We start from the raw sequence: 115343 nt of genomic DNA, 5'->3' as shown, positions 1-115343 counted from the left end.
GCTGGATGATGCGTAAAAAACCGGGCTCCGGCGAAATTTTCGAGCCTTCCACCGTGGTGAATAAGATCGATGTCACCGCAGATACGCAGATTGCGATCCCTGTGATTATGGATCTGGTGACCCGTACGGTGATCTGGACGGATCTTTCGTTAACGAGACATCCCCATTACTACAACAATGTCGAAGGAAACCAAAAAGGGATGGTCTTGATGGGCAAAGCCATGACCTCATTGCGGAAGCCCGACCTGCACGACTTATTTCGGCTGCATGCCGAGGCGCGCGGGGAAGGGGTTGACGATCCGAACCGGGCCGACAGCGTATTTTCGGTGGACAAAGGAGTTACTCCCTACGATATCGAGCAAATTATGGCCGAGTATCTGGTTTGAGCAGGAGGAACAAGCAGCGCTCGGCGAAGTTGATGCGGATTCGGAGGATTTAAGTAAACAAAGGCGCACACGAAAAAAGTCTGCAGATTTGCAGGCTTTTTTAATTTGATGTACGCTAATACTTCGATTCTCTCTCTAAAGGTTTGTACAGTTTTTGTACAGAATCGAATGCTACAATGCGCGAGAGGGTGAACGGAGTCCGGTTAATTATCGGTTGCGGTTATGTTGGTTCTATTTTATTGTGGGTAAGAATCTATAGTAGCTATAAATTTGCTGTATAATTAGACCGCTTTACCACACAACATCACGAGTACGGGGGATCGGCAGGAATGGAGGTCAACAGTTTGGATTGGCGAAGCGGGCGTAAATGGTTGTGGGCGGGAGTAGGGCTGCTGCTAAGCGTAACCTTAACCGTAGGGATCGGAGGATGCGCACATGCGGAAGGGAAAGAATCGACCAAGAGCTTTATTGCGAAAAAAATGACCAACCCTAACGGCACACTGGCTACCTACTTACGGGAGGCGGAATCGGCCAACCCCGAGTTGGCGGCCGGACGGGAGGCGCTCTCCGAGTCGCTCGGATTCTGGATGCAGGCGGCGCTAGCCGGTAATGATCGGGCCGCCTTTGAAAAGGGCTTTGAAACGTTAAACCGCTATTTCACGGCGGATCGAAACTACATTGCCTGGAAATTAAGCCCTGAGGGGAATGCGGAAGTGGGCACGAACGCCCTTGGCGACGACTTGCGGATCATTGGGGCCTTGCTGGAAGGAGCCGGGAAGTGGAAGGGCCATCCCGAGTGGAAAACAAAGGCTAAGAGTTTAACGGAAACATTGCTTCTCCACTCCCAAAAAAACGGATACCTTGTGGATTTCTACGATTTCTCCAGAGAGGAAGCTCCCGATACGTTGGCGTTGGCTTATGTGGACTTATCGACGTTAAAGAGGCTTGTGCAAGAAGAGGTGCTGCACGAGGAGACGTACCGTCGATATCATACGCTGCTGCAGGAGATGCCCGATGACGGGGTGTTCTACCCCAAGTCTTACAACGTGGTTACCGGGGAATACACGTATGACGCAAGCGTGAATTTGATCGATCAACTGATGGCAGCTATTCACGCCGGGAAGACGAACAGGGATCAAAGAGCCCTGCATCAATTCCTGAAGCAGAAGTTCAAGCAAACGGGAAAACTGTTTGGACAGTATCGGCGTGCCGAACGGACGGAGGCCGTGAAGTATGAATCCCCTTCGGTTTACGGCCTCGCTATCCAGTTTGCCCTTCAACAAGGGGACCGGCCCTTTGCGGAACAGCTGTACAAACGAATGCTGACCTTGAGGGGACGCGACGCCCGTTATCCCGGCGGATATGTGTATGAGGCCAATACGCATATTTTTGATAATTTGCTGCCCCTCCTAGGGGAGTATGCTCTGAAGAAAAAGTGAGGATTATGAGATGGGCATGAAGAATGAGCGATTAATCCGGCGCATGATCTGGGGATACGTGCTGCTGATCGGTTTAGCGATCGTGGAGGAACTGTTGGTATATGTGAACGTCTTTAGAGACCAGTCTTTTACTTTATCCGAGTTGGTTTTCAGTATAGGGTGCCTTGCGGCTCTGCTGCTGGGGTTTCTGCTTCCGGTCGGGGTGACGGCCGTTTGTATTTTTGTTTATATGGTTGCATATTTGGTCTATTTTACTGCTTACGCCGAGGCGGACGTGCTGTCGTTCTCCTGGCTGTGGCTGCTCCCGGCCAATATGACCGCAGCCGCATTGATCAAAGCCGGTTTGATCCGCAATAAGCGGCTTATGGAGCGGCTTGAGGAGCTGCAGCGCAGGAATCCCGAAGTGGATTTGGATACCTCGCTCGGGAATAAGGAGGCTTTTGCGGCAACGTTGGTCAAACAGTCGAACCTGGCCAGCCGCTATGCGGATACGTACAACTTCTGTCTGGCCATGTTCAAAATCGAGTTTTTGCCGATGGTGCGGGAAGCCCTGGGATCGCAGGGTTATGCCCGGCTGCTCGCTTCTTTGTCCGAAGGTATTCAGAAGCAAATCCGGTATGAGGATTACAAGTTCGCTCTGGATCAAGGAAGGTTTATCGTCTTGCTGCCCATGACCAACCATGCGTCTTTGAAGGCGTTGACGGAACGGATCAAGAAGGCGCTGATGGATACGCCCTTTCAGGACCGGAAAGGCCGGGAGCTGAAGCTGATTATCCGCGCCGGGGCCCTGGTTTTTACGAAGGAGCAGTTCGGGAAGTATGAGCATGCGGACGCGGTGATTTCCGCGCTTGAACGCAATACGGAGACGGATTTGATCGGAGAATACATCTGAACGCATCGCGATTCGTTGAGAGAGATTTACGGCAGGAGGAGAGGAAATGGCATACACCGCCTGGTTTATTCCTTTATGCAAGATTGTCAGCCTGATTTTTGCCCTGGCGGTTTTGGGATTGTTTATAGCAACGCTGGTCTTTCGGGCACGTGTAAATCGAAAATATGACCGGAGGAAAGTCAGTGGCTGATTTATTACTGGTATTATCGATCATAAGCATTTGGGCGGCCGTATTTCAATCGATAATAATTATGTGGGGTGCGGTTCGGTTCATTTTCAGGCAAAGCCGGACGGATTGGACCATCCCCAGCCTGGAGGAAATGGAGCGGTTTCCCACAGTTACCGTGATGGTGCCCGCGCACAATGAGGAATTGGTGATTGCGGCGACGGCGGAAAGTATCCTGCGCTTGAATTATCCAAAGGATAAAGTGCAGTTAATCGTTGTTGCCGATAACTGCAGCGACGATACCGCCGGGAAGTTACAAGCGCTGAAAAGCAAGGAAGCGTTTCGGGACCGGGATTTTGTGATCTTTGAACGGAAGGGAACCGGCGGTAAATCCGGAGCGCTGAATGACGCGCTGGAGTATGCCAAACACGAGTGGATCTGTATCTTTGACGCCGATGCGGCCCCGGAGCGGAACGCGCTATACTTTTTGATCGAAAAGGCGATGGAAGACCCGGAAGGTTACGGGGCGGTCTTTGGACGGAACAAGGCAAGAAACCGCGGGCAGAACCTTCTTTCCAAATTCATCAATCTCGAACTGGTTACGGCCCAGCGGATTTACCATACCGGATTATGGGAGCTGTTCAGGCTCGGGACGATTCCGGGGACGAATTTCATCATCAAAACGGAGCTGATCCGCGAGATCGGCGGTTGGGATACGCAGGCGATCACGGAGGATACGGCCATTTCGTTCGAAATTCTGGAGAGAGGCCAGCTCATCGCGCTGGCGCCCCAAGCGGAAGCGTATCAGCAGGAGCCGGAGCGACTTGGCGTTTATTTGAAGCAGCGGGAGCGCTGGGCCAAAGGGAATTTTTCCGTCGTGATCGGCAACCTCCATCATTTGTTTAACCGGTCAAGCTGGCGCATTAAGCTGCATGTGCTGTACTTTGCGGCGAGTTACTTCTGGTTTTTGCTGGCTGTTATCATATCGGACATCATCATCGTCGTGAATATGATCTACGGTGTAATCGGAATGTTTAAGCCGGGGGTGACGATGCCGTTTCAGTTTGCGGATGATGTGTATGTTTATCTCATGATCGCTTGGGGGTTGATGTACTATCTTTTCGTGCTGCAGATCAATCTTGCGCTGGCGGCCGATATCGGACAAAGTACGACACAAAACTTTATTCTGTCCTGCCTAGCTTATTTCACGTATTCCCAGCTATTCTTGCTGATTTCCCTGCGGGCCTTCTACTCGATGGTCGTCGACAAAGTGACGGGTAGGAAAACCAAGTGGTACAAGACGCAGCGGTTTGAGGGATAAGGGAGCTCCCGCTATTGAAAAAATTGCGCTGCCATGTAATAGAGAGGATGCCGAACATCGCTCGAATTTGTATACATAGATGGTTAGCTCGCTAGAGTTTCTTGTGTCCTGTTGCCTGCCGTGTCGGCGCGGTGTTACGCTATATTACGATTGAATCACCGCAGGAAGGATGATGCCGCATGTACCGGGTAGCCGTATGCGACGACGAAGCCCGTCAGAGGGAACGGGTTCAGCAGATGCTGCTGACCCTGTCGGTCAAGAGCGGCGTCGAATTTGAAACCGTGTTGTTCGAGTCCGGCGAACAATTGATTGCGCATTATGAGAACGGGGAGGACTCCTTCCATATTCTCGTTCTCGATATTGAAATGAACGGATTGAACGGGATTCAAACCGCCCGAAAACTGAGAGAGATGAAGCGGATCAGTGAACAGATCGTGTTCCTGACGAGTTATGCCGAATACATGCTGGAGAGCTTCGATGTCGTCACTTTTCAATATCTGCTCAAGCCGGTCGAACCGGACCTCTTCGAGGAGAAGATGCTGAAGCTGTGCCGCTATTTCGAAGAGCGCGAACCGGACATTCTGATCATCAAGTCGGCTTATGAGGAGATTGTGCTCCGGCAGGAAGATATTATCGCGATCGAAGCCGTCAAAAGTCTGACGGTCAAAAGCAGGCTGAAATTCACGACGGTCCATGCCGTCCACGAGGGCCGGGGGCTGATCTCCGGCTACGCGGCGGCGTTGAAAGAGAACCGTTTTTTACAAATTCACCGCGCCGTTCTGATTAACCTGCTCCACGTGCATAAATTTGCCGGCGGCCAAGTCGTCATGTCGAACGGCATGGAGCTTCCCATCGGGCGGTCCAAGATCAAGGAAGTCAAGGATGCCTGCACAAAATTTATGGTAATGAAGGCGGATTGAGAACATGGGACTCATCATACTGCTGAACCTGGGCATTACGCTGGTCATGGCGGTCCAGGTGAATTTCTACTTCAATTCCGTCTTTGGCAAGGAAAGCGGTAAGCCGACGAAATGGTGGTATGTGATTGCGTTTGTTATTTTGAACATGGTGTATATGACCGTTTATTTTTCTCCGCTCTGGTCCTCGCTGCTGGGACTCGTGATCATCTTCTCTCTGGCCCTGGGATTCGAGGCGGAGCTCAAGCTGAAAATCATGTATTCCGTGCTTTATGCAGTCCTGCTCACGCTGGTGAACTCCATTTCCCTCTATCTGATCGAGCCTTCCGTTGTCGTGACGGCGGACCCTTCGGACTGGACGACAAAACCGGGGCAACGACTGTTTGCCATGAGCTTGCTGCTCAGCTGTACGGCCATGTTTGCCGTCGTTCAGATGATTCGTTTTTTGGCCAAACGCAAAAATTACCCCCTCGATTCCCGTTATTATCTGCTGTTCCTAAGCGTACCGGTCATCAGCATTTATCAGGTGAATGTGCTGACGGCCTACAGCGAGAAAAATATTCACTACTTCCTCTCGGTGTTCTGCTTCATCGTTTTGAACGTGCTGGTCGTCTATATTCTCGATACCGTCATCGCCAAGTTCCAACTGCTCCACGAGAATGCCCAGCTTCAGCAACAGATGGATTATCAGGACGCCAATTATGAAAAAACAGTGCACAGCTTCAAACAAATCAAACGGATTATCCACGATACGAATCAGCAGTTCCTGTACGTAGCGGAATGTATCGCGCGGGGCAGGACGGATGAAGCGAATGAACATATCCGCGTAACATTGAACAAGATTGAAGATGCCTACCACCGGGTGAACACCGGCAATCTGGCCGTCGACGCGCTGGTAACGAACGCGTTGAATATTGGACAGGCCAATGGGATCCGAATCGACACGGAGCTCCGGCTCTATACCCCGAACCTTGGCATCGAACGGTACGATCTGTGCGTGGTGCTGGGCAACATGCTGGATAACGCCATTGAGGCGTCAAAAAAAGTCAAAATCGCCGAGGACCGGTATATTCAGATCCGGGTGCGTTCGACCGAGTCCGCTTTATTCATCCGCATTCGCAATCAGGTGGACCGGGAGGTGTCCGATTTGCGCAGCCGGAAGGCGAATCCGGATTATCACGGCTACGGATTGACGAACATTCAGCGGATTTGCGAAAAATACGGCGGTCATATGACGATTGAAACCGAATCGCAGACGTTCGACAATATGGTCGTTCTTCCCTTAAGTGCGCAGGAATCCCCGGCTTGATGCCGTTTGGGGATTCTTTTTTTCGTTTCAGGGCATTTTCGTCCGTTCGGTTCTTTCTCTTCGTATGATGAAGGCAAGATCTGAATCCGAACAGAAAGAAGGAGAGGCAACTGATGAAGATGTGGAAACGGATGAGTGCGGGAGTGATGGCGGCACTGCTGTTGGCGCTTCCGGTCGCGGAAGAGGCCGCCCGGGCCAGCGGGGGCTCGACGGTAAATGATCCGGCCGAAACCAAGGCCCGCCAAATGGCGGAGGTCCTCGTGGACAGCTATGGCGTGACCGGCGTGCAGTATGCGATCCGGGACGAAGGGAGAGTCGTGCTGTCCGGCGGGCTCGGAGTAACGGAAACGGGGAGCAAGACGCCTGTCGCGAAAGAAGCGATGTTCGGGATCGGCTCGGTCAGCAAAATGTACGTGACCGCCGCGGCGATGATGCTGGCCGACGCCGGCAAGATCCATATCGACAAGCCGCTGACGGAGTATATCTCCGAATTCAAAATGGCTGACGAACGGTATAAGCGGATTACGCCCCGCATGCTGATGAATCACTCGGCGGGATTGTACGGCTCGCACTACAAGAACAGCATGCTGCTGGGAGATAACGATACACAGAACCATGACACCCTGCTCCAAAACCTGCGATCCCAGCGGCTGAAATCCGACCCGGGCGAATACTCCGTTTACGCCAATGACGGGTTTCAATTGTTGGAGATTCTGGTGGAACGAGTGAGCGGGATGAGCTATAGCGAGTTTCTGGCCCGTCATGTCAGCGGGCCTCTGCAACTGACGTCGACGAAGACGCCGCTCGACGACTTCGACCGCGGCCGCTTGTACCCGATCCGCTTCCCCGGGATCGCCGGCGCTCTGCCTCCGGAGAACGCGAATGTGATCGGAACCGGCGGCATTTACTCGACCGCCGAAGAGTTGACTCTGTTCGCGGAAGTGCTGACGGGGGAGAAGCCCGAGCTGCTGTCGGCGGCGTCGGCCTCCGCCATGCAGCAGCCGGAGTACCGCAGAGGCGTCTGGGTCAAAGACGAGACGAACACGTTCGGTTACGGGCTCGGTTGGGACTCGGTCGATCTGGCTCCGTTCGGCGACTACGGCATCAAAGCGGTGACGAAAGGCGGGGACACGCTGATGTACCACTCGGCGCTGGTCGCGCTGCCGGAAGAGAACGTCTCCATAGCTTTGCTTACCTCGGGCGGTTCATCCATCTTCAATACGGCCGCGGCGACGAATATTCTGCTGGCGTACCTGAAGGAGAAAGGGGACATCGCCGATATTCTGCCGGACAAAACTTTCTCTGCACCTGTGAAAAAAGACATGCCGGACCGCCTGCGCGCCTATGCCGGATTGTATGGTACGGTGGGTTCCACGCTTCGGATCACGGTGGAAAACGGAGAAGTGAAGCTGCCCGCGCTGATGGGCTTGATTCCGGAGCAAACGTACGTATACACCGGCGAGGACGAGTTTACGGGTGCGGATGGCCGCACCGTCATCAGCTTCGACGAACAGACGAACGGCCATACGTACATCCGCGTCAAGAGCCATTTGGAGTTTCCGGGCCTTGGGCAGGCCGTCATGGCTTATTACGAGTGTCAGAAGCTGGCCGATAACCCGCTGAACGATGCGGTTTCGGAGACCTGGAAGGAGCGGAACGGAAGGATTTACTACGCGTTGGACGAAAAGATCAATTCGCTGTTCTACCTGTCTCCTGCGGTTCTGACAAAGAAGATTGAGTTTAACGAGAAGGGCGGTTATGCCAACGGGACGAAAATCACGGGCGAAGACCACGCGGTCAACGTCGCCGAAATTCCGGTCATGAACGGGCGCGACGTCTTCGACCTGGAGTTCTTCCGGAAGGACGGCATCGAATACTTGCGGGCCGACGGCCGGACGTATATAAGCGACGCGGCCGTGAAGCCGATCTACGGAGGCGATTCGTCCGCTGTCACGATCCCGGCCGAGGGAGGCGTGCGCTGGTTCAAGATCGACGCCGGGGCGGCAGGCCGGACCATGACGGTCGATCTGCCGCAGCACGCGGGATTCGTCGTTTATGATGCGAAAGGCGCGCCGGTGAGCTTCTCCGCTGCCAGCGGGAGCCGCGCCGCGGTCCTGCCGGAGAACGGCCTGATTGTTTTCGGCGGACAGCCGGGCGATGTGTTGGGAATTACCTTGACGTTGGAATCTAAATAAAATTGTTGTGTACGCAAACAACCCTGATTGCCGCCCTATGGCGGTTTCAGGGTTGTTTGTCCGAATTACCGGGAATTCCTCCCGTTAATAAGTTAGTTTAGTGTGTAAGACTGACAGAGGATTAGATCGGCAGCAGTGCCCCGCTCTCCTTCGCCGCCAACTGCCCGACCATGTCGTGCCATGCCTGCGGCTTGTTTGTCAGTACGGTATACTCCTCGGCGGTTTTAATATAGTGTTCGGATTGTTTCGCGAAATCGTCAAATGATGCACCGGTCTGAAGCTGATATTGTACTGCGGACACTCTGAGTTTCATGATAAAGTTCTTCCTGTTCGGGGTTATCACCTTTGAAGTTTACGGCTTGAGGTATTATCATCGTGCGAAAATATGACAAGTGTACATATAAATGATGCGTGCTTGGAGGAAGTGCAACTCAGATCAAATGTCAAAAGAGCCCATTTTGCTATGATGCTGTTTGAAAGGAGGAAATCTCCCATGTACGAGTGGAATGAAATGGTCCAGCTTATGGTCGACTGGGTGGACGCCAATATCACGGAAACCGCATCTCTCCTGAAAATGTCCGAGCAGTTGGGTTACTCCCCCTATTATTGTTCCAGGCAATTCAACGAGTTGACGGGGATGACGCTGCGGGATTATATCTGGACACGAAAGATCAGCCGTGCCGCCTTGGAGCTCCGCGACACGGACGAACGAGTGCTGGATATTGCCGTAAAGTACGGTTTCTCATCACAGGAGTCTTTTACCAGAGCGTTTGTCAAGGCGTTCCGGGTTACCCCGGCGGCCTACCGTAAGGCACCGCGGCCCATTCCATTGGCCATTCGTCAGGAGGTATTTTCGCCTTATCATTACTATTTAACCAAGGAGCGTGGCAAGATGAGCAACTCACGGGTACAACCGGTGGAGATCAAAGTCGAGTACATTCCGGCGCACAAGTTTATTGGAATTTGGGATTTGTCCGTACAAAATTATGGTTCATTTTGGGAAAACGGTCACAACTGCGATGAGATTGCCGGCGTCCTGGACAGCATGTCCAATCTGGCCCTGCCGGGACAATTGGGCCAAACGGCGGGATGGTTTTACCGCGACGGGCAAAAAGGCTATTTGTACGGAATTCCCGTTTCTATGGATTACAATGGAGCTATTCCGGACGGTATGGAATGCAAAGAGATTCCGGAATCGGAATATCTGGTTTTCTTTCATCCGCCTTTCGATTACCTCAAGGATAACGGCGCCGTCATGGGAGCCGTTGAACATACCGCCTGGAATTTTGACCCAAAGAGCAGAGGATATGAATGGGATGAGGACGTAAAGCAGGATTACCAGCGGCATTTTCCCGAGGGATATGGCTATGCGGTATTGCGCCCAGTAAAAAAGTTGTAAATTAACACGTGACTTTTATCGGACATAACCAACGGTCGATTTAGGCCGTTGGTTATGTTTTTTCTTGTTCATAGGTATAAAGACCCATTACAATTCGACAAAAAGCGACTAAGATGAAAATAATTCTAAACAACAAGACGTCAACATCAGGAGGGAAACATGAGAAGAAGTGCGCTCGTCATGGTCGTTTGCTTGTCATTCTTATTGTCGTTATGGGGTGGAGCTGTCCCGCCGGCGGATGCTCTAGGGGCCTACCCGGAAATCGATGCGATTACGCTGCAGGAGCCGCCTGTCTCGATGGGCGAAGGCTGGACGCTGGACACGACCTTTAGCTCCAACGCGCCCTATGCGCTGACAAAGGGAAAAAACAACGAATACATAGCCGTCGGTCCATACGGAACGGTCATGAAGTCGAAGGACGGGGTAAGCTGGAAGGCCCTCTCGAAATTCGGAAATTATCATTTGACGACCATCGAATGGGATGGAACGAAATATGTCATGTTCGGCAACAATACGGACTACGACATGGACCTTTACCGCAAGCCTTCCGAAGGCTTTGTCTCCACAGACGGTTTAACGTGGACGAAGCTGGACTTTAACCCGGGCGAAACGATCGAGAATCTGGCATGGGGCCAGGGTGGATTCGTGGCTTTGGGGACGAAACATGTGTTTACGTCAAAAGACGGAGAGAACTGGACGGCCTCATATACGTTAAAAAGCGAGCGCGGCTGGAACTCCCTGAAATATGTGAACGGGACTTACTTCGTAAGCAGCTATGATCAAAATTACGTCCTCGTTTCCAAGGACGGCCTCGGATGGTCCGCCAAAACCTATAATGCCGCCGCCGGGGTTCGCGATCTGGCCTGGACGGGCCATCAATACATCGGTGTCGGCAACGGCATTTACACTTCAACGGACGGAACGACCTGGAAAAAGCAAGGAAAGTCGCCTAACGGCGTTCAATTGCAGACCATCGTTTACGGCAACAACATGTATATTGTCACCGGCGCCTCCGGCAACAACGAAGGGGTGAATATCAACGTCGCTTATTCATCAAGGGATGGCGCCAGTTGGAAGAAGGTAGACTTGTCTTATCTTCATGCCAATATCTATACCATTTACCCCGTAAAAAGCGGTTTCGCCGGAATCGGTTCGAACGATCGGCAGGATCACCCCGACGGAACGTATTCGATCTATACGAAAGATGGATCCTCGTGGAGTTATCGGATGATCGGTACGGCGACGAGCGGGGATTTCAACGGACTGGCCACGAACGGCAAACGAACGGTCGCCGTGGGTTCGTACGGCAGCGTGATCTACACGGACGACGGCAAGACATGGAGAAGCAGCAGCCCGTTCTCTTACCGCGGCAGGCTCGGAAGAGCGAGCCTGTTCAACGTCGCCTGGGGAGCGAACAAGTTCGTCGCCGTCGGCAATGGCGGGGCTTATTATTCGGCGGACGGAACGACCTGGAAGCTGGCGAAAATTAAGTTCAGAGATCAATTCGGCGACTTGCGCAACGTGATGTGGGCGGGCAAATTTTTCGTCGCCTCCGACCAGGTGTACGGCGTGTATACTTCCAAGGACGGGGTGTCCTGGACGCGGGTCGACAGCGTGAGTAACGATTGGCTGACCTCGATGACTTGGGACGGCAAGCGGCTGCTCGCCACATTCCAGGTGTATAACGAATATAAACCCTCGACGACAAAAATCATGCAGACGACGGATGGTGTCCATTGGAAGCTGTTGAAGACGCTGGACATGAGCGAAGCGTTTCTCGCCTGGAACGGCAGCGTGTATGTTGTGGCAAACCAGTATAATCCCACGAAAACATGGGTTTCGAAAGACGGTGTAAATTGGTCCAAGCAAACAACGAATCTGGTCGAAGATAAAGACGGCTTCAACTTCCTCACCGCGTTTGACGGGTCTTTCTATGCGATGTACCATTCTTTCGAGGAGTTGGGCGAGGGGGAGTACGATCTTTACGATAATTATTACGTCTCAAAAGACGGGGTGCAGTGGCGGAAGGTGACCATCCCCGACAAGCATCCCGGCGTGAGCATATTCGGGACGGAAATGATGAAAGACGGGATCAAGATGTACGGAAAATATATCTTTATCGGGACGTATGGGGAAATCATGTACGCGAATAAGCTTTAGCTGCCGATCGGTCATTTTCGGCTGATAGTGGTTGGACCCGCAAGGTGCGGGTCCTTTTTTTTATGTCACATCTGCTGGGGGCTCGTGGGGCAAAGACAGCGGTTCGCTTGGCGACATTGCCTCCGGATGGACCGACGGATTACACCCAAAATTCCCCGTTTGTTCACGTTTTCGACTGAAAAGGCTGCCGCCAGTGCCCTATAATATTGGGAAAAATATACTTTTGGAGTGAGCGGTCATGGACATGTCGCATGAGTATGCAAGTGAAATCCTCGACTACTACAACGGCGGGGCGGAAAAGGACCGTTTACAGCGGGGAATTGGTCAAATCGAGTTTGAAAGAACGAAAGAGTTGATTTTGAGATACTTGCCGGCGGAGAAACAGGTGATTTATGATATCGGCGGCGGGATCGGCGTTTATTCCCGTTGGCTGGCCGAGATGGGGCATGAGGTACATATGTTTGAGTTGGCTCCCGAGGCCGCGAAGCACGCGATGGAATTGCAAAGGTCTCACCCTTCTTTTAATTACAATATAGAAGTATCCGACGCCAGGCAGTTGGACAGACCCGACAACAGTGCGGATTTCGTACTGCTGATGGGGCCTTTATATCACTTGACGGAAAAAAGCGAGCGAATCGAGGCGCTGCGGGAAGCCAAGAGAGTATTGAAAGAGAACGGCGTTATGATCCTGTCGGCCATCTCAAGGTTTGGCTCGGCCTTATGGGGCCTTTCCGTATATGGTGACAAGAACGACTTTATTGAAGACGATGATTTTATGGAGATGATCGGGCGAGAGTTGACGGACGGACAGCATATCAGATCGGAAAAGTATCCGCATTTCATAGCCAGAGCCTTCTTCCATACACCCGCCGAACTCAAATGTGAAATGGAAGAGGCCGGCTTGTGTCACGAGAAAACAGCGGCCGTGGAAGGTCCTGTCTGGATTGTACCGGCGTTCGAAGAAAAGTGGGCCGGGCGTGAAAGCCGTGAACGATTATTAGCGATATGCAGGATGGTCGAAGAACAGGAAAGTCTCCTTGGAATGAGCCCGCATCTACTGGCCGTGGCGAGAAACAGGTAATTAACAGATATCAGACCGTGTTCCCCCTGCCCCTTCCCGGGAATGAAACCGGACGATCATGGCAATCCCTTAGTATAAGTCTATTTATATCTAATAGGGAGGAAGCAAAGGTGTTAATTATCCCGTCGGAGATTGAGGGAATGCGCGCTTATTATGGCGATGTGTGCGGAGATTTTGAGAAACAGGGATTTCACTTGTGTGGAAATTGGGAATACTACGCAGGTTTTTTCGATTCGGGAGAATAAAGCGATACCTCCAATAGTCCGGGGCTACAAGAGCTAGATAGGCTGAACGATATGCCTATTGGACAGCCGTGCGAATGGTGTAATTCATAACTTTGGCCTACGTTTCACTCTCTGGTTCGAACTAAAGGGAATTCCTCCCGTTAATTTGGTGCCTGAGCGGTTGCAAAGGCGAATTAGTTGGAAAACCACCCGCTAATTCGTCTGAAATTGAGTATATTGGCCATTGGGCCGCGAAATAGATGGAGTTTTTCCAGCTAAATTCGATCCAAGGGCCAACAGAGGGAATTTAACGGGAGGTTTTCCCGTTAATGTGTGGGATGCCGACTCATATTCAGCACACGTGCGGAGTTGGTAACCATTTCAATGAGGCGATAAATTCCAACGCCCCAAATTATGTCTGTATTCGGTATGGGCTACGCGGTATGGTTGTCCCAAAACCAAATCACTTCTCTGGAGAAAGTTAAGGGCGCTAACCTAAATTAGGTAGCGCTCTTAAGTCATTTTAGGGTCCGGGTTTACCTAAAACGCATCGATCAAGCAAAAGGCCAATACTCTGTTATACTAAAAACTAGCTGCTGGCTGGGGAAAGGGCAATTAGGTTTGCCATTTTCGCTGTGTGAGTGGCGGAAGGTCCGGAGGCAGTCGGAATTATACGGGGGTGGAGACGTGAATTTATCCAAAAGAGCGCGGCGATTTCTGGATAACTCCAAATGGAAGGATTCCGTTCGGGAGGAGAGCGACATAATTCAAGCCTTCGAGGCTGCGGGAATAGCACCTACGAATGCCTTGATCGAATTTCAAAAGAACTTCGGCGGTTTTACATACTACGCTTACCTGGAACCCATCGTCTATGGGATTCTTCATAAGCCGCCTTGCCGTGGATCCTTTAAGAACGAGCCGGGGCTGATCGTCATAGAGCCGGAGGATGACATTGTCGTCCGGCACTTGGAGTGCGCGGATACTTTATATCAAGAGACCTTCACCATCGATGAGCAGGGAAGATATTACGAAGGATACGATATCAAATGCCATCGTTTTGAGACTCATATCGAAAACCTGGCCGTGCTGGAGCAGGTGAACAAAGGGAAATGGGGGAGGGTTTTTGAATATGAATTGGACTTCTACCGTAAGGGCTGCTATGACGTCGTGGATGAGGCGAAGTACGGCGAATTGGTTCGACGGTTAGGTTTGAAAAAGATAGCCGACTTTCCCGAAGATATCGTCAGTTGGGATACGAACGGCGAATTGCTCGTCTGGCGGAAGGCCGATGCCGTCATTGTCCTTAGCGAAACCGGGATTTCGGCTCGGCAGCGGGAGGAGATTGAAGGGATCTTCGGGTAACACCAGGGGAAAGCCATAAATAAAAAGGGAGCAGGGCAGATGCGGGTACTATACGACGAGGATTACGGCGAAGACGGGAGTACGTTGGTGGTTTACGAAATTTCCCATTATGAGGGGGAACGGGGAAGATTCCGGGTGCTGGCTTTTTCGGACGGAGCCGCTCAAGGGGTTATGGATCTCGATCACCCGGATCGTATCGTTTTCGAATATCCCCGGGCTATACTCCATCTCATGGAAACGCATATCCCGGACTTCAACGAAGCCTATGTCATCGGGCTTGGCATCGGAACCCTCCCTGCCAGGCTCCGCGATAAACGGGTGAAGGTGGCGGAGATCGACCCGCGGGTCAAGGAGATCAGCAGCCGTTATTTCGGATACCCCCTGGCCAATGTGGATGTTGGCGACGGACGAAGCTTGCTGGAAAAGGAGCCGAATCTCGCCCATGACTTCGTCGTTCTCGATGCGTTTACGGAGAAGGATACCCCGCTTCACCTGCTTTCGGAGTCTTTTTTCCGGCTCTGCGGGGACAAGCTGAACGAGCGGGGGGCGCTCTTGATGAATCTGTTTGGCCGTGGGGGAGGCGATGCCCTCATCCGTGCCGCTCACACCACGCTGCGGACCGTTTTTCCTCATGCTTGCTGTTTTGAATTGCCGCAAACGGGCGCGGCCGATAAAAGAAACATCCTGCTGATGGGAGCTTGGCAGCCCATACATTTCCGGGAAAAAGAGATGGCCGGCTTCATCGCTTTCCAACCGGAAGAAGGATATATCATCCAGGATCGGAAATGAAAATTACCGATTGTAAAAAGCGGGCATGAACGGTATAATTCTTCACTTATGAAGGATACAAGGTGTAAAGGTAAAGGAGTTAATATCATGAACAACTACGGAATACCGGACCATGCGCTGATTACCGTCGCGGGCACAGTCGGAGTGGGCAAATCGACACTGACGGCGGCGATTGCCGGGCGGCTGGGGTTCAAGACTTCGATGGAGAAGGTGGATCATAACCCCTATTTGGAAAAGTTTTATGCGGACTTTGAGCGTTGGAGTTTTCATTTGCAAATTTATTTCCTGGCCGAACGGTTTAAGGAACAGAAAGCGATTGTGGAAGCCGGCGGGGGGTTCATCCAGGATCGTTCCATCTACGAGGATACCGGAATCTTCGCCAAAATGCATGCCGATCAAGGCACGATGTCGGTCACGGACTATCAGACGTATACCAGCCTGTTTGAGGCGATGGTGATGACGCCTTATTTTCCGCATCCGGATGTGTTGATTTATTTGGAAGGCAGCCTGCCCGCCATCTTATCCCGTATTGAGGAGCGCGGCCGCGAAATGGAAATTCGGACGGAACGCGCCTACTGGGAGCGGATGCATGCCCGGTATGCCGAGTGGATCGACGGTTTTGCCGCCTGTCCCGTACTGCGGTTGAATATCGAGGAATACGATGTGAACGATCCGGCGTCGCTGGATGACATCATTCGCCAGATTAACGATACGATGGAGCGAACAGAGCTTGCGTACCGCGGATAGATAGCTTCGAGGGACGGAAATCCGAACAAATTAGCCCGAAAAGTAGAGGCAGACGTGACATCGTCATATTACCGGGAATTTCTCCCGTTAATCTTGCCTGTTTAGCTTAAAAGGACCGAATTACCGGGATTTTCTCCCGCTAATTCGGCCTGATCCACGATAAACCCCCCAGGGAGCTTGAATTAACGGGAGGTTTTCCAGGTAATCGCGGCCCGTGGGCTTTTTGAGCAAAATTACCGGGAGGTTTTCCCGCTAATTCGGCGCAGATAATACAGTTCACAATACACACAGTTCACAATACACACACAGCCATACCGGATCCCGGCCTCTGTTGATCCTCATAGGCCCTCTCGGCACCCATGAAGGAAAAATTTACTTGCTATCCGCGAGCTCTTCTGTTATCTTTGATAGTAACAAAGTGTTATTATCAATATCATACTAAGTGACAATTTGAGTCTGGGCTCCAAGAGGGAGTGCAGAAAGCTGAGGGGATGCAAGGTGAAGAAGTATACGGGTAGTTGGAACTTGTTCGAAATCGCATGGCTGGTCCTGTTTACCTCCATTGCCATAGGATTTACGGTGATATCCAAAGATTCCTTGTTCGGGTTCACGGTTTTCATCACGGGCGTATTATGCGTGGTTCTCGCGGCCAAGGGGAACCTGATGAGCTACGTTTTTGGCATGTATAACACGCTCGGCTACGCCTATTTGTCTTATGTAAACGGGCTGTTCGGGGAGGTTATGCTGAATCTGCTGTTTTTTGTCCCGATGAATGTCGTCGGCTTTTACATGTGGAAGAACAACCGTCAGGGCGGCAAGCTGGCCATGCGCCAGATGACCCTTAAAGGTTTGCTTGGGGTGGGGGCGGTTTGCATATTCGGCTGCCTGCTGCTGGGGTTCGGGCTCTCGTTCATTCCGGGACAGAATTCGCCTTATATCGATGCCATTACGACGGTGCTGTCTATCGTGGCGACGCTTTTGATGGTTAGAAGGTTTAAAGAGCAGTGGCTGGTATATATCGTGCTGAATATGTTCACGGTGCTGCTGTGGGTGATTCGGATGGTTGAAGGCAGTCCGGACGGCCTGCTGATGATTGTGATGTGGAGCGCGTATCTGATCAACGCGGGCTACGGCTATTACAATTGGAACAAAGGGGCCAAGGAGGCGATGGCATGAAGACTTTGGGATTGACGCTGGGGAAATTCGCCCCGCTGCATAAAGGGCACCAATACATGATCGAGACGGCGCTGCAAGAAGTCGACGAACTGATCGTCGTGATCTATGAGACGACCGTCACGCCGATTCCGCTTCATATCCGGGCGAACTGGATACGCCGGCTTTACCCGGCCGTCCGGGTGATCGAAGCCTGGGACGGCCCGGACGGCTACTCCGACGACCGGGAACACGAAATCCGGGAGGAGCAGTATATTCTGGGCCTGCTGAAGGGAGAGCAGGTAACGCACTTTTACTCCAGCGAGTTCTACGGCGAGCACATGAGCATCGCTTTGGGCGCGGTGGACCGGCGGGTGGACGAAGCGCGCGTACGGGTCCCGGTCTCGGCGACGATGGTGCGTTCGGACCCGTACAAGTACCGGGAGTTCGTAAGTGATGTCGTGTACCGGGACCTAATTACGAAGGTGGTGTTCGTGGGGGCGATGTCGACCGGCAAATCGACGATCACCGAGGCGCTGGCGGAGCGCTACCATACGACCTTCGCGAGCGAATATGGCCGCGACTACTGGACCGAGCATCAGGTGGACCGCAGAATCGGGTTCGAGGCGTTCGACGAGATCGCGGTCGGGCATATCGAGCGGGAGGAGCGGGCTTTGCTGGAGGCGAACCGGTATCTTTTCGTCGACACCAATGCGATTACGACGTACATGTTCGCGCTCGATTACCATGGCCGGGCACCGGAGCTGTTGACCCGGATCGCGCTGGAGAACGCCCAGCGGTACGATTTGTTCTTCCTGTGCGAGGACGACATTCCGTACGACGACACCTGGGATCGCAGTGGGGATCAGAAGCGGCATGTTTTTCATAAGCAAATCATCGCGGATTTGAAGGAGCGCCGGATTCCCTATATTCCGCTGCGGGGAAGTCTGGAGGAGCGGATGCGCCGGGTCGACGAGGTGCTGGCGAAGTTCCGGCCATACGGGAACTACTTTGGGGAGTTGGCGAGCAATAGCGTTTAGAACGAGCGAAGGGGCGGGTTTAGCCGATGGATTTGAGAGATCGCGATGGACTGACGGAACGCGAGTTTCTGGAGCAGTACCGGGCCGGGGACTTTGAGCGCCCGTCAGTGGCGGCGGACATGGTGATTTTTACGGTCACGGACGCGGAGGCCGACAGTTACCGTAAGCTTCCCGAGAAGGAACTGCGCATTCTGCTCATCCGCCGGGGAGGGCACCCCTTTCTGGGCAAATGGGCTCTGCCGGGCGGCTTCGTCCGGCCGAACGAGACGACGGAGCAGGCCGCCGCGCGCGAGCTGCGCGAGGAGACCGGTGTCGCTGACGTTTATTTGGAGCAGCTGTACACGTTTAGCGATATCGGGCGTGACCCCCGCACCTGGGTGATGAGCTGCAGCTATATGGCTCTGATCAACAGTGACCAGGTACAGTTGAAGGCGGGGGACGATGCGGCCGAGGCCGCCTGGTTCAAGGTAACCTACCGGCTGCTGCGGGAACGGAAGGAGCTGCTCGAGGAGGGCGGGTACGTCAAGACGCTGGAGTACGAACTCAAGCTGAGTGCCGAGGAAGAGGAACTTACAGCAGTCGTGGCGAGAACGGTGACGGCCAAGCCCGCTTCGACTGGGACGGATTATGCGATCGTAGCCAATGACGGTTTGGCTTTTGACCATGCCAAGATCATCGCCTGCGCCATCGAGCGGCTGCGCGGAAAGGTGAATTACACCGACATCGCCCTGCACTTGATGCCCCAGCTGTTCACTTTGACCGAGCTCCAGCAGGTGTACGAGGTCATTTTGGATAAAGAGCTGCTGAAAGCCGCTTTCCGCCGGAAGGTCGCGGATCTGGTGACGGAAACGGACCATTATACCGAAAACGCGGGACACCGGCCCTCCCGCTTGTATCGGAGGAATTTGGAGGGACACCGATGATTTACAATATCGAGGAACTAAGACAAGCCTATAACGCAGGGAAAACGTTCAAGTTTGTGTTCTTTTGGGGCCACACCCCACCGAAAAACGGAGGCGTCGACAAGAGCTGCTTCAGTCAGTGGTGGATGTGCCCGTTTGAGGTGGAGGGTACGAAGTATTCCTGCGCCGAGCAGTTTATGATGGCCGAGAAAGCCCGGCTGTTCGGAGACAGCGAGATGCTGGAGGCGATCCTGGGGGCCAAGCATCCGAAGGAGATGAAGGCTTACGGGCGCGCGGTCCGCAACTTTGACAAGGAGATTTGGGACAGCGCGTGCTACGGCATTGTGAAAAGAGGCAGCCTGGCCAAGTTTTCGCAAAATCCGGAGCTTGGCGATTACCTCAAATCGACGAAAAACCGCATTCTGGTCGAGGCCAGTCCGCGGGACCGCATTTGGGGGATCGGGATGGGACAATCGAACCCGGATGCGGAGAACCCCGTAAAATGGCGGGGGCGGAATCTGCTGGGCTTTGCGCTGACCGAAGCCCGTGACGAATTATTATTGAAAGAAGGGAACGGAAATGAAACGAAAAGGAATTGCTGAGGACACCTTGCGGATTCAACAGCAAGGGTTCTATGAATATGAGGGGCGCCGGGTGGATTTTGCCGCGGCGCAGAAGCGTTCGGAGGAGAACAGCGAGCTGTTCGACGCCGAGCGGGGGGCGGAGCTGGTGCGCGCAAGCGCCGGGCTGCCGAGGCTGTCGCAGGCCGCCGCGCGTTCCGTCGCCAACGAGGCTACGGTGAAGACGATCCTGGACTTTGGGGAAGCGGGAAAAGAACGCGTCGGCGTGCTGAACTTCGCCAGCGCCAAAAATCCCGGGGGCGGCTTCCTGAACGGCGCGATGGCCCAGGAGGAGAGCTTGGCGGCATCCAGCGGTCTGTACGAAACGCAGCTGCGCAACGAAGGCTACTATAAGGCCAATCGGGCCTGCGGAACGATGATGTACACCGATCATGCCATCTATTCGCCGGATGTGGTGTTTTTCCGCGACCCGCGGTTCGAGCTGATCGAGCGGCCGGTCACGGCGTCGGTACTGACGCTGCCCGCCGTGAACTATGGGCAGGTCCTGCTCAAAGGGGAGGACCCCTTGCAAGCGGAGCGCGTGATGAAAGACCGGATGCGGCTGGCCTTGGCGATCTTCGCCCATAAGGGTGACCGGAACCTGATTCTGGGCGCTTACGGCTGCGGCGTATTCCGGAACGATCCGGTGAAGGTGGCGAGATGGTGGCGGGAGCTTTTGGATGACGAGGGCTTTGGGACGTTGTTTGCCGAAATCCGGTTCTCGGTCCTGGACCGTTCGAAGGATGGGGCGTGCATCAAGGCTTTCGAAAATGCGTTCTAAGGCTACCCGATAGCGGGGATGCCCATGTTCTATTAGAAAGGAGAAATCGTTCCTTTTTTTGTATCGTACTCAAGGTGCCAGCACACTTCCAACTCTAAAAAGGATGCAAATCTGCAGGTATTTAATTCAATCCACGAGGGGATGCAAAAAAAGATGCAAATCTGCAGGAACTTCTAGTGATTTTAGAGAAATGAGCCGTTTTCGTCGAAAATTCCTGCAGATTGCAGGGATTTTTAATTTTTTGTTTCGAACAAGAAAAAAACCTGCACGTATGCAGGAATTCTATGTAAACGGGGTTGTCTGATGGGGGATTACCATCTGCTCAAATAGCGAGTTTCTGGGTCGGAGGTCATTTCAGGGTACCCTTCCAAATTTAGGTGGATATTAGCGGCTCCATGCGATATATTCTTAATAGAATTTGATAGCGCTTCCAAGCGGAGCTGAAAATTTTCACGGGTTATGCAAAATAATAAAGATGGAGGAACGCCTATGCCTCAAGCGTTGCGTCATTTTGCCCTATGTGCGCTAACTCTCGCAGCTGTCATATTCTCGGGGTGCGCGTCATTAGAGGAGACTGCCGGTGACAAGAAAGGGACCGAGGTCAAGGTCGAGCCATTGACCGAGTATACACCCAAGGAAGAAGTTGCTTTCCTAGAAGGTCTGAGGAAGAACAAGGATTCAAGCAAAGAACTGTACGAAATCTATCAGGATCTTACGGTCATCGATATACATAACCATGATGCGGCCGATCCCGGTGCGCTTAAAAAATGGGGGCAGTATGGGATCGACCGCCTTGTGCTGTTCGGCAATATCTCGGAGCCTAGCGCCCAACAAACGGATAAACTGGCCTGGCAGCAATATCGGCAAGCGCCTTCGAGCGTATATCCTTCCTTTGCGGGATTTCCGATCTATGAAGAGGAGGGGGTATCCATCGTTAAGCAAAACCTGGAGCAGGGCTATTTAAACATCGGGGAGGTGGCCGCCGCTTCGACCTACTCGCAAGCGGTGTCCCGGGTGGCCTGGAAGGCGGAGCATCCGAACGACGGGAATTTTCCGAAAATATATGACTTGGCGGCCCAATACCACGTGCCGATTCTTCTGCATATCGACCCGCCCAACGGCGAGCCGGTCGCCCATCTCGAGGAAGCCCTGGATCAGCATCCGGATACCGTCATCATCTTCGGACATGCCAACGCTTATAATCCTCCGGAAAATATTGAGGCTTTGTTAAGCAAGCATCCGAACTTATACATTGATTTTTTTGCAGGGTTTACGGCTTATAATCCCGAAAGCACCAACCAATTGGAGGACTTCGTGCCGCTGATGGAAAAATACCCCGACCGGTTCATGCTGTCCACGGATGCCGGATTTGGTGTGACGATCGAACAAGCGGCGAAAGCGTTATATGAAACCATCGATCTGCTTTCTCCGGAGACCGCCATGAAGGTCGCTTGCCAAAATTATGAGGGGCTGATCGAACGGCAGCCGCCGACCGATACGCAGATTCAAACGATCAAGACCTTGTCCGCAAAAGCCGGCAAATTCGAAACGTACCGGTTGAACAAGCGGATGGCCAATGAGCTGATTTTTGAGTTGACGAAGTTGACGGAATCAACTCCGTAATAACAAAGAGGGGCATCCCGACGGATGACCCTCTTTGTTTTTTCCCTAAACGGCGGTTTTAAGGCTCAAGTCCCCAAACCAGGCTGCCGTTAAAATACAGCGGCACGCGCTCCCACTCGGCATACGCCGTCTTGGTCGCATCATACGAAAAATCATTCGTTTCGCTGTAATTGGACCAATCGGCCTTGTTGAGGCGAACCTGGATATCACCGGTGTCCGCGCCCGGTGCGAGCGTTCCCGCATCGGATGCGAAGCCTACCTCCAGGTAATAGTCGGCGCCGTCTTTGCCTTGATCCAGTTTCACGAACGAGCCGGTCACCTTGCCGCTGCCGATGACCGCGTAGTCGCAATGGAACTGCTGAGCCTGGTCCCCGTCGACCGTGAAATAATAACGCAGCTTGACATCGCTGAGATCCACGCTTTCTTCCCCGGTATTGACGATCCGGAACTGGGCCCGAATCTGGTTGTCATCCGGATTCGTGTCATTCGTGCGGTACTGCAGCTTGAGATCGCCTTCCACCGGCGTCGGCTTGGCGCTCACCTCGGCGGAATCGGGGCTGACGCCGACCTCGTTGGCGGCGCTGACCACATAGTAGTACGTCGTGTCATTGACGACATCGAGGTCCACATAGGACGTCCCGGAAATCGTGGCGATTTCGGTGTAAGGGCCGCCGCTGACCGAAGCCCGTTTCACGGTGTAGCTATCGGCGCCGCTTGATTTGCTCCAAGTCAACGAGACCTGGGCATCCCCGGGAACCGCTTTCAAATTCGTCGGAGCTTTGGGGGCGACCGGCTCAACCGGGCCGCCACCGCCGCCGTTGATTAAGCGGTCATATTCGGCGTAGGCCGTGGCCATGTCCACCTGGGACCAAAAGCGGTGATAGGTGAACTCGGGCGCCCCGTTCTCCCACTTCTGGGTTTGCGGGTTCCATGACGTGTTGTATTTGTTTTCAAGGTAGGACCAGGCGGGATCGTTCTTGATGTCCGGACGGACATCGGAATAACTGGCGTAAACGCCGTTGCCGCCTTTCGCCGGATCGGAAGGAACGGTATTCGTTCCCGGGATCGTGTTGCCTTGGCCGCTCTTGCCGCTCCAGCCCGCCGGGAAATAGATTTCCTTCGTAAAGTAGCGGTAGTAATCGGCGCGCGCTTCAGGCTTCGTAATGCCTACGCCGTCATTGTGCTCCCAAGCCGTGTCGAGCAGCGATTTGGCCAGTTGCTCGGCTTCTCCGCCAAGCGGGGTATAGCTGCCGTTCTCCGCCTTGGTGGCCGCCGCGAAGAAGGTCAATGCTTTAATGTAGCTGCCCAGGACGCCGGTATCTTGTCCGGGGTTTTTGGTTACGGCGCGGAGGCCGGGGTTGCCGGTGTAATTGCCGAAGCCGTTCCAGGTATCCGGTTGGCCCTGCCATTCCAGGTTGCTCGGAATCCAGAAGTCGCCCGGTGCCGAAACCGTGGCGATTTGCGGGTTTTGACCGCCGAGCACACGGTTACCCTGCTCGTCCAGATAGTACCCCTCCGCGTCGGTTACCGGCTTTTGATCCACAAATACATAATCCATGGACCAGTCGACCCATTTGCTCACGACCTGTTTGGCCATGCGGAAGTTTTCGGATGAAGTGTCTCCCTTCGAGGCCAGGATATAGTATAATTCCGCGATCCGTTCCACCGGCCAGGCTTGCATGCCGAACCAGTTGTTTGAAGGCGGGTCATGGTAAACGGGGGCATCGTCATATGCCATACTGTAGAACGTGCTCGTTCCCGCCGGGTACGCTTTATAAGCGCCGTCCCAACTGTTTGTCGCGCCCCCGGCGATCGCCCCTTCGGCGGACTGCAGCCAGGTGTAGAATTCTAGCTGCCGCTTCAGCGAGGTATCCCAGTCCTGCCCGGCCGTCGGGGAGTTGGGAATCAGCCCGCCGTCCGGATCGGAGAGGGCGTAGGCCGCAACGACGTTCTGGTATCCTTGGTGCGCGTGGCTGGCTCCGATCCGCCAAGCCCAATTCCCCGACTGTCCCAGGCCGCCGCCCCAAGATGTGTACCAGGCCATGAGGTAGTGGCTGGCGTTTTTGCCGGTGCCCGCCGCCGGACTTCCGTCCGCCGCGCTGCCGATTTGCTGAAAATATTTATCGTACATGCCGTAACGAAGGTAATCGCCCATCTTCTCGGCTTTGTTCAAATAGACTTCATTGTCGTAGCCAAGCTCCTTCGCCCAATACATCGCTTGAACGGCCCGGGCATCGGCATCGGTCGCGTTCGTGTAACGCCATTGCGCCGCCGGCGCCTGATTCTCCTTGGTGAACAGGGTCATGAAGCCCTCGCCGGGCTTGCCGAAGGACTTATCGTCCTGGGAAGGATGAGGGACGGCTTCCCACACCGATTCCTGCTCCCCGCGCTGGAACGTGTTTACGTAGGTGGCGATATGGCTCGGGTTCAGCAGATTGCCGAATCCGTACCAGTTGTCCACGTCGAGAAGCCAATGCATCAGATAGGTCTGGTTGTTTCCATATGTGGCCTTGAGCTCGGCGTCCAGCGGATCTCTGCCGACCCCGTACTGGCCGTTGAGCTGGCTGGGATACCGGTCCGGCTGCGAATACTCCGCCGCATACGTCGCCGGACTGTTCGGGTTGTAGTGGCTCATCGTCGGCTGCTCCTCTTTGCCGTCGCCCTCATTAACCGGAATGATATACTTCTCCATGTTGTCCCAAGCCGCTTCCAGCTTGCTCCAATCGCCTGTGTAGTGCCCGTACAGCACCTCGAGCCACAGCCAATAGCTGTAAGCCTCCGAGGTCGTCATATGGCCGTAATCGGGCGCCTCGCTCATCAGTGTTTCCACGGAATGATAAGGGATCCCTTCAGGCGAGAAGTAGCCGTTGTCCGGGTCTTTAAGCTGGTCATACAATTGGAGGAAACGGGTTTCCTCCGGGGAAGCCGCCTGCAACGCTGCCTCAGCCTGCTCGGGAGCCGGTTCCTGGGCCTGGGCCCGGGGCGTCCCGAACCCAAACACGCCGGTCGTTGCCACGGAAAAGAATAAAACCACGGTCATCAGGATCGAAGCAGGTCTCCTGCACTTGACTAAATGCGTCATCCTTACATCATCCTTTCGATTATATTGGTTTTGTCAATTCTTTCGTCCCATTTAAGACATGATTCAAGGCTCGAGGCCCCAGATCCGGGTCCCGTTCCGGTAGAGCGTGACTTTGTCCCAAGCGGCAAACGCTTGCTGCGTCCCGTTGTAGGAATAGTCATCGCTTTCGTTGAAATGGCTCCAATCGGTTTTATTGACGCGGACCTGAATTTCGCCGGTGTCGCCGCCGGGCTCCAAATTCTCCGCTTCCGGAGCAAAGGAAACTTCGAGATAATAATCGGAGCCGGTTGCGGAAGAATCCATTTTGACGAATCGGCCGTTGATGTTGCCGCTGCCGATGACGGCATAGTCGCAATGGAACTCTTGGGATTGCTCCCCGTCAACCGTGTAGTAGTAACGCAGGGTAAGATCACCTAGCGCCACCGCCTCATCGCCGGTATTCACGATGCGGAAAGTCGGCCGGAACTGGTTGTCGCCGGCGTTAGCGTCATTGTTCCGGTATTGGACGACCAAGTCGCCTTCCGCCGGAACCGGAACGGTGCGCGGCTTGGCGCTGATCTGGGCCGAAGGCGGGCTTTCGCCGACGTCGTTCTTGGCGGTGATGACGTAGTAATACGTCGTGTCATTAATGACCCCGGCATCGGTAAAGGCCGGTTCCGTCACCGTTCCCACCGTTTCGTAAGGACCGCCGCTCGTCAGCGATCTCTTGACCAGATAGTCGGCGGCGCCGGTTACGGCGTTCCAGGACAGCCGGACGATACGGTCACCCGGCACAGCCTTGGCGTTGCGCGGTGCTGCGGGCACGGTAGGCTCACCCGGATTTCCGCCTCCCGCCGGATGTTCGCCGAATACGTGCCGGCCTCCGTCATACACCGGAATGTACGGTGTCTTGGCCGGGGCCGCGCCTCCGCTAGCTACGCCCTGGAAGGAAAAGTCATTGGCGTTGTTCCAGAAGTTGGTGTTTTGCGGCGCTGCGATCCGGAACTGCACTTCTTTGCGGAAGGCGGATTGCCCGCCCGGATAGATGCGTGTCCCGGTGAAGTCGACCGTTGTGTAGTAAATATGCCTGTCGACATCATACGGCTGCAGTTGGGATACTGTGGCTCCCTGATTGTAGCCGCCCGCCGTTACGGTAATGTCCTCCGGTCCGTATCCGGCATCGACGGCTTCGCTCAGATCGACATAGTACCGGAAGGACATGCTCTCGCTGGCGCGCGCCGGCCAGCCGGAGCGGTTGTTCAGCAGAGCGCGGATTTCCACGAAGTTGCTGCCGCTGGCATTGACCGAAGCCTCGACGAACATTTCGTCCTCACGTTCTTCGGGAGCGGGGAAGGAAGGAACAGGCTGCTGTCCCTGGCCGTGGAGGATCATCATCTTGGCCAACGCGCCGGTGAAGCCGGCGTTATAATCGGTTGCGACCTCGTTGGATACATAATCGCCGATGGAATCGGTGTAAGCATCGGTTTTGGAGGGACCGCCGACCAGCGCCCCATACAGGATGTGGCGGTGGTTTTCCGGCACATTTTGACTATCGGCCCAGGAGCCGTGCGAAGTGCGGTGATGCGGATGCTGCGGCGGATTGCTGCCGAAGCCGACCACATAGCTGCTCTCGCGGGGGTTATCGCCGAGCATGTACAAGATTTGCCGTTCCGCGAATGAACGCGCGTTTATTTTCTTCGTGGGATCGCTGACCCAGTCGGAATAGACAAAAGCAAGGAAGGCCTGATTTGCGGTATAGCGGAGTGCGCCCCATTGATCGAGATGCGCCAGGCCGCCGGGCGTATACGTTACGCGCTCACCCGTGCCCGAAACTCCGGTCGTCCAGAATTCCATACTATTTTCCGTAGAGCGGATGAATTTGGGATCGCCGGTAATCCGGGCCAGCAGCAGCTGCGCGCCGTAATGCTTGTCGTCCCAGGCGTGTGTCCACTTGTAGTCCCAATCCCCTTGCTGGTTGGTGCCCCACAGTTCACTGGCGGCGATCGCTTTATCAAGGTACGTTTCGTCTTCCGTGGCCAAATAAAGCCATGCACCCCCCCAGCTCAATTCGTCGGCATACCCGCTCCAGGAGTTGTAGAACTGCTTGGCATCGGTAATACTGTCCGAATATTTGCCGCGGTATTGATCGGCAAAGGCATACAATTCTTTGGCATGCCGGAGCAGCTTGTCCGCATAAACCGGGTCGCTGTCCCTGAAGATAATCGAACTTGCGGCGAGCGCCGCGGCCGTTTCCCCGGCCAGATCGGAACCGGGATGCGCCGCGTTGATCTTAAAGGCGGGCCGCGCCATCGGCAAAACTTCCGCGGGTCCCCACCAATTGTGGTCGGCCGTTCCGTTGCCGACTTGTCCCCACAGTTCGTTCGGGGCCGTGTGGGCCTTCATGAAATAATCCGTCGCCCAGCGGATGTTGTCCAATATTTCATCGAGCTGTCCAGACTGTTCGTATCCTTCCCGGTACTCATACACAGACCATGCGAGCATTGTTGCGGTTGAAGCCATCGGAAATCCGAATTTGACATGATCTCCGGCGTCATACCATCCTCCCGTCAAATCATGGCCGACATCCGCGCCGTCCTGCAGTCCCGAGTCGCCGCGCCATTCCACGCGGTTATTCTCAGGAAGAACTCCCGAACGCTGCGTCTCATAGAAATAGATCGATTTCTGCAGCGCTTCGGCGTAGTTGTAATCGGATGCCGCCGCATCGGCGGCAGGAGTGAGAGAGGTCCATCCCGAATAAGTTGTAAGCGCTAACAAAAAGCTGAAAGAAAATATCCCGCCTTTCTTTACCCATTTGCTCATAGCAGTTCATCTCTCCTTCGGATGTGATCCTACTTCAACAAACGAATAGCCTTACATGTCGGAACTTGCTGCACTTCTCTTCTGACTCGTATCGTCATGCTGTTAAATTTGAGTATCACTTGCGCTAGAATAAAAACAGCCCGTTCACCTCACTTTCATTTAAGAGTGAAGGACGCGCTGACTGGGCTTTATAGATAGACTATGGTCCATGACCATAATATACCAAGTAATGGTTTGTATTTCTAGAGTTTACAGTAAAATTTTTCTATAAATAGTATATAATTATTTTCCGGTTTGCTCATTTGCCTGGCGGGCCCAGCTCCGATATGATGTGAATAAGGGATCGAGAGAGGATTGTATGGGATTTGACGGAGAATACACGAAAGCTCTATTTTGACAAAATGACCGCTTATCTGGACGAGCAGAGAAGTCTGCTGCCGGATTTGAACATGAAATACCTGGGCATTGCGCTTCCTTTTCCACAGTGTAATGAGCACCGGGACCGGGTCTTTGAAAGGATAAAACATCTCCGGGAATACGACAAGGATGTCGTGATCGGCGCTCATTTTGATTTTGCGGAGGGTGGGTCGAGGAAGTTCACAAGCATTGTTTTTATAGGAAATGATTATTTGCATCTCCGGCGGATCCATGATTTTATGAAGGAACAGGGCGTGGAATTAAGCCTCAAGAATACCTGTATAATCTACAGGGAATCCACCGATGACATACATAAGAAGCTAAACGGCGGCGCGTCGAGAGTGACCAGCCTAAATGACTTGTACGCGAGCGTGGAGGTCGAGTTGAAACCGCGGAAGCTTGGGGCGGGGTATGATTTTGAACTTCATGTGCCCGATCAAGAGATCGTAAGTTACTGCTGCCATAAGGATGATGAGGAAGGATTGAAACTCGGATCCCGGCTGTTCCTAAGATCGCTGGAGCTTTACTCCACAAAGTTTCTAACCGAGGGGGTGACCATGGGATATCCGGTGGCGGACTGCGGGATCAAGGTCACGAAGATGCATTGCCGGATGTGTTTTTACCGTGATTACTATTATGTTACAGGAGCCCGCGGGTCGATTGAGACGGCTTTGAAGAAGGCGGATTGGCGGATGTACGAGCCGGTGATTGAGCTGGATTTGACCTGCAGCAGGGCTTACTTTGAGGAAAATTCCTGGTTGAACGCGGGGGAACATGCAAGTCTCCGTAAGGAGGGGGATGTCTGCAAATTGACCATGAGGTCCAGACTATCCGCCATAATGGATCATTTGGAGGAATTGCATCATCACCCGCAAATAATGGAACTCTCTATGAAAATAGGGGGTTACGCTCCTCTGGAGGAGAGTGCCCACCCTGTAAACAGGTTTGAAATCGTATATGATATGGATAAATGGAAAGAGGATTTGGACGACGAGAATTAGCCATAAAGACTGAGCTATTGATTAGCATAAAAGACATCGACGGGAAGTGTTCTTATCACACTCTTGCTCAACGCCAATGGTTTAATTGAATTTAACGGGAATTCCTCACGGTAATTTGGTGCCTAAGCGGCTGCAGAGGTGCATTAGTTAGAAAACCTACCGGTAATTCGCCTGAAATTGCGTATATCGGCAATTAGATCGCGAAATAGATGGAGATTCTCCAGCTAAATCGGATCCAAGGGTCAAGGGCGGTATATTAACGGGAGGTTTTCCAGTTAATATAGCAGTTAAGTGTGTGCTCCAGCGGCGGCGTTTGATATCTACAATGTTGGATGTTGACGAAGGATGTTTAGTTCAGACTGGATGGCTATTTACTTAAAACGAAGGAACGGAGGCAACGGGAATGAGAGAAGAGTTGATCGCCCAATTGGAGGCGTGGCACGAAGAAGATCAGTTTGAAGAAATCGTCCGTGCAATCGGGGAGGTCCCCGCGGAGGAGCGCGACTATACTCTGGTCAGTCATCTGGGCCGGGCGCTGAACAACCTCGAGCGGTATGAAGAGGCGGTGGAGCAGTTCCTGACGGTGGCGGAAGAGGGGCAAGAAGACCCGCTTTGGCATTATCGGATCGGACTGGCCTACTACTATTTGGAGCGGTATGAAGAGGCTTTGCGCGCTTTTGAAGCCGCGGACCGGCTGGACCCCGGCGATGAGGACACGCAGGAATTCCTCGGCTGGATCCGGGACAGGCTGGCCGAGGACGCGTCGGCCGAGGAGTCTGCGGAGGTACCAGCGGAGGAATCTGCGGCGGCGATGCCTGACGGAGGCGAGGAGCGCAAGCCTAACGAGGCGGCCAAACCGGCCGCCGGACTGGCCGCTGCCGGTACCGGCATGGCGGGCTTTTGGGATGACAGCGCGGAGGCGCTGGAGAAGTATGTGTCCGAGCCGCCGACGGACGATTTGGTGGCTTCCGTGGAGGAAGAGCTGGTCTTCCGCCTGCCGGCCTACTACGTGCAAATGATGAAACAGCATAACGGAGGCGTTCCCCGCCAGCGGTTTTTCCCGGTGGACCCGTCCGAATCGGGCGCGGGCAGGGAAACGGTCGAAATCGCGGGAATTCTGGGTATCGGCCGGACGAAGAAGCACTCGTTGTGCGGCGAAGCGGGCAGCCGGACGCTGATCGAGCAAGGGGGATATCCCGAAATCGGGGTTGTCATTTGTGACTGCCCTTCCGCGTATGAAGTGGTGATGCTGGATTACCGGGAATCGGGAAATGACCGCGAGCCCGAAGTGGTCCATGTGGACAAAAAAGAGAACAACCGCATCACCCGGCTCGCCCCCGACTTCGAAACCTTTATCCGCGGCTTGGCGAATGCGGAGCAGGCGTAAGAAAGCTAAAATATAATAGGGGGTAGCAAGCCCGCCCCGATTCGGGCGGGTTGTTTTCCTTCCTGACCGGAGCTAAATAAGTAACCTTTGAAAAGGAGGTCGGCATGCCACCATTAATCTATAAACAAATTATCGATGACCTGAAAAAGAACATCCACGCGGGTCGGTACCCGGACCTGAGATTGCCGGACGAGCGGAGCCTTAGCGAGACGTACCGGGTGAGCCGCAGCTCCGTGAAACGGGCGCTGGCGAAGATGGAGAGCGACGGGATTATTTTTAAGAAGCGCGGCTCCGGGACCTTCATCAATCCGCTGTATCTCAAGAACGAATCGATCTTTAATTACGAGGGTTCGAATCTGGGCGTGACGGACAATTTTCAGATGGACGGAAAAAAGCCGAAAGTCAAAGTGCTGAGCTTCGAGGTGATCTCCCCGACGGAGGAGCTGCAGCGCGATTTGTTTCTGGAACCGCACGATTTTGTATACAAAATCGTGCGTCTGCGCCTGTTCGATGAGGAGCCGTTTATGATTGAGACCGGCTACATCCCGATCAAAATCGTGCAAAATTTGAACCAGACGATTATCGAAGGCTCGATCTTCAACTACTTGGAAGAAGCGCACAATATGGCCGTAACCAAGTCCTTTCTGTCGATATTCGCGGAGCCTTCCCGGCCGGAAGACCGGGGACTGCTGAACTTGCAGGAGAACGAGCCCGTCGGCATCATGGAAGGGGTTTTTTTCCTCGATAACGGAACGCCGTTCGAATTTTCCCATATGCGCTTCCACTACAAATATATGAAATTCAATACATTTGTATCGGTGCAACGATAAGACTGAAACTTTGGTTTCGGTCTTATTTTTTTTGGGGACTGGCACGACCAATGTTCATATTATGTTCATCTTTTCACAAAATTGGACCGTATCATTTTTTGAAAAAGTCGTTATGATAGATACATAGGTGAAATGTTTCACAAACGAACGAACACAGAGATAGGAGTGAATGACATGGGAGTACCCATCGCACAACTGGACTACTTGTCGAAAACGTATTTGGAGAAGCTGGACGCTTATTGGCGCGCCGCGAACTTTATTTCCGTCGGTCAACTGTATTTGAAGGATAATCCGCTGTTAAGGGAACCTTTGAAAGCTTCGGACGTGAAGATTAAGCCGATCGGGCACTGGGGGACCATTCCCGGGCAGAACTTTATTTATGCGCACTTAAACCGGATCATCACGAAGTACGATCTCAACATGTTCTACATCGAAGGCCCGGGCCATGGGGGCCAGGTTATGGTGTCCAATTCGTACCTTGACGGCAGCTATACGGAAATTTACCCCGAAATCACGCAGGATATCCCCGGCTTGAAAAAGCTGTACAAGCAATTTTCGTTCCCGGGCGGCGTAGCCTCCCATGCGGCTCCGGAGACGCCGGGATCGATCCATGAAGGCGGCGAACTGGGGTATTCGCTTTCCCACGGCGTCGGCGCGATTTTGGATAACCCGGATTTGATTTCCGCGGTCGTGGTGGGCGATGGCGAGGCGGAAACCGGACCTCTGGCCGCTTCGTGGTTCTCCAACCGGTTCATCAATCCGATTACGGATGGTGCGGTGCTGCCGATTCTGCATCTGAACGGCTTCAAAATCAGCAACCCTACGATCCTTTCCCGTCAATCGAAAGAGGAGATTACGGCCTATTTTAAAGGGATGGGTTGGGAGCCTTATTTTGTCGAAGGGGAAGACCCCACGCGGATGCATAAGGAAATGGCTCTCGTGCTGGACGTGATCATTGAGCGGATTCATAGCATTCAGAGTCATGCGCGCAAAAACAACGATCCGACCCGTCCGGCCTGGCCGATGCTTGTGTTCCGCAGCCCTAAAGGTTGGACGGGGCCGAAGGAATGGGCCGGCGTGCCGAACGAAAACTCCTTCCGGGCCCACCAGGTTCCGATTCCGGCGGATCAAAAGAACATGCAGCATGCTCCGGCTTTGCTGGAATGGATGAACAGCTACCGTCCCGAAGAGTTGTTCGACGCAAACGGGGGCTTGAAAGCCGAGATCGCCGAAATCCTGCCGAAGGGCGAACGGCGGATGGGCAAAAATCCGGTCACCGATGCCGGCAAACTCGTGAAAGACTTGCGCTTGCCGGATTTCCGCAACTATGCGCTGGATAACTCCGTTCCGGGCAAAGTAATTGCGCAGGATATGGCCGTGCTGGGCAAATACATCGCCGAGGTGGTGCGGATCAACGAGGAGAACCGGAACTTCCGCATCTTCGGGCCCGATGAAACGATGTCGAACCGGTTGGGCCCGGTGTTTGAGGTCACCAAACGCCAATGGCTGGACGCCATCAAAGAACCGAACGACGAGTTCCTGGCGCCTTACGGCCGCGTTATCGATTCCCAACTGTCCGAGCACCAGGCGGAAGGCCTGCTCGAAGGTTACGTCCTGACGGGCCGCCATGGATTCTTCGCCAGCTATGAAGCGTTCCTGCGGGTGGTCGATTCGATGCTGACCCAGCATTTCAAATGGCTGCGCAAGGCGACCGATCAAGGCTGGCGCGCGGACATTCCTTCGCTCAACGTCGTGGCCACGTCGACGGTGTTCCAGCAGGACCATAACGGCTACACGCACCAGGATCCGGGCTTGCTGGGCCATCTGGCCGACAAGAAGCCGGAATTTATCCGGGAGTATTTGCCGGCGGACGCCAATACGTTGCTGGCCGTGTTCGACACGGTGCTGAACGACCGCCAGAAGATCAACCTGATCGTCTCGTCCAAGCACCCGCGTCCGCAATGGTTCACGGCGGAAGAGGCGCAGGAGCTGGTGGAGAAAGGCTTGAAGGTGATCGACTGGGCCAGCACGGATCAAGGCGGGGAGCCGGATATCGTCTTCGCTTCCGCCGGCACCGAGCCGACGATCGAAAGCCTGGCGGCGATCTCGATTCTGCATGAGAAGCTGCCGGAGCTGAAAATCCGCTATATCAACGTGGTCGACCTGCTGAAGCTCAGAAGCCAAAAGCTGGACCCGCGCGGCTTGTCCGACGACGAATTCGACCGCTATTTTACGCAGGATAAACCGGTCGTCTTCGCCTTCCACGGCTATGAAGGCTTGATCAAAGACCTGTTCTTTGAGCACCGCAACCATAACCTGCACGTGCACGGCTATCGCGAAAACGGCGACATTACAACTCCGTTCGATATGCGCGTGCTGAACCAAATGGACCGCTTCGACCTGGTGAAGGAAGCCGTGCTGAATCTGCCGGACGCCGGCCAATACGCCGCCATCGTCGAGGAGATGGACGCCATACTGAAGAAACATCACGAGTACATCCAGGAGGAAGGCTTCGACCTGCCGGAGGTAGAGAATTGGGTTTGGACCGCGTTGAAGTAAACTGAAATGAAAAAGTGCCCGGACTCCGATCGCGTATCGGGCCGGGCACTTTTTATTTAGAGGGGCAGGCGTGGATCCGTAAGCTTACTTGTCCGGTCCCGTCTTTATGAACTTGACGGTTTCTTGCCGCTGCTCATTTGGCAGCGTGTAGGAGATCGTCCCGTGCGAATCCGTCACGTCGCCGCCGACCGTGCGTTTGTAGCCGAGCGAGGTGAACTCGCCTTGCAGGTCGATGCGGCCGGTTTCCACATTGTTGCTGTCCCCCCATCCGCCGGATGTGTAGGTGAAGTAGGCCTTTTTCATCGACGGATTCTCACCAATGGCTTTTGTCCAATGGCCCTGGAGGATTGAGGTCTTGTCCTCGCCTTCCTTCACATAGGCCTGCCAAACCGCCACGGGGAAATCCTCTGTGAACTCAAACCGCGTGATGGTATTGCCCTGGATCATATAGCCGCGAAGCGCTTCGCCTTCGGGAAACAGGAAAGCCGTCTCCCAATATTCGCTCTCGGTCCGGGAGGTGACCCCTTCATGCTTGTGCCGCATCTTGCCCGCGCGCATTTGGGCCATTACGAGCTGCCGCGCTTTTTCCAGCGGGCCGGACGCCAGAACCTCCTGCTCCGCCGCGCTGAGCGGGGATTTCACCTTGGCGGTGGTCCCGTCCCAATCCACAGGGTAGCCGAACGCTTCCGATACGAACCGCAGCGGGACGTAAATTCGGCCCTTCACCTGGTCGGCCGGCACCTCGAGCCGCCAAGTTTGCGGTTCGCTTTCGCCGGAGTGGTTGAGGACCGCGGTCTTTTTGCCAAGCGTCAACTGGATCGTGTCCGTCCACTTCCGGATATTTACGGTTTGCTCGGCCGTGTTCCAGGCCACCTTCCCGCCGAGCATTTCCGTTACGACCCGAAGCGGGACGAGCACACGTCCTGACTTTAGTATAGGCGCCGCATCAGCCTTGACCGCGGCTCCTTTGATCACCAGTTGCGGCGAAGCCTGCCGTACCGCCGCTGCATAAGCATCCGTCCCGCCGGCAGCCAGCAGGGCGAAAACAAGGCTTGCCGTCATCCATTTCTTCATTGGATTCACACCTTTTGTTCTAGATTTGATGCTGCATCGAAATACCGAACCTATTAATGTAGACGGAATTGCAAAGAAATGAGTTTCACGGGAGACAATATTACATTACCCACATTTGGAGCAACCGTTGGAATTCGCCTCCATAGTGCTGGAGATTTCTGAATTGTTAATATAGAGAGTGATCATCTCAAACATCCTAGATCAGTTCCGGCGCGGACTTACATAGGAATTGCCGCAAAATAGCAGGGAAAGGGGAAGCACGGACTTATCACATACGAGAAATTGAATGGAGGAGAGACGAGCTTGGAAAATCGAGATCAGGAGAAGCTGAAACAGTACGCATTGTCGGAGATTACGCATTTGAAAGTGCACGGACGGACCACAGGAAATCTGGCGCCTTTAACGTTGTTCTGGACGGGCAGTGGGATCGAACTGAACGCCAAGGGATCCGAGCTTTGGATCGAAGTGGAAGTGGATTATGATCAGTACGAGCCTTGGATTACCGTGCTGATCAACTCCGCGCCCGTGAGCAGACAGATGCTGACCAAGGGACGGTATTGGGTTTGTCTTGTTAGGGGGATGAACCCCGCCAAGATCAAAAATGTCCGGGTCGTCAAAGACGTGCAGGCTATGAGCGGAGATCCGGGATGCTCTTTGCGGATACACGCGGTGAAATTTGACGGGGCTTTCATGCCTGTGGAGGACAAGTCGGTTAAGATCGAGTTTATCGGCGACAGCATCACGTCAGGCGAGGGAGCGGTCGGAGCCCGGGAAGAAGAGGACTGGATTCCGATGTGGTTCAGCGCCGTGGACAATTACACCTATATGACCGCGGAAGCCCTGGATGCGGAATACCGGGTGATCTCCCAAAGCGGCTGGGGCGTGCTGACCAGTTGGGATAACAACCCGAGGGGCAATATACCGGATTACTACGGACAGGTTTGCGGACTTTTGACAGGGGCCGGGAACGAAGCGCTGGGGGCGTTTCGCGAGCACGATTTTTCCTCTTGGCAGCCGGATGCGGTGGTCGTGAATCTGGGGACGAATGATGCCGGGGCTTTTACCAATCCGGCGTGGAGAGACCCGGTTACGGGAGAAACGTATAAGCAGCGTTTGAATGAGGACGGGACATACAACGAGGAAGATTTGCGGGCTTTTGAGCGAGCGGTGGAGAACTTCCTTGGAAAGCTGCGGAAAAATAACGGGCACGCCCATATCGTCTGGGCGTACGGCATGATCGGCATCCCGCTGATGCCGGCCATCTACCGCGCGGTGGATGCGTATATCCGGGCCACGGGAGACCGCCGGGTTTCCGTCTTCCAGTTGCCCGACACGACCGAGGAAACCGTCGGCTCCCGCACGCACCCGGGGAAACGGGCGCATGTCCAGGCGGCCGAGGCGCTGTCGGGGTATCTGGGCGGGATATTGAAAGGTTAGAGGGTTAGAGGGGCCCTGACCTGTCCATAAACAGGTGGCCGGGCATGAATCTGAGCTTCGCCATCCGTTACGTACCGGCCGGGCCCGCTTTTTGGAGGCGCTGCTTCTTCCTCGCGGCATTCCGCTTCAGGAGCCATTGATCCAGGTAGTAAACGACAATAATAAACACGGACATCATACTGAGATATTCTCCGACGACGCCAAAAACGTTTGGGCTGGCGCCTCCGCCTCTACCCACGAATCCGCCTTCGTGGTCCGCTCTGTCGAACCCGCCGCGTTCCCCCCTACTTTCCGTGGGAGCGGTCGTCCCGAATCCTTCCGGCCGGCCGCCGTCCCGTTCTCCCGCGTGCACCGACGGGGTGGAGAAGCCGACCACCTGGGCGACGCCCCGCAAATGCATGGCGAAGTTCGAGGTATAGATTTGATAGCAGCCGAACACCAGCAGCGCGGCCGCGGCCAGCTTTGCAGCCATGGCGGGGAGCGGCTTTTTCATGCGGTAGCGGACGATTTGATGGAAGACGCCCACGACCCATTTCCAGTGCAAGCCGATATGCACCGCGACGAGGATCAGCACCAAGTAGGCGACGGACATGTGGGCGACTTTGAACCATGACTCATTGCCGAGGCGTAGCGCGGGAAAGACCACCCTGGAAATAAAAAGTCCGCAGACGATTACAAAGGTCATGGACAACAACAGCAGGACATTCAACAAGTAACTGAACTTGGTCTTCAGCGGCAGCTTGCGGTCGAACAATTTCGCCGTCACCTTGACGATCCACCTCCAATTGAGCCCCATATGGGTCAGAAAAGCCGCAGCGAAGCCGATTCCCGCTATTTCATGAAACGTAAGCCCGCCGAGGACCTGCTTGTTAAAAAATAGCACAAAAGTCAGCGCCATGATTAAATCCAAGCCGAATTTAAAATAGGTGATGCTTCTTTTTCTGGTTTCTTTGCCGGATCCATCGGATGTTATCATTTGGACTTGAGCCTCCCCGGTTATGATGTATCTCCTAAAATACGCCGCTAACCTTAAGTGAATCTTAAATGCTCCGGAGGCGGTTGGGGAGGATGCCGGGCAGAGCGAAACGAACCCTGGCGCAGCTGCTTGGCTGCGTCAGGGTTCGTTCGGTCCGGCCTTTGTTACTTCGCCGGAATGAGGATGTGCTGTCCGATCTGGAGGAGATGCGGATTCGCCAGCTTGTTATACTTGGCCAATTCCCGCCATGTCGTGTTGTGGTCGAGGGCGATACGGTACAGGTTATCGCCCTTTTTGACGACGTGGACCGTCTCCTTGGCCGCCGCCGGTGGCTCGGCCGGAGCCGGGACTTCCGCCGGAGCGGAAGGCGCCGGTTTCGCGGTTTCCGGAGCGGGTTGCTCCGGTGTCGTCACCGGCGTTTCTTCCGGATTCGGCTGCGGAACGGTTGGCGACGCCGGCTGGGCCACCGGCTTGCTGCCGTCGGCCGTCACGCTCAGCTTGAACTTGGCGTAACCGTCCACGGTATTCTCGAGGTAGGTTAACGTGTTCTGCTTGGCGGCCAGGGCCGCGTTGCCGGCTACAGCGTCTTTGGCCGCCGGCGAAGTGGCAAACGTCACGTTCGCGCTGCCGAACGGCGCCAGCGACCAGTTGCCGTCGGCGCTCGGGTTGATCGTGCCGTTCGAGCGAATGTAGTCGATGACGACCTGGCGGTTCTCATCCGGCGAAGCGAGAATGATCCGTTTGCCGTCCGGATTGGCGAACTTGCTGGATGAGGCGCGGTAGTTGTTGCTCGCGACCACGAACTTCTGCGCCGGATCGATCGGCTTCCCGTTGTAAGACAGATTGACGATCCTGCTGGCCTTCTCGTTCAGCACGCCGCCTTTGGCATCGTATTTGGCGGGCTGCGTCACATCGATCTGATAAGTGACGCCATCGATTACGTCAAAGTTATAGGTCGGGAAGTCGTAGTTGACCAGGGCTTGTTCTTTCGTATCGGCGGGATCGATTTGATTGAATTGTCCGGTCGACCATTCCAACCATTCTTTCAGCTCGGCGCCCGTCACCAGCACGGCGTTGACCGTGTTGGAGTACAGGTAGAGATCCGCGACGTTCTTGATGGCGATGCTGCCGGCCGGAATGTCCGTGTAATAATTCGCGCCTTGGCGTCCGCCCGACTTGAACGGCGCTGCGGCCGACAGCACGGGAAGCCCTTCGTATTCCGTGCCTTGCAGATGCTGCTCCACGTACCATTTTTGCGCATTGGTCACGATTTGGATGGACGGGTCGTCCTGGATCAGCGCAAACCAGCTGTTAATCGGTGCGGTCGTTTTGCCGACCGGCCCCCGGACATATTCCAGCGTGGCCTCATGTTCTTCCTTGACCGCATCCCATATGCTTTGGCCCGCCTCGACTAAAGGGACCTTTTTCGCGCTGTCGAAGATCGGTTTCACGGCAACGGCGGAGTTCTTCACGGTCCATTTGCCGCTCTTTTGCTCCAGGGTTAAGTCGATAATCCCCAGGTTGTTGCCCCAATATCCGGGTTCCACGGCAGGCACGCCGTTGATAGTGCCCTTGGTCAAGTCAACGCCGGGCTTGCCCTCGAAGGAAGCATCCGGGAATACCTTGTGCGCATGCCCGAACAAAATAGCGTCGATATCCTTAACCTTGCTTAGATAAAGGACCGAGTTTTCCATCAGCGGGGTTTGCGGAATGTCTTCGAAGCCGGAATGCGGAACCGCGATGATGAGGTCGGCGCCTTCTTTTTTCATCTGAGGAACAAACTTCTCCGCCGTCTCCACAATATCTTTGGCAACGACCTTGCCCTCAAGCTTCGCCTTGTCCCACACCATAATTTGCGGCGGCACAAAGCCGATGATCCCCACCTTGAGTTTGTGCTTGGCGCCGCTGTTGTCGGTGACTTCCTTGTCGAGAATCAGGTATGGAGTGAAGGCGTTTTTATCGTTCGCAGGATCTCCGTCCTTGTCGTCTATGTAGACATTGGCGTTGACGTAAGGGAAATCCGACCCCTCCAGCGACCGCTCCAGAAAATCGAGGCCATAGTTGAACTCGTGGTTGCCCAGGTTGCCGGCATCGTAATCCAACAGGTTCATCGCCTTGAAGACGGGGTGCGTCTCGCCTTCCTTCAACGATTCCACCGTGGCGACGTAATCGCCCAACGGATTGCCTTGGATCAGGTCGCCGTTGTCGATGAGCAGGCTGTTTTTGGCTTCGGTGCGGGCCTGCTTGATCAGCGTCGCCGTCTTTGCCAGCCCGTACTCGTCGGTAGGTTTATCCGCGAAATAGTCGTAATTGACCATGTTCACGTGCAGATCGGTGGTTTCCATGATCCGGAGCTCCACGGTGGGGCCGGTGGTTCCGCCGCCGTTAGCAGCCGCCGAGAAGGGCAGGGCGGTCAGACTTGCCGCAAGGATGCCCAGGATCAGAATGCGTTTGGATTTGCCGGGTTTGTACAAGTTCATTCCTCCTTTAAAATAGGGGTGAGAAAATAGGGGGACTGGAAAAGAATGCAAATGGTACTCATAGTTTAAGGGAAGCGGGACAAGTTGTCATGCGCATTTTGGATCAGTTTTGCGGGGAGAGGAGGGGGGAACGTTAGGATAACGGGAAAACCCCATGCACTAACGGGATTTCCTCCCGTTAATTTCGCTCATATGGTAGAGCCTCGCCCAATTAGCTGGATTTTCTCCCGCTAATTTAGCCCATTTTGGCCAGTCCGGCCCGATCGTGGCAAATTAGAGGTACTTTTTCCAGTTAATCTTCGCCCCTAGCTACTCGCGCGTCATTTGACGGGAAGTTTTCCAGTTAATCCGCCGCCCAGGGCCCACCCTGGCCAATCATGGCAACCATGGCCAACTATGCCAACTATGCCAACTATGCCAACTATGCAACTATGCAACTATGCCAACCATGCCAATCATGGCCCAATCATAGCCCAACCTTAGCCTAATAGGGCCAATCCACAGCTAACCATGACCTTGCTCGCCTCCAAGGCGGAGCCCAGACCCTCGTCCAGACAAACATTGTCAGAGCTCAAACTTGCCTTTATCTTCTACCGTATCTAAACACCGCAGGCAAATCATATTACTCAACTAACTAATCCTTCACCTGAGAGCCTCGATTTTCTGAGTGTGTTGTCCGGTCCCGTCGTCCTCTCGTATTAACGGGATTTCCTCCCGTTAATTTCGCTCACCTGGTGGGGCCTCGCCCAATTATCTGGATTTTCTCCCGCTAATTTAGCCCATTTTGGCCAGTCCGGCCCGATCATGGCAAATTAGCGGTACTTTTTCCAGTTAATCTTCGCCCCTAGCTACTCGCGCGTCATTTAACGGGAGGTTTTCCCGTTAATTCACTGCCAGGGCCCAACCATAGCCGTGCCAGCCTCCAAGACGGGGCCTAGGCCCTCGCGCATTTACCTGCCCCAGCTAATTCAGCTCAGTTTCGGTCACTCCGGCCCGATCAGAGCAAATTAGCGGAATTCTTTCCAGGCAATTTATCCGCACGAAGTAAAAAAGGGCCACCGATAAAACGGTTAGCCCCTTGATGAACTAAATAAGCCCTGATTTTTGCAGCAGGCGTTCGAGGATCATGGCGACCTCGGCCCTGGTGACATAGCTCTGCGGCGCCAGTTGGCCAGCGGTTCGGCCTGTGATCAGTCCCGCCGCCACGCTGTCGCGGACGCCGCTTTGCGCCCAAGGCGACACGTCGGTCGCATCGGGGAACGCGCTCAGCGCGGGATGGCCCGCGGATGGACCGGGAAGCTGGTCCGCCAAACCGGTCAGCTTCATCGCCTGAGCGATCATGGTCATGGCCTGCTCGCGCGTGATCTTATCGGCCGGGCGGAACGCACCGTCTTCAAAGCCACCGATCAGACCGAAGGCGGCCGCCGTATTGACCTCGCTGTAGTATCCGTCGCCCGTGTTTACATCCGAAAACCGGGAGGTACCCTCCTTGAGCGGAAGCCCCAATGCCCGCGCGAGCATCACCGTCAACTCGGCGCGGCTGATCTCGCCGTTGGGCCGGAACCGCCCGGATTCTCCTCCGTCGAGGATCAGCCTCGAACTCAGGTTATCGATGGCCCCTTTGGCCCAATGGTTGGCCGCGTCGCTGAATCCGGCCGGCTGCCGGCGGATCAGTGCGTAGGTTCCGGTGGCCATCCCCGACAATCTGGCGTAGTGTTGTCCATCCGCCTCCATAAACCGGGTCGGTACAGGGTGTACCTTGCCGTCCGGGCCGAGCATAACCCCTGTTGTGTCTGCAGGAGAAGCGCCGCTCGGGAGCGGGAGGTCCCATGTCAGGTAAGTGCCGAATTCCCGGATATCGGCGGTCGTTTGTTTGTGCACGCCCCGCACCGCAAACTCGATGGGAACTTGTTCCACCGACTGGATTTTCGAGGAACTACCCTTGGCGATTTCAATCTGAATCTCAACATCCTGCAAGGTCAGATTTTGTTCGGATAATTTCATTCGTTGCAATAAACCGTCGAGATCGATTTCCCGAACCGGCAGCGTCAATGCCGCTTGGGGGGACCCCACCGTCAGAACGGCTTGCTTCTCCTGCAAAAAAGCGGCCAACGTTCCGTTGATTTCGCCGATTACCGCATCCGCGTCTTCATGTACTGTTATCGCTACGGCAGGCTGTTCCACAGCGGCCAGCCGCTCGCGCAGCTTGCCGGGATCCAAAGCGGCCTTGGCGACCTTACGCCCATTGACTTCCGTGAGCGAGACGGACCCGATATCGGCGCTTTGGCCGTTGATTTTAAACGTGAACTTCGCCTTCGGTGCGGCCGGATTTTCCGGTTTTATCGGAGTCAGCGGGGACGAACCGCCCGACGAACCTCTTGACGATCCACCGCTGTTATTGCCGTCCGGCGGGTTGGCCGGAAGAACCGTCACTTTAGCCGCCGAGCTTGTCGCCAACGCGGTTTGGACGCCGGTAACACTGGGGTTCGTGTTCGTTACCACCGCATAGTAATACGTTGTGCCAATCGTTTTATCCGGCGGTAAATAGGACGGACCTGACGCTCCTTCAATCGCGGTTCCGCCGGCCGTCTCGTTCTTGTCGTTCCGGTACCACTGGTAGCTAAGGGTTCCGCCGTCATATACGGCGGCGGTGACGCTTAAGGGCTTGGCGGAAGCGCCCAAGTACAGCGTCTGGTCCAGCGGCTGCGAGACGACCGTCGGCGTCTCCGCGTCAACGGACGGCTTGCCGGTCGTGGCGCTGACGATATTGGACCGGCCCTCGTTAGCGCCGCCCGTGACAACAAGCCGGAAGTCATACGCCGTATCCGGGCTGAGGTCCGTCACCGTCGCGGATGTCGCATCCGCCGCTATAGGGGCCGTTGCCGTCGTTGCCGCCGCCCAATCGTCCCGCCCTGCAAGGGACTGCTCGACCGCCATGCCGGAAGCTCCCGGTACCGCCGCCCAGCTTAACGCGACCGTGGTCGCCGACGTGCCCGCCACGGCTAAACTGTCAATCGGCACGGGGGCTGCTCTGGTTACCGTCACGGTGTAGGTTTTCACGGTATTGTCCGCCGCGGTTACCGTGATCGTCACGGAATTATCCCCGACCTGAAGCGGCACGTCCGCCGGATTGTCCGCCCCGCCGTTGATTTGGATCGAGGCCGTGTCATCCGCCGCGTCGGCGGAGACCGAAATGGACGGGATATCGTACGGGACGTTGGCCCGGTACGCTTCCACCGCCGGAACAAACACGGGGTCCAGGGTTCCCGGATGGATGGCGAGGCTTTCCAAAGACGCATCATGGCGTATTCGCAGCACCAGATGCAGCGTGGAGTCCTTTTGAATGTTGTAGTCTGACAACGTGCGGCCGTCCTCCAACTGTTTCCCGGCAAAAATCAGCCGCTGCTGATCGACGGGAATGCCCTCTTTATCGGATATTTGCTGCTTCACCATTTCTATGGAGTCCGAAGGCTCTACATCCAGGGTTATGGTCTTGCCGGTCAAAGTCTTAACGTAAATGGCCATGGCAAAAACCTGCTGCTGAAAAAGCAGCGCGATAACAAGCGTCACCGCTAATGAAGCAACCAGCTTTCTCACGAAAGTTCCCCTCTCTACCCGTAGGATATTTTGGTAATATGCTCAATTATAATTCTTAGGTAGAAATAAATATAGAGTAGTAGAAAAGAAGAATGGCGACGCGCGAGGATATCCTCTTGCACCGCCATTCCTTCTTTTAGCCCTGAAATTTAAGGGGTTTTACCAGTTATTCCCCGATAGCCGAATCACGTTGAAATTCGGGGAACGGTCTTCGCCGTAGATGGCCGTGATGCCCGGGTTGTTCACTTTGACATTGGTAAAGCTCGCTTCGCCGACAACCGGACCTTGGCCGTCCTCCGCCTTAACGACGAGTTTAATGCCGTAGCGGGTTGGATTGTTGATCGTAATGTTCTCCAGGCGGACATTTTGCAGCGGGAGGTTCTCCGGAGATTTGGACTGGAACATCAGTCCGAAGTACACCGGGTTATTGATGTCGACGTTTTTCACCAGAACGTTCTTGAAATCCCTGTCACCGCCGTGGAACCAGATGGCCCCGAAGTTCTGGTAGTCGTTGATTTTGTCGTCGCCGCCGACACTGGTCCAGAAATCGCCGCCCGTGCGATCCAGTGTGACGCCATCGATGACGGTATCCTGGTCGCCGAAACCGAGCGTATTGTAGCCGAAGCTCAAGCTGCTGATGGTGACGCCCGGATAAGTCAGAGTATCCGCGCCATGCAGATTCTGGAACAGATTGTTTTGTCCGCCGTAGACCGCGAAGGCGGCCGCCCGTCTGACATTGGTGGCGGTGAGGTTGGTATACTTGTTGCCGACGTTATAGGAGCCGCCCGAATCGATCGCGCTGAACAAGGCGAACGAATCATCGCCGGTTCCCCGGGCATAGTTGTTGTCGATGATATTGTAGGAGGAGCCGTTGGTCATGTTGATGCCGTCCGCAAACATGTTTTTGATCCGGTTGTTTTTGAACGTATTGTGCGAAGAATTCACTCCCCAATAGAGACAGACAAAATGTTCGGCCCAGACGTTCTCGATGGTGACGTTCTGCATGCCGTTTCCATCAATGAACTTGCCGGGTCCGTCTTGCCGGTAGATGTAGTTGCCCCAGGCGGACAGATCCTTGATGGTTGAACCGTTCGCGCCGGAGCCGATATTAAATCCGACATCGGTGTTCGTCTGGTCTTTCGGGGCGACGAGTCGGGTATGCCAAGGCCCCGCGCCGATAATCTCGGTTGCCCGGCCGTACAGGTATATTTTGGACGGGAGGGTCCATTCGCCGGCCGGGATGAAAATCCCCTTCTTGGCCGGATCTTGCCGGAACTCGTTCAGCGCCTGCTCGATGGATTTGGCGGCCGAAACCTGGACATATTTGCCGGGGTCCGGATTCGCGGCGGGCGGTGCGACGTTTTCGGTCTCGATCATATCCACATAGATCCAGGGAACGTCTCCGGCGTCTTTTTGAATGCGGATTTTGGTCCCCGCCGGATAGACTTGATCCAGCAGCAGCTGCGAATCCTCGTAGAGCCAGTAGGCCTTGGAGCCCGAATTGTCATAGCCGAGCCGCCCGAGCGTCGAAGGTGTCGCGTATACGTAGGAAAACTTGGAGGTCACGGTAAAGTTGCCTTGATCGACGCTGTCCGCGTAAATGCTGACCGTTCCGGTGGTATTTTCGGCCACGGAGTTGCGGAGTACGAACGCGTTGGCCGGCGAGGTCAGCGTGAACTCCACATATTCCCCGGCGGCGTCCAGATGCACGGCCGAACGGCCGGAAGCCTCACCGGCAAAATCGCCCGGTGTAAATTTCGGAGCCAGCTTCGTCCCGTTGGTGCCGTTCCCCGGGGCTTCGGCTTCCAGGATGGTGAACGGCAAGTTGGCCCCCCGCCCGGAATACAAGCTGGACGTGCTGACGTTGTTGGCCCGCTTGGCGACCACTTCGTTCGCATCGGCTGCGACCGTCGTCGTTACCGTGTAGCTGCCGTTGGCCGCCGTCCACGTCCCAACGGTGACGTTGGCCGACGCTCCCGCCGCCAAAATGCCGCTGTGGGATCCGGTAAACGATTTAATGGTGGAGCCCGCTGCGTTTTTCAGCACAACTGTTATGTCGTGGGCCCCGCCGGCGGAAGCGATTGTTCCCTGGTTTTTGAGGTTCACGGTGAAGGTTACGGTATCGCCCGCGCTGGGATTGCTTGGCGTCCACGAGGCCGTTCCGATCAAGTCGGAGCTTTGAACCTGGCCGATGACCAATGGGGAAGGATGAGTGTAGCTGTTGTTTGCCTCGCTGCTCTCAATGACTTTATTGTCTTCATCCACTTTGGCGGTTACGGCGTAGGAGCCGGCCTCTTTCGGATCTAGGGTCGCGGAGACCTCCGCCGCGGTATTGGCGGCGAGCGCGCCTACGGAAGCGGTCCCGGCGAGGGCGTCTCCCAGGTAGAAGTTCACGCTCGTCGCGGTAGAGGCCACGGAGCCGCTATTCCGGACGGTGGCGTTAAGCGTAACGGGATGGGATTCGTCCGGAGAAGCCGGCGGCCAGGAAACATTCGTGACCGTCAAGTCGGGGTTGGGGGCCGCTGTACCAATGACCTGGAACTCGGCCACTTGGCCGCTGGGCGCCCCGGAGTTGGCCGTAAACCGGAGTTGTACGCGGCTCACCGTGGCGTTCACGGGAATCGTCACCGTATTTTGCGAAGCCGGGTTGAATGTATAGGAAGCAGGGGAGACCAGATTCGCGAACGTCGCGGAATTTTGGTCATGCCCGAGTACCTGGATCGTCTGCGTACGCGTGGCCCATTCGCTGGCCGGATTCAGCTTGAGAACGACCGCCGTGATGTCGGCATTGGCCCCAAGATCCACGGTGAGGGTGCTCGGATCGCCGCTTCCTTCCCAATAAGTGCTTATATCGTTATCGTTGGCATTGGCCGCCACATAGGTGAACGTCGAAGAGGAGGCCGTCATCGGCTTGCCGAGGGCCAGGTTGGTCCCGTTGCCGCCGCCCGAACCGGTCCGGGTGACCGACTGGCTTGGCGGGGAGACGTTGCCCGCGGCGTCCTTGGCGATAACGTAATACGTCACCGTTGCGCTGGCGGGTTGCGGGTCGGCATACTGAAGCGTCGATCCGTCCACGCTCCCGCGAAGCTGGTTGTTCGCGTAGATGTCGTATCCGGCGATGCCGACATTATCGGTCGCCGCGTCCCAGGTGAGGCGGGTCGTATCCGGGGTGGGCTGCGTATAGGCCAGATTTGCCGGAGCGGTCGGCGGCTGGTTATCGGCGCCTCTGCTGTTCCCGTAGATTTCCAGCTCGGAAACTTGCGCAGCCGGCCAGCCGGTATTGGCCGTCACGTGAACTCGCACGTAACGAGCGCTGGCTGCGGCAAAGCCGATCGACACCGTGTTCCCGGCGTTCGGATCGAACGTATAGCTAGCCGGGGTTTTGATGTCCGAGAAGTTCGAGCCGTCCGCGCTCCCTTGCACGGACAAGGTCTGCGACCGGCTCTCCCAGCCGGACGGCAGCTTCAGTACGACTTCGTCGATCTGAGCCGCGCTGCCGAGGTCGACCTGAACCCATTGCGGGAAGGCATGATTGGTGCTCTCCCAATAGGTGTCCGGGTTACCATCCGTCACGTTGGAAACAACATAAACATCGGCATGGCCGGAGGCCGTCGCCGTTTTCCCCGCGGCCAGATTCGGCCCTCCCGCGGCGTGGGCAGGATGGGGAAAACCGAGGGGGGCGAAGAACGTTCCTGCGATCAGGCTCAGCATGCAAATCCAGGCGGCGAGGCGTCTTTGGCTTTTCACGAATTTCAATCTCCCTTCATATTAAGTTTCCTCAAGTTCCGTACATCTGGCGGCAGGTCTATGCAGACCCGTTACTCCTGACGATTATGGCGTTTTAAAAAAATGTAAGCGGTGTCATATTTATCCGCATTCCTCCTCTTCATACGGTTGATATGGATCGCAAGGAGATCATAAACAGGAATTAATACCAAATAAAGGGGTAATTCTATGATTTTCATGTGCGAGTCTATGGAGATTCGGGGAGTGGGGGATCTTTTTAGAATAATCGGCGGTATGGGGGCCATTTGACGAATACAGCGTTCCGTAATAAGTTGGGAGTAGGCATATTTAACCAGGGGCCAAAGCATGGCCACATCAAGAAACGGCAAGAGGCGGGCCCCGAATCAAGGGGGAGGACCGTCTCTTTTTTGCGTGGGACGAGCACGGCCCCAACTCTATTACGGAATGATAGGAGCACGAACATGAATGAAGAGCTGATCAAGATGCTGCTCGCTTTTCGGGAAGAGCGGAACTGGGGGCAATTTCATAATCCAAAGGATTTGGCGATCTCGCTAAGTCTGGAGGCCTCCGAGTTGCTGGAGAATTTTCAGTGGAAATCATCCGAAGACGCGATGTCGCAGAAGAGGCAAGAAATTGCCGACGAACTGGCCGACGTGCTGATCTACGCGGTTTATTTGGCCGACGCGCTGGATCTTAACATCGAAGATATTATCCGGGACAAAATGCGGAGAAACACCGCAAAGTACCCGGTAGACAAGGCCTTTGGGAGAATGACCAAATATACCGAGCTATAGGAGTGCTGGCAGCATGATTATTTTAGAGGTAGTTCAAAAAGTCATCTTTTGATCACGAAGCAGAGTCATGGAGCTTAATCGGCATCGAATCTTGAATTCAGCCGGGCCTTCCGTTGCTCACGTAGGCTCTTCCTACGCTGCGCTACTCAGTCCCTAAGCTTCATCCAATCTTCTCGGTGCTGAAAACCTGACTTTTTGAACACTCATTTATAGCAGCAATGCTTTGAAGTTTCGGGAAACGGTGGACAACAACCAGATTACCGTGGAAATTGAGAAGGCATTTATTAATAAGATGGGGATGGATCAAGTATATGAGAGCAGTTGAATAGAGTGATAAAGAACTTCTAAGCCTCGTAGTACCCGAAGGCGCGGCAATCCTGAGTTTTTCTGTCAAATACCCAAACCATCAGCCTTTTTATAAAAGGAGGGTGGTTTTCCTTTTTCCATTTGTCAGATGTCAAAAAGCCATGGATGGCTCCGTAAGTAGAAAAATTAATTTGCTCCACAAACAAGTTAAAGTGCATTTCATTGTATGTTTGATTTGCTAATTGCCGCATGGCTTCACTGGTCTTTAAAAAATCATCCCCATGACTAGGCCCATAAAGTAAATAGCAGTCTATCGAGATAGCCTCCCCGTAAAAATAAATGGTATTTTTGCGATCTACAGGCACTATGGATACATTAAGATACTCCATTATTTATCCTCTTCATATATGGAAGTTCGAGGGAATTGTGAAAGAAACTAGTGACAATTTATATTTTAGTGTATATAAGCACTATTTTCAACAATATAATGCATATTCTGTTCTGTTTGTGGGCACAATGCTTCTCTAATCTGATAGAGAGGTGGTAAATCGTGCTACTGAAAGTCATAGGCAAACGGATCAAGCAATTGCGGAAAGAACAAGGACTTACACAAGAACAGCTTGCTGAAAAAGCCGGCGTAAACGCGTCATACATAGGAACCGTCGAACGGGGAACACGCAATATTTCCATCGAAACGCTGGAGAAAATCATTCAGGGGCTAGATGTGCCTCTAGCAGTGATGTTTCAGTTTCATGAAACGAAGAAGGTGGACTCCTGGAAAGATAAGGCCGAGGTTTTGGAGGTAATAAATTCGCTGCTTTATGATCGCTCGTTGGAGGAGAATAAGCTTATTTTCCGGGTGATTAAGGATGTTTTGGATACGATGGATGTGAAGAAGAAATAAGAGGCGGGGCTACTAGATAGCGAAAGGCTGACCCCAGTGTTTTTTTATATGTAAGATTGGAGAATGTAGAATAGATTTCGGTGTCATTTGTACTACCGGATGGAACGCCCTTTACATTTCCAGTTATATCCAAACGACATATAATCAATATGTGCGTTATGGGCTATACGCCTACATCCAATCAACTATGTTGAAGAAAAACAAGAATATGAGGAGGATGATGCGATGGACCAACATCATTGCAAAGCTGTTTCAAGCAGCTTACTACTTCGTTCGAATTCTCCTTATGATTCCTTGGAATCCATACCGAGAAGTAGAACTTAGCTCTTAGGGGCAAACCCGAAGAAAGCAGCTCTTCCAACATGACCACAGTACTTATGGACGGTTAACTTGGCGGTTACATCCATAAGTAGACCAAACCATGTAGGTAAGTATAGCTGGAATCTGCTTTCACTCGGGTTTATTAATTATTAATTGTTATCATTACCCAATAATATGCAGAAGATACAAAAAAGAGCCCTTTTAACTTGGCGGTTAAGGGCTCTTTCTTGATCAACTATGCCGATTCAGAATCGAATACTAAGAAGTAGTCAATCCCTTTGTGTGCTCCATGATAACATGTTCAACACCCTATTTCAACTTCGGAAGTGCAAATTTTTCACTAAATTTGTTCACTAAAATCTCTTTTTTGTGGAGGCCAAATTCGGGTTTGATCGAGGCATAATAGGACAACAAGGGCGCTTCCCGGGAGTGCCCTGTTTTTTTACCCCTATCTTAAATATCCTCCATTATTGATGTCGAAGGTCGCCCCCGTATAGTGCTTGGATTTATCGGACAACAAGAAAACTACGGTATCGGCCACATCCTCCGGCAATACGGGCGTGTCGATAAGTTGGTGACTTAGGTACTCTTTTTTTCTCCAGTCGGGGATCGTATCCATCATCGGTGTACTGACCATCGTAGGAGCGACCGCGTTCACTCGAAGGTATGGGGCGAAGTTCATGGCGCAGCTTTTCGTCAAGCCGAGAACGGCGGCTTTGGATAAACCGTAGATGGCATCCGAACTGCCTTCTAAACCCGACACGGAAGACATATTCACGATGACGCCTTTGCGCTGGCTTTGGATCATTTTTTTGCCGAACCGTTGGGAAAAATAGATGTACCCCTTCACATTGATATCGAGGACGTGGTCAATCTCATTTTCCTGGTAGTCCAGTATATTTTTCGCCAAATAAATACCGGCGTTATTGACTAAGCTATCGACGTCGCTGTGTTCCGCTTCCACATAGGCGAAGAATCTAGCGACCTCCTCATACTTGCTTACATCCAGCTGATAGGTATACAGACGATCTTGTTCATGTTCATTGACGGCCCCTTTTAAATGTTGCAGGGATGGCTCGTGAATGTCGCAAGCGAGGACCGCTGCCCCTTCCTGCAAGCACTGCTTGACGATTTCTTTGCCGATTCCCGATGCCGCCCCCGTTACGATGACCTTTTTATGTTTCAGCATTTCGAGCACTCCTTTTCCTAGAAAAAATGGTTCTATCCCGCTACCACTTAGTTCGTTCTTGCTCTACCAAAAACCTGTTTATCTGTTTATACTCATGCAGAGCGTACAGAAAACAAAGACAAACGTTTGCGCGAAGAAGTATATTAAAAATTCTACTCCTTCTGAAAAATCAGAAAATTTCTGAAAAACGTATTTATTTTTGGAATTTTCTGTGCTATTTTATTAATGTAACATATCCCAAAAATAGGAGATGGTAGAAAATGTACGGTAAGGTGAAGAAGTTGGTGTCGGGGTTGTGTTTATTTGCGATGTTTGCGCTAACGTTTGCGCAAGCGGCTTTTGCAAGTGACCAGCCGGTTCAACTGATTTCGGCCAATCTCTATATTTACAAGTTTGGCTATGTAGGATTCAGCGGCAAAGTGGAAGTCAGCAATCTGAGTCCTCAAAAAAACGTAACAATTCACTATACTCCGGGAGACGGAAAGTGGTACGATACGGACGCCTCTTATGAAGGGCCAGCCGAGGCAGGGCATGAAAAATGGGGTTTCGCCGTATCCACAAACAACATGAACAATACGCATCCCGAGCTCGTCAATGCCGAAACGATCCAATTCGCTATCAAGTATGAGGTCAACGGGGAAACGTATTGGGACAATAACAACGGCCAAAATTACTCCGTCAGCCGCTATACGGAAAGTTCCACCATTCTCGGGAAACCGAACGTCCTTCGCGCCTACGATGAAATAAGCCAGGACACCTTCCTGGGTGGCGTTTATGTAAAAAATTTAGGCTTCAGCAAACAGGTCAAAATCAAATATACCACCGATAACTGGGCAACCACGAAAGAAGCCGACGCCTCCTTTTCAATGCCGGCAAACTCCGACGACAGTGTAGAGGCTTGGCATTTTACGATCGATTCTATTGCCCCCAGTGTGTCGCAAATTAAGTACGCTATTTCCTACACCGTCAATGGACAAACTTACTGGGATAACAACTACGGACAAAACTACACCGTAAGCCGGTAAGCGGAGAGCATCCTATTCGCCGGCTTAACTAAAATCGCCCTCCGGTGGTCTTCTTGACCTACGGAGGGCGGCTTTTTTACGTATCTATCGTAATTGAGTTTAACTCTACCGGACAGTTAACTTCACATTTCCGAACACGGCTTTACTTCCCGGATCATCTCCCGGGTTGCTAAGCGCCATGCCGATATAAACCTGACGGCTCATAGAGATATTAGCGGTTCCGATCGTTTGCCACTTCTTCCCGTCGGTTGAAATCGAACCGGTGAAGGTGTTGCCTTTTCGGCTCAACTTCAGCCAGCTTGGAGCGGATGCATCCGCAGTCCGATCGGCTGTACTTCCCTTGGTGTCTACGCGATACTGGAAGGCTGCGCCGTTCTCGAGGGTAAGCACCATGTCCGCGTGCTTCGAATCGGCATTCAGCGACTCCCGGATCATAATGCCGGCCTTGGCCCAACCGTTCATAAGGTCCATCGACCGTACCTGAAGGATCATCTCCGCGTCGCCCTTAACGGGTTGATACACAAAATTCAGTTGATCCGCGCTCCCCCAAATATCCGTGGAACGGCTGCTCATTGTAAATTGTTTTTTGGAGGAATGGTATGATGCGTTCCCCGGCATCGAGCCGATATTTCTCGCCTTCCAGCCTGCCGGCAGTTGAGCCGGATAATCCTGCTCGACCGGGGGCGTCCAGTCCGGCGTCGGCCAGGTTGTACGTTCGTTGATTTTCGCCAGCTCGGCTTCGGGCCAAGTTCCGTCGGCAAAGAAGGAGAGGCGCTTCACGCCCGGATAATTATCGCGGATGCCTTTATAGACCTCCTGATATTCGTCATCGGTCCAGTCATTATCCAGCGTGGCCACAATGTCCACGGGATGGCCGCTGATCCGGTCACTCGTGTCCTTCAGAATGCCGTATTCCGTGCTGTAGACCCAATCGCTGTTGAAACCCCAGTCGTCGAAATACGCCATAGGCGCTATGAAATCGATATGTTGTTTAAACTTCGATACGTCTTGCCCGACCTCTCTAAACTCCGGCGGCAAAATATACACGCCGAGCTTCAAATCCGGCTTCGAGGATTGGGAAATATCCTGACGGATATCGCCTACATACTGTCCGATTTGATCGGTTCTCCATGCGTTCCACTGCTCGCGCTGAGGCGAATCCGCCTCGAAATCGATGCTAAGCGGGGAATACCCGAATTCCGCCTGATATTTCGCCACCGTGTAATCGCTGACGTCCATGTTGTAATTGTCGAAGCGGATCCAATCCAGCACCACGCCGTCCACGGAATAATTCTCAATCACTTCCCGGATAATGGACCGCTCATACTGTTGTACTTCATGATGAAGCGGATTCACGAAGTATTCGTTGCCGTTAGCGCCCGTAAATGGGGTTTGGACGCCGTTCACCAACGATTGCATCTGCCATTCCGAGTGCTTCCGGAAGGCCTCCTGATCATGGAATTGCGGAATCCAGGCATGAACCTTGATCCCGGCGGCATGAGCCGCCGTCAAGACCTCCCGCAGCGCATCGAAATTCTCGTATCCCTGCGCTATGGGCGCGATTTCGCTCCGGTAGAATACCCGTCCGGACGGTACCTCATCATCTTCATCCTGCTTGACGTTCATACTGATGACATCGACGCCGTAGCGTTTGGACATCGCGACAAAGTTCAGCACGTCCGTCTTGTTTTTAAACTGGTTCACCGTTCTGACAATGACTTCCGTTTCAAAAGGGGGGTTACTCCCCGCCGCCGCCATCCCCGAACCTGAAGCGCCCGTCACCGAGAAAGCCAACACCAAGCCTAGCACCGCCATGAACCTCGCTTTTAGCGCAACCCTCATATTCTTGCCTCCCTATGAAATAGTTGTTTTCCAGAATCCAACAAGTATTATTTAGTCGCCTTGATTTTCTTGACATTCTCCTGCCATCTTTCGGTTTTGAATTGGAGCAGCTTATCCAGCCCGGCTTTGGCCGTGTTCTTTTTGGCCGTCTCCAGGGCCGACAGCATCTCGGCATCCGACTTCGCATGGACCATCTGAGCAAAAGCAACGGTATGAATATCATGAATATTTTGGGCAATGATGCCGATTTCCGTATCCGGCACCGGGTCGGTATTCACAAATTCCGTAATGTCCATCGCGGTTTTCCAGGTTACGGTGGACTGCGCTATCGTCTCCCAGGATTTTTGATTCGCGGAAAGCGAAGCCTCCAGATTCATTTTGGCCGTATCGATAAATGTCGTATTTCCCGCCCAGTTAAAGTCCTCGAATTTTCTCATGGTTTCCGTACGCTCGTTGGCGGGCGTCGACTTGTACTTCTCGTTCGGAATCGGTGCTCCGTCCGCATCTTCTTCATCCCAGTATAAGCCTTTCGGACCGAAGAACAGAACCTTTTGCCCCTCCGGACCGGTGATCCAGTCATAGTAAGCAAAAATGGCTTCCGGGTCTTTGGCGCTGGTCGTAATCACATTCACGTTCCAACCCAATGTTTCGAAACCGCTTACAAAAACCTTATTTTTATCCAATCCGGCTTTATGAATCGGCCATATGATTTCATAACCGCTATTCGGATTACTTGCCGTCAGCGCGCGATGCCCCTCCGCACCATAGGTGGTGATGTTGGATTCAACCATGACCGCTACCCGGCCGGTGTTCACCTTTTCTTTGACCGCGTCCTGGGTTTGCTGCAGCGCATCCTGCGTAATCAGGCGTTCGCGGAACAGTTTATTGATATACAGCATCATCTCGCTAAAAGCGGGATCATCATAGATGGAGACCAGCTTGTCGCCTTCCGGATATCCCTTGAGGGAAATGAACTTGCTGGTGGAATTCTCCTTGAAGCCGCCATACATCATTTCAAGTCCGGCCCCCTTCTCCCCGACTTCAAGAGGCACGACATCCGGATATTTGTCCCGAACCTGCAATAAATATTGATATAGGTCATCGAAGGTTTCCAGCGCCGGTTTGCCAAGCGCGTTATAAATATCTTTATTGACCATCCAGCCGCCGTTGCCGAATTGTCCCGAGGTATACCAGTTGGGAATTTGATATATTTTTCCGTCCTCGGAGCGAAGCAGATTCAGGGTGGATTCTTTGACATATTTCTTGAAATTCGGATACTTCGCATAGTAATCATCCAGCGCCACGAGCTTTCCCGCTTTCGCAAGCCGTTCCACCGTTGCCCCCCGATCGGTAAAAATGACATCCGGCAGATCGTTGCTGACGATCATCGTGTTAAACTTTTCCGCGGCGGCCCCTCCGGATTGTATCGGTTCAACAGTCACTTTGCGGTTTTCCTGAATCCATTTCGTCGCTTCGTTCTCGGCCCAAGGCGCTGTCGTAAGCCAGTCGTAATGCCCATAGAAGCTGAAGGTTACCGGCTTGATTCCGCTGCCGTCATCGACGGCCTGGGTATCCGGTGTCCCCCCGTTTTTTTCCCCGCCCCCGCCGCAAGCTGTCAGAACAACAAGTAAAGAGACCATCAGAAGCGAGATCCATCTCATGCGTTTGCGCATTTTTTCCCCTTCTTTCTATAGAATATGGAGCTTGCTATTCTTTCAACGAGCCAATCAATACCCCCTTGACGAAATACTTCTGAAGAAAGGGATACGTTAAAATAATCGGGATCGTGGCGATCATCATCGTGGCCATGGTCAGCGACTTCGCCGTAATCGTCCGATTCCGGTTCATATGATCCAGTGCGATGGCATTGGATGAGGCGATGTCGGTCATGATGTTGGAGTTCATAATTTGGCGCAGCAGCGTCTGAATGGGCAGCAAGTGATCCGTCGTAATATAGATCGCGCCCGTAAACCAGTCGTTCCAGTGCCCCACTGCCGTAAACAAGGCAATCGTAGCCAGTACCGGGCCGGAGACAGGGATGACGATTTTAAAGAAAATGCCGTAGTTGCTGCAGCCGTCGATTTTGGCCGATTCCTCCAGCCCGTCAGGCAGAGCCGCGAAAAAGGTGCGAATGACGATCATGTTATAAACGCTGATGATGCCGGGGATCACCAGGACCCAAAAGGTGTCGAGCATGCCGAGAGAACGGATAAGCATGTAGGTTGGAATCAACCCTCCGCTAAAGAACATGGTTACGATAAAGAACACCATGTAGTGCTTTCGGAACAGCAACGCTTTTTTGGACATCCCATAGGCCAAGAGAGCCGTGAAAAAGACCGACAACACCGTGCCGCACAAGGTTCTTAGGATGGTGACCCAAAAGGAGTTCAATAAACGCTTATCCTGGAACACGATATAATAGTTCTCAAGCGTAAAGACCCTTAGCCAAAGGGTTATGCCGCCAAGCGCCGTGTCGCTCCCTTGGTTGAAGGAAATCACAAGCGAGTTCCAGAACGGATAAAGCATGATAACCGCGAGTAACGTCAACAGGATGTAAATGGTCCGCTGCAGGATTTTGTCACCCGGACTTAGTCTCATTTTTCATTCCCCCTTTAAGTTGAAGCCCCTACCAGAGACTAACATCTGCCCGGCGGGCGATCTTATTGGCTGTCACCAGCAAGATCACACTAATCACCGCTTTGAATAGCCCCACCGCTGTCGCGTAGGAGAATCGGGCATTCAAAATCCCGACGCGATAAACATAGGTATCGATGACATCGGAGTATTCCCGCAGGATCGGATTGGTGCCCAGCAGTAGAATATCTTCAAAGCCCGCGCTGAGGAGATTGCCGATGGCAAGAATCATGAAAATAATAATGATGGGCGCTATGCTGGGGAGTGTAATTAAGTAGATTTGTTTGAATCGGCTTGCGCCGTCTATGGAGGCGGCTTCATACATGGTCGGGTCAACGCCGGCGATGGCGGCAAGATAAACGATACTCGCAAAGCCGACTTCCTTCCACACGTTCACGCTGACCAGGATCGACCAGAAGTATTCCGGAACCGCCAGAAAGTTCACCGGCTCCTGGATCAGGTTGAAGCGCTCCAGCAAGAAATTCACCGTTCCGTTATCCACGGACAGAAGCGAGAATACAAAACCGGATACAATAACCCAGGACAGGAAATAAGGCAAGTAGCTGACGGTCTGGATAAAACGCTTAAAGGCCATGTTCCCGACTTCATTCAGCATCAGCGCAAGCAGAATCGGCGCCGGGAAGGAGATGATCAGCTTCAACAGGCTAATCACCAGCGTATTTCTCATCACGTTCCAAAACTCCGGCGCTTGGAAGAACATTTTGAAGTTCATGAATTGAACCCAAGGGCTCTTCAGGATTCCGGCGAAAATATCGTACTGCTGGAACGCCATAACCACGCCATACATCGGAATATAGCTGAAAATAAAGACAAAGATGATGCCCGGCCAAACCATGGACTGTAAATCCCACTGTTTGCCTAACTGCTTCCATTTACTTGACTTCGCAGCCGCCTTCATCGGTTTCCCCTCCTCTGGAACAGTCTATTGAAACTGGGGCAAGTACGTTTTGTTTTTCTCCAGCATTTCATCCAGCAATGGTTCGGCTACGGTGACGGAAGGCACCAGCGGATGGTGGACCATCGCCTGCAGCGCAGTGTCCCGGTCTCCATGCACGGCCGCTTCGATCGTCAAGCTCTCATATTGCTTCACGGCAGCCAGCAGCCCTTTGACGGAGTGCGGAATTTTCTGCAAAGGGATCGGCATCGGGCCTTGTTTGGTTACGATACAGTTGACTTCAATAGAGGCATTCTCGGGCAAAAAGTCGATGGTTCGGCCGTTCCTTACGTTCAGCGTCTGGATATCGCGTGAGTCATTATAGATAGAACGCATCAGCAGCACCGCCGCTTCGGAGTAATAGGCACCGCCGCGCTGCTCCAACTGCTTTGGTTTCTCCTTTAGCTCAACGTTCCGGTACAGCTCGAACAGCTCTTCTTCCACCTGCTTCACCACTTCGGCACGCGAGCCGGTCGTAGCCGCAGCTTCCCTTTGTTCGTCAAGCATAGCGTCCGTCATATAGTAATAGCTCAAATAATAGGATGGTATCGCTTTCAAAGAATTCAAAAAGCGGTGATCCCAGGCATCGAACGGCACATTGCTCGCCTTGTAGCTCTTTGGATAATCAATAAGCTCTTGCAGCCTGCTTACCCCATCGATCACCACATCGGATACCCAATGCAAATGATTAATCCCTACAAACTCCGCATAGATCTTTTCGATCGGAAGCCCAAAAAACTCGGAGAGCCACTTTTGAAAACCGATCGGCGAGTTGCACAGGCCTACACTCTTTACCGAAGAATATTTGTGGACGGCCTCGGTAACCATGCCGGCCGGATTGGTAAAGTTCAACAACCAGGCATCCGGAGCAAGCTCCTCGATGTCCTTGCAAATATCCAGAATCACCGGAATCGTGCGCAGGCCTTTCATCATGCCTCCGGGGCCGGTCGTCTCCTGACCGATGACATTGTACTTCAGCGGAATCAATTCGTCCCATTTCCGCGCTTCCAGCATGCCTACCCGGATTTGCGTGCAGACAAAGTCCGCTCCGGCGATGGCCTTTCTGCGATCAAGCGTCTCGCATACGGTAATCGGAAGTCCGGATTGGGCAATCATCCGCTTGCTCAGCTCCGCAATCGTGTGCAGCTTTTCCGTTCCCTCTTCAATATCCACCAGCCATATTTCGCTGACGGGCAGCTCTTTGTGATGCATGATAACGCCTTCAATAAGCTCCGGAGTATAAGAAGACCCCGCTCCGACGACAACCAGTTTCAGTGTTTCCTTCAAGATAGCCCCTTCCTTCACTCAATCGATTTATGGTTCATGAAGACTAGCATTTAATGGCTTGCGGCATTTCCGCCAGCGACAGACGATCAAGCATTTCGCGGTTTACTTGCATCCCGCTGTTTTCCATCGCCAGAACGACCGAACCGATGACCGGCTCCCGGGTTAAAACCCTTAAAGTGCAATCTGGAGCGGTCTGTTTCACGTTTCGTTCAATGGCCCCCCGAATGATCCCGGAGCGATCTCCTTTTGTCAGCAGACTGCCTGCAAGGACGATGTCAAACGTACCGGTTTCCATCCCCAGTTGCAGGATCGTCGCCGAGGCGGCAAGGCCAAGTTCGTCCCCTTGCTTGATCAACAGCCCGGCAGCTACCTCATCCCCTTCTTCCGCGGCTTGAAACAGCAGTTCCGCAATATGGGGAGGCAAGTCTCTGAAATCGTCCAAGTAATCCTCCCTAAGCTCCGAAACATGGGAATAGCCCAGCAAACTCGTTAAGCGTTCCGATAAAACCGTTGGCTTCTCTCTTCCTTCATCCGCTCGCATTACACTGCGGAAGACTTCGACGCTCAAATCGTACCCTCCGCCGAAGTCGCCAAACCGGTAGCCAAACCCGCCGCACTGGTAAGTTTCGCCTTGCGGATTTTTACCGGCGCAGTTTACGCCCGATCCGCAAATCAGGACCACGCCATAACTCTTTTCCGTGCCTGCCCGCAATGCAATCCAGGTATCGCAGGAAATATCGGTTCGGGGCAGGCCGAGTCGGCGAATCATTGGCCGCAAAATCCGGAAGTCGGACTCTCTATCCGCTCCCGCGAGGCCGAACCAGGAGAACTCGACTTGTTCCGGTGTCAGTCCCGAAACCTTGAGCGCTTCCGTTACAGCCCGATGCAGATTCGCCCCTGCCTGCTCCCGATTTTTTTGATGATTTCCGTTTCCCCCTTGACCTACACCGATGACGCTGCCTTGTTCATCCGCAATGACCGCGTAGGTTTTACTTCCGCCTGCATCAACGCCCAAAAAGTACCTCACAAATCGTTCACTCCTATTTATTTAGGTTTGCCTTACAGGTGCCGTGGACTCGCGTACAAGAAACTGAGGGGCGAGCTTGGTTACAGCAGCCGGCATCACCTCCCCGTTGATCAGCTTTAGCAGCAAGTCGACGCCGATGCTGCCCATCTGCGCCTCCGGCTGTCGGACTGTCGTCAACCGGGGGAAGAATTCACCTACAAACTGCTGATCATCGAAGCCGACAACCGAGATATCGTGCGGTACCAGAATCCCCTCCTCGCGAAGGGCTTGAACAACCCCAAGGGCGATAAAGTCGTCTCCGGAAAAAATAGCGGTCGGCAGCTTATCTTCGCGAATCCATCTTTTGGCCACTTCATATCCGCTGCTTACCGTAAAACCGCAAAATTCCATACCGAACGGCGTTAAATCGGCTTCATTCAGCGCTTGAACATATCCCCTCTTGCGCTCCTCTACGCTCAGGAACACTGAGGGGCCACCGATATGCGCGATTTGGGTGTGTCCCAGATCAATCAGATGCTTCGTAGCCTCATACCCGCCTTGATAGTTATCGACGACCACACTGGGAACATCCTCATGCTGGAATTGATTATCCAGCAAAACGAACGGAATGTTTTTTCGCTTCAGTTCAACTACATATTCGTTTTCTCGAAGTGGAGACAACAAGATAATGCCGTCTACCCGGTCCCTCTGAAACAAAAAATTATCCTCCACCTCGTTTTCAGCGATGGATAAGGCCAGAAAGTATCCTTGCTCCGCCAGTTTGCGATTCACCACCCGAATAACGCGATCATAGAAAGAGTCGTTGAAGTTCGTGATCGACATTCCGATGACTCCCGTTTTACCGCGTACCAGACTGCGTGCCGCCGAATTAGGCTGATAGTTCAACTCCTCGATGGCTTGGAGAACCTTCTGTCTATTTGCTTCCCGGACCGACGGCGAATTGTTCAGGACTCTGGAAACCGTCACTACAGAGAGCCCTGATTTCTTGGCTACATCATGGATGTTCATCTATGGATTGCCTCCATTGCATATAAGTTTAAAGGTTTTAACTTTAGGGGAAAATAAAAAACAGTTTATCTTTCTTGCTATAGAAATTTCCTTGCCTAACAAGAGAATTACCGGTAGAACCATCCGGGAATAACGTGTACAAAAGTTTAAAGGTTTTAACTTCGCTTTGATATTAGCACCATTCCCAAAATCCGTCAATAACCAAATTCCTTCCGCTTCCTGTCCTCTCCTTGTCCTTTTTAGGGCCAACGATGGCCGTAAATCCGGGATAAAATGATATTGTCGAAGAAATAGAAATTGCATATTTAATCCTAACGCGGGGCCGTGAATGAGACTTTCACGGCCCTTTTTTCCCGTGTGGCCGGTTTCGGGGAGTGCCGCGGTCCTTTCATTTGGGACAAGCCTCAATTGCAGCGGGTGATGAGACCAGGTAGGCGCTATAAGAGGAAGGGCGTTCGAACGTAGTGCAAAATGAGGATTTACCAAGATGAGGGCAAGCCGCGAGGGCTCCCTGAACTGTGTCGCGGCGCGGGAATTAAGCGTTAAACGAAGGCAGGTGAGGATTTGTCGCAGTCAACCTTAAACAACGTGGTGCAAAGCGTGGCCGACATGCTCACGGCAAGGTTCCCTGAGCTGCCTGTTCACACGGAGCGCGGGTCGGATAGTTTACCGGTGCCGTGCATTTTTGTGCAACTGCTGAAGTCGGAACAGACCCGGGAGTTGAACCGCCGGTTCAAGCGGACGTATTCGCTGGACGTACAGTTCTTCCCTCCCGTGGAGCGCGGCAGGTATTCCGCTAATGAGGTGGCGGAGCAGTTCTATGAGCTGTTTGCGGTCACTTCGGCGGATGATGGACTGATGCCCGGAGCAGGAATACACACCGAATGGAAGGACGATGGGACACTGCATCTGTACCTGACTTTCTCGCATTTCGTCTGGGTACCGGCCGGCGAAGTCGTGAAAATGAGAACACTCCGGCAGGAGGGGATGGTCAAACATGGGGATTAAAAAGCAAGCGGACAAGCAGGAGACGCTTGTGGAGCGAGAGCGAACCTTTTCTAAGGCACAGTTCTTGGCGGCCAGACGTTTTAGCGGCGTGGAAAAGGACATTTTGCAAGTGGTGCTGGAGGACGGGGCTGCCTATACGGAAGCCGAAGCTGAGCAGGCGGTACAATCATTTATCCAAAGAGGAGTGAAGGAACATGGCTAATGGCACATGGACAACGCAAAATAAAGTATCTCCGGGGACATACATCAATTTTAAATCGGCGGCTCGCCCGGTGGGAACGGTTGGCGAGCGCGGGGTGGCGGCTTTTCCGGCACCGCTGCCTTGGGGGCCAAGCGGCGTGATCAAGCTGGAGGGAGAGTCGTTTCTGCAAAACGCGCAGAAGCTGCTGGGCTTTCATGCGGCTGACGCGAGAATCCGCCATATCGCGTCGGCAATGGCGCATGCCGGCAAAGTGCTAATCTACCGGCTGGGCGCGAAGAACGCAGCACAGGCGGCTGCGGTCATCGGCAATTTGAAGGCCACGGCCAAATACGGCGGCACCCGCGGCAACGACCTGCAAATCGTCGTTCAGGCCAGCGTGGACCAGCCGGATGTCTATGAAGTGCGCACGCTGCTGGAGGGTGAAGAGGTGGACGCGCAAATCGTCGGCACGGCGGAGGCGCTTAAGAACAACGACTTCGTCACGTTCTCAGGCAGCGGCGAGCTGACCGAAACGGCGGGAACGGCGCTGGCAGGCGGCAAAGAAGGTACCGGCGGCAGCGGCGACTGGACCGACGCGCTGGCGGCGCTGGAAGCGGAGGAGTTCGACGTGCTCGGTTTGCCGACTGACGATTCGGCGCTGAAGCAACTGGCCGTAGCTTACACGAAGCGACTGCGGGAGCAGGAGGGCAAAAAAATCGTCACCGTCCTCTACAACTACCCGCAAGCGGACTATGAAGGGGTCATCAGCCTGAAGAACAGCGTCGTGACCGCGGACGGTTTGACGGTGGAGCCGATCTACCTGTTATGGGAAATCGCCGCCATGGAAGCGGCGGCAGGGGTCAATGAATCGCTCACCTACACGGAAATTCCGAATGCGGTCGACGTAACGCCGAAGTACACCTACAGCGAGATGATCCAGGCGCTGCAAAACGGCGAACTGGTCTTGTCGGCGTCGAACGGGAAAGTGCAAATCCAACAGGACATCAATACGCTGACGACGTTTACGGCCGACAAGGCTAAGCATTTCAGCAAAAACCGCGTGGTGCGCGTGCTGGACACGATCGCCCGGGACATTCAGCGCACGTTCACCGCGAGCTATATCGGAAAAATCGGCAACAACGCGGACGGCCGCAACTTGCTGAAGGGCGAGGTGCTCAGCTATCTGGGGAGCCTGCAGGGGATTGGAGCGATTCAGAATTTCAACGCGGAGACCGATTTGGAAGTGCTGCCGGGCATCGACGGGGACGCCGTTGTCATCAATCTGAGCGTGCAGCCGGTGGACAGTATCGAAAAAATCTACATGACCGTCACGGTCAACTAAGGAGGACGAAACGATGGCAGGTTCTTTTTTTAATGTGAGAGATGCGGTAAGCGGCAAGCAGGCCAAGGCGTTCGTAGTAATTGGCGATCGGACGGAGGAACTGTTCTACGCCAAAACTTTGGAATCGACGATCGAAAAAACGAAGGTGGACGTTCCGACCCTGGGCAGAACGGGGACGCCGCAGCGGTCGGCCGGCTGGAAAGGTACGGGTACGCTGACGATCTACTATGTTTCCTCTTTATTCCGCAAGCTGATGGAAGACTACGTGAAGAACGGGACCGACTTCTGGTTTGACCTGATGATTACGAACGAGCAGCCGGGAAGCGGCGCGGGCAAACAAACCGTGTTCCTGCGGGGCTGCAACCTCGACAGTATCATTGCGACCAAATTCGACGCGTCCAGCGAGGATATGCTTGAGGAGGAAATTCCGTTTACCTTCGAGGATTACGATGTGACGGAGTCCTTTAACGCGATTCAACCGACCAACTAACGATATTTTCACGAGAAAATAAAACGATACAGGAGGAATTCACGAATGAGCTCTTTATCTGCTTTTTTTGCCCAAAACGCCGCCGCCGGACTGGTGGAGGAAGTCGTCGTATCCGACCGGTTTAAGGACGAGCAAGGTGTGCCTGTACCATGGCGGCTGCGCAGCATGACCGAGGACGAGAACGAGGCGATCCGCAGATCCTGCCAACGGAAGGTGAAAGACAAGGGGATGGTCAGCTTCGAGACCAATACCGACGAGTATTTGGCCAAGCTGGCGGTTGCCAGCGTCGTGTTCCCGGACTTGAAAAACGCCGAGCTCCAGCAGTCTTATCAAGTGATGGGCGCGGACCAATGCCTACGGAAAATGCTGCTCCCGGGCGAATACGCCACGCTCGTACAGAAGGTACAGGAGATCAACGGCTTCGATAAAAGTATCAACGAATTGGCGGACGAGGTAAAAAACTAATCGATGAGGGCGACGGCGAATCCGTCTGCGCCCTCTTTGCTCTAAACCGGTTCCACTTGATGCCCTGGGAGTTCGCCGCGCTGAACGTCAGACAAAAAGCCGCGCTCATCGCGATGATTCAGGAGATCATCAAGTCGGAGAAGAAAGCGGTGAAGAAGAAATGAACCTCCTGCCCGGAAAGAAGGTGAAGACTTGGCAGATGCGACCTTAATGCTGAAAGCTTATGATAACGCGGGCCGGATGCTTCCTCAGGTGATACAGCCGCTTGAACAGTCGGTGACCGTTTTGAATGCCTCGGAAAGAGCAGCGCAAAACAATGCAATGGCCATGCTGTTCTATACTGAAACCGTCCAAAGAACGATGACAGTCGTAACCCAGGTCCGGAAAGAAGTCGGGGAGTTGGCGAAAGCCCAAGAAAAGCTCAACCAAGCGACTGACAAATCGGCCAAGAAGGCGAGCACTTTTGTCACGGCCCTCAAAAAGATTGACGTAAAAAAGATCGCGGATGCCGGCAAGCCGCATCTGGAGCGTTTCTTAAATATCGGAGCACAGCAGCAAACCGCCCTGGACCAAATTTCGACTCGTGCGGGGGGCTCGGCGGCAGGGAAGCAAATTTTCGATCAGACGGCCGCGCAAGCGTTGAATTATGGGCAGGATGTCAACGCCGCCTTGGCGGGTACCCAGCGGTTTATGGCCAAAACGACCGATCCGGGGCAATTGGAGAAGCTGAATATGCTGGCCATGCGGCTCTCGCAGTTAAATCCCGGGAAAGGACTTGAGGGGGCTACCGGCGCAATTTCGCAAATGCTGTCCGGCGACACGAAAGCCCTGAGCTCGGATTACAACATTCCCGAAACCGCGGTGAATCAAGGCGCAATCAAATCGGCAGTCAAGCAGGGTGACGTCAACGGAATGATCGCAGCGATGGACCAATTGCTGAATAAGCAGAACATGACGAAGGCGGCCTTTGAAACGATGATGGACACGCCGGCCGTGAAATGGAAGCGGGTGGTGGACACCTTTAACTTTCAGCTCGGTTCGGTGGGACGGGAAGGAATCAACGCGCTTGGCCCGATGTTTGACACGCTCCTTGAAGCTTTGAACGGCGAGGCGGTTACAAACTTTATCAGCGGTTTTGGAACGGGTTTAAGCATGGTTGGGACCTTTTTGAGCGGAGTTGTCGGCGCAGTATCGTCGTTTCTTGAGCTGCTCAACTCCGGGGGAGGCTCAGCCAGCATGATGCTGTTCGGCATAGGGGCGGCTTTGGTACTAATGACCGCGCTGCTCTGGGGCATGATCGCTCCTGTTGTGGCCCAGGCCATAGCCTGGCTCGGGGTTTACTGGCCGCTGCTGCTTATTGCCGCAGGGATCGGGCTGCTCATCGGTTTGCTGATGAGCTTTGGAGTTTCCGGCCAAGAGATTGTGGGGTTTGTCGTCGGGCTGTTTTACGGGTTGTTCGCGACTTTGTACAACTTGGTCGCCACGGCTTACAATTTGTTCCTCAGTTTTGCGGAGTTTATGATCAACTTGTTCATCAATCCGGTGTATGCGATCAAAAAGCTGATTTATGACCTGGTGATGACGTTCGGCGGGTATATGTACGATATGCTTAGGTCCGCGGAGGACTTTGCCAGTGGTTTTGTAGGTATGATTCTTAAAATGGTTAATGGCGGATTAAAGCATATCAATTGGCTGATCGACGGCATTAACAACTTGTTAGGCACTGACTTCAAGAAGAAAGAACTCCTTTCTGAAGATGACCTTAATCTTCATATCCTTAGTGACGGCCTAAAAAGCGCATTGGACAGTTATAAAGCGCCGGAAATGCCGGATAATGTCGTCAGTTTCGACCGTATGCAGCTTAAGGACACCTCCGGGGCTGTCGATGAAGGCCGTAAGCTGGGGTCGGAGTCTTACGATAAGTTCGCAAATAAACTGAACAACTTCGGCAAATCCGGTTTCGGCAAGGATCCATCCAAGGACAAAAACCCCATGGGTACCGGGGGGATGGTGCCGGGATCTGGACTAGGAGTTGGGAACCCCGCCAATACCGCCAATATCGGCAGTGTCGGAAACGTCGGCAGTGTGGACCGCATTAATGAAACCGTGGACATTTCCTCGGAGGATTTAAAAATGATGCGGGAGCTCGCAGAAATGAAGAATATTCAAAATTTCGTTACCCTGCAGCCGTCGATCAGTTTCGGCGATACCCATGTCCGCCAGCAGAGTGACATCAATACGATCATCGCGCATATTTCCGAAAAGCTTGAGCGGGATATCGCCTCGTCGGTGGATGCTGTGTATGGTTGATAGGAGGGATGGATGGTGCCAGTATATGGCGTTGAGTTAAGTTTCAACAACAGGGCAGAGGTGTTAAGGCTACCGGTCAACCCTTCCGAAATCAACGTCAGTGAGTCGGGGCAGGGCAAAACGTTTGATGTGGTAGGGTTGGGCCAGATCAATGTGATCAAGGACCGGGAGTTGACGGAATACAGCTTCAGCGGCTTATTTCCGGCCCGACGGTATCGGTTTGTGACGACGGAGGAACTAATGCACCCGGTTGAATATATCAAGATGATCGAAAAGTGGATGGTTGCCAAGCTGCCGATCCGGTTTATTTTCACCAGTGACACTTATGAAATTAATACCGCCGCCAGCATCGAGTCCTTCACTTGGAAAGAGGTGGCGGGCAGCGGCGGCGACATTGAGTATGACATCAAGCTTAAAAAATATGTGTTTTATGCCGCGCGGAAAATCGGACGCGAGACCAAAAACGGCGGAGCTAAAGTCCAGAAAAAGACAACCGGGGCCCGGCCAAACGATAAGCAGCAGCCGAAAACCTATAAGATGGCCCCGGGCGACAGCCTTTGGAAGGTGGCGCAAATGAAGCTCGGGAACGGAGGGCGCTGGAAAGAGATCCAGAAGCTTAACGGCATCAAGGATGCGGACCTCAAGCGGCTGCCGGTCGGAAAGGTGCTGAAGCTGCCATGACCTTGGCTGTGAAAATCATCAATCGCCAGGGGGGCGGTGCGGACGCCGAATGGGACATTAGTGAAATCGTGGAGGGGCTGTCCTGGAAGACGTCCCGGATTGGCAAGGCGGGCAGTGTCTCGTTTAACTTGATCAAGGGCTCTCCTTTTCAATCGTCCCATTTTACCTACAATAACGGGGATATCGTACGGGTCCGGGTCGATGACACGAATGTATTCCATGGATATATTTTCAGCATTGACGAGGGCCGGGATGAAGCCGTTCAGATTACGGCGTATGACCAGATCCGGTATCTTATGAATACCGACACCTACGTGTTTACGGGGGTAACCGCTACCGAGGTGCTCCGGCGGATTGCGAAAGATTTTAACCTCAAGCTTGGTGATGTAGCTGATACCCGACATAAGATTCAGATGAGCGAGGACGGGCAAAAGCTGCTGGATATCATCTGCAAGGCGATTACGCTCACTTACGAAAACACCGGCCGCGATTACTGCCTGTACGATGATTTCGGTGCGTTGTGTTTGCGTGAGGTAACCGATACCGGTCTGGATCTGACTGTCGGTGACGGCAGGCTGATGTATGACTATGAGGTCAAGCGCTCCATCGACAGCGACACGTATAACCAGATTAAGCTGTACAAGGACAATAAGGAGACCGGCAAACGCGAGATATACCTGGCCAAGGACAGCGTCAATATCAAGCGGTGGGGGCTGCTGCAGCTCTACCAGTCGGTGGATGAAAAAAAGAACGCGGCGCAGATCCAGGAGCTTCTGAACAACTTGTCCATGATGAAAAACCGTGAAACCAAGTCGCTTAAGGTAAACGCTTTAGGGGATATCCGGGTCAGGGCCGGCATTCGCGTCCGGATCGTCATCTCCGAATACGGGGTGGATCAGGCTCTGATGGTGGACGAGTGTGCTCACGATTTTGACGGCGCCGCGCACACAATGACACTGGATTTGAGGGTGGTGTGAATGGCGAATTTACTAGGCACATTGAAAAAAGCCGCGACGGACGCCGTAAATGCCGGCAATCCCGCCGCGGTGATGTTCGGGGAAGTTACTAAGACAAATCCGCTGGAAGTGCTCGTGGATCAACGATTCACGCTTCCGGCGGATTTTTTGCTTCTCCCGGAGTCGCTGGTTCATTTTGAAATCAATTTGAACCACAGCCACGAGTATACCGACGACAGCGGCTCGGGCAGCGCTACGAAACAGACCAAGCCGGCGCTGCCGGTAAAGCCGATCGTTATCCGCCGCGGTCTTGAGGCAGGGGACAAGCTGCTACTGCTCCGGGTGCAGGGCGGGCAGCAGTATGTGATTTTGGATAGGGTGGTGAGCGCGTCATGATTCCGGAAACGGACCGGAGTCTGTTGGACGAAAGGCTGGACGAGGAGCCGCTGCCCTCCCTGACCTGGAAATTTGACCTGGCTAAAGGACGCGTCGTTGGTAAAACGGACGGCCTGGATGCCATCAAACAGGCGATTTATAAGGTTTTTCAGACAGACCGGTTTGGGTATGACATTTACTCTTCCGACTACGGCCACGAGCTCACGCTGCTGCTCGGCAGCAGTCCGGCATTTGTTCAATCCGAAGCGACCCGGATGATTACGGAGGCTCTCTTAGCGGATGATCGGATTGACTCGGTTGAAAATGTGCAGGCCGAGATGAAAGAAGACCAAATCACCATCCGCTTTACGGTGGCAACGGTTTACGGGAGTTTTGAGCAGGAGGTGAACCGAAATGTATGAGCATATGACATTTGATTTCATATTACAGCGGATGCTCTCCCGGGTGCCGGATACGATCGACAAAAGGGAGGGCAGCGTCATTTATGACGCCTGCGCACCGGCGGCGGCCGAGCTGGCGCAAATGTATATCGAGCTGGACATCGACTATAATCTGTCCTTCGTGGACACCGCCTCCGGTGAGTATTTGACCCGGAGGACCGCGGAATTCGGCGTCAATCGGGCCGGGGCGACGCCGGCCGAGCGCAAGGGGCTGTTCTACGGCGAGAGCAACGCGCCGGTGGATGTGCCGCTGGGCGGCCGGTATGCGATCGGAGAGTTGACCTTTGTCGTCAAGGAGAGAATCGGCACCGGCATGTATAAATTGGTTTGCGAGACGCCGGGAACCATCGGTAATGGGCAGTTTGGCGCACTGCTGCCGATCGATTACGTGGCGAATCTTTCCCGTGCTGTGCTGGCTGAGGTACTTGTTCCGGGCGAGGACGAAGAACCGGACGATGAGCTGCGGCAGCGTTTTTATGTTGCCGTCAATGAGCCTGCTTTTGGCGGCAATGTCGCCGACTACAAGCAGCGGATCAATGCCATCCCCGGCGTGGGTGCCACCAAGGTGTATCCGGTGTGGCAGGGTGGGGGAACGGTCAAGTGTACGATCATCGCCGCGGACTGGACGCCACCCTCGCAAACCCTGGTCGGTGAAGTACAGACGATCATAGATCCGACGGGCAACACCGGCCAAGGGTATGGTCAGGCACCGATCGACCATAAAGTCACCATTGCGGGTGTGGGCGGCCATACAATTAACATCGAGACGACGTTGACGCTTGCCCCCGGGGTGACGCCTGGGCAGGTACAGGCAGATGTGGAGTCCGTGGTGGCATCCTATCTTTTGGAACTCCGAAAGGACTGGGCCGGTCAGAACCCATTGATCGTTCGGACGGCGCAGATCGATGCCCGCATCTTGACTGTGTCGGGGATCGAGGACGTCACCGGAACGACGATTGACGGGTCACCGGCCAACCTTTCATTGGGTTCCGACGAAGTGCCGCTGCCGGGGACGGTGAAGATCCATGCCTGAGGATCGGATTTTGATCCATCTGCCAGCCTTTTACTTGGGAATCGAGGACTTTACCGAGTTGGCCGACACCGAGACCGTTGAGCTCCACCTGATGCAAGGGGCAATCGATCAGCTCTTCGATGACCAGTTTATCGAGACGTCCGGCCTGCAGGCCATCAAGCGGCGGGAGCAAATGCTCGGGATCCAGGCGGACCCGGCGGCGGAGACGATGGATTTCAGGCGTCGTCGCCTGCTGAATCGTTACCAAACCAAGCCTCCATTTACGATCAGGTATTTGCAGCGGCAGCTCGACATGCTGGTTGGTCAGGGAATGACGGTCGCGTCGGTGAATTATGCCGACAGTGTGCTAACTGTGACGGCCAGCATCGACAATGCCAACGTATTTAAAGAGGTACACCGGACGATCGAGACGGTCAAGCCCGCTAACCTGGTGTACCAGCAAAACACGGCGCTAACGGGTGCAATCGAACTTGAAGAGCACATCAGTATGCGGGAAATGAGATGGAATTATACATTAGACGGCTCCTGGAAGCTGGGAGAAAAGCCGTTTCTCCATTATGGTACGGAGGTGCCAATAAAATGATAGCTGAAGGCATCCTACATGACGTTGCCGAGTATGTTAATGGCCGGGTGGCCAAAGTGGTCCTCAACGGGACCTATGCGATTACGGATTTTGAAGTTAAATCGGTGACGGATAAAGTACTGGTATTGAATTACATCATTCCGGTTGCAGAAATCCCCCTGGTCACCTTAATTGAACTCAAGGACGCAGCGGATACCGTTTTGAGCAGCAATGTCGTCAACATACCGATTGCGGCCGACCATTTGATGCTCCAAACCATTGAGGTAAAGGAGGGAAACTAAACGATGGCTAAAATGGATTGGAAGAATAGTGATGTTGTCAAAGCCGAGGATATGAACCAGATCGGACAGGAAATCAATCAACTGCACACCGAATTGAAGGATCGCCTGGACACCGCTGATATCGATCCGGTTACACTCCAGCCCGGCCTACAGGTGATCAATGCAGCTAAGGATGCGCGGTTCCGGCTGGGTGAGATTAAGGGGCGGACGTTGATTAATGTATTGGGGAATTCCGGGAGTTGCGACTCGCTTCAAGGATGGCCCGACACTGGGCGGTTTACAATAGACACAACAAATAAGGTCGAGGGATCCGCGAGTATTAAAGGAAATTTGCTGACGGGGGACCCTTACGTCGACCTTAATCAAATAATTCGTTATCAACCCAGTAAATTTTATGTTGCTGTCGGTGAGGTAAAAGTACCTAGCGGAGTACAAGCCAGGATCCGTATGATTGAGTCGGAGAGGCCCGAGACTGAGCGGGCATCAGAAGTGATTCTATCCTCGACAGGAGACAAGTTTAAAACCCTGTTCTTCAAGGTTCCACAAAACGCCTTTTCCGAGTCTGGAACCGTGTATTTTGGGGCTGTTATTGTAGGATCACAGGGCTCAACAGGGAACGTCGACGCGCTGAGAATATACGAAATTTCGGCGAGTGAGTATGACAGTTTGAACGGAATGACAGCTGAGCAGATCGCGATAAAATATCCGTTCGTTCCGTCCGGAATAATCGGCGTCGATAGCCCTTACGTTGTCAGATACGGTGAAAACTTGCTACCTCCGTTTCCTGAATGGCCCGAAAAAGGCGGAAATGTAGCGATTGATGGTCCTTATGACGTAACAATAAACGCAGCAGGGACAACTCAGGAGTATTTGCAATATAACCTCGACGTTTTGCCGGGACAATCCTACACGATTACGGGAGCAAATGTGCGGGCTGTTGATCTTAACAGTGTAACAATTCTGGCATTTACGGGAAACACTGTTTCCAGCAAAACATTCACAATCCCATCTAACTGTAAAAAACTGAGTATTATTGTTAGCAACGCGACACAAGCCCCTACCGGGACGGGCAACGTGGGGACCTCTCCGGGCGTTTATCGAACTACGGAGCCGATGCTGAACCTTGGAATCACGCCAAAACCATTCAAACCGCGCCGGGACACGATGCTTGCCCTGCAAACGGAGTTAAACTCGAACCCCATCGATGGCAGTAATCCCGACGTATTGTTCGAGAAAGAGGGACAATATTTCAAGCTGGCGAAATGGAAAAAAGTCGTATTGGACGGGTTGCTACCGTGGGAGTACCATACCGCCGAATCCGGGTATAAGGTAGTCAGGATTTCCGGGGGGAGGATATCAGGATTTACCGACAGTTCCCCTAATAATAAATTCGTAACCAAATATAACGGGGCTAGGTTGCCATGGATAAGCGAAATCGGGGACGAAGGAGCTTTCTGGAATGACTTGAATTTTAATGGAGGGTCTTTCCTAGTTGCCGTTCTTAATAAAGATAGCGGATGGGGCGAACTATCGAAAACGGAAACCTTCAGCGGTGACGGGGCGAAAAAGGCATTCACGCTTACGCCGCCAAACGGGTTGGCGCTTATGCCGTCTACTTTTTTTGTATCAGTCAACGGATCGCCGACAACAGCTTATACGTACACCAGTCACGTCCTGACGTTTACTACGGCACCAGCAGCCGGAACGAATAACATCGTCATAACTTACAGATCAGCGTATATACCGACGTCGGACGAGATCAAAGCGTATTTTAACGGATGGGTTATGGCTTCTCAGGAAACTTGGAATACAACCTTTGAGCAGTATAATGGGTCGGGTACAAAGGGCTGGCTTAAGCGCTACGTTGGAATAGGGACTCCTGTTACTTCTTCGCAGATTGGCGTTTTTGAACGCGGATCCGGTGACTATGGCTATACTCTGCCCTCGACCGTGATAAATTCGCTCTGGACGCCGTATCAGCTCTTATACCGTCTCGCAAAGGATTCCGTCGAGCCTGTCTCTTCCGAGGGCGCGCTTTCGCTGCATGAGGGCAATAACCTTACCGAAGTCGGAACGGGGATTGTGTTGAGGGAAAAGGCCAATCCTAATTTTATCGACACCTACAAGATAAATGATGCAGGCGCTTCAATTTCGTGGCTGAGATACGCAACAAATAGGATTTTGTCGATTTATAAAGACTCCCAAAACGACTATGGATGGGAGACAGCTTCAAACAGTTCATACGGGCGCGGAGGGGCTATTGCCGTTCTTGCAAAGGGATTATTTGATCCATCTGTAGTATACTCCGTCACATATATCAAGCTCGACAGGTCCCCGGTTCAGCCTATTTCTGGATCCGTGGCAGCGACGGAAAAGGCGCAGTTGGTCGATTTAACGGCAGACGTCGCCGAGGCGTTACAGCGCGTTTCTGTCGTCGAGCAAAAAAAGGCCGAGAAGGATGTGCCTCTCGTCTGGATTACCCCTACACTTCTTAATGGGTGGAATAATATGGTAAGCGAACCCTTATTATTTACGAAAGTAGGCAGACGAGTCCAACTAACCGGACGTGTAACGGGTGGACTTACTTCTAATGGTGTGGTGTTATTTAGGCTTCCTGCGGGCTACCGTACCCTTCGGACGACGACTATACCTATTCTATATTCGGCGGCATCAAATTCTGGCATAGGGGAATTGGTATTAGGTTCGGACGGGAGCGTTATGTTGTATGGTTTGGGGGGAAATGAATACGTAGACTGTTCTAATATAACATTTTTGGCAGAATACTAAAGGAGGAAGCACATGAAAACAGCTCCTAAAATAGACACGAATGGCCTCTTTATCGAGGACGTAATCGCGGACGACGCCTTTTCGGGCGTTGTCCCTTTTTATATCACGCCGGACGCGGAAGACACAGATAAAACGCCGGAACCCATTCATGTCGGATACACGGTCGGGATTCCGGTAACTCCGGGCCTGTTCCGTCCTCGTTTCGACTTGGAAGCGTGGGAGGCATATCAGGACGAGTTGTTCGCAGCCGAGGAAGCATATAAGGTAGCCTATAACGAATGGTCCGTGCAGTCGGAGGACGAGCGCGGAGAGCCTCCGGTATATGTGGCGCCAGAGCCGCCGACTTTATGGGGGGAGGGATTGACTCCGGAAGAGATTGAGGAGCGGACTCGGCCAAATCCACAGGAACCGAGCGCTACCGATTTGCTGGGGGCAGAGTTAACGTCAATGAAGCTGCAAAATATTCAGCAGCAACAAACAATCAGCGCTTTGGGCACGGAACTGGCTGCGGCGAAACTCGACATTATTAAATTGAGGGGAGTTGAACAAGCTTGAAATTTTGGACACTCGCTTTTGAAAATAATTGGATTACGGCAGAGGCGCTAAAAGGTGCGGTTAAGACTGAACTAAACCCATTTGGAGAGATCACGACAGAAGAGTATAAGAGGATTACAGGAAATGAATATACGGCACTAGATGCAGACAAAACCGTGCAGTAGCGCTTGATAGAGATCTTTAATGAAGTAGGAGGGAGTTGGCAGCCCCCTCCACACAATTTCTTTTCAAAGGGTTATGGCTTGATAGTACACTTTCCCTCAGCTTCCCGGATATTTCCTTCACCTTATCCCATCGATGCAACGAACGATAGACATTGGCCAACTCTTTTAGCGAATCCGACTGATTATACTCATCGACTGGTATACGAATAATTCGAACTGGATGGCTCCGCGCAGCCGTAGAGAAATGGCCTGATTTTACGCCAGTTCGGAACGGACTCCACCAAGACTTCCTCAAAATACTGGTCATAAAAATACCCTCTAGTTAACCCCATAGCTTCCGTAATAAGGTCTAGCTGCTCTATACTCAAGGTTCGATTTCCGTTTAAAATGTAACTAAGGGATCCGACATTAACGCCGGTTTGTTTCGCAAATTGACTTAAGTTTAGTCCTTCCCGGTTCATATATGGCAAGTTTCAAGCATCGCTATAGTAAGGCAAAACCTACGAGAGGAGCGGGGCAATGAACGAGCAGCGCAAGGACGAAATCGGCCGGAAGTTTATCTTTAGTCCGCAGGTATCCGCGGAGGAATACGAGGCCCTGGAGATCCAGGAGCTGATTTTTTTGATTCATTCCGCCAAGTATTTTAAGGTGGAGGAGGTTTTTCCGAACGTTTATCTGGATGAGCGGATTAAGGAGTTTCACAACGTGCTTCTGGAGAAGATCAAGGAAGCCGAAACGTTATACATAGCCTACGAAAAAAACACCAATTACCCCTACCTCGACGCCGACGACCGGGTCTGGATATTTTCCAGGGAAGCGTACGCTGCGAATGCGCGGGATTATTTTATGCAGCAGTTGCTGATGCTGGATATGCAAAAGGTGGACCAGGAGAACATTCTCCCGAAAATCGCGGAGTTGCATACGCTGGGTCTGCCCAGGATTCTGCTCGATAATGGACAATACCATGTCGAGATCGAACGGGACGAGCTTCTGCCGCCGCCGGATTGGAGCGGGGTACCGGAGATCAACATTCCCGTAAGCAATCCTGGGCTGCAGCGGGCGCTGATCCGATTTTTTCAAACGATGTCCATCCAAGACCCTGACCAGGATAGAAAAAGATCGCTTCTCCAGACCCTGGAGACCGAAATGCTGGAGCAACTGATTCAGGCCAGGTACTTACTGCCCATGCAACTGATCGAGCCAAACCCGTCACCGCCCGACGAACACGGCAAAAAGACGATCGGGGCAGGAGCCACCCTTCAGTTTGGCGTACTGGGAGGGGAGGGTGATACTATTTGGCTGCCGGCCTTTACGGATTGGGCCGAGTTTGAAAAGGTGTACGATAAAGAGATCTGGAGCAGCAATGTCGCGGGTTATGAGGACCTTTTGGCGTTGTCGGAAACCATGAGCGGCATCGTGATTAACTGCCAAGGGATTCCGCTTCGGATCGATGAGAAGAACAAGAGGATGATAGAGGCGTACAGAAGCGAACGAAGTAGTTAGAATCAGTGGCTGCAATTAACGGGAAAACCTCCCGTTAATTTTCCGCTATGGTCCCTTGGACCCGATTTAGCTGGAAAAACTCCATCTATATTGTGGCCCTAATCGCCGATATACCCGATTTCAGGTGAATTAGCAGGATGTTTTCCAGTTAATTTTCCGCTGCAGCCGTATACGTACCTAATTAACGGGAGGAATTCCCGTTAATTTGGCCCCACCGCCCTCTGCAGCGTATGTCGCCAACATCTTTTAACCTCTCGGATAATAATTGGATACGAGCGAACAATACAAGAAAATGCCCTGGTTTATCGTTACCATCATAACAACCGAAAGGAGATCCGATGAGAGAACATAACGCAATTCCGGAACCCGGATGGAATTTCGATAACAGTTACGCGCGGTTACCGGAGGTTTTTTATTCCAAGGTAACCCCGACGCCTGTCCGCTTGCCGAAGCTGGTCGTTCTGAATGAGCCGTTGGCCGCTGCCCTGGGGCTGGATATTCAAGCGCTGAAAAATGATCGGGGTTTGGCGGTATTGGCCGGCAACGAACTGCCCGAAGGGGCCGCGCCGCTGGCTCAAGCTTATGCCGGGCACCAATTCGGGCATTTTACCAAGCTGGGCGACGGGCGGGCCATCCTGTTGGGCGAACAGAGGACGCCGCAGGGCACGCGGTTTGACGTCCAACTGAAGGGCCCGGGCCGGACCCCCTATTCCCGGCAAGGGGACGGCCGGGCGGCGCTCGGACCGATGCTGCGCGAATACATCATCAGCGAAGCCATGCACGCGCTGGGCATTCCGACGACGCGCAGCCTGGCGGTCGTTACAACGGGTGAAACCGTGCACCGGGAAACCGGATTGCCCGGCGCGATTTTGACCCGCGTGGCTTCGAGTCACCTGCGGGTGGGGACCTTTCAATACGCGGCCCATTGGGGCGAGGCTGAGGAGCTTCGGGCGCTGGCGGATTACACTTGGGAAAGGCATTTTTCGGAGGCTGACCCGGGCGAGAACCGCTATCTCTCCCTGCTCCGGGAGGTGATCGAGCGGCAGGCTTCGCTGATCGCCAAGTGGCAGCTCGTGGGCTTTATCCACGGCGTCATGAACACGGACAATATGGCGCTTAGCGGCGAAACCATCGACTATGGACCCTGCGCCTTCATGGACGCCTATGATCCGGCCACGGTGTTCAGCTCCATCGATAGGCACGGCCGCTATGCCTACGGCAACCAGCCGGAAATCGCCGCCTGGAATCTCGCGCGGTTTGCCGAGGCGCTGCTGCCGCTCCTGCATGAGGACGAGGAGCAGGCGGTCAAACTGGCGGAAACGGCCTTGGGCGATTTTGCCGAGCGGTTCCACCATCATTGGTTGGGCGGCATGCGGGCCAAACTGGGGCTCTTCAATGAGGAGCCGGAGGATGTGCCTTTGATCAAGCGTCTGCTGGGCGTGATGTACAAGACCCGTGCCGACTACACCAACACCTTCCGGGCGCTGAGCCTGGATCGGCCGACGGAGGCCGCGCTTGAGAGCGCAGACGAATTTGCGGCCTGGCGGAAGGAGTGGCAAGCGAGACAGGGCCGCCAGGAGGAGAGCGCCGAGGCCGCGCAGGCGCTGATGCGCCGCAGCAATCCGGCGGTGATTCCGCGCAATCACCGGGTGGAGGAGGCGCTGGAGGCGGCCGTGGAACGCGGGGATACCGGCGTAATGGAGCGGCTTTTGGCCGTGCTGGCCAAGCCTTACGATTACGGGCCGGAGCAGGAAGAATACTGCGGCCTGCCGGATCCTTCCGGTCGGCCATACCGGACATTTTGCGGAACATAAGAGAACAGGGCTTCCCGCTCAAGGGAGCCCTGTTTTCTTTTACAGCTTCACCCAAGCAACCAGCCCATCCGGCTGGTCGGGGTTGATGCCATGGCGCTCGGCACTGGTCAAAGCGGCGATTTGCGCAATGAAAATGAACGGAATGCCTTGCACCGCGGGGTCCAGCGGACTGTCCGCCACAACCGCGAGGTCAACGATGTCTTGCGGCACGGCTGCCGTCGAATCGGCAAAGGCGATCACGGTGGCTCCCCGGTCTTTGATGTCGCGCATCAGGTTGCGCTGATGATCGCTGCCGCTGCTTGATAAGGCCGCGATCACAAGCGTGTCCGGGCCCACCGTGACCATCGGGCCGTGGCGCACATCGAGGAGATGGTGGGAGTGCGCTTGCGTCTTGGCGATTTCAGTCAAGGCGAGCGCGCCTTCAGCCGCCAGACCCTGCAATTCCCCGTCCGCAAGCACCACGGCGTTCGTCCAGGCGAAGCCGGCGGTCCGGCGGATGTTGTCCTCTACGCGCGCCATGTAGGCCTCGCCTTGATGAATGGCCTTTTGCATATCGGCAATCAGGGCTTCATCGTTGCCGAGAAAAGCCGCAATCAGGAGGTTGGCGGCGTACAGGTTGGTCACCGTGCGCGTCTGGCAGACACTATGGTCGAAGGCCCAGGGGAGTTCCAGGGCGAAATCGGCCTGTGCGGACAGCGGAGAACCCGCTACGCAGGAGATCGTCAATACGGGAACCGACTCCCCGGCCCGGACCAGGCGCAGCGCTTCGACCACCTCGCTGGTGCTGCCGGAGCGGGAGGGTGCGATCGCCAAGGTGCCCTCCAGCATGGAACGGTAGCGGGAGGAATGAAGCATCAGATCGCCGGCGGCCAAGGAAATGGCGGGCAAGCCTGCCCGCAACCGGAAGGAGAAAGCGGCTGATTCGCTTAAGCAATAGCTCGAGCCGGAGCCGACAAAAGTAAGGGATCTGATCGGCCGGCCGCGGACAAAGGCGGTAATCTCATCGCGTTTGGCCAGCATATAATCGTAGGTCTGCCGCAAGGCTTTGTACTGGTCTTTAACTTCACTATAAGTCAGACTCATAAAGGGGACCTCCTGAAAATGGAATAATGACACTTTACGTCAATTCTATAATTGTTTAGATCAAAAAATCAATAATAAGATTGAAAAAATCAGTAATTTTGACGCATTTAACCTAGATACCTACGATATTTTTCAATAAAATGATTGATTTAATCATAATTACCGATTATTATAATCACAAACATAACATTTTTAAATCTGTTTCATCCGATTCCAATCCCTGCGGAAGGAGGAGCCACGATCGTTCAAACTGCTGCGGTCAGCTATCCTATAAAATTTTGCATCCCCGGTACTGCAGCGAATAATTCGTAAGGGGGATAAGTATGCCACTAATCTCATCTACTGAAATGCTGAAAGATGCGCGAAGGGAGAAATACGCTATCGCCGCTTTTAATGTGCACACCCTGGAGATGCTTCAAGCGGTGGTGGAAGCGGCGGTTGAAACGGAGTCACCGCTGATTATTCAATCCACGGTGGGCACCGTCAAACATTTGGGGCCGGATTATATCGCCCGTGCGGCCAAGACCGCGGCGGACCGGTCCGGTCTTCCCATTGCGCTGCACTTGGACCACTGCACCGATTTTCCGACGATCATCCAGTGTATACGTGCAGGCTACACCTCGGTGATGATCGATGCTTCCATGCATCCTTTTGAGGAAAATGTGAACCAAACCCGCAAAGTGATGGAGATCGCCCGGGCTTCAGGCGTAAACGTGGAGGCCGAGTTAGGCAAGGTCGGCGGGGTTGAGGACGACATTGTCGTCGATGAGCGGCAAGCGTCGTTGGCCGACCCCGAAGAATGCGTTCGGTTTATTGAACTTACCGGAGTATCCACACTTGCGCCCGCGATCGGAACCGCTCACGGCATTTACAAGGGCCGGCCGAACATCGATTTCGAGCGGATTGCTCGCATCGCGAATCGTGTGGCCGTTCCTCTCGTCCTGCACGGCGGGTCAGGTATTCCGGCCGAGCAGATCCATCAGGCGGTCATGCTGGGGATGTCCAAGGTGAACATCGCCACCGAGCTGCGCATCGCGTTCTCCGACGCGATCAAGGGCGTATTTACGGACCATCCCGAAGAAAACGATCCGCGCAAATACATGGTTCCGGCGAAGGAAGCAGTCAAACGGCTGGCGATGGAGAAAATGCGGCTCTGCGGATGCGCCGGCAAAGCCGGCGTGGCCCGATGATCACCACGGTCACGCTCCATGCGGCCATCGACCGGACCTGTTACGTCGACCGGTTCAGTGTGGGCCGGGTGCAGCGGGTGTCCCGGCAAATAGACGAGCCGGGCGGCAAAGGCAACAATGTCGCCAAGGTGATCCGGCAGCTCGGCGGCCAGGTCACGGCCACCGGCATCATCGCCGGCACCAATGGTGCGTTCATTGAACGCAGCCTGGCCGAACGGGGCATCCGGACGGAATTTGTCCACGCCCCGGGAGGAGAGTCGCGGGTCTGCCTCAACATCCTGGATGAGTCGAGCGGAAGCTCCACCGAACTGCTTGGGCAAGGACGGGCCGTCACGGAACCCCAAATCGCCGCCATCAAGGAAACGCTGCACGGTCTGGCCTCGCAGTCCAGCGTGGTCGTGCTGTCCGGCAGCTTGCCCGCGGGAGCGCCGGACAGCTTGTACGCGGAACTGATCGGCATCGTTCGGTCCGCTGGCGCGCGGGCATTTCTGGATACCGGCGGAGCGGCCTTCAGCGCCGGAATCGGTGCACCGCCTCATTTTGTGAAACCGAACGAGCGGGAATTGGCCGGATGGCTGGGGCGCGAACCGGGGGAGCTGAGCGAATGGACCCGGGCCGCGCGGATGCTGGCCGACCAGGGAATTGCCGAGGTGTGCGTCACGCTGGGCAGCCGAGGAGCCGTGGCGATCCTGGATGGAGCGGGGTATCTGGTGCTGCCGCCGGCCATTCAGCCCGTGAATACCGTGGGCTGCGGCGACGCCTTCGTTGCCGGCATGGCTTATGCGGAAGAACGCGGCGATTCGCCCGCAGCCAGACTGCGTACCGCCGCCGCGGCGGCCGCGGCAAACGCGATGTCCGATAAAGCGGGAAACATCGATTACCGTCTTTTCCGGGAATACGAGCCGCAGGTACAAATTATAGCGTTGTGAAGGGGCCCGGCCAAAGCGGTCGTCGCGCGGTTTTTTTAACAGGATGCGGGTTCATTTCGGCGTATTGCAATCTATCCTTCCATCCTCCACAATAGAGCTAACACGGGCTAGTCCCAGATATTTCAAAGGAGAGTCTTATGCAATATTCAAAGGGTGAGCTGCGCAGAGCGAAAACGCTGGAACTGATCAAAACGCACGGAAAAATATCGCTGCAGGAGATTATTGAGGCCGTCGGCTGCTCGGAAGCGACCGCAAGGCGCGATCTGGATATGCTGGAAAAGGCGGGTGGCATCATTCGCACCACGGGAGGAGCGATCTATGAAGGGGCGCTGATGTCATCGGCGTCGGAGCTTCCTTTTGCGGCCAAACGCGATTTCAAGCGGCAGGATAAGGAGCGGATTGCCGAGGCCGCGGCCGCCCTGGTGGAGGAAGGGGACATCATCTGCCTGACCGGGGGAACCACGACGTTCTTTATTGCGAAAGCGCTGAAGAAATACCGGAATATTACGATTGTCACCAACGCGGTGAATATTGCTTTTGAACTGGCCGACGCCGAAGATATCCAGGTGGTCGTGATCGGCGGCGTGATGCGGGCCAAAAGCTACGAGCTAAGCGGTCCGCTGGCGGAGAATGTGATCGATAAAATCAACATCACCAAGATGTTTCTCGGGGTGGATGGCGTATCGCTGAATCATGGCTTTACGATGCATTCCGAGCTTGAATCCCGTATTGCCCAATTGATGATGGAACGTTCCAGCGAAGTGTATGCTGTATTCGATCAAAGCAAGCTGGAGAAGAGCGCTTTGTTTACCATTACTCCTCTCAATCAGGTGACGGGGGTAATTACGAATAAGCAACCGGAGGGATGGTTTGAGCAAGCGTGCCGGGAGCAGCAGATTGCCGTACATACACCTATAGACCACGCCGCTTCTATTTGATGGCGCTTTAACCTCAAGCAACCTCCCCTTCATAGGCTGGCTAATTTGCAGGATAAGGGAGGATATGCGAATGCGGTTTTCCAAATTTATGCTGATTATGGCGGTTGTTTGCGTTGTATTCGCTATGGTGGGCTGTGCAAGCCCCGCCGCTTCCGGCGGGGGTACATCCGCGGACCCGAAAGGCAAGGTCAACCTGGTCTTTTGGAGCCATCAAGAGGACGGAATTGTAAACGCATACAAGAAAATAATCTCGAAATATCAGGCCTCACACCCCGATGTAACGATCGAGTATCAGACCTTTCCGTATGACGTGTACAATCAGAAGCTAAAAGCGTCATTCTCCGCGAAAAAACCGCCCGATATCGCCGAATTGTTCGGCACTTGGGTTCCCGAATATTCCAAGAACAGTCTGCTTGCTGAAATCCCCGATAGCGAAAATGTGAAACAGGCATATTATGACGCGCCTCTTGGCGGGTATCTGCGGGATAACAAGCTGTACGGGCTGCCGCTGGAATACAACATTGAAAACGGCGGCATGCTGATTCACCCGGAAATGCTGAAGGAGCAAGGCTTCGATCAGCCGCCGTCCACCTGGACGGAGCTTGTGGACTACGCCAAAAAACTGACCGTCCGCGAAGGCGATGTCATTAAAGTCAAGGGCTTCGATTTTGTATCGACGGACAATATCACGTTTACTTTCCTGTCGCTTATCCTGCAGCAGGGTGCAAGCTTCTGGGGAGAGGACGGACATGTCCATTTCGGGACACCGGAGGCGCGGAAGGCGATGTCCGCTTTGGTCTCGCTCGTGGCCGACGACAAAGTCGCGGATTTGGCCTCGTTCGGCGGAGAGCTCGACACCTCCGATCATTTTTTCCGCGGGAACTCGGCCATGACCTACCGCGGTCCTTGGACGATTGCCGCCGGACTGAACAATTATAAGGTCACCGATTTTGAATACGTCCCTGTACCGTCCTTCACGGAGAATCCGCCCGCCTTTGCCGCCGAATCCGGTTGGGGCCTTGTAATCGCGAAGCAAAGCAAGCAGCAGGAGGCCGCGCTCGAGTTCATCCGCTTCATTTCGGAGAAGGAGAATCTTTCGGCATGGAATACGGACACTTTTACCGTCCCGGCCAAAAAAGAAATCGCCGAAGATCCGGAATTCCTGAAAAACAATCCGTACATGAAAACCTCGCTGGAAGTATTGCCGCTCGGCCAATGGATCGGTCCGGTGGCGGACCGGGATTTCTTCTTCAAGCAGGTCAACGACAACTTTCAGTTGATGGTTGGCGGACAGCTAAGCGTGGAGGATGGATTGGCGAACATAGAGAAGGCCATCAACGGTAATCAGGACCAACATAAGTGATTGGGGTGTTCGCATGAGTATGGCAGTACCAACCGACAAGGCGGAAAAGGCCAGACTGGCTGGAAAGGCGGCGGGGTACAGGGCCAAGCGGAGGTTCATCCTCATTTCATTGGTGCCGATCCTGCTTCTGTTCGGGGTGTTTGCTTTCCTGCCCATTGCCTGGAGCCTGGGTTTGTCCCTGTTTAAATACAGCCCGCTCAGTACAAGCGCGCTGTTCGTGGGAGTGGAGAACTATCTCCGCATGGTCCAGGATACCGTCTTCTTGAAATCGTTATGGGTCACGTTCAAATTCGTAACCATCGCCGTGCTGGTCAATATCGTCATTACGCTGTTGATCGCTTCGGCCATTCAGCGCGTCAGAATTCCGTGGCTCAAAAATTTGTTCCGCACCGTGTTTTTTCTCCCGACGATCGCGCCGCTGGCGGGTACCGCCATCGTATGGAATACGATGTTCAATTACAACAGCGGCTTGTTCAACATGCTGCTGACCAAGCTGCATATGGCCCCGGTCCAGTGGCTCAGCGATCCGCATTATGCGCTTTATTCCGTTATTCTGATGACCCTGTGGGCTGACATCGGCTATAACATCGTTCTTTTCATAGCCGGGCTGGATTCCATTCCCGAGATGTATTATGAAGCGGCGATCCTGGAGGGCGCGGGCCGGTGGCATATTTTTCGGCGGATCACGCTGCCGCTGCTGCGCCGAACGCTGCTGTTCGTCTCCGTGACCACGGTAGTCTCCTACTTCCAGACCTTCGCCCAATTTCAGATCATGACCAAGGGGGAGCCTTTCAACGAGACGCGGGTGCTGGCCCTGCATATTTATGACCAGGCGTTCTCCACTTCGAATATGGGATACGCTTCGGCGATGGCAACCGTGTTTCTCGTGATCATTCTGCTTGTGACTTTGCTGCAGCTGAGATGGGGACGTACGCAGTGGGAACATTGAGAGGGGGAAAAGAGCTTATGCCGCATAAACGCAGTTCGTGGGATGGGGTTCTTATATTCTTTCTGGCGGTGGCCGCCTGTATCATGCTGCTTCCTTACGCCTGGATGGTGTTGTCATCGCTAAAGAGCAATATGGAAATCGTTTCGGGCACCGGCGGGCTGTTTCCCCGGCAGCCCAGCCTGGAGGGATACCGGACGGTCTTCCGCGATGCGCCGTTTGTCACGTGGTTGTTGAACAGCTTGGTGACCTCCGTCATCATCACGGTCATCACCTTGTTAACCAGCTCCCTGGCCGGCTATATTTTTGCCAAACATCAATTTAAGGGAAAAAAACTGCTGTTCATTCTGATCCTGGCGACCATGATGATTCCGTTCCAGGTCCTGATGATTCCGACTTATCTCATTACGGCCGAGCTTGGACTCGTCAACCATCTGATGGCGATCGTTTTGCCGAATCTGGTCAGTTCCTACGGCGTGTTCCTGGCCAAGCAATTTATCGAGGAGATCCCGCAGGAATTGCTGGAGGCGGCCAGAATGGACGGCGCCGGCGAGTTCAGGCTGATGCTCCGGATCGTTTCGCCGCTCATCCTACCGATGCTGTCAGCCTTGGGAATATTCACATTCATGAACTCCTGGAACAACTACCTTTGGCCGCTGATTGTGTTGAATGATGAGAGCAAGATGACCGTTCCGCTCGCATTGGTTTATTTTAACGGGACCCACCAGGTCAATTACAACGTCGTTATGTCTGCGGCGGTTCTGATTACCGTGCCGGTTATTATTGTGTTCCTGATCTTCCAGAAGCAATTCATTAAAGGCCTGACGATGACAGGCATGAAATAAGGGGCGAGGAGAAGAGCTATGACGAAAATTTCAATTATCGGTGCAGGCAGTGCGTTTACCCGGGAAATCGCCATGGATATCCTTTTGATCGAGGGGTTGGAGGGCGGCACGATCGCCCTGGTCGATATCGATGCGGGTCGGCTTGAGCTTGCGCGCAAGCTGGTGCTCAAAATTGTGGAATTGACGGGAAAACGGTGGGAGGTAATTGCCTCCACGGACCGCCGGGAAGTGATCGGCGGCTCCCGGTTCGTGATCAACCAAATTGAGGTCGGCGGGCTGGAGACGGTCCGTTACGAGTATGAAATTCCGCTGAAATACGGGGTCAATCAATGCATCGGCGATACGATGGGGCCGGGCGGCCTGTTTAAAACCCTGCGTACCCTCCCCAGTTGGATGGAGATTGTCCGGGACGTCGAAGAGCTGTGTCCGGACGCCATGATTCTGAACTATACGAATCCGATGTCCGCCGTAACGCTTCTAACCTCCCGCATCACGGATCTCCCGGTGGTCGGCCTGTGCCATTCCATCCAGAACACGTCCGCCCAACTGGCGGAATACGCCGGGATTCCTTACGAAGAAATGCACTGGAGAGCCGGCGGCATCAACCACATGTCCTGGTTTGTGGAACTGACTCATGGCGGGAAGGACCTGTACCCCGTTCTCCTGGAAAAAATCAAGGACCCCGAGCTGCTGCGCCAGGACCCTGTCCGCTTCGATGCGATGAAATACCTGGGCGCTTTCGTTTCGGAGTCCAGCGGGCACTTCTCGGAGTATATTCCATATTACCGGAAGCGTCAGTCGCTGATCGATTTGCACTGCAACTCCGGTTATAACGGGGCGACAGGTTATTATGCCGACAACTGGCCGATTTGGCGTAAAGAGAACGATGAAGAGATCGCTGCGCAGCTCGAGGGGACGATGCCGCTTGAACTGCAATCCAGTAAGGAGTATGCGGCGGTCATTATTGAAGCAGTGCTGAAGCATGAGCCGAAAGTGATCTACGGCAACGTGCCCAACCGGGGGCTGATCGAAAATTTACCGGCGGACGGCGTGGTCGAGGTAGCTTGCCTGGTTGACCGGAGAGGCGTGCAGCCTGCCCGTTTCGGGAGACTGCCGGAGCATTTGGCCGCATTGTGCCGCTCAAATATGGCTTTCTTTGACCTGGCTGTGGAAGCGGTGCTGAATCGCGACAAGGAGATGGCCCGCCATGCCCTGATGGTGGACCCGTTGTCTGCCGCCGTTTGCTCCCTGGAGGAAATCGGCCGCATGTTCGAAGAACTGTATGAGGCGGAACGGGACTTCGTTCCGGTATTGAAATGATGCGGTCCATGGAGGCAAGGCCCGTTGTAGTCGTCGCCGGCGAGCTGAATGTGGACATCATCGTGTCCGGAGGCGATGTGATGCCGGAGTGGAACCGGGAGAAGATGGTCGATGGCTTCGAGGTCGTGCTCGGTTCCTCTTCGGCCATCACGGCCTGTGCTTTGGCCAGCCTGGGCGCGGATGTGAGGTTCGTCAGCGTGGTGGGGGATGACGATTTCGGCGCCTTTTGCACGGGCGAACTGCGGCGTATGGGCGTGGGCACGGAGCATGTTACCCGGCTGCCGGACGTTAAGACAGGTGTAACGCTGTCCTTCTCCACACCCGCCGACCGCGGATTGTTAACCTATGCCGGCAGCATCCCGCTGCTGACCCCGGAGTATATCCCGGAGGCGCTGCTGCGGCAGGCCCACCATCTGCATTTCGGCTCCTATTATTTGCAGGATGGCATGAGATCGCATTGGCGGGAGCTTTTTGGATGGCTGCGCGCGGACGGGATCAGCACGTCCTTCGATACGGGCTGGGATGTGGCCAACCGGTGGGATCGCGACGGCATCTGCGCGCTGCTGGCGGAAACGGATCTGTTCATTCCCAGTGAGGATGAACTGCTGCATATTTTCCCGGCCGATGGGGTCGCCAGTGTTCTTGAGACCCTGCTTCCTCCCGTCGGGGGGATGGTGGCGGTCAAGCAAGGCTCCAGAGGGGCTTCGCTGCGCCAGCATGATGGAAGTGTGATCGCGGCCGGTCCTTACGCGGTGACTCCGGTGGATACGACGGGAGCGGGCGACTGCTTCAACGCTGGGATCATTTACGGCTACCTGCTTGGCCGCCGCGGCGATGAACTGCTGCGATTCGCCAGCGCGTGCGGAGCCTTGTCGACCCTTGGCACTGGCGGCACCGGGAGTCTGCCGACGGTGGAAGCCGTGCATCGCTTGCAAGAAGACGCAAATCGATGATACGTTAGTTTGACGAATACCAAATGAGATGGGAGTTGAAAAGTCGTGAAGAAACTCGGAAAAATGTTACTGGCAGGTTGTTTAACGATGGTTTTGGGATTCGGTCTGGCTGCCGGAAATGTACAACCTCCGGCCGCTTCGGCGGCGGGTGCCGAATACTATGTAGCGACGAGCGGCAGTGACTCCAACGCGGGGACGAGCGGCGCGCCGTGGAAGACGCTGCAGCATGCGGCCGACACCGTTCCTCCGGGCAGCACGGTCTATGTCCGGGGCGGCGTGTACAAAGAGAAGCTGAAAATAACCCGTTCCGGCTCCGCTGCGCAGGGCCCCATTGTGTTCGCAAGCTACGGCGCGGAGAGCGCCATCATTGACGGGAGCGGGCTTTCGGTCAGCGGAACCGAGGGGCTGATCGAACTGTCCGATGTCGATTATGTTACCGTTCAGGGATTTGAAATCCGCGGGTTTACAACGGCTTCCAAGAACGCAGTCCCTGTAGGCATCTATGTCCACGGTTCGGGTGGCTTCATTAATCTGTCCGACAACAAAATCCACGACATCAAAAACACGGCCAAGCCGACCGGCGGGGATCGGCTCGGCCGGGACGCCCACGGTATCGCCGTTTATGGCACGAAAGCTCCGGCTTCGCTTCACGACCTTACCATCAGCGGCAATGAGCTGTACAATCTAGTACTGGGCTCCAGCGAAGCTCTCGTTTTAAACGGAAATGTGGACGGCTTTGCGGTGACCGATAACCTTGTTCATGATAATGACAACATCGGGATCGATCTGATCGGCTTTGAGGGAACCGCCCCGAAGACCGCTTACGATCAGGCGCGGAACGGGTTGGTGAAGGGCAATCGGGTGTACAATAATTCCGTTAAAAATAACCCGTCTTACGGGAAAGACGACAACTCTGCCGGCGGCATTTATGTGGATGGCGGCAAGGACAGCATCATCGAGCGGAACTACAGCTACAACAACGACATCGGCGTTGAAATTGCCTCCGAGCATGCCGGCAAAGCCACCAGCAATATTACGGTCCGCAGCAACGTGATCTATAACAACCGGCTGACCGGCATCGCCATGGGCGGTTACGATGATGAGCGCGGCTCGACTGTGAACTGCAAGATCGTCAACAATACGGTATACAAAAACGATACTCTGAACGGCTATAACGGCCAGCTTCTCGTGCAGTACGATACGCGAAACAACGTGATCAAGAACAATATTTTCGTGGCCAACTCCACGGATGTATTGATCTACAATGCATTCACCAAAAACTCCGGCAACGTTGTGGATTATAATTTATATTTTGCTCCGGGCGGCGGCTCCGATGCCACCTGGACCTGGAAAAATAAAGAGTATACGGGATTCTCCGCGTACAAATCGGGAACCGGCAACGATGCGCATTCTTTGTTTGCCGATCCCGAATTCGTGAATGCCGCGGGTGGCGACTTCCATCTAAAGTCTTCGTCGCCGGCGATCGATGCCGGGTCGACGGATAACGCCATCATCGGAGCGCAGGATATGGACGGGGAGCCCCGAGTGAAAGGGAACGCCGTGAATATCGGCGCGGACGAGTGAAGAAAAGTCCATTGCGTTGCATTAACCCTGACAGATGATTACAACGGAGCTTGATGCCTTAATCGCTTTTAAAGAACTTCGCAAAAAAGTACAGGCCTCTAAACAAGGCTCTGCAGTTAGGAAGTCTAACGGCCGTGAGAGCCGTTATGTTGCGATTGAATCACATATTGGGATTTTAACGGTCGTGTAGACCGTTATTTACCATCATTTCGACCAAAACAGCCATACTTATATGAAATAGGGGCCGTGGCGGCCGTTAGAATTTGGAGTCAGCGCAAACAGGGCAAATAATGGCTGTGGCGACCGTTAGCATGGTTTAGAAGGGGAGACGACGATCTAAGTTCGACATGTTGCTTGCCGAAGCGGCGGATCCCCAAATGGGCAGCATCAAGGAAGGTTTGTTGCAACGTCATTGACGGCACAGCCGCTATTTCGCGAAAAATGACTGTTTCTGTCACTAGCGCTGCATTAAGCCATTGAATCACGGGCGGCCAGATCCTCTTTGAAAGTAGGGTAAGTGAATAAGTGCCTTAAACGGCGCTATTTTGTCGAAACCGGATCATCGGTATGAAATAGCGGACTTTTTAGGTCTTATTTTTGGGAAAAATCGGGCCAAACTATATTTCGGGGTCCGCACTAGTCCAATAAGGGCTTTTAGACCGCTATGATTCCCCCGGAGCCGAGTCGGGCCGAAATAGCGCCCCAAAAGGCCGCTAAGCTCGGCGGGTGACTGGGAAATTACGGGCACCAGAAATGCAACGCTGCTTTTATATAAACAAGGACAAAGTGAACAAAATGCGGTTTGGCCACAACCGGGCAAAAAATGATAAAATAAGAGCGTCCCACCCCGGAGAAGAAACGCTAACATGAAGACAGGTGAACTTAACTATGGAAAAAGACCCCGTGAATCGGGATCGTTTGATCGATAACTGGCTGTCCTTAACGCAGGTTCAGGCGAGTATCGCCAATCGGTTGGAAGCGGCCTTGCAGGAGAACCATCAGTTGTCCCTCAAAGAGTTCTACCTGCTGATGTTTTTGTCCGAAGCCGCGGAGCAAAAATTGAAACTGCAGCAATTGGAAGACCTCGTAGGTTTAAGCCAGAGCGCCATCTCCAGGCTGGTCAGCCGGTTTGAAGCCAAGGGGTGCGGAGCGCTGAGAAGAAATGTCTGTGAAGATGATCGCCGAGCCGTGTACACCTGTTTAACGCCGATCGGTGCCGAAAAGCTGGAGAAGGCCATGCCCACTTTTAAGGCGACCCTCGCGGAAGCCTTCGCGGGCGAAGAATTTCAAAGGATGGTCCTTTGCTTTCTCTCGAAAAAATAGAGCCAACCCCGGGCCGACGGAAGTTTTGCGGCCAGGGGCGGGCTTGACGGAATGGTTTGTAGCGTGCTAATTTATATGCATGCGCATGCAATTTATTGACTTGCATCATAAGTTCGTTTCATGGATATTCTGGATGTAGATCAAGAAGGAGTGGTATTCACTATGGATCATCTGTTCAGTGCCTACAAGCTTAAATCGTTGGAGTTAAAAAACCGCGTTGTCTTGCCGCCGATGTGCCAATATTCCGTTACGAAAAAAGACGGGATCGCGAACGACTGGCATTACACGCATTATGTGAGCAGAGCCGTGGGCGGAACCGGATTGGTTATCATTGAAATGACGGACGTGGAGCCGGATGGCCGCATTTCCGACTATGATTTGGGTTTGTGGTCGGACGACCAGATCCCGCCCTTGGCGCGTATCGTGGAAGCTTCCCATCAGCACGGCGCGAAGGTGGGCATCCAAATCGCCCACGCCGGGCGGAAGGCGGAAGATGCCCCGGTTCCCGTGGCGCCTTCGGCGATTCCTTTTGACGAGAAGTCCAAGACGCCAAGAGCCTTGACCACCGAAGAAGTGAAGGACATGGTGGAAAAATTCCGCCTGGCCGTACGCCGGGCCGTTCAGGCCGGCTTCGATACGATCGAGCTTCACGGCGCACACGGTTACTTGATTCATCAGTTTCATTCCCCGCTCACGAATCAAAGAACGGATGAGTATGGTCAGGATTTGACCCGATTCGGCCGGGAGGTCATTGAAGCCGCCAAAAGCGAAATGCCTGCCGGTATGCCGCTGATCATGCGTATTTCCGCTCAGGAGTATGTGGAGGGAGGATACGGCATTAAGGAGAGCCTTGAGTTCTCCAAAGTCTATCGTGAAGCTGGCGTGGATATGTTCCACATCAGCGCCGGCGGAGAGGGGCCGATTGCAGCTTGGGGCAGACCGGGAACGCATGCCGCCTATCAGGTTCCTTTGGCAAGAGATATCAAGCATACTCTGGATGTTCCGGTAATCGCGGTCGGCCGGTTGGATGAGCCTGCCTTGGCCAATGCCGTCATCGGCAACGGTGACGCGGATCTGGTGGCCGTTGGAAGGGCCATGCTGCGGAACCCTTATTGGACGCTGGAAGCGGCGGTGAAGCTCGGCAAAGAAACGCAAGTGCCGAAGCAGTATTTGAGCGGATTCCCAAGAGTATAAGCAAGCACGAAGCGGAAGCGAAGCCTTAGCGAATGTTAAGGCTTCGTTTTTTTGATTTTAGAGATTTGGTGGTCCGTTATCAGCCAGATCCTTAACGTAGGCCTGCCAAAAAAATAGGATTGACAACCGGCGGGGGAGAAAATATAGTAGGTACAGATGAGATCGATAATCATTATCATTTGAGGATAATGGACATCTATAAATATGAATCAACACAGAAGGAGACAAAAATGAAAAACAAGCTGTTCACCTTAACCTCACTCATCCTGTTGCTGGTTCTTAGCGCTTGCGGCGGCAATTCGGCCAATTCCGGGCAAGGCAAGTCGCCGGAGAAGGCAAGTGCTTCGGCGCCTAAGGCTGAAGCGGCGGAGCCGTCCGCAACCGGAACGGTCACCTATTCCTCGGAAAAAGGCCCTGTGGAGGTTCCCGCGAACCCGACCCGGATCGTGGCATTGACAAATGCGCCGAACGTGCTGTCGCTTGGGGGGACGCTGGTCGGCGTGGACGAATGGACGATGAAGAACCCGCTTTTTACGGAGAAGCTTGCGGGAGTGGATGTGGTTTCGGACGATGATCTGGAGCAGATTATGGCATTGAACCCGGACTTGATTATCACGGGTACGCATATGAAGAATCTGGACCAGCTGGAGAAAATCGCGCCAACGGTGGCTTATACCTGGGGGAAGCTGGACTATTTGGAACAACAGCTTGAGATCGGGAAGCTGCTGAACAAGGAGCAGGAGGCGCAGACCTGGATCGATGATTTCAAGAAGCGGGCCGAAGAAGCCGGACGGGAAATCAAAGCCAAGCATGGCGAAGATGTCTCGGTGACGGTATTTGAAACGGACGCGAAGAACTTCTACGTGTTCGGCAATAATTGGGCGCGCGGGACCGAGATTCTGTACCAGGCTATGGGTCTGAGCATGCCGGAGAAGGTGGAAAAGGATGCCTTGGGACCGGGCTACTACACGCTGTCTCAAGAGGTGATTCCCGAGTATGCCGGCGATTTTGTCGTCTTGAGCCGCAGAGCCGCGGACGACAATTCGTTTATGAAGACGGAGATGTGGAAGAACATTCCGGCCGTGAAGAACAAGCAAGTCATTGAAATCGATATGAACGCCTCGACGTACAGCGATCCGATTACTCTGGACTACCTGCTGGGTATTTTCAAAAAGGGATTCCTGGGTGAATCTTAAATAAGAAACTTAAAGCCTGCTACCGTTTGAGAAATGGAGCAGGCTTTAACTATCTCGTGGGAGCCTTGCTTCCTAAAAGCTTACGAAGAATCGCTTGCGAGTCTTTCTTTTTCGCCTTCTTACGGTAACGGAAAGCCTGGCGTCGATAGGAGCAGGCCGGACTGCCCCGCGCAGGGTGTGCAGCTTTCTTGTGTTACTCCATGTAACTTTGCTCCGACAACCGCTTCGGTCTAAAATCCTTAGCCGGATCCGCTGCTTGTAAATTCGCCTCTTGCTTTTGATGACGAGGCAGAACCCTATGTGCAAGGGAGAGCGGCAGAGGGGCCGGCAACGTTTGGAGGTGTTGCGCTTGTACCGGGAAGGCTCTCTATGGGGGCTGGGTTCTTTGCTCTTCTTCCGTCTATGGAGTTCCAGCGGCACCCAAAGGCTCTCTTTGGGGCGGAGAACAAAAACGGAGCTGTCCGTGAGTACATATTGTTCCTTCGTCATACTTCAATCTGAGCCGTAGCCTTGACCCGGTAAGTTCCCGGCTGTATATCGCCGAACAGATACAGCCCAGCGGCATTGGTTTGCGTGATCTGGACGACCGTCTCCACATCGCCATTCAGCGCGTACAGGGCCACCAGCGCCCCGGGAACGGCGGCACCGGTCGCTTGATCGGTGATAATCCCGGATAAGGTTCCCGTATTGGCATCCGGATCGACGGTCAGGTTGATGTCCAAGGGGGCGAATTGATTGCCTGTAATTATGACAGGGGCACTCTGATTGGGCAGAAACCCCAGAATGGTAGCTTGAACGAAATAGGTGGCGCTCGGCAGGTTGGCGAACAAATATTGCCCGGTTGAATTGGAAGATACCGTTCCGATCAGGGTGTTTGTGGCTCCATCGACCCTGAACAGGTTGATGGTGGCATTATTCACGGGCTGGTTGTTCGTGGAATTTCTCACAATGCCAAACACGGCCCCGGTGGTGGCTGCCGGATCCGGTTGCAGCGTAATTGTCACCTGAGTGGGCTGACTTTGGGAAACGCTGAGCGGAATCCGCGGAGGCGTAAGGAATCCCGTTTCTGCGGCAGTAATTAAATAAGCGCCGACCGGAATATTCGGAATGACAAAGAGCCCCTGAGGGTTGGTGTTCACATGCTGGACAGGCACACCTTGCGAGGTAAACAATTGGACGGTAGCCGCAGGGACGGGGGTGCCGTTGGCGAGTCGAACCGATCCCTGAATCACACCTACGGATGCGTTGGGGGCAGCCTGAAGCGCCAGGTTTACGCTCTCCTCATCATTTCCATCCAGCGTGAACGGCGGACTGGGCTGCAAAATATATCTATCGGTAATGGGCATGTCGACGACCTCCTTGTATAGATGCAATCACAATCAGTGTATGCGGCCGCGTCGAAGTAGTAATGGACGGCCATACCGGTTTATGTACTTTTTATATAAAATGAAATGACGTACGGAGATCCGACGCCCGCAATTTTTCCTGGCTTCAATTAGGGTTAATCCGGCCTCCTGTTGTTTAATATAAACGAAGAACATGGCCCGCCCAAACTAAGCAAATGGAGTGAACAGACATGTCGAATTCGCAGACAGCCCATCAGGAAGCGATTGAAACGGTAAGAGACTTAATCAAAGGAATCGATACGGCGATGTTAACTACCCTGACGGGGGAAGGTCTGGTCTCCCGCCCGATGAAGACCCAGGAGGTCGAATTTGACGGCGATCTTTGGTTTTTGACCATGAAGGACACCAATAAATACCGTGAATTGCTTCAGAATCCTATGGTAAATGTGGCTTACGTAGGGCAATCCTATGTGTCGATCCGGGGGGAGGCCGAATTGGTCGAGGACCGCGGGAAGATCAAGGAGTTCTGGAACGCCGCTTACGGCGAATTACTGGATACGACGAGCGACGATCCGAACCTCGTCCTGATCAAGATCAAAGCGGAAACCGCCGAGTATTGGGAAACCGGCAGCAAAATCAAAATGGTGAAGCGCCTGTTTTCCAAACTGACGGGAACCGAGTCCAAGACCGAGCTGAACAAGACGGTTGATTTGAATGGCGAATAGACCCATTGCGACAATAAATTACGGGGAAAACCACTTCTTTCTTTAGGAAGTGGTTTTTCTGCGGGTTAGTCCGGCAACATTTACGAGATGAACAGGGCAGCGGCGATCATGAGCATGAATAGCGCGTTAAGGGCCATGTAGGGCTTGTGCCTGGCTCGAACAAGATGGGCATGAATCGCCCCGAGCATCATTCCTCCCAGGAGGAGCGCGGACACCTTCAACAACTCCGAAAGCCAGAGCGACGCAAAAATGCCTGCCGCGCCCAATAGCTCCAGCGAAGCGATCAGGAACATCAGACCCATGGGATAGCGGTACTCGGTCCAATGCTGGACCATGTTTTTTGTACGGGCAAATTTCATTCCCGCCGACAGGACGAACATCACGACCAGAGTCCATTGGCCGATCAATAAGTAGTTCAAAGACGTACACCCCCTAGCGTTCTTGAAAGTGATTATAGTCTGAAATAAGATGGAGAAATGTAAGCCAGCCTACACTCGCTAAAAAAAGAGAGGGTCCGCATTGAACAAGCTCAAGTACTTATCAAGAGTTAACTTATTTCAAATCCTGGAGCCGCAGGACTATAACCAGGTGGAGCGGGATACCCGAATCGAACCTGTCGAAAAAGGGAGCCTTGTCGCTGCCCCGAACCCGGAAGAACCCCGGCTATACTTCGTGAAGTCCGGGGCGGTTCGGCTGTATTCGATGACTTTGGAGGGAAAGGAGCTTACGCTCGATGTGCTGACGGCGGGACATCTTTTCGGGGAAATCGGAGCGCCTGTCTCCAGTAGGCAGGTTTATGCGGTCACACTGGAGGATTCCGTCATATGCACGATGAGTTATGGGCAATTTAAAGCGCTCCTCCGGGAGAAACCGGATTTGGCCATCAAGTTCATAGAAATCATGTCCGCCCGCTTGGCGGAAGTCGAGGAGCTTCTGGAGCACATGGCTTACAGCAGCGTCAGAAAGCGGCTGTTATTTCTTCTGAATAAGCTTGCGGACAAATTCGCCGCTCCTTTGGCCGGGGAGGAGGCGGAGGCGGATCGGCCGGAATGGGTCCGGCTGGAGGTGGAGCTGACACATCAGGAGCTGGCCAGCATGATGGGAAGCACGCGCGAGACGGTGACCGAAGCGATGAACCGCCTTGCCGCCGAAGGCATCGTAAAAAGGGCGGGGCAGCGCAAACCGCTGTGGATTCGGGCGGACCGGGTCAGGGCCTTTTTGGCGGATTAGCGCGGAGAATGTCGAAAATTGTTCCACATGGAACGAAAAAAAGCAAAATGGCGTCACAGGGAGTGAGTAGCCATTACACTCCGTGACGCCGGCATGCACGGATATCCGCGTCTTACTCTTCCGTGGTGAACGGCGAGGCCGGGAGCCCTTCTCGGTTCACCAGATTGGCGTCCGCCGGGTTATTGGACCAGGCGTAGCGGGCATGAACCGGTACCGAGACACTCTCGTGCCTCACCACAACAGTGCTGCCGGAGATCTTCGCCTGTGCGGGGACAAAAACGTCATCCGTTCCGCACAGGCTGAATCCCCGCAGTTCCGTGTCCCGGCCGCGTATGGCGAGGCCGCCGCCGGCGTGGTCGAAATGCAGCCGGAGAGTATCTCCGGCGCGGTCCATGCCCGCATAAAGCGGACCGCTATGCACGATCCGTTCGTCGCCATAGGCGATTTTGGCGGCGCATAGGGCGAGCCGTTGCCCCAGCGTCTTTTTATCCTGAGGGTGCAGGTCGTTGTATTCTCCGATATCGATCGTTACCGCCATCGCCGTAACCGGAATCTCCAAAGATTTTCTTTGCTCCTCCCGAAGCACGGGCCAGTTGGCCGGGGCATCCCCATCGTCGGTTCCGAAATTGGCCAGCTGCGTGTAGATGAAGGGAAACTCGCCGAATCCCCACAGCCGCCGCCAATCCTCAACCAAAGTCCGGAACAGCCTGCGGTACCCCGCCGGGCGCTCCGTGTTCGATTCCCCTTGGTACCAAGCGACTCCTCGAATCCGGTAATTCCGCAGCGGATGAATCATCCCGTTATAACCCCCCGCGGGCATATATTGAAAAAAGGTCTGGGACTCCAGGTCTTCGGCAACCGCACCGACCCGGTATTCCCACGCGCCCGTCAGGTCCAGCTTGTACCCGCCGACCCTCAGCTCATAGGGCATATTCCGGATGAATTGCCCGGTGTTCTGCGTGCTGATGACGCGCACGGCGAGCGTGTTTTTACCCGGCTTCAACAGCCCGGCGGGAACCGGATACCGGCGCGGTGGATATTTATATCCGGTACTCCCGATCCGCATCCCGTTGATAAACGTCTCATCGGCATCCACGATGGTGCCGAGCTTCAAAAAAGCTTCCTCCGTCTCCAGGGCGAGGGATGCGGGGAGATCGAATTCTTTCCTGAACCATACTGCGCCCCGCATGGATTCGAGGCCGAGCTCCGCCCAGGAACCGGGCAGCGTCAATGTCCCCCATTCTCCCGCAGCCCGGTCTTTGCGGTACCAGTCCTCACGGAGTCCCGCATCGGACGCGTTCAGGCGTTCAAACCACCGGGCGCTGCGTTGTTCATCTTTTTCCTTGACAGCGGTTACAAATTGATCGTCTTTATTCTGATCCAAAAGGACGTCATAGCCGCCCAGCCGCCTCAGCGTCGGCTCGCTGATCCAGGCCTCGACCGGGGTACCGCCCACCGCCGTGAGAATGAGGCCGACGGGGACGTTATATTTTTCATATAAGGCTTTGGCGAAAAAGAACCCGGCTGCACTAAAGTCCAACACGTCCTCGGAGACGGCGGAAACCCAATGCCCCTCCGTCAAAGGGTCCCGCGGGCCATGAAAATCGTACGTTTGCGGAACGGCGAACTGTCGAATCCAGGGGAGATGGACGTCCGCAGTCTCGTCCGCCAGCAGGTCCAGCGTTCTCCGTACCGGCAGCTCCATATTGGACTGGCCGCCAAGCACCCAAACCTCACCGATTAAAATATCGCGGAGGACGCGCTGTTCTTCGCCCGCGGTAATGACCATTTCAAAGGGGCCGCCCGCCGCCAAATCCTCCAGAACGACGCTCCACCCCCCATCGGAGTCGGTTTGCGCGCTGTAGGTTTTGCCGAGAAAAGAAAGCTTCACGGTTTGCGCCCGGTCCGTTTTTCCCCAGATGTTCACTTTGTCGCCCCGCTGAAGAACCATCCCGTCGCTAAGAATACTCGATCGAATCATGGGTATCCGCCTTTCCAGGTTTATTCTCTGCCATCTCCTATTTCCATTCGCTTTAGCGGAGGCATTTCCTTCCCGGGAGGACAAGAAAAGGACCGTTCGCGGGAACGGCCCGAAAAATCTTGTGAGGGATATTTACGGCAGACTCAGTACACATCTTTGGCATAGCGCTTGTTTCGCTTCATGTCGGATACATAGGCGTCCGCGGCGTCTTCGTCCAGTCCGCCATGATCCCGGATCACGGTCCGGAGGGCGGCATCGATCTCTTTGGCCATGCGGCCGGCGTCTCCACAAACATAGAAGCGGGCGCCTTCTTGCAGCCATGCCCAAAGCTCGGCGCCTTGCTCAAGCAGGCGGTGCTGGACGTAGATTTTGTCCGCCTGATCGCGGGAAAACGCCGTATCGAGACGGTGCAGATATCCGTCCTTCCGGAAGGCTTCCAACTCCTCCCGGAAGTAAAAATCGCATGCCTCCCGCTGTTCCCCGAAAATCAGCCAGTTCCTGCCCGGGGCCCCGGCCGCCCGGCGTTCCTGCAGGAAGCCGCGGAAGGGGGCGATCCCGGTGCCCGAGCCGACCATGATCAGCGGCGCACGGGGATCATCCGGGAGGCGGAAGTAGCGGTTTTGTTGGATGAAAACCGGGATATCCATCCCGGGCTTGGTGAGGTCGGCCAAAAAGGTGGAGCAGACCCCTTTGCGAACTTGACCCCGATGCTCATACCGCACGGTGGAGACGGTAATATGCACCTCTTCCGGGTGCAGCTTCGGGCTGGAGGCGATGGAATAGAGCCGGGGCTGCAACGGCTTGAGCAGCCCGGTCAACTCCTCCGGGGTGAGAGGGGCCGGAAACTCCTCCAGCACATCGACCAACTGCCGGCCCCACAGCCAGGCCTTGAATTTGTCCCGATGGATCTCCTGCAGCAGATCCCCCAAGACTTCGGCCCGTATGCGCTCTTGAATAAACTGGAGCAACTCTCTGTTGATCCGGGTGATCTCGTAGTGGTGTCGCAGCGCTTCGGCGAGCGGGAGCGTGCCTTGGTCCTTGATGTGTACCGGGGCCAAAGGATCGAGCCTCAACGCACCGAGGAGCCTTTCCGCCAGGTTCGGGTCGTTGGCGGGCCAAACGCCCAACGCGTCGCCGGCCTCGTACGCCAGCCCGGTTCGGCGGAGATCGAAGGCGTAGTGGCGGGTTTCTTTTTCGGAGCCGGGCCGGTTCAGGAGCCGGTTAAAAAGAAGCCGTGAAGACACCGGCCGATCCCGGCCGGATTCGCCCGCCCCGCGCTCATCCGGATGGGGGGCGACGGCTGTGGCTGCCGCGGTCGCCAGCGCAGCCGCCGCCATGCCTGCGGCGGCGGTGAGGCGGGGACTGGCGGGAGAGACAACGGCCGGGGCAGCGGCGGCAAAAACACGAGGGCTCGGGGATTCGGCATCTCCGAGGGCCCCGTTTCCATCGCTTAACCGCTCCACAACCGCATCTGCCCAGGCCTCGGCCTGTTCCCGGTAATCCGTGTCGCAGCGCATACAGCTGAGCAGCCGTCGTCCCCCGAGCTCCGCCAGGCGGTCGTCCAGGTCCTGCCCGAAGCCGCAGAAACGCTCGAAGCTGGAATCCCCGAACGCAAGCACGGCAAACTGCAATTCAGGCAGCGAGGGGGCGTTCCCGCTCTTCAAGGCGCGAAAAAAGCTTTCCCCATTGTCCGGCGGGTCCCCATCGCCAAACGTACTGGCGATGAACAGTACAAATTGTTCGCCGGCCAATTCGGCCACCGGATAGTCGCTCATGCTGGTGAGCCTGACGGAATGGCCGGCTTTTTTTAGCTGTTGGGCGCAGTGCAGGGCGGCGCCTTCCGCGTTCCCGGTTTGGGACGCCCAGAGGATGGTGACGGGCGGGAATTGGGGCTTCTCCGCTTCCGGCAGAGGAACCCGGGAGAACATGCCGGCCAGCAGCCCGTCGACCCAATAGCGTTTGGCGGGCGGAAGCGGCGCGGTCGGCGGGAGCACCGGGACGGCGGGCACCGCCCGGGCATCCCCGCTCCGCAGGCTGGTCAGAAAGCCCGACAAATAAGCCTGCTCGTGCGGGTCGAGCGTCAAGTCGGTCAGCGGGTGGGGAAGGCCCAGCACATGGGTGAGCGCCTCCAACTGCTCCAGTTGCAATTGTTGTTGTTGTGCCATCGGTTCGGCCTCCTTCCGATAGGGTTGGTGATTCGGCGGCGTCTCCTCCACCGCTTGCCGCGGCTCGGCCGCCTTCTCCAGCGCGACGGCGCAGTATTTCAGCTCAGGCTGCAGGGAGAGGGGATCCACCGCATCGCTGGTGAGATCGTTGACGGCAAGATCGGGGCCGAACAGGTCGTTCCAGTGGAACGGGGCGAAGCAGGTTCCCACGCGCACCCGGTCGGTCACGACGGCAGGCAGGACCGCGCGACCCCGCCGGGAGGCGATGTTCACCCGGTCCCCATCCCGGATGTTCAGCCGCGCCGCGTCGGCGGGGTGAATCTCCAGGAACGGCCCGGGATTCAGCTTCATCAGCTTGGGGACTTTCCCCGTCTTGGTCAGCGTGTGCCATTGGTGCTGGAGCCGGCCCGAGTTAAGCACATACGGGTACTCCTCATCCGGCAGTTCCGCCGGGGGCATATAGGGCCGTGCCCAAAACACGGCCTTCCCGTCCGCGGTAGGAAAAAGGATCCGCGGTTCGCCGGGAGATTGGCGCTGCTGCGGGTCCGGGGCGACAGCCGATGCCGTCTTCGCCCGCCCGTTCAGGTAGCGGATCGGGCTCCGGCGGCTGGCCTCGCCCGGCGCGCTCGGCCACTGCACGGGCGCTTCCCGCAGCCGTTCGTAAGTGGCGCCCCGCAGGTCGTAGCCCGTTTTCGGGTTCCACGCCTGTTGGATTTCCCGGTACACCTCCTCCGAGGAGGCGTAGGTGAAGGCGTCGGCGTAGCCCATCTCGCACGCGACCGCGGCGATGATCCGCCAGTCCGGGAGAGCTTCCCCGGGCGGTTCGACGGCCTTTTGCATTAAAGTCAGATTCCGCTCGGAGTTGACCATCACCCCTTCGCCTTCGGCCCACAGCGCGCCGGGCAGCAGGATGTCCGCATAGCGGTTCGTTTCGGTCTCCAGAAAAGCGTCCTGCGCAATGACCAGTTCGGCCGCTTCGAGACCCGCGATCACGGTTTTGCGGTTGGGGACGGAGGCGACCGGGTTGGTGCAAATGATCCAGCAGGCTTTGATTTCGCCGGACTTCATGCTTTCGAACATGGAGACCGTGCCGCCGCCGGTCTCGGTGCGAAGCGTTCCGGCAGGGATCTGCCAGAGCTTCTCCACAAATCGGCGGTCCGCCTCTTCCAGCAAGGAACGCTGACCGGGCAGCCCCGGCCCCATATAACCCATCTCCCGTCCGCCCATGGCATTGGGCTGGCCGGTGAGGGAGAAGGGGCCGCTTCCCGGACGGCAGATGGCGCCGGTGGCGAGATGCAGATTGCAGATCGCGTTCGTGTGCCAGGTGCCGTGCGTGCTCTGGTTAAGGCCCATGGTCCAGCAGGTCATCCACTCGCGCGATTCGCCGATCCAGTCGGCTGCGGTGCGGATATCCGCTTCGGGGATGCCTGTGATTTCCGCCACCCTGGCGGGCGGGTAATCGTCCATAAATTCCGGGATTTGCTCAAAGCCGGTCGTATGCGCGGATATGAATTCCGGATCCGTGCGGCCGTTTTGGACGAGCAGATGCAGCAGCCCGTTCAGCAGAGCCAGGTCGGTCCCGGGCCGGACCGGCAAATAAAGATGCGCCTTATCCGCGGTCGCCGTCCGCCGGGGATCGACGACGATCAGCCGCGCTCCCGCTTTGACCCGGTCCATCAGGCGCAGGAACAGGATCGGGTGGCAGTCGGCCATATTGGCCCCGATGACGAAGAACAGCTCCGCCTGATCGATATCCCGGTACGACCCCGGCGGCCCGTCCGCTCCCAGCGAGAGCTTGTAGCCGCTGCCCGCGCTCGCCATGCAAAGGCGCGAGTTCGATTCGATGTGCCGGGTCCGGATGAAGCCTTTGGCCAGCTTGTTGATCAAATATTGGGCCTCCAGCGACATTTGCCCCGACACGTAGAAGGAGAGGGCGTCGGGCCCGTGCTTTTCCAGCACGCCGCGGAGCCGCCGGGCGGTTTCGCGGATGGCCTCATCCATCCCCGTCTTCACGGGGGCGGCCTCCCGGGAAGGGCGGAGATAGGCCTGCTCCATACGGCCGGACTCCGCCAGGGCTTCAGCAGAGGTGGCGCCTTTGGTGCAGAGCCGGCCGAAGTTGGCCGGATGCTCCCGGTCGCCGGAGACTTTGACGACACGGCCGCCGGAGACTTCCAGCACCATTCCGCACCCGACCCCGCAGTAAGGGCACACGCTTTTCACTTGTTTCGTGGTCATCCGAGTTCACCTCCCGCCGATTGGATTGAGATTGAAATACTATACTAGTGCTTCATCAGACAACCTTGTTTTACATAGAATTCCTGCACAACTGTATCTTTTCTTCTGTTTGGAACAAAACTTTTCAGACTCCTGCCATTCTAGGCCAACACCTTATCCTTTTCGGCGGAGCCCGCTTCCCTTTGACAGCCGGGCAGGTAGATAAAGGCCTTTTACGACGCTATTTTGCCGGATTCGGCTGGGCGGTGTGAAATAACGGCTTTTTAGGCACTAACGATACACTACCCTAACATGAAAGAAGAATATGGTTAAAAATGGGGGCCCTAAGTATAAATTCCTGCAAAAGGTCAGGCTTTCCGGCTGGTACTAACGCCTGAGAGGAGTCTAACGGCTGTAGCAGCCGCTATTTAACGAAAAGTAGCCCTTTCGAAATTCTAACGGTTGTGAGCGCCGTTATTCCCCTGGATTCTCGCCTTAACAGCCTGTTTATGCGAAAATAGGCGCCGTGGCGACCGTTAGAATGGGAAGTCGGCGTTTTCAGGACAAATAACGGCTGAGGCAACCGTTAGCGTTAATTTCGTCTTTCTTGCAAGGCTGCTCATGCGACGGAGGTTAGGGAAATGGGGGCGCCGGATCCAACTCGCCACACCGAGGCGACAAGTTTCAAAATAAGCAGCACCCTGTCAGGTTTGATGCAACTTCAGTGCTTTTTAGGGTCTTATTTTGGGAAAAAGCAGGCCAAACCCTGATTTCGGTGCCCGCAACAGGGAAATAAGGCCTTTTTTGACCGCTATTATCCCCGTGAGGCCGAGTCGGGCCGAAATAGCGGCCATAAGACCGCTATTACAGCGGGCGGCTAGGGAAATTGCGGACTTGGATTGAGATGTTCTGTGTGCTCGAGACTGCGTGCTTATGGAGTACCTTACTCCTGAAGCAGAGAATTCCCATTTTCTCCTACTGCGATGGCTGATGGGGCACTAGGTCTAGAACTGGACGCCGGATTCCGCTTTGGCCCAGGTTTTTTTCCAGGACCGGGTTACCGCGTAAAAAACAAGCGTCGTGAGCAGCACGATCGAGCCGACGACCAAAAATCCGGCTACCTGGGAGCCTGTCGACTGCTTGAGCGGACCGAGGACGTACGTCGGGAGCAGATAGCCGCCCAAGCCCCCGGCGGCGCCGACGATGCCGGTGATCACCCCGATTTCGCTGGAGAACCGCTGCGGAATAATCTGAAATACCGAGCCGTTCCCCATGCCGAGGCAGGCCATCATGATGCTGGTGTAGATCAGCATAACCACAAAAGAATCCGGCATGGTGGCGATGGCAAAGGCGCTGGCGGCAATGACGCTGTAGAGTACGAGCAGAAGCCGCATGCCGCCGATTTTGTCGGCGATCCATCCGCCCAAGGGTCGGAAGAAGCTGCCGGCGATCACGGTGATGGTCACGAGATAGCCGACCTGAATTTTGGTCAGACCGCCGGGGTGTACATGGTCGCCATAGACGTCGTAAAAGAAAATGCTCGCATAGTTGGCGAAGCCGACGAACCCGCCGAAGGTGATCGCGTAGAAAATCGAAAACCACCAGGTGTCGGGATACTTAAAGACGCCGAGATAACTCTTGAGCGGCTTGGGCGCGGGGCGGCCCGGCGCGTCTTTCGCCATAAGGGTGTAGGCGATCATCACGGCCACCAGCGGGATCAACGCAAAGCCGAATACGCTGTGCCAGCCGTAAGCCTCGGCGATCTGCGGCCCGAAAAAGGTCGCGAGCGCCGTGCCGCTGTTGCCGGCGCCCGCGATGCCCATCGCCAGCCCCTGGTATTGCGGCGGATACCAGCGGCTGGCCAAGGACAGCGATACGGCGAAGCTGGCCCCGGCGAAGCCGAGCAGAAAGCCGATCATCTGCATCTCCAGCAGGCTGCTTCCGCCGAGCCAGCCCCAGATCAGGGGGATCAGGGTCAGGGACATGCCGATCAGGCCGGCCTTTTTGCTGCCGATGCGGTCCGCCAGGATGCCCATCGGGATGCGGAAGATCGAGCCGCCGAGGATGGGAATGGCGACCATCGCCGCTTTTTGCGTATCCGAAAGGCCGAAGTCCTTCGTGATGAAGAGCGCCAGCGCTCCGCACAGCACCCAAATCATAAAGCTGACATCAAAGTACAGAAATGAAGAAAGTAAACTCGGGAAATGGCCGGCTTTGCGAAAGCTTTTTGCATCCATGGTGAACATCCTCCTTTTTCCAATTCAGTGGGTTGCATGAATCCTGCTGCCTTCTATCCATAATGTTATGTTAATTTACATTCCCTCCTCAGTTAGGTGTTTAAAAGCAAAAAGAGACCGACACCCGAAACCCGCATCCTGATGAAGAATGCGATTCCCGTTTATCGGCCCCATTGCCATGCGCAGCCACGCCCTTGTGGCTGACTCTGCTTATTTTGTTGTAAATGATGAGGGGGGTCTATCCGGCCACGGTCGTTGTGGGGATAGACCTGGAAGTCTAATAAGCTCAATATAAATTCAAATGATTTAAATGTCAATATTGATGACATATAAATTTAAAATAATAGCGTATTCGGTAGTTTGAGTTTACTTTTATGTTAGATAATATAACATGTTATAGGGTGCACGATAGAGACAGACTCTGGAAAAAACCATCATTTTGCATGATCCGCTTTTGAACCGGAATAATATACATCATTACGAGATAGGAGCGGAAAGATGGACATCCTTAAGTTGTTGAGATCCTTAAGCAAAGCGGAGCCGACAAAGAATCAGAGCGCACCTGCCCGAGACGATCAGGCGGATTCGCTCGCTGCCGCTGTCTCCGCAAATGAACAGGTGTTTAAGCAAATCTTTGCCGACTGTTCCGATATCGTGTTCCGTTCGGTTACGATTCATGGACAACCTCGCCTGCTTCTGATTTACTTCGATGGGCTGGTGAACGCCAATATACTGGATCAGGTCGTACTAAAGCCGATGATGTTCGAAGGCCTGCCGCTCGGGACGGAGAGTGCCGATTTGCCAGGAGCCCTTATCGAAGAACAACTTCTGGCGATAGCCCAGGTAAAGACGGCTCATCGGGTCAGTGAGGTCGTCGAAGGGATTCTGAAAGCCAATATCGCCGTTTTGACAGATGGAGAGAATAAGGCGTTGCTCACCGATCTTAGCGGATTCGAAAAACGGGCGATCGAAGAACCGACCGCCGAACTGTCCGTCCGCGGACCGCGGGATGGATTCACGGAAACGTTGCGAACCAACACCAGCCTGATCCGCCGACGCATCCGCAGTGAAAAGCTCAAAATGGAATCGCTCGCCATAGGTGAATTCACCCGGACCGATGTCGTCATTGCCTACCTGGAAGGTGTCGTCTCGGATTCGGTTCTGGAGGAAGTCCGCCGCAGAATTCGGCGCATTCAAATTGACGGGGTACTGGAATCGGGCTATATCGAAGAATTCATTGAAGATGTGCCTTGGTCCCCGTTTCCCCAGATTCAAAACACGGAGCGGCCCGATGTCGTCTGTTCCAGCCTGCTTGAAGGCAAGGTCGGCATTCTCGTCGACAACACTCCGTTTGTGCTGATCGTTCCGATGACCTTTTGGTCCGGATTACAGGCGGTGGAGGATTATTACGAACGGTTTCTTTATACGACTTTCGTTCGCCTCATTCGCTATTCCCTATTAAATATTTCTCTGTTGCTTCCGTCTTTGTACGTCTCGCTTTCCACCTTTCATCAGCAGCTTATTCCTACCGATTTGCTCATCAGCATCGCCGCGGCCAGGGAAGGCGTCCCGTTTCCTACGGTTGTCGAGGTCATACTGATGGAGTTTATGTTTGAAGGCCTTCGCGAAGCGGGTATCCGTCTGCCGAAAACGATCGGTTCGGCCGTCAGTATCGTAGGGGCTCTTGTGATCGGGCAAGCCGCCGTACAGGCCGGCATCGTATCGGCCACGGTCGTGATTATCGTAGCTACAACGGGTATTTCCTCATTTGCCATACCGCGATATAATCTCGGGACGGCGTACCGGATGCTCCGCTTTCCCGTTTTGATTTTGGCTGGGATCCTGGGCTTATACGGGGTCATTGCGGGCGTTTTTATCATAGCCATCCATCTCCTCGGCCTTCGTTCATTTGGGATTCCTTACATGAGTCCGATGGCCCCGCAAATTCCCGGAAGTTTGAAAAATGTTCTCATCCGTGCGCCCAGATGGAGCATGACCGACCGTCCCCCGCTCAGCTCCGGGGCGAACCAAAAGCGCGTGCCGCAAGGTCAGCGGCCGGGTCCAAGACGAGGGAGAGAGGAAAGATGAACCGGAGACGAACGAGTTGTTTGATTTTGCTGACCATGCTGCCTTTATTTTTAACGACGGGGTGTTGGGGTAGTTCGGAGGTCGACGAGCTTGCCCTTGAGCTGGCATGGGGCATCGACGAAGCAAAAAACAAGGGGGTTCTGATAAGCGCGCAAGTGATCATCCCGTCGCAAATCAGCAGTGTACAGGGACAAGGCGGCGGAAGCGGAGGGGGCCAGGGCAAATCCTATTTCGTTGTGAACGGCATCGGAAGGGACACGCTGGATGCGGTCCAGCAAATGCAAACCAAGCTTTCGCGGCAAGTGTTCCGCGGCCACCGGCGGATCATCGTGATTGGAGAACCGCTCGCTAGAAAAGGCATCAAAAATATTTTGGATACGTATACCCGGGATCCGAATCTCAAGTTGAGAAGCGATGTATTTATCGTCCGAGGCGGAACCGCCAAAAATTTTCTGGAGGTTTCCTACCCACTGGAGAAAATCCCCGGCCTCGGGGCTTTACAAGAATATGACCAGACCGGGACGATGCAGGAAATGGGGTTAATTAACTTGATGATTTCCGCGGCCAGTGAAGGTAGCTGTGTGGCCTTGCCGGTCATTGCGATCGGTTTTGACCCGTCCGCGCAAGGAGGGGATGAGCAGCAAGATGACTCCAATGCGAATGGGTTCCATATTGCCGGAACCGGGATTTTTAACAAGGATCTGAAATTGCTCGGGTTCTTGAACGTGCCCGAGGGCCGAACGCTGCGGTGGATTAAAGGGCAACTAAGAAAACTGGTGGTTACGGCAAACATACCGGAAGATGACGGCTACGTCAGTATGGATATGAACAAAATAGGCAGCAAGATTCAGCCGATGTTTGAAAACGATAAAGTTAAAATCCGGGTCAAGTTAACTGGACAAGGTATGATACGCGAAAACAACACCGGTCTGGATCTCACGCAAACCCGTCATATTGCACTCGTTAAAGAGGCGCTGGAGAAACACATTGAAGAGCAAGTTCTGCGAACCATTCAGAAGGTCCAAAAAGAGTTTGGGGCAGATGTTTTCGGATTTGGCGAAACCATCCACCGGAAACACTTATCCCGCTGGAAAACCTTAAAGAACAACTGGAACAAAGAGTTCCGTGAGGTCGAGATTTCCGTCAAAGCGGATTTGTCGATCCGGCGGATCGGCGTAACGGGAGCATCGCTGCAACTGGAAGAAGACAGCATCCAAAAATAAACGGATCACTTTTTTAGCGCCTTTTGCCGGATCCACGTTACAATAAGCAGCAGCGCCGGCAGGACCAAAAACAGCGGGACCCAGAAATAAGGAACCAATATTTTAAAATGCTGGTAATAGATATGCTCGGCGATGTTTTTCGACATGGTCATTCCCAGGAACAAGGCGATGGCGGCAGCCGGGATGACAAGCGCGCGGTAATTTTTCATCTTCTTCAGCTGCTGGATGCCTTTGAGCGCCGCGAGTATGTTGATCGTGCTCTTTATTAAAGCCGTCGCGAAAAAATATAGAACTCCGAACATCTGCAAGTTCTCGATGAATTTTCCTATGCTGATCATACTCAGTAGGGTGTAAAGCGGATAGAGAAAACGCGAAAACAAATCTCCATAAACCAGAACCGCCAAAAAATCAAAACAGGTGATCATCAGTCCGGCCAATAAAGTGGCGAGAAAGGTGCTTTTTGCAACCTTATCCCGGTTTCGTACATCCGGCCAGAACATGGCTAAGGCAAGGGTTTCCCCAAACGGCTGGGTGATCCCGTTTGGATAAACCACCTTCCAGATGGGACCCCATCCCTCCTCCAACACCGGTTGGATATAATCGAAATGCAATACATCCGACCCGATGAGCAGGATTGTCTCCGTAATGAACATAAGGATGACGACGGGAAAAATTAATTCCCCCAACCGCGCGACAATCTCAATGCCGCCAAAGGCGCAATAGGCGATAACAATGGCAAATAACCCCGTAAATACAATGGGCGGCGCTCCTGGCAAGATGGTGGTTGAAACCATATCTCTCACATCCGCAATAATTCGGCCTACAAGATACAAATACATGAGCGGGTACAGCAGCGCAATCGGTGTCCCGATCCAGCGGCCCAGTTGGGCGGGAAACCATTCGACCAGGGATAACCCCGGGTTCATGCGCGCCAAAGTGGTATATATCCAAATCACGCAAAAGCCAAGACCTAATGAAACCAGGTTGCTGATCCACGCATCCCTACCGGCCAAGCCGCCGAATCCAAAAATAATGGTCGTTCCTAATTGAAAAATGAAAGTAATCGTGAACAGTTGGTACTTGGATATTTTGTAGGTCATATCCCCCCACTACCTCCTTCAGAATCCAACATAGAGAAAGGTGCGGTATTTATTGTATCCATAGGGGGGATATAACAAACTTTGCGGGCAAAAGCTCGCAAGCGTTTTTCCGGATCGGGGAGAGAAGCCTTGCTTACATGAAATCAAAAAAGTACCGCATCACATGCAGGAACACCGGCGAGGTGTAGGTGAGGCTGTCGACCAGGCCGAGGTAGCTTTTTCTCAGGGCGTGGGATTTGTCGTCGTCGCCGATCAGCAGATCCCGCTTGAGCACGGAGATGGTCAGGCTGCCGAAAAAGCCGCTCAGGCTGATTAACATGCCGAAAAAGAGGCTGGTCTTCAGGGTCAGCGGCGTCAGGTAAGGGTGGATCAAAAAGGAAGCGGCCGTGGTGGCGACAAACGCGCAGACGAAGCCCTCCCAGGTCAGATTGGGGTTCGCGGTCGGGACGACTTTTCTTTTGCCGAAGTACATCGAGGCCAGGTAATGAATAATATCATTGAGCTGTGTCAGAACGACGAGGAACAGTACCAACCCCGCTCCATACTCCGGCGTGGCATACCGGAAATAGGCCAGATGGCTGAGGCCAAACACCATCAGCATGAGGCCCCACTGCACGCGGCTGACGCTGCGTACAAAACCGACGGTCCCCTTGTTGATCAGGCGCGGGAGCGGGAGAAAGAGGAAGACGTACACCGGAATAAACACGATAAACATCCCGTACCAATCGGTGTAGATCCAATAGAACTGTACCGGAATCGACAGATACGCCCACAGAAAAATCCGGCGGTCGGCCTTTCTCGACCGGATCATCGAGAAGTACTCTTTTAGCGCAAAAAAGGCCAGCACCATCAGCGACAGCAGTGAAACGACCGCATTGAACTGCGTGGCGAGGCACAGCACCAGAAACATGCCCCACCAGTCCCGGAGGCGAAGGCCGATAGCCTCATAATCTTCTTGCCCGGAGCGGCGCTTGGACTGGACGTAGTAAATGACATGTATAGCGGTTAAAACCATAAAAATCACCAGAAGTGTAATCAGCGAGCTATTCATCAGATTAATCCTCCTTGCCCTGCTGAGGGCCCGGGATTCCTTAATAGGGATCCTATGTTATTATGAAGGAATAGTTCAAACTTGATAAGGGGAAATTTCGTAAATGGCAGAGGAACGGAATCGGTCGGTTTACATTTTGCTGACGAATACGGGAACGCTTTTCACCAAGATGATCAAAGGCTACACCCGGGCACCCTATAATCATGCGTCGATTTCCTTTAACCGGGAGCTTTCGGAGCTTTACAGCTTCGGGAGGAAGAACCCGAACAATCCGTTGAACGGCGGGTTCGTCAAGGAAGACATCAAGACGGGCACCTTCAGCAAATATCCGAACACGACCTGCGTCATCTATGAGCTTAAAGTATCGGACCGCGAAGTCGAGAAGATGAAACGGGTGCTGCAACTTTTCATACGGAAGCGGCAAAAGTATTTGTACAATATTCTCGGGGTCATCGGCATTGCGCTTCAGGAGCCCGTCGAATTCAGTAATTCTTATTTTTGCTCGCAGTTTGTCGCGGAAATTTTGGAGCGCTCGGGGATCAAGCTCTGGAATAAGCTGCCCGCGCTGGTGACGCCGGATGACTTCCGGCAGAGCGAATCTCTTCGACTGATCTATGAGGGGAAATTGAGCGAATATGATCCTCAGGCCTTTGACAATCCCCAGTAAATCACTTATATTAAAATTAAACCAAATAGTTCTCCTAAAGGGGAGTAGCTTTTACAACATTGCCGTCATTTCGGAGGCTTCAATCTCCCGGCTTTGTTGGCAACGATGAATGATTGACGTTGTTAGCAAGACCTTTGCCCGCTATGAGGTAAAGGTCTTTTCTTGTTTTATGGACCTTTGCCGCGGAAGGCAAAGGTCTTTTATTTTTTTACTATAAAAATGGGAGAGAGGGAACTGATATGGAACTGTCGATGTTGTTGGAATACGGCTGGGTACTGCTGCTTCTGGTCGTACTGGAGGGATTGCTTGCGGCGGATAACGCGCTGGTGCTGGCGATTATGGTCAAGCATCTTCCCGAAGCGGAGCGCAAAAAGGCGCTTTTTTACGGGCTGCTGGGCGCGTTCGTGTTTCGTTTGGCTTCCTTGTTCGTCATCTCGTTTCTGGTGGACGTGTGGCAGATTCAGGCCATCGGCGCGCTGTACTTGTTGTTCATCAGTATCAACCACATCGTAAGAAAATTGGCGTTTAAAAACAGGAAGAACGACAAGGTCGAGGGGGAGAAGAAGCAATCCGGGTTCTGGGCTACCGTTCTTAAAGTGGAGCTGGCGGATATCGCGTTTGCGATCGATTCGATTTTGGCGGCCGTGGCGCTGGCCATGACGCTTCCCAACACGCAGCTTCCTTCGATCGGCGGCATGGACGGGGGCAAATTCATCGTTGTGTTCTTAGGAGGCTTCATCGGGCTGGTTATCATGCGGTTTGCCGCCAATTTATTCGTGAAGCTGCTGCACTCCCGGCCGGGCCTGGAAATTGCCGCGTTCGCCATCGTGGGCTGGGTCGGCGTGAAGCTGGCGGTTTTGACGCTGGGGCATGAGGAAGTGGGAATTATTTCGCATGAATTTGCTCACTCGACCCTTTGGAAGCTGATTTTCTACATCGTGCTGATCGTGATCGGCGTAGCCGGCTGGTTCCTGACCAAGGAACAGGCGAAGGAGCAGGTGGAGGAGCGATCTGCGGCGGAGTGATCCGGCCAAAGAGAATAGGAGGACCTTTCGCCGGATAGCTTTCAAGTTACCGGGGGATGCCTGCAAGCTTTAAAACGCGAAATAGCGGCCCAAAAGACTGCTACTTCGGCGGGCGGTTAGGGAAATTGCGGGGTGCCGGATTCAGCCAGCTACGCCGAGGCGAAAAGTCTTAAATAGGCAGCACCATGCTAACCAATTTTTTTGATGACCACAAAAGGAACCCCCGTCACCAGGACGCCGGGTTTCTTTTTTTTGGAATGGGACTTTTCCGAATCACGGGATTATGATACGATCGAACCAAACTTATTAAACATGTTTAATAAGTCCTAACTTATACAGTCGTGGAACGGGAGGTTGATCTCTTGAATGACAAGCCCGCCACCCCCAAGGAGATGAAAAAGGTGATTCTCGGAGCGATCCGCGGGGCTCTTTTGACGAGGGGGAGCGCAACAAAGAAGGAGCTGAGCGGCAAGCTGGGGATCAGTTTTCCGACGATCGGCAAATTTCTGGATTCCATGGAAAAGGAGGGGGAGCTTCTTTTTGTCGGCATCGACGAATCCAGCGGCGGACGAAGGGCAAAACGCTTTGCCTATAATCCCGAGTATATGCTGGGGCTGGCGGTGATTCTGGAAAAAGTGGATACGTTCTACACCGTCTATAACTGCCAAGGAGAAGTGAAGGATCAGGGGCGGCTCCCGAGCGCGCTGACGGAAGATATGTCGGCCTTTGCGGACCGGGTGGACGTTATTCTGAACGCGCATCCCCGAATCCGCTCGCTGTCGGTCGGCGTGCCGGGCTCGGTCAACAACGGCCGGATTATTTACATACCGGACTTTGACCGGCTTCAGCAGTTCGAACTGAAGGCGTATCTGGAGTCCCGCTTCGCGCTGCCTGCGGTTGTGGAGAACGACATGAACGCCGCCGCACTGGGATACCACAGCAAACTCGGCGGCGATGGACGGGAGGGTCCCGTATCGCTCGTTTACATTTATTTCGGCCAAAACGGCCCCGGCGCGGGCATTCTCATCAATGGAGAAGTGGTGCGCGGGAGCACGTTTTTTTCCGGGGAGGTTTCTTTCATTCCTCAATATGAGGATCGTAACTTCGAACAGGCTTTGCGGCAGGCCAAAGGGCCGGACCGCTCGAGACTGGGGGAAGTCGGCGTGGATGCGGTTGGACGGCTGATCGCCACCTGCGCGGCGATCGTGAACCCGCATACGGTGGTGTTTTGCGATAACGAGGTCGACGAGGCCCTGCTTACGAAAATCGCGGCCCGCAGTGCCGCCTATATTCCCGAAGAGCATCTGCCCGGCCTGGTGATGAGCGATTGGAAGCGGGACTACTTGAACGGGCTGCAGCATTTGGGGCTGAGCCTGATGATCTCGACGGTGGGCGTCGATTAATTCATGGAATAGGAGTATAGGAGAATAGATATGGCTACGTTTTTCTTGATTATTATTTATCTGGCTTTTATCAGCCTGGGGCTGCCGGACTCTTTGCTGGGGGCCGCCTGGCCCGTCATGCGGCCGGATTTCCGTGCCCCTTTGGATACGGCGGGAATGCTGTTTATGATTGTCGCGGCGGGGACGATCGTGTCCAGTTTGGCGAGCGGGGCGGTGCTGAAGCGGTTTGGCACGGGAAAAGTGACGCTGGTCAGCTGCCTCATGACGGCCGGGGCCTTGCTCGGATTCTCGCTCTCCCCTTCACTGTTCTGGGTGATTCTCTGCACGATTCCGTTGGGTCTTGGGGCGGGCTCCGTCGACGCCGGGCTGAACAATTACGTGGCGGCCCATTACAAGGCGCACCATATGAGCTGGCTCCACTGCTTTTGGGGCGTTGGCGCCACGCTGGGGCCGATCATTATGGCCGGGTTCATCTCGGGAGGAACTTCGACTTGGAGAGACGGTTATTTGACGGTGTCCCTCATTCAGTTTGCGTTGGTCGTCATCCTGCTCTTTACGCTGCCCCTTTGGGACCGCGTGGCCCGGAGCGGCGGGGCCAATTCGGCCGGGAAGCAGGAAGAATCGGCGGGTTCACCGGAAGGAGACGACGATGGGCGGCCGCCCGACAACCCGCTCCGCATTGGGGGAGTCAAGCTGGCCCTCGTGTCCTTTTTGTTCTATTGCGGCGTCGAAGCGACGGTAGGCCTGTGGGGAAGCAGCTATTTGGTTAACGAAAAAGGGTTGTCCGCCTCCCTGGCCGCCCAATGGGTTTCCATATACTATGCGGGGATTACGATCGGCAGGTTTATTACCGGATTCATTACGTTCAAGCTGAGCAACCGGACCTTGATCCGGGGAGGCCAGGCGATCGCCTTGGCCGGAGCCGCGCTGCTCGTGCTGCCTCTACCGGCAGGGGCTTCCCTGGCGGGCTTCCTGATTATCGGCCTGGGGCTCGCGCCGATTTATCCTTGCATGCTGCACGAAACCCCGGTGCGCTTCGGAAAAAAACACGCCCAAACCATCATGGGTTATCAGATGGCCGTGGCTTACACGGGCAGCACATTTATGCCGCCGCTGCTCGGTTTCGTGGCTTCCCGGACGACGATGGGAATGTTTCCGTTTTATGTCGTGCTTTCCGCGCTGGCGATGCTTTTGTTTTCGGAACGATTGAACGCCTTTTTGAAGAAGCGTAATGAACTAAGAGGGCAAGCCGCCCCTGCATCCTCCACATTACACGGAAAAGAGGTGTGACGATGTTCAGAGCGACAGAGGATCAGGAGTACTATGAATTTTTAAGCCCTACGCTGCTCCCGAAGGCTTCGGGGTTTCTATGGAATGAGAACATGATGATCCATCTGAACTGCCGCGGTTATGCGGTGGCCCAGTTCATGCAGCCGGAACAGCCTTATTATGCGCATCACCGGGCCGTTTTGTCTATGTAAAGGATGAGGAGACCGGGGAAGTGTTTTCCGCGCCTTATGAGCCCGTGCGGTTCCCGGCGGACCGCTATGTTTTTGCCGTGGGCAAGAGCCGGATCAAGTGGACGGTGGTCTGCAAGGGCGTGGAGATCGAAATGAGCTTGAGCCTGCCGAAGGAAGAGCCGATCGAGCTTCGGCGCCTCAAGGTTAAAAACCTGTCGGATCGGCAGCGGAAGCTGAGCGTTTATCCTTACTTTACGGTCGGTTATATGTCCTGGAGTGAAGCGGGAAACCGGCATACAGGAGCCGAAAGTATATACCGGCGGCGTGAAGGTGGAAGACGGTATCCTCCGGGGGCTGCAGCCGGGAACGGAAGTCCGGGTGACCGTCAAATT

93 protein-coding genes and 2 pseudogenes (1 of these 95 cut by a window edge) are annotated in these 115343 nt (G+C 54.2%); 69 read left to right on the top strand and 26 right to left on the bottom strand.

All coding sequences use genetic code 11. The features are described from left to right. The 8 genes from V4U88_RS06935 to V4U88_RS06900 form a co-directional block, all read left to right on the top strand. Nucleotides 1–386 carry the final stretch of a TerD family protein gene (locus V4U88_RS06935; RefSeq protein WP_334072533.1) on the top strand. Its footprint begins 1714 nt before the window's first position, so the window shows 386 of its 2100 coding nt (coding positions 1715–2100); its start codon lies off the left edge, out of view; the stop codon is at nt 384–386. Nucleotides 387–715: 329 nt separating this feature from the next. Beyond that, entirely contained in the window at nt 716–1825 is a 1110-nt protein-coding gene (locus tag V4U88_RS06930; protein WP_334072532.1) for a glycosyl hydrolase, read from the top strand. Nucleotides 1826–1841: 16 nt separating this feature from the next. Further along, nucleotides 1842–2717, top strand: a complete 876-nt coding sequence (locus V4U88_RS06925; RefSeq protein ID WP_334072531.1) for a GGDEF domain-containing protein — start codon at nt 1842–1844, stop codon at nt 2715–2717. Nucleotides 2718–2763: 46 nt separating this feature from the next. Then, nucleotides 2764–2907 (top strand): hypothetical protein, encoded by a 144-nt coding sequence (locus V4U88_RS06920; protein ID WP_334072530.1) that lies wholly within the window; start codon nt 2764–2766, stop codon nt 2905–2907. Further along, entirely contained in the window at nt 2900–4204 is a 1305-nt protein-coding gene (locus V4U88_RS06915; protein ID WP_334072529.1) for a glycosyltransferase family 2 protein, read from the top strand. Before V4U88_RS06920 ends, V4U88_RS06915 begins: the two co-directional genes overlap by 8 nt. Nucleotides 4205–4383: 179 nt before the next feature. Next, on the top strand, nt 4384–5124 hold the full coding sequence (locus V4U88_RS06910; protein WP_334072528.1) for a LytR/AlgR family response regulator transcription factor: 741 nt from the start codon (nt 4384–4386) through the stop codon (nt 5122–5124). A 4-nt stretch (nt 5125–5128) separates the two neighbouring features. Beyond that, entirely contained in the window at nt 5129–6430 is a 1302-nt protein-coding gene (locus V4U88_RS06905) for a GHKL domain-containing protein (RefSeq protein WP_334072527.1), read from the top strand. Nucleotides 6431–6543: 113 nt separating this feature from the next. Then, the gene (locus tag V4U88_RS06900) at nt 6544–8625 is read left to right on the top strand and encodes a serine hydrolase domain-containing protein (RefSeq protein WP_334072526.1); all 2082 of its coding nucleotides are present in this window, start codon (nt 6544–6546) and stop codon (nt 8623–8625) included. Between the two features lie 208 nt (nt 8626–8833). Here V4U88_RS06900 and V4U88_RS06895 read toward each other — a convergent pair. After that, a pseudogene (locus tag V4U88_RS06895) lies at nt 8834–8938 on the bottom strand (carbon-nitrogen hydrolase family protein); the annotation flags it as partial. A 180-nt stretch (nt 8939–9118) separates the two neighbouring features. Between V4U88_RS06895 and V4U88_RS06890 the strand changes: the two are divergent. The 13 genes from V4U88_RS06890 to V4U88_RS06835 all read left to right on the top strand — a co-directional run bounded on the left by V4U88_RS06890 (nt 9119) and on the right by V4U88_RS06835 (nt 22505). Then, nucleotides 9119–10024: an AraC family transcriptional regulator gene (locus tag V4U88_RS06890; RefSeq protein ID WP_334072525.1), complete on the top strand. Its 906-nt coding sequence runs from the start codon at nt 9119–9121 to the stop codon at nt 10022–10024. Nucleotides 10025–10183: 159 nt separating this feature from the next. Next, a complete protein-coding gene (locus V4U88_RS06885) occupies nt 10184–12184 on the top strand; it encodes a sialidase family protein (RefSeq protein ID WP_334072524.1) in 2001 nt (666 codons plus the stop codon). Between the two features lie 238 nt (nt 12185–12422). Next, the gene (locus V4U88_RS06880) at nt 12423–13265 is read left to right on the top strand and encodes a class I SAM-dependent methyltransferase (protein ID WP_334072523.1); all 843 of its coding nucleotides are present in this window, start codon (nt 12423–12425) and stop codon (nt 13263–13265) included. Further along, the gene (locus V4U88_RS26945) at nt 13190–13510 is read left to right on the top strand and encodes a YugN family protein (RefSeq protein ID WP_442951872.1); all 321 of its coding nucleotides are present in this window, start codon (nt 13190–13192) and stop codon (nt 13508–13510) included. The genes V4U88_RS06880 and V4U88_RS26945 overlap by 76 nt, the downstream gene beginning before the upstream one ends. Nucleotides 13511–14176: 666 nt before the next feature. Next, nucleotides 14177–14851 carry a hypothetical protein gene (locus V4U88_RS06875; RefSeq protein WP_334072522.1) on the top strand — a complete coding sequence of 225 codons (675 nt, stop codon included), beginning with the start codon at nt 14177–14179 and terminating at the stop codon, nt 14849–14851. Nucleotides 14852–14890: 39 nt separating this feature from the next. Beyond that, nucleotides 14891–15640 (top strand): spermidine synthase, encoded by a 750-nt coding sequence (locus V4U88_RS06870; protein ID WP_334072521.1) that lies wholly within the window; start codon nt 14891–14893, stop codon nt 15638–15640. An 87-nt stretch (nt 15641–15727) separates the two neighbouring features. After that, nucleotides 15728–16387, top strand: coding sequence for a deoxynucleoside kinase (locus tag V4U88_RS06865; protein WP_334072520.1), 660 nt, complete (start codon nt 15728–15730; stop codon nt 16385–16387). Nucleotides 16388–16885: 498 nt separating this feature from the next. Beyond that, nucleotides 16886–17563 carry a nicotinamide riboside transporter PnuC gene (pnuC, locus tag V4U88_RS06860; protein WP_334072519.1) on the top strand — a complete coding sequence of 226 codons (678 nt, stop codon included), beginning with the start codon at nt 16886–16888 and terminating at the stop codon, nt 17561–17563. Further along, nucleotides 17560–18579 (top strand): AAA family ATPase, encoded by a 1020-nt coding sequence (locus V4U88_RS06855; protein WP_334072518.1) that lies wholly within the window; start codon nt 17560–17562, stop codon nt 18577–18579. Before pnuC ends, V4U88_RS06855 begins: the two co-directional genes overlap by 4 nt. A 26-nt stretch (nt 18580–18605) precedes the next feature. Further along, on the top strand, nt 18606–19502 hold the full coding sequence (locus V4U88_RS06850; RefSeq protein ID WP_334072517.1) for an NUDIX hydrolase: 897 nt from the start codon (nt 18606–18608) through the stop codon (nt 19500–19502). After that, a complete protein-coding gene (locus V4U88_RS06845) occupies nt 19499–20083 on the top strand; it encodes an NADAR family protein (protein WP_334072516.1) in 585 nt (194 codons plus the stop codon). The genes V4U88_RS06850 and V4U88_RS06845 overlap by 4 nt, the downstream gene beginning before the upstream one ends. Continuing rightward, entirely contained in the window at nt 20061–20882 is an 822-nt protein-coding gene (locus V4U88_RS06840) for a TIGR02452 family protein (protein WP_334072515.1), read from the top strand. The genes V4U88_RS06845 and V4U88_RS06840 overlap by 23 nt, the downstream gene beginning before the upstream one ends. Before the next feature lie 489 nt (nt 20883–21371). Further along, a complete protein-coding gene (locus V4U88_RS06835; protein ID WP_334072514.1) occupies nt 21372–22505 on the top strand; it encodes an amidohydrolase family protein in 1134 nt (377 codons plus the stop codon). Nucleotides 22506–22563: 58 nt separating this feature from the next. Here V4U88_RS06835 and V4U88_RS06830 read toward each other — a convergent pair whose 3' ends face one another. Together V4U88_RS06830 and V4U88_RS06825 are read right to left on the bottom strand one after the other, a co-directional pair. Beyond that, a complete protein-coding gene (locus V4U88_RS06830; protein WP_334072513.1) occupies nt 22564–25587 on the bottom strand; it encodes a glycoside hydrolase family 48 protein in 3024 nt (1007 codons plus the stop codon). 63 nt (nt 25588–25650) lie between these two features. After that, on the bottom strand, nt 25651–28386 hold the full coding sequence (locus V4U88_RS06825) for a glycoside hydrolase family 9 protein (RefSeq protein WP_334072512.1): 2736 nt from the start codon (nt 28384–28386) through the stop codon (nt 25651–25653). A 365-nt stretch (nt 28387–28751) separates the two neighbouring features. Between V4U88_RS06825 and V4U88_RS06820 the strand changes: the two genes are divergently transcribed. The 4 genes from V4U88_RS06820 (at nt 28752) to V4U88_RS06805 (ending at nt 34580) form a co-directional block, all read left to right on the top strand. Further along, nucleotides 28752–29804 (top strand): elongation factor G, encoded by a 1053-nt coding sequence (locus V4U88_RS06820; protein WP_334072511.1) that lies wholly within the window; start codon nt 28752–28754, stop codon nt 29802–29804. Between the two features lie 403 nt (nt 29805–30207). Further along, on the top strand, nt 30208–31191 hold the full coding sequence (locus tag V4U88_RS06815) for an SMI1/KNR4 family protein (protein ID WP_334072510.1): 984 nt from the start codon (nt 30208–30210) through the stop codon (nt 31189–31191). A 104-nt stretch (nt 31192–31295) separates the two neighbouring features. Further along, nucleotides 31296–32021, top strand: a complete 726-nt coding sequence (locus V4U88_RS06810) for a GntR family transcriptional regulator (protein WP_334072509.1) — start codon at nt 31296–31298, stop codon at nt 32019–32021. 174 nt (nt 32022–32195) lie between these two features. Then, nucleotides 32196–34580, top strand: a complete 2385-nt coding sequence (locus V4U88_RS06805) for a phosphoketolase family protein (RefSeq protein ID WP_334072508.1) — start codon at nt 32196–32198, stop codon at nt 34578–34580. An 84-nt stretch (nt 34581–34664) separates the two neighbouring features. Here the strand turns inward: V4U88_RS06805 and V4U88_RS06800 are convergent, their stop codons facing one another. Next, complete coding sequence (locus V4U88_RS06800; RefSeq protein WP_334072507.1) at nt 34665–35654, bottom strand: copper amine oxidase N-terminal domain-containing protein; 990 nt, start codon at nt 35652–35654, stop codon at nt 34665–34667. A gap of 303 nt (nt 35655–35957) precedes the next feature. On the opposite strand from V4U88_RS06800, the gene V4U88_RS06795 reads away from it, so the two are divergent. Next, entirely contained in the window at nt 35958–37091 is a 1134-nt protein-coding gene (locus V4U88_RS06795) for an SGNH/GDSL hydrolase family protein (protein ID WP_334072506.1), read from the top strand. Between the two features lie 67 nt (nt 37092–37158). Here the strand turns inward: V4U88_RS06795 and V4U88_RS06790 are convergent, their stop codons facing one another. The 4 genes from V4U88_RS06790 to V4U88_RS06775 form a co-directional block, all read right to left on the bottom strand. Then, complete coding sequence (locus V4U88_RS06790) at nt 37159–38067, bottom strand: DUF4405 domain-containing protein (protein ID WP_334072505.1); 909 nt, start codon at nt 38065–38067, stop codon at nt 37159–37161. 164 nt (nt 38068–38231) lie between these two features. After that, nucleotides 38232–40547: a bifunctional 2',3'-cyclic-nucleotide 2'-phosphodiesterase/3'-nucleotidase gene (locus V4U88_RS06785; protein ID WP_442951871.1), complete on the bottom strand. Its 2316-nt coding sequence runs from the start codon at nt 40545–40547 to the stop codon at nt 38232–38234. Between the two features lie 1086 nt (nt 40548–41633). Further along, complete coding sequence (locus tag V4U88_RS06780; RefSeq protein WP_334072503.1) at nt 41634–44144, bottom strand: S-layer homology domain-containing protein; 2511 nt, start codon at nt 44142–44144, stop codon at nt 41634–41636. Between the two features lie 159 nt (nt 44145–44303). Further along, nucleotides 44304–47855, bottom strand: a complete 3552-nt coding sequence (locus tag V4U88_RS06775; RefSeq protein ID WP_442951875.1) for a discoidin domain-containing protein — start codon at nt 47853–47855, stop codon at nt 44304–44306. Between the two features lie 497 nt (nt 47856–48352). Between V4U88_RS06775 and V4U88_RS06770 the strand changes: the two genes are divergently transcribed. Beyond that, nucleotides 48353–48685, top strand: coding sequence for a nucleotide pyrophosphohydrolase (locus V4U88_RS06770; RefSeq protein WP_334072501.1), 333 nt, complete (start codon nt 48353–48355; stop codon nt 48683–48685). A 344-nt stretch (nt 48686–49029) separates the two neighbouring features. On the opposite strand, the gene V4U88_RS06765 is transcribed toward V4U88_RS06770, so the two are convergent. After that, nucleotides 49030–49380, bottom strand: a complete 351-nt coding sequence (locus tag V4U88_RS06765) for a hypothetical protein (RefSeq protein WP_334072500.1) — start codon at nt 49378–49380, stop codon at nt 49030–49032. 161 nt (nt 49381–49541) lie between these two features. Between V4U88_RS06765 and V4U88_RS06760 the strand changes: the two genes are divergently transcribed. Next, nucleotides 49542–49895: a helix-turn-helix domain-containing protein gene (locus tag V4U88_RS06760; RefSeq protein ID WP_334072499.1), complete on the top strand. Its 354-nt coding sequence runs from the start codon at nt 49542–49544 to the stop codon at nt 49893–49895. 769 nt (nt 49896–50664) lie between these two features. Here V4U88_RS06760 and V4U88_RS06755 read toward each other — a convergent pair. Then, entirely contained in the window at nt 50665–51405 is a 741-nt protein-coding gene (locus tag V4U88_RS06755) for an SDR family NAD(P)-dependent oxidoreductase (protein ID WP_334072498.1), read from the bottom strand. A gap of 260 nt (nt 51406–51665) precedes the next feature. Here V4U88_RS06755 and V4U88_RS06750 point away from each other — a divergent pair, with 260 nt between their 5' ends. Continuing rightward, complete coding sequence (locus tag V4U88_RS06750) at nt 51666–52430, top strand: hypothetical protein (RefSeq protein ID WP_334072497.1); 765 nt, start codon at nt 51666–51668, stop codon at nt 52428–52430. A 105-nt stretch (nt 52431–52535) separates the two neighbouring features. Here the strand turns inward: V4U88_RS06750 and V4U88_RS06745 are convergent, their stop codons facing one another. The 7 genes from V4U88_RS06745 to V4U88_RS06715 are packed head-to-tail and all read right to left on the bottom strand — an operon-like array spanning nt 52536 to nt 61183. Continuing rightward, a complete protein-coding gene (locus V4U88_RS06745; RefSeq protein WP_334072496.1) occupies nt 52536–54272 on the bottom strand; it encodes a family 10 glycosylhydrolase in 1737 nt (578 codons plus the stop codon). Between the two features lie 47 nt (nt 54273–54319). Further along, nucleotides 54320–55945, bottom strand: a complete 1626-nt coding sequence (locus tag V4U88_RS06740) for an extracellular solute-binding protein (RefSeq protein WP_334072495.1) — start codon at nt 55943–55945, stop codon at nt 54320–54322. 34 nt (nt 55946–55979) lie between these two features. After that, nucleotides 55980–56870 (bottom strand): carbohydrate ABC transporter permease, encoded by an 891-nt coding sequence (locus V4U88_RS06735; RefSeq protein WP_334072494.1) that lies wholly within the window; start codon nt 56868–56870, stop codon nt 55980–55982. Between the two features lie 28 nt (nt 56871–56898). Next, nucleotides 56899–57825 carry an ABC transporter permease gene (locus V4U88_RS06730; RefSeq protein ID WP_334072493.1) on the bottom strand — a complete coding sequence of 309 codons (927 nt, stop codon included), beginning with the start codon at nt 57823–57825 and terminating at the stop codon, nt 56899–56901. 24 nt (nt 57826–57849) lie between these two features. Then, nucleotides 57850–59148 carry a 6-phospho-beta-glucosidase gene (locus V4U88_RS06725; protein WP_334072492.1) on the bottom strand — a complete coding sequence of 433 codons (1299 nt, stop codon included), beginning with the start codon at nt 59146–59148 and terminating at the stop codon, nt 57850–57852. 43 nt (nt 59149–59191) lie between these two features. Beyond that, complete coding sequence (locus V4U88_RS06720; RefSeq protein WP_334072491.1) at nt 59192–60175, bottom strand: N-acetylglucosamine kinase; 984 nt, start codon at nt 60173–60175, stop codon at nt 59192–59194. A 21-nt stretch (nt 60176–60196) separates the two neighbouring features. Continuing rightward, nucleotides 60197–61183, bottom strand: a complete 987-nt coding sequence (locus V4U88_RS06715; RefSeq protein WP_334072490.1) for a LacI family DNA-binding transcriptional regulator — start codon at nt 61181–61183, stop codon at nt 60197–60199. A 564-nt stretch (nt 61184–61747) separates the two neighbouring features. Between V4U88_RS06715 and V4U88_RS06710 the strand changes: the two genes are divergently transcribed. The 16 genes from V4U88_RS06710 (at nt 61748) to V4U88_RS06635 (ending at nt 74855) form a co-directional block, all read left to right on the top strand. Then, nucleotides 61748–62191, top strand: coding sequence for a phage tail terminator family protein (locus V4U88_RS06710; RefSeq protein ID WP_334072489.1), 444 nt, complete (start codon nt 61748–61750; stop codon nt 62189–62191). Next, a complete protein-coding gene (locus V4U88_RS06705; RefSeq protein WP_334072488.1) occupies nt 62181–62393 on the top strand; it encodes a hypothetical protein in 213 nt (70 codons plus the stop codon). The genes V4U88_RS06710 and V4U88_RS06705 overlap by 11 nt, the downstream gene beginning before the upstream one ends. Beyond that, entirely contained in the window at nt 62386–63714 is a 1329-nt protein-coding gene (locus V4U88_RS06700; protein WP_334072487.1) for a phage tail sheath family protein, read from the top strand. The genes V4U88_RS06705 and V4U88_RS06700 overlap by 8 nt, the downstream gene beginning before the upstream one ends. 13 nt (nt 63715–63727) lie before the next feature. Then, on the top strand, nt 63728–64204 hold the full coding sequence (locus V4U88_RS06695) for a phage tail tube protein (RefSeq protein ID WP_334072486.1): 477 nt from the start codon (nt 63728–63730) through the stop codon (nt 64202–64204). Nucleotides 64205–64249: 45 nt separating this feature from the next. Further along, on the top strand, nt 64250–64669 hold the full coding sequence (locus tag V4U88_RS06690) for a phage tail assembly chaperone (RefSeq protein WP_334072485.1): 420 nt from the start codon (nt 64250–64252) through the stop codon (nt 64667–64669). A 192-nt stretch (nt 64670–64861) separates the two neighbouring features. Then, entirely contained in the window at nt 64862–66979 is a 2118-nt protein-coding gene (locus V4U88_RS06685; protein WP_334072484.1) for a hypothetical protein, read from the top strand. A gap of 12 nt (nt 66980–66991) precedes the next feature. After that, the gene (locus V4U88_RS06680; RefSeq protein ID WP_334072483.1) at nt 66992–67660 is read left to right on the top strand and encodes a LysM peptidoglycan-binding domain-containing protein; all 669 of its coding nucleotides are present in this window, start codon (nt 66992–66994) and stop codon (nt 67658–67660) included. Next, nucleotides 67657–68637 (top strand): XkdQ/YqbQ family protein, encoded by a 981-nt coding sequence (locus tag V4U88_RS06675; RefSeq protein WP_334072482.1) that lies wholly within the window; start codon nt 67657–67659, stop codon nt 68635–68637. The genes V4U88_RS06680 and V4U88_RS06675 overlap by 4 nt, the downstream gene beginning before the upstream one ends. Beyond that, nucleotides 68638–69012 (top strand): DUF2577 domain-containing protein, encoded by a 375-nt coding sequence (locus V4U88_RS06670; protein WP_334072481.1) that lies wholly within the window; start codon nt 68638–68640, stop codon nt 69010–69012. Continuing rightward, nucleotides 69009–69413, top strand: coding sequence for a DUF2634 domain-containing protein (locus V4U88_RS06665; protein ID WP_334072480.1), 405 nt, complete (start codon nt 69009–69011; stop codon nt 69411–69413). Before V4U88_RS06670 ends, V4U88_RS06665 begins: the two co-directional genes overlap by 4 nt. Further along, on the top strand, nt 69406–70485 hold the full coding sequence (locus V4U88_RS06660) for a baseplate J/gp47 family protein (RefSeq protein WP_334072479.1): 1080 nt from the start codon (nt 69406–69408) through the stop codon (nt 70483–70485). The genes V4U88_RS06665 and V4U88_RS06660 overlap by 8 nt, the downstream gene beginning before the upstream one ends. Beyond that, nucleotides 70478–71068: a putative phage tail protein gene (locus V4U88_RS06655; RefSeq protein ID WP_334072478.1), complete on the top strand. Its 591-nt coding sequence runs from the start codon at nt 70478–70480 to the stop codon at nt 71066–71068. The genes V4U88_RS06660 and V4U88_RS06655 overlap by 8 nt, the downstream gene beginning before the upstream one ends. Beyond that, nucleotides 71065–71349, top strand: coding sequence for a ketopantoate hydroxymethyltransferase (locus V4U88_RS06650; RefSeq protein ID WP_334072477.1), 285 nt, complete (start codon nt 71065–71067; stop codon nt 71347–71349). The genes V4U88_RS06655 and V4U88_RS06650 overlap by 4 nt, the downstream gene beginning before the upstream one ends. 3 nt (nt 71350–71352) lie before the next feature. Next, nucleotides 71353–74136, top strand: coding sequence for a hypothetical protein (locus V4U88_RS06645; RefSeq protein ID WP_334072476.1), 2784 nt, complete (start codon nt 71353–71355; stop codon nt 74134–74136). Nucleotides 74137–74148: 12 nt separating this feature from the next. After that, nucleotides 74149–74691: a hypothetical protein gene (locus tag V4U88_RS06640; protein ID WP_334072475.1), complete on the top strand. Its 543-nt coding sequence runs from the start codon at nt 74149–74151 to the stop codon at nt 74689–74691. Then, complete coding sequence (locus tag V4U88_RS06635) at nt 74688–74855, top strand: XkdX family protein (protein ID WP_334072474.1); 168 nt, start codon at nt 74688–74690, stop codon at nt 74853–74855. The genes V4U88_RS06640 and V4U88_RS06635 overlap by 4 nt, the downstream gene beginning before the upstream one ends. Before the next feature lie 188 nt (nt 74856–75043). Here V4U88_RS06635 and V4U88_RS26940 read toward each other — a convergent pair whose 3' ends face one another. Beyond that, nucleotides 75044–75316: a helix-turn-helix domain-containing protein gene (locus V4U88_RS26940; RefSeq protein ID WP_416367213.1), complete on the bottom strand. Its 273-nt coding sequence runs from the start codon at nt 75314–75316 to the stop codon at nt 75044–75046. A gap of 58 nt (nt 75317–75374) precedes the next feature. Between V4U88_RS26940 and V4U88_RS06630 the strand changes: the two genes are divergently transcribed. Both V4U88_RS06630 and V4U88_RS06625 read left to right on the top strand, forming a co-directional pair. Beyond that, nucleotides 75375–76358: an SseB family protein gene (locus V4U88_RS06630; protein WP_334072473.1), complete on the top strand. Its 984-nt coding sequence runs from the start codon at nt 75375–75377 to the stop codon at nt 76356–76358. 338 nt (nt 76359–76696) lie between these two features. After that, nucleotides 76697–78172: a protein adenylyltransferase SelO gene (locus V4U88_RS06625; RefSeq protein ID WP_334072472.1), complete on the top strand. Its 1476-nt coding sequence runs from the start codon at nt 76697–76699 to the stop codon at nt 78170–78172. Nucleotides 78173–78211: 39 nt separating this feature from the next. Here V4U88_RS06625 and V4U88_RS06620 read toward each other — a convergent pair whose 3' ends face one another. After that, entirely contained in the window at nt 78212–79255 is a 1044-nt protein-coding gene (locus tag V4U88_RS06620) for an SIS domain-containing protein (protein WP_334072471.1), read from the bottom strand. A gap of 323 nt (nt 79256–79578) precedes the next feature. On the opposite strand from V4U88_RS06620, the gene fba reads away from it, so the two are divergent. The 13 genes from fba (at nt 79579) to V4U88_RS06555 (ending at nt 93036) form a co-directional block, all read left to right on the top strand. Beyond that, a complete protein-coding gene (fba, locus tag V4U88_RS06615) occupies nt 79579–80445 on the top strand; it encodes a class II fructose-1,6-bisphosphate aldolase (protein ID WP_334072470.1) in 867 nt (288 codons plus the stop codon). After that, complete coding sequence (locus V4U88_RS06610) at nt 80442–81374, top strand: 1-phosphofructokinase family hexose kinase (protein ID WP_334072469.1); 933 nt, start codon at nt 80442–80444, stop codon at nt 81372–81374. The genes fba and V4U88_RS06610 overlap by 4 nt, the downstream gene beginning before the upstream one ends. Nucleotides 81375–81511: 137 nt before the next feature. Then, the gene (locus V4U88_RS06605; RefSeq protein WP_334072468.1) at nt 81512–82312 is read left to right on the top strand and encodes a DeoR/GlpR family DNA-binding transcription regulator; all 801 of its coding nucleotides are present in this window, start codon (nt 81512–81514) and stop codon (nt 82310–82312) included. Nucleotides 82313–82382: 70 nt separating this feature from the next. Next, a complete protein-coding gene (locus V4U88_RS06600; protein WP_334072467.1) occupies nt 82383–83675 on the top strand; it encodes an ABC transporter substrate-binding protein in 1293 nt (430 codons plus the stop codon). 19 nt (nt 83676–83694) lie between these two features. Continuing rightward, nucleotides 83695–84624, top strand: a complete 930-nt coding sequence (locus V4U88_RS06595; protein ID WP_334072466.1) for a carbohydrate ABC transporter permease — start codon at nt 83695–83697, stop codon at nt 84622–84624. Nucleotides 84625–84641: 17 nt separating this feature from the next. After that, complete coding sequence (locus V4U88_RS06590; protein WP_334072465.1) at nt 84642–85466, top strand: carbohydrate ABC transporter permease; 825 nt, start codon at nt 84642–84644, stop codon at nt 85464–85466. Nucleotides 85467–85484: 18 nt separating this feature from the next. Further along, complete coding sequence (melA, locus tag V4U88_RS06585; protein ID WP_334072464.1) at nt 85485–86786, top strand: alpha-galactosidase; 1302 nt, start codon at nt 85485–85487, stop codon at nt 86784–86786. Beyond that, complete coding sequence (locus V4U88_RS06580) at nt 86783–87739, top strand: carbohydrate kinase family protein (RefSeq protein ID WP_334072463.1); 957 nt, start codon at nt 86783–86785, stop codon at nt 87737–87739. The genes melA and V4U88_RS06580 overlap by 4 nt, the downstream gene beginning before the upstream one ends. A 45-nt stretch (nt 87740–87784) precedes the next feature. Continuing rightward, nucleotides 87785–89323, top strand: coding sequence for a right-handed parallel beta-helix repeat-containing protein (locus V4U88_RS06575; RefSeq protein ID WP_334072462.1), 1539 nt, complete (start codon nt 87785–87787; stop codon nt 89321–89323). Nucleotides 89324–89357: 34 nt separating this feature from the next. Next, on the top strand, nt 89358–89513 hold the full coding sequence (locus V4U88_RS06570) for a hypothetical protein (RefSeq protein WP_334072461.1): 156 nt from the start codon (nt 89358–89360) through the stop codon (nt 89511–89513). Nucleotides 89514–90211: 698 nt separating this feature from the next. Next, nucleotides 90212–90646 (top strand): MarR family winged helix-turn-helix transcriptional regulator, encoded by a 435-nt coding sequence (locus V4U88_RS06565; protein ID WP_334072460.1) that lies wholly within the window; start codon nt 90212–90214, stop codon nt 90644–90646. Nucleotides 90647–90808: 162 nt separating this feature from the next. Then, on the top strand, nt 90809–91840 hold the full coding sequence (locus V4U88_RS06560; protein ID WP_334072459.1) for an NADH:flavin oxidoreductase/NADH oxidase: 1032 nt from the start codon (nt 90809–90811) through the stop codon (nt 91838–91840). A gap of 230 nt (nt 91841–92070) precedes the next feature. After that, the gene (locus tag V4U88_RS06555; RefSeq protein WP_334072458.1) at nt 92071–93036 is read left to right on the top strand and encodes an iron-hydroxamate ABC transporter substrate-binding protein; all 966 of its coding nucleotides are present in this window, start codon (nt 92071–92073) and stop codon (nt 93034–93036) included. 485 nt (nt 93037–93521) lie between these two features. Here V4U88_RS06555 and V4U88_RS06550 read toward each other — a convergent pair whose 3' ends face one another. After that, the gene (locus V4U88_RS06550) at nt 93522–94382 is read right to left on the bottom strand and encodes an MSCRAMM family protein (protein ID WP_334072457.1); all 861 of its coding nucleotides are present in this window, start codon (nt 94380–94382) and stop codon (nt 93522–93524) included. 230 nt (nt 94383–94612) lie between these two features. On the opposite strand from V4U88_RS06550, the gene V4U88_RS06545 reads away from it, so the two are divergent. Beyond that, nucleotides 94613–95107, top strand: a complete 495-nt coding sequence (locus V4U88_RS06545; RefSeq protein ID WP_334072456.1) for a pyridoxamine 5'-phosphate oxidase family protein — start codon at nt 94613–94615, stop codon at nt 95105–95107. An 80-nt stretch (nt 95108–95187) separates the two neighbouring features. Here V4U88_RS06545 and V4U88_RS06540 read toward each other — a convergent pair whose 3' ends face one another. Next, nucleotides 95188–95526: a DoxX family protein gene (locus tag V4U88_RS06540; protein WP_334072455.1), complete on the bottom strand. Its 339-nt coding sequence runs from the start codon at nt 95524–95526 to the stop codon at nt 95188–95190. A 100-nt stretch (nt 95527–95626) separates the two neighbouring features. Between V4U88_RS06540 and V4U88_RS06535 the strand changes: the two genes are divergently transcribed. Continuing rightward, complete coding sequence (locus tag V4U88_RS06535; RefSeq protein WP_334072454.1) at nt 95627–96337, top strand: Crp/Fnr family transcriptional regulator; 711 nt, start codon at nt 95627–95629, stop codon at nt 96335–96337. Between the two features lie 112 nt (nt 96338–96449). Here V4U88_RS06535 and V4U88_RS06530 read toward each other — a convergent pair whose 3' ends face one another. From V4U88_RS06530 to V4U88_RS06520, 3 genes are all read right to left on the bottom strand, one after another. After that, nucleotides 96450–98318 carry a sialate O-acetylesterase gene (locus V4U88_RS06530; protein WP_334072453.1) on the bottom strand — a complete coding sequence of 623 codons (1869 nt, stop codon included), beginning with the start codon at nt 98316–98318 and terminating at the stop codon, nt 96450–96452. A gap of 143 nt (nt 98319–98461) precedes the next feature. Continuing rightward, a complete protein-coding gene (locus V4U88_RS06525; protein WP_334072452.1) occupies nt 98462–102718 on the bottom strand; it encodes a sulfite reductase subunit alpha in 4257 nt (1418 codons plus the stop codon). Between the two features lie 983 nt (nt 102719–103701). Beyond that, the gene (locus tag V4U88_RS06520; RefSeq protein ID WP_334072451.1) at nt 103702–104934 is read right to left on the bottom strand and encodes a nitrate/nitrite transporter; all 1233 of its coding nucleotides are present in this window, start codon (nt 104932–104934) and stop codon (nt 103702–103704) included. Nucleotides 104935–105432: 498 nt separating this feature from the next. Here V4U88_RS06520 and V4U88_RS06515 point away from each other — a divergent pair, with 498 nt between their 5' ends. Then, nucleotides 105433–107022, top strand: coding sequence for a spore germination protein (locus V4U88_RS06515; RefSeq protein ID WP_334072450.1), 1590 nt, complete (start codon nt 105433–105435; stop codon nt 107020–107022). Then, the gene (locus V4U88_RS06510; protein ID WP_334072449.1) at nt 107019–108245 is read left to right on the top strand and encodes a Ger(x)C family spore germination protein; all 1227 of its coding nucleotides are present in this window, start codon (nt 107019–107021) and stop codon (nt 108243–108245) included. Before V4U88_RS06515 ends, V4U88_RS06510 begins: the two co-directional genes overlap by 4 nt. Nucleotides 108246–108250: 5 nt before the next feature. Here V4U88_RS06510 and V4U88_RS06505 read toward each other — a convergent pair whose 3' ends face one another. Then, nucleotides 108251–109345 (bottom strand): GerAB/ArcD/ProY family transporter, encoded by a 1095-nt coding sequence (locus V4U88_RS06505; protein WP_334072448.1) that lies wholly within the window; start codon nt 109343–109345, stop codon nt 108251–108253. A 133-nt stretch (nt 109346–109478) separates the two neighbouring features. Next, entirely contained in the window at nt 109479–110396 is a 918-nt protein-coding gene (locus V4U88_RS06500; protein WP_334072447.1) for a phosphatidate cytidylyltransferase, read from the bottom strand. Nucleotides 110397–110499: 103 nt separating this feature from the next. Here V4U88_RS06500 and V4U88_RS06495 point away from each other — a divergent pair, with 103 nt between their 5' ends. The 5 genes and pseudogenes from V4U88_RS06495 to V4U88_RS06475 all read left to right on the top strand — a co-directional run. Further along, complete coding sequence (locus V4U88_RS06495; protein WP_334072446.1) at nt 110500–111063, top strand: hypothetical protein; 564 nt, start codon at nt 110500–110502, stop codon at nt 111061–111063. A gap of 239 nt (nt 111064–111302) precedes the next feature. Then, nucleotides 111303–112088 (top strand): TerC family protein, encoded by a 786-nt coding sequence (locus V4U88_RS06490; RefSeq protein ID WP_334072445.1) that lies wholly within the window; start codon nt 111303–111305, stop codon nt 112086–112088. A gap of 362 nt (nt 112089–112450) precedes the next feature. Next, complete coding sequence (locus V4U88_RS06485; RefSeq protein ID WP_334072444.1) at nt 112451–113491, top strand: ROK family transcriptional regulator; 1041 nt, start codon at nt 112451–112453, stop codon at nt 113489–113491. Between the two features lie 30 nt (nt 113492–113521). Then, nucleotides 113522–114781, top strand: a complete 1260-nt coding sequence (locus tag V4U88_RS06480) for an MFS transporter (RefSeq protein ID WP_334072443.1) — start codon at nt 113522–113524, stop codon at nt 114779–114781. 2 nt (nt 114782–114783) lie between these two features. Then, a pseudogene (locus tag V4U88_RS06475) lies at nt 114784–115226 on the top strand (GH36-type glycosyl hydrolase domain-containing protein); the annotation flags it as partial. Nucleotides 115227–115343: the final 117 nt, after the last annotated feature.

The organism is Paenibacillus sp. A14 (genome assembly GCF_036864815.1).
Classification (GTDB): domain Bacteria; phylum Bacillota; class Bacilli; order Paenibacillales; family Paenibacillaceae; genus Fontibacillus; species Fontibacillus sanfengchensis.
The sequence above is the reverse complement of the archived record's forward strand: the minus strand, read 5'-3'. Positions and strand labels throughout refer to the sequence as shown.

Excerpts from the sequence above, each read along its gene's own strand:
- V4U88_RS06930 (WP_334072532.1), top strand. The coding sequence starts at position 716 with ATGGAGGTCAACAGTTTGGATTGGCGAAGCGGGCGTAAATGGTTGTGG.
- V4U88_RS06925 (WP_334072531.1), top strand. The coding sequence starts at position 1,842 with ATGAAGAATGAGCGATTAATCCGGCGCATGATCTGGGGATACGTGCTG.
- V4U88_RS06920 (WP_334072530.1), top strand. The coding sequence starts at position 2,764 with ATGGCATACACCGCCTGGTTTATTCCTTTATGCAAGATTGTCAGCCTG.
- V4U88_RS06910 (WP_334072528.1), top strand. The coding sequence starts at position 4,384 with ATGTACCGGGTAGCCGTATGCGACGACGAAGCCCGTCAGAGGGAACGG.
- V4U88_RS06905 (WP_334072527.1), top strand. The coding sequence starts at position 5,129 with ATGGGACTCATCATACTGCTGAACCTGGGCATTACGCTGGTCATGGCG.
- V4U88_RS06900 (WP_334072526.1), top strand. The coding sequence starts at position 6,544 with ATGAAGATGTGGAAACGGATGAGTGCGGGAGTGATGGCGGCACTGCTG.
- V4U88_RS06890 (WP_334072525.1), top strand. The coding sequence starts at position 9,119 with ATGTACGAGTGGAATGAAATGGTCCAGCTTATGGTCGACTGGGTGGAC.
- V4U88_RS06885 (WP_334072524.1), top strand. The coding sequence starts at position 10,184 with ATGAGAAGAAGTGCGCTCGTCATGGTCGTTTGCTTGTCATTCTTATTG.
- V4U88_RS06880 (WP_334072523.1), top strand. The coding sequence starts at position 12,423 with ATGGACATGTCGCATGAGTATGCAAGTGAAATCCTCGACTACTACAAC.
- V4U88_RS26945 (WP_442951872.1), top strand. The coding sequence starts at position 13,190 with ATGCAGGATGGTCGAAGAACAGGAAAGTCTCCTTGGAATGAGCCCGCA.
- V4U88_RS06870 (WP_334072521.1), top strand. The coding sequence starts at position 14,891 with ATGCGGGTACTATACGACGAGGATTACGGCGAAGACGGGAGTACGTTG.
- V4U88_RS06865 (WP_334072520.1), top strand. The coding sequence starts at position 15,728 with ATGAACAACTACGGAATACCGGACCATGCGCTGATTACCGTCGCGGGC.
- V4U88_RS06855 (WP_334072518.1), top strand. The coding sequence starts at position 17,560 with ATGAAGACTTTGGGATTGACGCTGGGGAAATTCGCCCCGCTGCATAAA.
- V4U88_RS06850 (WP_334072517.1), top strand. The coding sequence starts at position 18,606 with ATGGATTTGAGAGATCGCGATGGACTGACGGAACGCGAGTTTCTGGAG.
- V4U88_RS06845 (WP_334072516.1), top strand. The coding sequence starts at position 19,499 with ATGATTTACAATATCGAGGAACTAAGACAAGCCTATAACGCAGGGAAA.
- V4U88_RS06840 (WP_334072515.1), top strand. The coding sequence starts at position 20,061 with ATGAAACGAAAAGGAATTGCTGAGGACACCTTGCGGATTCAACAGCAA.
- V4U88_RS06835 (WP_334072514.1), top strand. The coding sequence starts at position 21,372 with ATGCCTCAAGCGTTGCGTCATTTTGCCCTATGTGCGCTAACTCTCGCA.
- V4U88_RS06830 (WP_334072513.1), bottom strand. The coding sequence starts at position 25,587 with ATGACGCATTTAGTCAAGTGCAGGAGACCTGCTTCGATCCTGATGACC.
- V4U88_RS06825 (WP_334072512.1), bottom strand. The coding sequence starts at position 28,386 with ATGAGCAAATGGGTAAAGAAAGGCGGGATATTTTCTTTCAGCTTTTTG.
- V4U88_RS06815 (WP_334072510.1), top strand. The coding sequence starts at position 30,208 with ATGAGAGAAGAGTTGATCGCCCAATTGGAGGCGTGGCACGAAGAAGAT.
- V4U88_RS06810 (WP_334072509.1), top strand. The coding sequence starts at position 31,296 with ATGCCACCATTAATCTATAAACAAATTATCGATGACCTGAAAAAGAAC.
- V4U88_RS06805 (WP_334072508.1), top strand. The coding sequence starts at position 32,196 with ATGGGAGTACCCATCGCACAACTGGACTACTTGTCGAAAACGTATTTG.
- V4U88_RS06800 (WP_334072507.1), bottom strand. The coding sequence starts at position 35,654 with ATGAAGAAATGGATGACGGCAAGCCTTGTTTTCGCCCTGCTGGCTGCC.
- V4U88_RS06790 (WP_334072505.1), bottom strand. The coding sequence starts at position 38,067 with ATGATAACATCCGATGGATCCGGCAAAGAAACCAGAAAAAGAAGCATC.
- V4U88_RS06785 (WP_442951871.1), bottom strand. The coding sequence starts at position 40,547 with ATGAACTTGTACAAACCCGGCAAATCCAAACGCATTCTGATCCTGGGC.
- V4U88_RS06775 (WP_442951875.1), bottom strand. The coding sequence starts at position 47,855 with ATGCTGAGCCTGATCGCAGGAACGTTCTTCGCCCCCCTCGGTTTTCCC.
- V4U88_RS06770 (WP_334072501.1), top strand. The coding sequence starts at position 48,353 with ATGAATGAAGAGCTGATCAAGATGCTGCTCGCTTTTCGGGAAGAGCGG.
- V4U88_RS06765 (WP_334072500.1), bottom strand. The coding sequence starts at position 49,380 with ATGGAGTATCTTAATGTATCCATAGTGCCTGTAGATCGCAAAAATACC.
- V4U88_RS06755 (WP_334072498.1), bottom strand. The coding sequence starts at position 51,405 with ATGCTGAAACATAAAAAGGTCATCGTAACGGGGGCGGCATCGGGAATC.
- V4U88_RS06750 (WP_334072497.1), top strand. The coding sequence starts at position 51,666 with ATGTACGGTAAGGTGAAGAAGTTGGTGTCGGGGTTGTGTTTATTTGCG.
- V4U88_RS06745 (WP_334072496.1), bottom strand. The coding sequence starts at position 54,272 with ATGAGGGTTGCGCTAAAAGCGAGGTTCATGGCGGTGCTAGGCTTGGTG.
- V4U88_RS06740 (WP_334072495.1), bottom strand. The coding sequence starts at position 55,945 with ATGCGCAAACGCATGAGATGGATCTCGCTTCTGATGGTCTCTTTACTT.
- V4U88_RS06735 (WP_334072494.1), bottom strand. The coding sequence starts at position 56,870 with ATGAGACTAAGTCCGGGTGACAAAATCCTGCAGCGGACCATTTACATC.
- V4U88_RS06730 (WP_334072493.1), bottom strand. The coding sequence starts at position 57,825 with ATGAAGGCGGCTGCGAAGTCAAGTAAATGGAAGCAGTTAGGCAAACAG.
- V4U88_RS06715 (WP_334072490.1), bottom strand. The coding sequence starts at position 61,183 with ATGAACATCCATGATGTAGCCAAGAAATCAGGGCTCTCTGTAGTGACG.
- V4U88_RS06705 (WP_334072488.1), top strand. The coding sequence starts at position 62,181 with ATGGGGATTAAAAAGCAAGCGGACAAGCAGGAGACGCTTGTGGAGCGA.
- V4U88_RS06700 (WP_334072487.1), top strand. The coding sequence starts at position 62,386 with ATGGCTAATGGCACATGGACAACGCAAAATAAAGTATCTCCGGGGACA.
- V4U88_RS06695 (WP_334072486.1), top strand. The coding sequence starts at position 63,728 with ATGGCAGGTTCTTTTTTTAATGTGAGAGATGCGGTAAGCGGCAAGCAG.
- V4U88_RS06690 (WP_334072485.1), top strand. The coding sequence starts at position 64,250 with ATGAGCTCTTTATCTGCTTTTTTTGCCCAAAACGCCGCCGCCGGACTG.
- V4U88_RS06680 (WP_334072483.1), top strand. The coding sequence starts at position 66,992 with ATGGTGCCAGTATATGGCGTTGAGTTAAGTTTCAACAACAGGGCAGAG.
- V4U88_RS06675 (WP_334072482.1), top strand. The coding sequence starts at position 67,657 with ATGACCTTGGCTGTGAAAATCATCAATCGCCAGGGGGGCGGTGCGGAC.
- V4U88_RS06670 (WP_334072481.1), top strand. The coding sequence starts at position 68,638 with ATGGCGAATTTACTAGGCACATTGAAAAAAGCCGCGACGGACGCCGTA.
- V4U88_RS06665 (WP_334072480.1), top strand. The coding sequence starts at position 69,009 with ATGATTCCGGAAACGGACCGGAGTCTGTTGGACGAAAGGCTGGACGAG.
- V4U88_RS06660 (WP_334072479.1), top strand. The coding sequence starts at position 69,406 with ATGTATGAGCATATGACATTTGATTTCATATTACAGCGGATGCTCTCC.
- V4U88_RS06655 (WP_334072478.1), top strand. The coding sequence starts at position 70,478 with ATGCCTGAGGATCGGATTTTGATCCATCTGCCAGCCTTTTACTTGGGA.
- V4U88_RS06650 (WP_334072477.1), top strand. The coding sequence starts at position 71,065 with ATGATAGCTGAAGGCATCCTACATGACGTTGCCGAGTATGTTAATGGC.
- V4U88_RS06645 (WP_334072476.1), top strand. The coding sequence starts at position 71,353 with ATGGCTAAAATGGATTGGAAGAATAGTGATGTTGTCAAAGCCGAGGAT.
- V4U88_RS06640 (WP_334072475.1), top strand. The coding sequence starts at position 74,149 with ATGAAAACAGCTCCTAAAATAGACACGAATGGCCTCTTTATCGAGGAC.
- V4U88_RS26940 (WP_416367213.1), bottom strand. The coding sequence starts at position 75,316 with ATGAACCGGGAAGGACTAAACTTAAGTCAATTTGCGAAACAAACCGGC.
- V4U88_RS06630 (WP_334072473.1), top strand. The coding sequence starts at position 75,375 with ATGAACGAGCAGCGCAAGGACGAAATCGGCCGGAAGTTTATCTTTAGT.
- V4U88_RS06625 (WP_334072472.1), top strand. The coding sequence starts at position 76,697 with ATGAGAGAACATAACGCAATTCCGGAACCCGGATGGAATTTCGATAAC.
- V4U88_RS06620 (WP_334072471.1), bottom strand. The coding sequence starts at position 79,255 with ATGAGTCTGACTTATAGTGAAGTTAAAGACCAGTACAAAGCCTTGCGG.
- fba (WP_334072470.1), top strand. The coding sequence starts at position 79,579 with ATGCCACTAATCTCATCTACTGAAATGCTGAAAGATGCGCGAAGGGAG.
- V4U88_RS06610 (WP_334072469.1), top strand. The coding sequence starts at position 80,442 with ATGATCACCACGGTCACGCTCCATGCGGCCATCGACCGGACCTGTTAC.
- V4U88_RS06605 (WP_334072468.1), top strand. The coding sequence starts at position 81,512 with ATGCAATATTCAAAGGGTGAGCTGCGCAGAGCGAAAACGCTGGAACTG.
- V4U88_RS06600 (WP_334072467.1), top strand. The coding sequence starts at position 82,383 with ATGCGGTTTTCCAAATTTATGCTGATTATGGCGGTTGTTTGCGTTGTA.
- V4U88_RS06595 (WP_334072466.1), top strand. The coding sequence starts at position 83,695 with ATGGCAGTACCAACCGACAAGGCGGAAAAGGCCAGACTGGCTGGAAAG.
- V4U88_RS06590 (WP_334072465.1), top strand. The coding sequence starts at position 84,642 with ATGCCGCATAAACGCAGTTCGTGGGATGGGGTTCTTATATTCTTTCTG.
- melA (WP_334072464.1), top strand. The coding sequence starts at position 85,485 with ATGACGAAAATTTCAATTATCGGTGCAGGCAGTGCGTTTACCCGGGAA.
- V4U88_RS06580 (WP_334072463.1), top strand. The coding sequence starts at position 86,783 with ATGATGCGGTCCATGGAGGCAAGGCCCGTTGTAGTCGTCGCCGGCGAG.
- V4U88_RS06570 (WP_334072461.1), top strand. The coding sequence starts at position 89,358 with ATGATTACAACGGAGCTTGATGCCTTAATCGCTTTTAAAGAACTTCGC.
- V4U88_RS06565 (WP_334072460.1), top strand. The coding sequence starts at position 90,212 with ATGGAAAAAGACCCCGTGAATCGGGATCGTTTGATCGATAACTGGCTG.
- V4U88_RS06560 (WP_334072459.1), top strand. The coding sequence starts at position 90,809 with ATGGATCATCTGTTCAGTGCCTACAAGCTTAAATCGTTGGAGTTAAAA.
- V4U88_RS06555 (WP_334072458.1), top strand. The coding sequence starts at position 92,071 with ATGAAAAACAAGCTGTTCACCTTAACCTCACTCATCCTGTTGCTGGTT.
- V4U88_RS06550 (WP_334072457.1), bottom strand. The coding sequence starts at position 94,382 with ATGCCCATTACCGATAGATATATTTTGCAGCCCAGTCCGCCGTTCACG.
- V4U88_RS06545 (WP_334072456.1), top strand. The coding sequence starts at position 94,613 with ATGTCGAATTCGCAGACAGCCCATCAGGAAGCGATTGAAACGGTAAGA.
- V4U88_RS06530 (WP_334072453.1), bottom strand. The coding sequence starts at position 98,318 with ATGATTCGATCGAGTATTCTTAGCGACGGGATGGTTCTTCAGCGGGGC.
- V4U88_RS06525 (WP_334072452.1), bottom strand. The coding sequence starts at position 102,718 with ATGACCACGAAACAAGTGAAAAGCGTGTGCCCTTACTGCGGGGTCGGG.
- V4U88_RS06520 (WP_334072451.1), bottom strand. The coding sequence starts at position 104,934 with ATGGATGCAAAAAGCTTTCGCAAAGCCGGCCATTTCCCGAGTTTACTT.
- V4U88_RS06515 (WP_334072450.1), top strand. The coding sequence starts at position 105,433 with ATGGACATCCTTAAGTTGTTGAGATCCTTAAGCAAAGCGGAGCCGACA.
- V4U88_RS06510 (WP_334072449.1), top strand. The coding sequence starts at position 107,019 with ATGAACCGGAGACGAACGAGTTGTTTGATTTTGCTGACCATGCTGCCT.
- V4U88_RS06505 (WP_334072448.1), bottom strand. The coding sequence starts at position 109,345 with ATGACCTACAAAATATCCAAGTACCAACTGTTCACGATTACTTTCATT.
- V4U88_RS06500 (WP_334072447.1), bottom strand. The coding sequence starts at position 110,396 with ATGAATAGCTCGCTGATTACACTTCTGGTGATTTTTATGGTTTTAACC.
- V4U88_RS06495 (WP_334072446.1), top strand. The coding sequence starts at position 110,500 with ATGGCAGAGGAACGGAATCGGTCGGTTTACATTTTGCTGACGAATACG.
- V4U88_RS06490 (WP_334072445.1), top strand. The coding sequence starts at position 111,303 with ATGGAACTGTCGATGTTGTTGGAATACGGCTGGGTACTGCTGCTTCTG.
- V4U88_RS06480 (WP_334072443.1), top strand. The coding sequence starts at position 113,522 with ATGGCTACGTTTTTCTTGATTATTATTTATCTGGCTTTTATCAGCCTG.